The sequence below is a fragment of the Bradyrhizobium sp. Ec3.3 genome, assembly GCF_000472925.1.
GTDB lineage: Bacteria > Pseudomonadota > Alphaproteobacteria > Rhizobiales > Xanthobacteraceae > Bradyrhizobium.
Genome location: NZ_KI421479.1, coordinates 245,995 through 360,201 on the forward strand (window position 1 = coordinate 245,995; position 114,207 = coordinate 360,201).

The 114,207-nt window shown below is 64.7% G+C and carries 97 protein-coding genes (2 of these 97 cut by a window edge); 60 read left to right on the forward strand and 37 right to left on the reverse strand.

Features of this window, described 5'->3' with window-relative positions; genetic code table 11:
• From metK to YUU_RS0148440, 3 genes are all read left to right on the forward strand, one after another.
• On the forward strand, positions 1–362 hold the final stretch of the coding sequence (gene metK / locus YUU_RS0148430) for a methionine adenosyltransferase (protein WP_027528571.1). It extends 835 nt beyond the left edge of the window; only the last 362 of its 1,197 coding nucleotides appear in the window; its start codon lies off the left edge, out of view; its stop codon occupies positions 360–362.
• A 123-nt stretch (positions 363–485) separates the two neighbouring features.
• Positions 486–1,907 carry an adenosylhomocysteinase gene (ahcY, locus tag YUU_RS0148435; RefSeq protein ID WP_027528572.1) on the forward strand — a complete coding sequence of 474 codons (1,422 nt, stop codon included), beginning with the start codon at positions 486–488 and terminating at the stop codon, positions 1,905–1,907.
• Between the two features lie 160 nt (positions 1,908–2,067).
• Positions 2,068–3,528 (forward strand): NAD(P)/FAD-dependent oxidoreductase, encoded by a 1,461-nt coding sequence (locus YUU_RS0148440; RefSeq protein WP_027528573.1) that lies wholly within the window; start codon positions 2,068–2,070, stop codon positions 3,526–3,528.
• A gap of 22 nt (positions 3,529–3,550) precedes the next feature.
• Here YUU_RS0148440 and YUU_RS0148445 read toward each other — a convergent pair whose 3' ends face one another.
• Positions 3,551–3,787 (reverse strand): 4-oxalocrotonate tautomerase family protein, encoded by a 237-nt coding sequence (locus YUU_RS0148445; RefSeq protein WP_027528574.1) that lies wholly within the window; start codon positions 3,785–3,787, stop codon positions 3,551–3,553.
• 19 nt (positions 3,788–3,806) lie between these two features.
• The gene (locus tag YUU_RS0148450; protein ID WP_027528575.1) at positions 3,807–4,517 is read right to left on the reverse strand and encodes an SDR family NAD(P)-dependent oxidoreductase; all 711 of its coding nucleotides are present in this window, start codon (positions 4,515–4,517) and stop codon (positions 3,807–3,809) included.
• 222 nt (positions 4,518–4,739) lie between these two features.
• Here YUU_RS0148450 and YUU_RS0148455 point away from each other — a divergent pair, with 222 nt between their 5' ends.
• From YUU_RS0148455 to YUU_RS0148475, 5 genes are all read left to right on the forward strand, one after another.
• Positions 4,740–5,663, forward strand: coding sequence for a LysR family transcriptional regulator (locus YUU_RS0148455; RefSeq protein ID WP_027528576.1), 924 nt, complete (start codon positions 4,740–4,742; stop codon positions 5,661–5,663).
• A 134-nt stretch (positions 5,664–5,797) separates the two neighbouring features.
• Positions 5,798–6,847, forward strand: a complete 1,050-nt coding sequence (locus tag YUU_RS0148460) for an alpha/beta fold hydrolase (RefSeq protein WP_027528577.1) — start codon at positions 5,798–5,800, stop codon at positions 6,845–6,847.
• A 142-nt stretch (positions 6,848–6,989) separates the two neighbouring features.
• A complete protein-coding gene (locus tag YUU_RS60820; protein ID WP_198031993.1) occupies positions 6,990–7,145 on the forward strand; it encodes a hypothetical protein in 156 nt (51 codons plus the stop codon).
• A gap of 121 nt (positions 7,146–7,266) precedes the next feature.
• Positions 7,267–8,196: an aspartyl/asparaginyl beta-hydroxylase domain-containing protein gene (locus tag YUU_RS0148470; protein ID WP_027528578.1), complete on the forward strand. Its 930-nt coding sequence runs from the start codon at positions 7,267–7,269 to the stop codon at positions 8,194–8,196.
• A 32-nt stretch (positions 8,197–8,228) separates the two neighbouring features.
• Positions 8,229–8,687 (forward strand): nuclear transport factor 2 family protein, encoded by a 459-nt coding sequence (locus YUU_RS0148475; protein ID WP_027528579.1) that lies wholly within the window; start codon positions 8,229–8,231, stop codon positions 8,685–8,687.
• Positions 8,688–8,697: 10 nt separating this feature from the next.
• On the opposite strand, the gene YUU_RS0148480 is transcribed toward YUU_RS0148475, so the two are convergent.
• The 5 genes from YUU_RS0148480 to galE all read right to left on the reverse strand — a co-directional run bounded on the left by YUU_RS0148480 (position 8,698) and on the right by galE (position 14,155).
• Positions 8,698–9,525: a molybdenum storage protein subunit alpha gene (locus YUU_RS0148480; protein ID WP_027528580.1), complete on the reverse strand. Its 828-nt coding sequence runs from the start codon at positions 9,523–9,525 to the stop codon at positions 8,698–8,700.
• A gap of 12 nt (positions 9,526–9,537) precedes the next feature.
• Positions 9,538–10,350, reverse strand: coding sequence for a uridine kinase (locus YUU_RS0148485; RefSeq protein ID WP_027528581.1), 813 nt, complete (start codon positions 10,348–10,350; stop codon positions 9,538–9,540).
• A gap of 128 nt (positions 10,351–10,478) precedes the next feature.
• Positions 10,479–11,180, reverse strand: coding sequence for a fumarylacetoacetate hydrolase family protein (locus YUU_RS0148490; protein WP_027528582.1), 702 nt, complete (start codon positions 11,178–11,180; stop codon positions 10,479–10,481).
• A gap of 35 nt (positions 11,181–11,215) precedes the next feature.
• Positions 11,216–13,024: an ABC transporter ATP-binding protein gene (locus YUU_RS0148495; RefSeq protein ID WP_027528583.1), complete on the reverse strand. Its 1,809-nt coding sequence runs from the start codon at positions 13,022–13,024 to the stop codon at positions 11,216–11,218.
• Between the two features lie 117 nt (positions 13,025–13,141).
• Positions 13,142–14,155: a UDP-glucose 4-epimerase GalE gene (galE, locus tag YUU_RS0148500; RefSeq protein ID WP_027528584.1), complete on the reverse strand. Its 1,014-nt coding sequence runs from the start codon at positions 14,153–14,155 to the stop codon at positions 13,142–13,144.
• 127 nt (positions 14,156–14,282) lie between these two features.
• On the opposite strand from galE, the gene YUU_RS0148505 reads away from it, so the two are divergent.
• Both YUU_RS0148505 and YUU_RS0148510 read left to right on the forward strand, forming a co-directional pair.
• A complete protein-coding gene (locus YUU_RS0148505) occupies positions 14,283–15,320 on the forward strand; it encodes a glycosyltransferase family 4 protein (protein WP_027528585.1) in 1,038 nt (345 codons plus the stop codon).
• A 254-nt stretch (positions 15,321–15,574) separates the two neighbouring features.
• Positions 15,575–15,895, forward strand: coding sequence for a hypothetical protein (locus tag YUU_RS0148510; RefSeq protein ID WP_027528586.1), 321 nt, complete (start codon positions 15,575–15,577; stop codon positions 15,893–15,895).
• A gap of 639 nt (positions 15,896–16,534) precedes the next feature.
• On the opposite strand, the gene waaF is transcribed toward YUU_RS0148510, so the two are convergent.
• Positions 16,535–17,602, reverse strand: coding sequence for a lipopolysaccharide heptosyltransferase II (waaF, locus tag YUU_RS0148520; RefSeq protein WP_027528588.1), 1,068 nt, complete (start codon positions 17,600–17,602; stop codon positions 16,535–16,537).
• A gap of 192 nt (positions 17,603–17,794) precedes the next feature.
• Between waaF and rfaD the strand changes: the two genes are divergently transcribed.
• The 6 genes from rfaD to YUU_RS0148550 all read left to right on the forward strand — a co-directional run bounded on the left by rfaD (position 17,795) and on the right by YUU_RS0148550 (position 25,745).
• Positions 17,795–18,775, forward strand: a complete 981-nt coding sequence (gene rfaD, locus YUU_RS0148525; RefSeq protein WP_027528589.1) for an ADP-glyceromanno-heptose 6-epimerase — start codon at positions 17,795–17,797, stop codon at positions 18,773–18,775.
• 13 nt (positions 18,776–18,788) lie between these two features.
• Positions 18,789–20,273: a D-glycero-beta-D-manno-heptose-7-phosphate kinase gene (rfaE1, locus tag YUU_RS0148530; protein WP_027528590.1), complete on the forward strand. Its 1,485-nt coding sequence runs from the start codon at positions 18,789–18,791 to the stop codon at positions 20,271–20,273.
• A complete protein-coding gene (locus YUU_RS0148535; protein WP_027528591.1) occupies positions 20,270–21,553 on the forward strand; it encodes an O-antigen ligase in 1,284 nt (427 codons plus the stop codon). Before rfaE1 ends, YUU_RS0148535 begins: the two co-directional genes overlap by 4 nt.
• Positions 21,554–21,667: 114 nt before the next feature.
• Positions 21,668–23,578, forward strand: a complete 1,911-nt coding sequence (locus YUU_RS0148540; RefSeq protein WP_027528592.1) for a nucleoside-diphosphate sugar epimerase/dehydratase — start codon at positions 21,668–21,670, stop codon at positions 23,576–23,578.
• Positions 23,579–23,580: 2 nt separating this feature from the next.
• Complete coding sequence (locus YUU_RS0148545; RefSeq protein ID WP_027528593.1) at positions 23,581–24,801, forward strand: glycosyltransferase family 4 protein; 1,221 nt, start codon at positions 23,581–23,583, stop codon at positions 24,799–24,801.
• The gene (locus YUU_RS0148550) at positions 24,798–25,745 is read left to right on the forward strand and encodes an NAD-dependent epimerase/dehydratase family protein (RefSeq protein ID WP_027528594.1); all 948 of its coding nucleotides are present in this window, start codon (positions 24,798–24,800) and stop codon (positions 25,743–25,745) included. Before YUU_RS0148545 ends, YUU_RS0148550 begins: the two co-directional genes overlap by 4 nt.
• A gap of 18 nt (positions 25,746–25,763) precedes the next feature.
• Here YUU_RS0148550 and YUU_RS0148555 read toward each other — a convergent pair whose 3' ends face one another.
• Together YUU_RS0148555 and YUU_RS0148560 are read right to left on the reverse strand one after the other, a co-directional pair.
• Positions 25,764–26,759 (reverse strand): glycosyl transferase, encoded by a 996-nt coding sequence (locus YUU_RS0148555; protein WP_035665468.1) that lies wholly within the window; start codon positions 26,757–26,759, stop codon positions 25,764–25,766.
• A gap of 35 nt (positions 26,760–26,794) precedes the next feature.
• Positions 26,795–27,754 (reverse strand): lysylphosphatidylglycerol synthase transmembrane domain-containing protein, encoded by a 960-nt coding sequence (locus tag YUU_RS0148560; RefSeq protein WP_027528596.1) that lies wholly within the window; start codon positions 27,752–27,754, stop codon positions 26,795–26,797.
• Positions 27,755–27,939: 185 nt separating this feature from the next.
• Between YUU_RS0148560 and YUU_RS0148565 the strand changes: the two genes are divergently transcribed.
• From YUU_RS0148565 to YUU_RS0148615, 10 genes are all read left to right on the forward strand, one after another.
• The gene (locus YUU_RS0148565) at positions 27,940–28,926 is read left to right on the forward strand and encodes an NAD-dependent epimerase (protein ID WP_027528597.1); all 987 of its coding nucleotides are present in this window, start codon (positions 27,940–27,942) and stop codon (positions 28,924–28,926) included.
• Between the two features lie 7 nt (positions 28,927–28,933).
• Positions 28,934–30,346 carry a mannose-1-phosphate guanylyltransferase/mannose-6-phosphate isomerase gene (locus tag YUU_RS0148570; protein WP_027528598.1) on the forward strand — a complete coding sequence of 471 codons (1,413 nt, stop codon included), beginning with the start codon at positions 28,934–28,936 and terminating at the stop codon, positions 30,344–30,346.
• A 181-nt stretch (positions 30,347–30,527) separates the two neighbouring features.
• Positions 30,528–31,532 (forward strand): Gfo/Idh/MocA family protein, encoded by a 1,005-nt coding sequence (locus tag YUU_RS0148575; protein ID WP_027528599.1) that lies wholly within the window; start codon positions 30,528–30,530, stop codon positions 31,530–31,532.
• A gap of 52 nt (positions 31,533–31,584) precedes the next feature.
• On the forward strand, positions 31,585–32,736 hold the full coding sequence (locus YUU_RS0148580; RefSeq protein WP_027528600.1) for a DegT/DnrJ/EryC1/StrS aminotransferase family protein: 1,152 nt from the start codon (positions 31,585–31,587) through the stop codon (positions 32,734–32,736).
• A gap of 221 nt (positions 32,737–32,957) precedes the next feature.
• Entirely contained in the window at positions 32,958–34,484 is a 1,527-nt protein-coding gene (gene murJ / locus YUU_RS0148585) for a murein biosynthesis integral membrane protein MurJ (RefSeq protein ID WP_027528601.1), read from the forward strand.
• A 1,080-nt stretch (positions 34,485–35,564) separates the two neighbouring features.
• Positions 35,565–35,906: a DUF1127 domain-containing protein gene (locus YUU_RS0148590; protein ID WP_035665419.1), complete on the forward strand. Its 342-nt coding sequence runs from the start codon at positions 35,565–35,567 to the stop codon at positions 35,904–35,906.
• Positions 35,907–36,147: 241 nt separating this feature from the next.
• Entirely contained in the window at positions 36,148–38,457 is a 2,310-nt protein-coding gene (locus YUU_RS0148600) for a xanthine dehydrogenase family protein molybdopterin-binding subunit (RefSeq protein WP_027528604.1), read from the forward strand.
• Between the two features lie 124 nt (positions 38,458–38,581).
• Positions 38,582–39,031, forward strand: a complete 450-nt coding sequence (locus YUU_RS0148605) for a cytochrome c (RefSeq protein WP_027528605.1) — start codon at positions 38,582–38,584, stop codon at positions 39,029–39,031.
• Positions 39,032–39,464: 433 nt separating this feature from the next.
• Positions 39,465–40,748 (forward strand): cystathionine gamma-synthase family protein, encoded by a 1,284-nt coding sequence (locus YUU_RS0148610; protein WP_027528606.1) that lies wholly within the window; start codon positions 39,465–39,467, stop codon positions 40,746–40,748.
• Positions 40,749–41,003: 255 nt separating this feature from the next.
• Complete coding sequence (locus YUU_RS0148615) at positions 41,004–41,477, forward strand: VOC family protein (protein ID WP_027528607.1); 474 nt, start codon at positions 41,004–41,006, stop codon at positions 41,475–41,477.
• A 37-nt stretch (positions 41,478–41,514) separates the two neighbouring features.
• Here the strand turns inward: YUU_RS0148615 and YUU_RS55725 are convergent, their stop codons facing one another.
• From YUU_RS55725 to YUU_RS0148625, 3 genes are all read right to left on the reverse strand, one after another.
• The gene (locus YUU_RS55725) at positions 41,515–42,342 is read right to left on the reverse strand and encodes a serine hydrolase (RefSeq protein ID WP_084802058.1); all 828 of its coding nucleotides are present in this window, start codon (positions 42,340–42,342) and stop codon (positions 41,515–41,517) included.
• Positions 42,261–42,908, reverse strand: a complete 648-nt coding sequence (locus YUU_RS55730; protein WP_051390324.1) for a serine hydrolase — start codon at positions 42,906–42,908, stop codon at positions 42,261–42,263. Before YUU_RS55730 ends, YUU_RS55725 begins: the two co-directional genes overlap by 82 nt.
• Before the next feature lie 235 nt (positions 42,909–43,143).
• Positions 43,144–44,760, reverse strand: coding sequence for a PAS domain-containing sensor histidine kinase (locus tag YUU_RS0148625; RefSeq protein ID WP_027528608.1), 1,617 nt, complete (start codon positions 44,758–44,760; stop codon positions 43,144–43,146).
• 294 nt (positions 44,761–45,054) lie between these two features.
• Here YUU_RS0148625 and YUU_RS0148630 point away from each other — a divergent pair, with 294 nt between their 5' ends.
• Positions 45,055–45,522, forward strand: a complete 468-nt coding sequence (locus tag YUU_RS0148630) for a hypothetical protein (RefSeq protein ID WP_027528609.1) — start codon at positions 45,055–45,057, stop codon at positions 45,520–45,522.
• 258 nt (positions 45,523–45,780) lie between these two features.
• On the opposite strand, the gene YUU_RS0148635 is transcribed toward YUU_RS0148630, so the two are convergent.
• Positions 45,781–46,200 (reverse strand): CHRD domain-containing protein, encoded by a 420-nt coding sequence (locus YUU_RS0148635; RefSeq protein ID WP_027528610.1) that lies wholly within the window; start codon positions 46,198–46,200, stop codon positions 45,781–45,783.
• A 156-nt stretch (positions 46,201–46,356) separates the two neighbouring features.
• Between YUU_RS0148635 and YUU_RS0148640 the strand changes: the two genes are divergently transcribed.
• The gene (locus YUU_RS0148640; protein WP_027528611.1) at positions 46,357–47,283 is read left to right on the forward strand and encodes a cytochrome c; all 927 of its coding nucleotides are present in this window, start codon (positions 46,357–46,359) and stop codon (positions 47,281–47,283) included.
• Here YUU_RS0148640 and YUU_RS0148645 read toward each other — a convergent pair.
• On the reverse strand, positions 47,280–47,525 hold the full coding sequence (locus YUU_RS0148645) for an Lrp/AsnC ligand binding domain-containing protein (protein WP_027528612.1): 246 nt from the start codon (positions 47,523–47,525) through the stop codon (positions 47,280–47,282). The two genes, YUU_RS0148640 and YUU_RS0148645, sit on opposite strands and share 4 nt — an antisense overlap.
• 155 nt (positions 47,526–47,680) lie before the next feature.
• Here YUU_RS0148645 and thiD point away from each other — a divergent pair, with 155 nt between their 5' ends.
• The 4 genes from thiD to YUU_RS0148665 all read left to right on the forward strand — a co-directional run bounded on the left by thiD (position 47,681) and on the right by YUU_RS0148665 (position 51,603).
• Positions 47,681–48,481, forward strand: coding sequence for a bifunctional hydroxymethylpyrimidine kinase/phosphomethylpyrimidine kinase (gene thiD, locus YUU_RS0148650; RefSeq protein ID WP_027528613.1), 801 nt, complete (start codon positions 47,681–47,683; stop codon positions 48,479–48,481).
• Between the two features lie 227 nt (positions 48,482–48,708).
• Positions 48,709–49,521: a UDP-2,3-diacylglucosamine diphosphatase gene (locus tag YUU_RS0148655; RefSeq protein ID WP_027528614.1), complete on the forward strand. Its 813-nt coding sequence runs from the start codon at positions 48,709–48,711 to the stop codon at positions 49,519–49,521.
• Complete coding sequence (locus YUU_RS0148660) at positions 49,521–50,564, forward strand: glycosyltransferase family 1 protein (protein WP_027528615.1); 1,044 nt, start codon at positions 49,521–49,523, stop codon at positions 50,562–50,564. Before YUU_RS0148655 ends, YUU_RS0148660 begins: the two co-directional genes overlap by 1 nt.
• A gap of 55 nt (positions 50,565–50,619) precedes the next feature.
• On the forward strand, positions 50,620–51,603 hold the full coding sequence (locus YUU_RS0148665) for a threonine/serine dehydratase (protein ID WP_027528616.1): 984 nt from the start codon (positions 50,620–50,622) through the stop codon (positions 51,601–51,603).
• A 158-nt stretch (positions 51,604–51,761) separates the two neighbouring features.
• Here YUU_RS0148665 and YUU_RS0148670 read toward each other — a convergent pair whose 3' ends face one another.
• From YUU_RS0148670 to YUU_RS0148680, 3 genes are all read right to left on the reverse strand, one after another.
• Positions 51,762–53,579, reverse strand: coding sequence for a caspase family protein (locus YUU_RS0148670; protein WP_027528617.1), 1,818 nt, complete (start codon positions 53,577–53,579; stop codon positions 51,762–51,764).
• 135 nt (positions 53,580–53,714) lie between these two features.
• A complete protein-coding gene (locus YUU_RS0148675) occupies positions 53,715–54,068 on the reverse strand; it encodes a hypothetical protein (RefSeq protein ID WP_027528618.1) in 354 nt (117 codons plus the stop codon).
• Between the two features lie 194 nt (positions 54,069–54,262).
• Positions 54,263–55,588 (reverse strand): hypothetical protein, encoded by a 1,326-nt coding sequence (locus YUU_RS0148680; RefSeq protein WP_027528619.1) that lies wholly within the window; start codon positions 55,586–55,588, stop codon positions 54,263–54,265.
• A 75-nt stretch (positions 55,589–55,663) separates the two neighbouring features.
• Here YUU_RS0148680 and YUU_RS0148685 point away from each other — a divergent pair, with 75 nt between their 5' ends.
• Entirely contained in the window at positions 55,664–56,860 is a 1,197-nt protein-coding gene (locus tag YUU_RS0148685) for an MFS transporter (protein WP_027528620.1), read from the forward strand.
• On the opposite strand, the gene dgcA is transcribed toward YUU_RS0148685, so the two are convergent.
• Positions 56,830–57,825 (reverse strand): N-acetyl-D-Glu racemase DgcA, encoded by a 996-nt coding sequence (gene dgcA / locus YUU_RS0148690; protein WP_027528621.1) that lies wholly within the window; start codon positions 57,823–57,825, stop codon positions 56,830–56,832. The two genes, YUU_RS0148685 and dgcA, sit on opposite strands and share 31 nt — an antisense overlap.
• 138 nt (positions 57,826–57,963) lie before the next feature.
• On the opposite strand from dgcA, the gene YUU_RS0148695 reads away from it, so the two are divergent.
• The 3 genes from YUU_RS0148695 to YUU_RS54740 are packed head-to-tail and all read left to right on the forward strand — an operon-like array spanning position 57,964 to position 60,807.
• Positions 57,964–59,097: an ABC transporter permease gene (locus YUU_RS0148695; protein ID WP_027528622.1), complete on the forward strand. Its 1,134-nt coding sequence runs from the start codon at positions 57,964–57,966 to the stop codon at positions 59,095–59,097.
• Positions 59,098–59,099: 2 nt separating this feature from the next.
• The gene (locus YUU_RS0148700) at positions 59,100–59,870 is read left to right on the forward strand and encodes an ABC transporter ATP-binding protein (protein ID WP_027528623.1); all 771 of its coding nucleotides are present in this window, start codon (positions 59,100–59,102) and stop codon (positions 59,868–59,870) included.
• Positions 59,871–59,886: 16 nt separating this feature from the next.
• Positions 59,887–60,807, forward strand: a complete 921-nt coding sequence (locus YUU_RS54740) for an MlaD family protein (protein WP_051390325.1) — start codon at positions 59,887–59,889, stop codon at positions 60,805–60,807.
• A 527-nt stretch (positions 60,808–61,334) separates the two neighbouring features.
• Here the strand turns inward: YUU_RS54740 and YUU_RS0148710 are convergent.
• Together YUU_RS0148710 and YUU_RS59980 are read right to left on the reverse strand one after the other, a co-directional pair.
• A complete protein-coding gene (locus YUU_RS0148710) occupies positions 61,335–66,962 on the reverse strand; it encodes a S41 family peptidase (protein ID WP_027528624.1) in 5,628 nt (1,875 codons plus the stop codon).
• Positions 66,963–67,105: 143 nt separating this feature from the next.
• Positions 67,106–67,282, reverse strand: a complete 177-nt coding sequence (locus tag YUU_RS59980) for a hypothetical protein (RefSeq protein WP_156944986.1) — start codon at positions 67,280–67,282, stop codon at positions 67,106–67,108.
• 79 nt (positions 67,283–67,361) lie between these two features.
• Here YUU_RS59980 and YUU_RS0148715 point away from each other — a divergent pair, with 79 nt between their 5' ends.
• On the forward strand, positions 67,362–67,739 hold the full coding sequence (locus tag YUU_RS0148715; RefSeq protein WP_027528625.1) for an Hpt domain-containing protein: 378 nt from the start codon (positions 67,362–67,364) through the stop codon (positions 67,737–67,739).
• Between the two features lie 120 nt (positions 67,740–67,859).
• Positions 67,860–68,180: a 2Fe-2S iron-sulfur cluster-binding protein gene (locus tag YUU_RS0148720; protein ID WP_027528626.1), complete on the forward strand. Its 321-nt coding sequence runs from the start codon at positions 67,860–67,862 to the stop codon at positions 68,178–68,180.
• A gap of 9 nt (positions 68,181–68,189) precedes the next feature.
• On the opposite strand, the gene YUU_RS0148725 is transcribed toward YUU_RS0148720, so the two are convergent.
• Complete coding sequence (locus YUU_RS0148725; protein WP_027528627.1) at positions 68,190–68,657, reverse strand: thioesterase family protein; 468 nt, start codon at positions 68,655–68,657, stop codon at positions 68,190–68,192.
• A gap of 185 nt (positions 68,658–68,842) precedes the next feature.
• Between YUU_RS0148725 and YUU_RS0148730 the strand changes: the two genes are divergently transcribed.
• From YUU_RS0148730 to YUU_RS0148740, 3 genes are all read left to right on the forward strand, one after another.
• Entirely contained in the window at positions 68,843–69,871 is a 1,029-nt protein-coding gene (locus YUU_RS0148730; protein WP_027528628.1) for an NAD(P)/FAD-dependent oxidoreductase, read from the forward strand.
• Positions 69,872–69,981: 110 nt separating this feature from the next.
• The gene (locus YUU_RS0148735) at positions 69,982–70,581 is read left to right on the forward strand and encodes a DUF2147 domain-containing protein (protein ID WP_027528629.1); all 600 of its coding nucleotides are present in this window, start codon (positions 69,982–69,984) and stop codon (positions 70,579–70,581) included.
• Positions 70,582–71,109: 528 nt separating this feature from the next.
• Positions 71,110–71,460, forward strand: coding sequence for a hypothetical protein (locus tag YUU_RS0148740; protein WP_027528630.1), 351 nt, complete (start codon positions 71,110–71,112; stop codon positions 71,458–71,460).
• A gap of 114 nt (positions 71,461–71,574) precedes the next feature.
• Here YUU_RS0148740 and YUU_RS0148750 read toward each other — a convergent pair whose 3' ends face one another.
• Positions 71,575–71,838 carry a hypothetical protein gene (locus tag YUU_RS0148750; protein WP_027528631.1) on the reverse strand — a complete coding sequence of 88 codons (264 nt, stop codon included), beginning with the start codon at positions 71,836–71,838 and terminating at the stop codon, positions 71,575–71,577.
• 366 nt (positions 71,839–72,204) lie between these two features.
• Here YUU_RS0148750 and YUU_RS0148755 point away from each other — a divergent pair, with 366 nt between their 5' ends.
• A complete protein-coding gene (locus tag YUU_RS0148755; RefSeq protein ID WP_027528632.1) occupies positions 72,205–73,716 on the forward strand; it encodes a CYTH and CHAD domain-containing protein in 1,512 nt (503 codons plus the stop codon).
• Positions 73,717–73,957: 241 nt separating this feature from the next.
• On the opposite strand, the gene garD is transcribed toward YUU_RS0148755, so the two are convergent.
• The 7 genes from garD to YUU_RS0148790 all read right to left on the reverse strand — a co-directional run bounded on the left by garD (position 73,958) and on the right by YUU_RS0148790 (position 83,164).
• Entirely contained in the window at positions 73,958–75,499 is a 1,542-nt protein-coding gene (gene garD, locus YUU_RS0148760; protein WP_027528633.1) for a galactarate dehydratase, read from the reverse strand.
• Positions 75,500–75,632: 133 nt separating this feature from the next.
• Positions 75,633–77,081, reverse strand: coding sequence for an aldehyde dehydrogenase family protein (locus YUU_RS0148765; protein ID WP_027528634.1), 1,449 nt, complete (start codon positions 77,079–77,081; stop codon positions 75,633–75,635).
• Between the two features lie 21 nt (positions 77,082–77,102).
• Positions 77,103–78,455, reverse strand: a complete 1,353-nt coding sequence (gene gudD / locus YUU_RS0148770; protein ID WP_027528635.1) for a glucarate dehydratase — start codon at positions 78,453–78,455, stop codon at positions 77,103–77,105.
• Between the two features lie 27 nt (positions 78,456–78,482).
• Complete coding sequence (gene kdgD, locus YUU_RS0148775) at positions 78,483–79,427, reverse strand: 5-dehydro-4-deoxyglucarate dehydratase (RefSeq protein ID WP_027528636.1); 945 nt, start codon at positions 79,425–79,427, stop codon at positions 78,483–78,485.
• A 156-nt stretch (positions 79,428–79,583) separates the two neighbouring features.
• Complete coding sequence (locus tag YUU_RS0148780; RefSeq protein WP_027528637.1) at positions 79,584–80,489, reverse strand: LysR substrate-binding domain-containing protein; 906 nt, start codon at positions 80,487–80,489, stop codon at positions 79,584–79,586.
• A gap of 125 nt (positions 80,490–80,614) precedes the next feature.
• Positions 80,615–81,955 (reverse strand): MFS transporter, encoded by a 1,341-nt coding sequence (locus YUU_RS0148785; RefSeq protein ID WP_027528638.1) that lies wholly within the window; start codon positions 81,953–81,955, stop codon positions 80,615–80,617.
• 252 nt (positions 81,956–82,207) lie between these two features.
• Complete coding sequence (locus tag YUU_RS0148790) at positions 82,208–83,164, reverse strand: AraC family transcriptional regulator (protein WP_156944988.1); 957 nt, start codon at positions 83,162–83,164, stop codon at positions 82,208–82,210.
• A gap of 217 nt (positions 83,165–83,381) precedes the next feature.
• On the opposite strand from YUU_RS0148790, the gene YUU_RS0148795 reads away from it, so the two are divergent.
• From YUU_RS0148795 to YUU_RS0148820, 6 genes are read left to right on the forward strand one after another with little or no spacing between them, the layout of a single operon-like run.
• Complete coding sequence (locus YUU_RS0148795) at positions 83,382–84,677, forward strand: ABC transporter substrate-binding protein (RefSeq protein ID WP_027528640.1); 1,296 nt, start codon at positions 83,382–83,384, stop codon at positions 84,675–84,677.
• A gap of 1 nt (position 84,678) precedes the next feature.
• Entirely contained in the window at positions 84,679–85,428 is a 750-nt protein-coding gene (locus tag YUU_RS0148800; RefSeq protein ID WP_027528641.1) for an ABC transporter ATP-binding protein, read from the forward strand.
• Complete coding sequence (locus tag YUU_RS0148805; protein ID WP_027528642.1) at positions 85,428–86,156, forward strand: ABC transporter ATP-binding protein; 729 nt, start codon at positions 85,428–85,430, stop codon at positions 86,154–86,156. Before YUU_RS0148800 ends, YUU_RS0148805 begins: the two co-directional genes overlap by 1 nt.
• Positions 86,153–87,034: a branched-chain amino acid ABC transporter permease gene (locus YUU_RS0148810; protein ID WP_027528643.1), complete on the forward strand. Its 882-nt coding sequence runs from the start codon at positions 86,153–86,155 to the stop codon at positions 87,032–87,034. Before YUU_RS0148805 ends, YUU_RS0148810 begins: the two co-directional genes overlap by 4 nt.
• A gap of 3 nt (positions 87,035–87,037) precedes the next feature.
• Complete coding sequence (locus tag YUU_RS0148815; protein ID WP_027528644.1) at positions 87,038–88,687, forward strand: branched-chain amino acid ABC transporter permease; 1,650 nt, start codon at positions 87,038–87,040, stop codon at positions 88,685–88,687.
• Positions 88,688–88,726: 39 nt separating this feature from the next.
• Positions 88,727–91,045, forward strand: a complete 2,319-nt coding sequence (locus tag YUU_RS0148820; RefSeq protein WP_027528645.1) for a LamG domain-containing protein — start codon at positions 88,727–88,729, stop codon at positions 91,043–91,045.
• Between the two features lie 30 nt (positions 91,046–91,075).
• Here YUU_RS0148820 and YUU_RS0148825 read toward each other — a convergent pair whose 3' ends face one another.
• Positions 91,076–93,022, reverse strand: a complete 1,947-nt coding sequence (locus YUU_RS0148825) for a hypothetical protein (RefSeq protein ID WP_027528646.1) — start codon at positions 93,020–93,022, stop codon at positions 91,076–91,078.
• Between the two features lie 156 nt (positions 93,023–93,178).
• A complete protein-coding gene (locus YUU_RS0148830) occupies positions 93,179–94,261 on the reverse strand; it encodes a YbhN family protein (protein WP_027528647.1) in 1,083 nt (360 codons plus the stop codon).
• A 422-nt stretch (positions 94,262–94,683) separates the two neighbouring features.
• On the opposite strand from YUU_RS0148830, the gene YUU_RS0148835 reads away from it, so the two are divergent.
• The 3 genes from YUU_RS0148835 (at position 94,684) to YUU_RS0148845 (ending at position 99,253) form a co-directional block, all read left to right on the forward strand.
• Positions 94,684–95,190: a ferritin-like domain-containing protein gene (locus YUU_RS0148835; protein WP_027528648.1), complete on the forward strand. Its 507-nt coding sequence runs from the start codon at positions 94,684–94,686 to the stop codon at positions 95,188–95,190.
• 140 nt (positions 95,191–95,330) lie between these two features.
• Positions 95,331–96,731, forward strand: coding sequence for an MFS transporter (locus tag YUU_RS0148840; protein ID WP_027528649.1), 1,401 nt, complete (start codon positions 95,331–95,333; stop codon positions 96,729–96,731).
• Between the two features lie 122 nt (positions 96,732–96,853).
• On the forward strand, positions 96,854–99,253 hold the full coding sequence (locus tag YUU_RS0148845; protein WP_027528650.1) for an EAL domain-containing protein: 2,400 nt from the start codon (positions 96,854–96,856) through the stop codon (positions 99,251–99,253).
• A 119-nt stretch (positions 99,254–99,372) separates the two neighbouring features.
• Here YUU_RS0148845 and YUU_RS0148850 read toward each other — a convergent pair whose 3' ends face one another.
• Positions 99,373–99,807 (reverse strand): hypothetical protein, encoded by a 435-nt coding sequence (locus YUU_RS0148850; protein WP_027528651.1) that lies wholly within the window; start codon positions 99,805–99,807, stop codon positions 99,373–99,375.
• Between the two features lie 73 nt (positions 99,808–99,880).
• On the opposite strand from YUU_RS0148850, the gene YUU_RS0148855 reads away from it, so the two are divergent.
• Together YUU_RS0148855 and YUU_RS0148860 are read left to right on the forward strand one after the other, a co-directional pair.
• On the forward strand, positions 99,881–100,483 hold the full coding sequence (locus YUU_RS0148855; RefSeq protein WP_035665427.1) for a hypothetical protein: 603 nt from the start codon (positions 99,881–99,883) through the stop codon (positions 100,481–100,483).
• Positions 100,484–100,570: 87 nt separating this feature from the next.
• On the forward strand, positions 100,571–101,143 hold the full coding sequence (locus YUU_RS0148860) for a YdcF family protein (protein ID WP_245288342.1): 573 nt from the start codon (positions 100,571–100,573) through the stop codon (positions 101,141–101,143).
• 12 nt (positions 101,144–101,155) lie between these two features.
• Here YUU_RS0148860 and YUU_RS0148865 read toward each other — a convergent pair whose 3' ends face one another.
• Positions 101,156–102,499: a PLP-dependent aminotransferase family protein gene (locus YUU_RS0148865; RefSeq protein WP_027528654.1), complete on the reverse strand. Its 1,344-nt coding sequence runs from the start codon at positions 102,497–102,499 to the stop codon at positions 101,156–101,158.
• Positions 102,500–102,684: 185 nt separating this feature from the next.
• Between YUU_RS0148865 and YUU_RS54745 the strand changes: the two genes are divergently transcribed.
• Positions 102,685–102,921 carry a DUF1127 domain-containing protein gene (locus tag YUU_RS54745; RefSeq protein ID WP_035665484.1) on the forward strand — a complete coding sequence of 79 codons (237 nt, stop codon included), beginning with the start codon at positions 102,685–102,687 and terminating at the stop codon, positions 102,919–102,921.
• A gap of 13 nt (positions 102,922–102,934) precedes the next feature.
• On the opposite strand, the gene YUU_RS0148875 is transcribed toward YUU_RS54745, so the two are convergent.
• The 3 genes from YUU_RS0148875 to YUU_RS0148885 are packed head-to-tail and all read right to left on the reverse strand — an operon-like array spanning position 102,935 to position 104,452.
• On the reverse strand, positions 102,935–103,396 hold the full coding sequence (locus YUU_RS0148875; protein ID WP_027528655.1) for a hypothetical protein: 462 nt from the start codon (positions 103,394–103,396) through the stop codon (positions 102,935–102,937).
• A gap of 33 nt (positions 103,397–103,429) precedes the next feature.
• On the reverse strand, positions 103,430–103,855 hold the full coding sequence (locus tag YUU_RS0148880; protein ID WP_027528656.1) for a universal stress protein: 426 nt from the start codon (positions 103,853–103,855) through the stop codon (positions 103,430–103,432).
• A 60-nt stretch (positions 103,856–103,915) separates the two neighbouring features.
• On the reverse strand, positions 103,916–104,452 hold the full coding sequence (locus tag YUU_RS0148885; RefSeq protein WP_027528657.1) for a histidine phosphatase family protein: 537 nt from the start codon (positions 104,450–104,452) through the stop codon (positions 103,916–103,918).
• A gap of 98 nt (positions 104,453–104,550) precedes the next feature.
• Between YUU_RS0148885 and YUU_RS0148890 the strand changes: the two genes are divergently transcribed.
• The 6 genes from YUU_RS0148890 to YUU_RS0148920 form a co-directional block, all read left to right on the forward strand.
• Entirely contained in the window at positions 104,551–106,014 is a 1,464-nt protein-coding gene (locus tag YUU_RS0148890; RefSeq protein ID WP_027528658.1) for an FAD-binding oxidoreductase, read from the forward strand.
• 97 nt (positions 106,015–106,111) lie between these two features.
• Positions 106,112–106,624 carry a peptide-methionine (R)-S-oxide reductase MsrB gene (msrB, locus tag YUU_RS0148895; protein ID WP_027528659.1) on the forward strand — a complete coding sequence of 171 codons (513 nt, stop codon included), beginning with the start codon at positions 106,112–106,114 and terminating at the stop codon, positions 106,622–106,624.
• Between the two features lie 189 nt (positions 106,625–106,813).
• Complete coding sequence (locus YUU_RS0148900; RefSeq protein WP_027528660.1) at positions 106,814–108,613, forward strand: flagellar hook protein FlgE; 1,800 nt, start codon at positions 106,814–106,816, stop codon at positions 108,611–108,613.
• Positions 108,614–108,651: 38 nt separating this feature from the next.
• On the forward strand, positions 108,652–110,520 hold the full coding sequence (gene flgK, locus YUU_RS0148905) for a flagellar hook-associated protein FlgK (RefSeq protein WP_027528661.1): 1,869 nt from the start codon (positions 108,652–108,654) through the stop codon (positions 110,518–110,520).
• A 50-nt stretch (positions 110,521–110,570) separates the two neighbouring features.
• Positions 110,571–112,439, forward strand: a complete 1,869-nt coding sequence (locus YUU_RS0148910) for a flagellar protein (protein ID WP_027528662.1) — start codon at positions 110,571–110,573, stop codon at positions 112,437–112,439.
• Positions 112,440–112,654: 215 nt separating this feature from the next.
• Positions 112,655–114,207: the 5' portion of a hypothetical protein gene (locus tag YUU_RS0148920; RefSeq protein ID WP_027528663.1), read on the forward strand. It continues 61 nt past the right edge of the window; only the first 1,553 of its 1,614 coding nucleotides appear in the window; the start codon lies at positions 112,655–112,657; the stop codon falls past the right edge of the window.

Genomic DNA, 114,207 nt, shown 5'->3' on the forward strand with positions numbered 1-114,207 from the left:
ACCCGACCAAGGTCGACCGTTCGGCCGCTTACGCAGCGCGCTATCTCGCCAAGAACATCGTGGCCGCAGGGCTCGCTGATCGCTGCACGCTCCAGCTCGCTTACGCCATCGGCGTGGCGCGGCCGCTGTCGATCTACATCGATACGCATGGCACCGGTAAGGTCTCCGAGGACAAGCTCGAGAAGGCCGCAGCCGAAGTGATGGACCTGACTCCGCGCGGCATCCGCAGCCATCTCGACCTCAACCGTCCGATCTACGCGCGCACCTCGTCCTACGGCCATTTCGGCCGAACGCCCGACAATGAAGGCGGCTTCTCGTGGGAGAAGACCGACCTCGTCGAGCCGTTCAAGCGCGCGGTCTGATCAATTCCGTCATTCCGGGGCGCCGCGCCAGCGGCGAACCCGGAATCTCGAACCTCTGGATTCCGGGTTCGCGCGTTTCACGAGCGCCCCGGAACGACTTTTTCAAACAACAGGAAGCTCGACATGAACGCGAAGCCCGGCTTCACCGATTACATCGTCAAGGACATTTCGTTGGCCGATTTCGGCCGCAAGGAGATCTCGCTCGCCGAGACCGAGATGCCCGGCCTGATGGCCACCCGTGAAGAGTTTGGCCCGAAGCAGCCGCTGAAGGGCGCGCGCATCGCCGGCTCGTTGCACATGACGATCCAGACCGCGGTGCTAATCGAGACGCTCGCAGCCCTCGGTGCCGACATCCGCTGGGTCTCCTGCAACATCTACTCGACGCAGGATCACGCGGCCGCCGCGATCGCCGCGGCCGGCATTCCCGTCTTCGCCGTGAAGGGCGAGACGCTGACCGAATACTGGGACTACACCGCAAAGCTGTTCGACTGGCATGGCGGCGGTACGCCGAACATGATCCTCGATGACGGCGGCGACGCGACCATGCTGGTGCATGCCGGCGTCCGCGCCGAGAAGGGCGACACCGCCTTCCTCGATAAGCCTGCTTCCGAGGAAGAGGAAATCTTCTACGCCTTGATCAAGCGCCTCCTGAAGGAGAAGCCCAAGGGTTACTTTGGCGAGATCGCCAAGAACATCAAGGGCGTCTCGGAAGAGACTACCACGGGCGTGCATCGCCTCTACGAGATGGCCAACAAGGGCACGCTGCTGTTCCCCGCCATCAACGTCAACGACAGCGTCACCAAGTCGAAGTTCGACAACCTCTATGGTTGCCGTGAATCGCTGGTCGACGGCATTCGCCGGGGCACCGACGTGATGATGTCGGGCAAGCTCGCGATGGTCGCGGGCTTCGGCGACGTCGGCAAGGGTTCGGCGGCGTCGCTGCGCCAGGCCGGCTGCCGCGTCATGGTGTCGGAGGTCGACCCGATCTGCGCGCTGCAGGCGATGATGGAAGGCTATGAGGTCGTGACGATGGAAGACGCCGCGCCGCGCGCCGATATCTTCGTCACCGCCACCGGCAACAAGGACATCATCACCATCGAGCACATGCGCGCGATGAAGGATCGCGCCATCGTGTGCAACATCGGCCATTTCGACAACGAGATCCAGATCGCGGCTCTGCGCAATCTGAAGTGGACCAACATCAAGCCGCAGGTCGACGAGATCGAATTCCCCGACAAGCATCGCATCATCATGCTGTCGGAAGGCCGCCTCGTGAACCTCGGCAATGCGATGGGCCATCCGTCCTTCGTGATGTCGGCGTCGTTCACCAACCAGACGCTGGCGCAGATCGAGCTCTGGGCCAACAACAAGAACGGCAAGTACGAGAAGAAGGTCTACGTGCTGCCGAAGTCGCTCGACGAGAAGGTCGCCCGCCTGCACCTCGCCAAGCTCGGCGCCAAGCTGACCGAGTTGCGCAAGGACCAGGCCGACTATATCGGCGTCAAGCAGGAAGGTCCGTACAAGTCGGACCACTATCGGTACTGATATCCACTCGTCTCAAACGTGCAAAAGCCCCGGAGCAATCCGGGGCTTTTTGTTTTGCAGGCCGGAAACTACGGGGTTCTCCTCCCGGTTGTATCGGGGGCCGATTAGCGATTGACGCACGGTGGTGATGGTCGGACAATCCTCAGCGGCGGAGGAAACCATGCAACAAGAACATTTCGACGTCCTCATCGTCGGCGCCGGCCTGTCCGGCATTGGCGCGGGCTATCATCTCAAGACGAAATGCCCGGGCAAGAGCTACGTCATCCTCGAGGGGCGCGACTGCATCGGCGGCACCTGGGATCTGTTCCGCTATCCCGGCATCCGCTCCGACAGCGACATGTTCACGCTCGGCTATTCCTTCAAGCCGTGGACCGATCCCAAGGCGATCGCCGACGGGCCGCAAATTCTCAACTACGTGCGCGAGACGGCATCCGAGAACGGCATCGACAAGAAGATCCGCTTCGGCCATCGCGTCAAGCGCGCGTCGTGCTCAACGCCTGATGCGCGCTGGACCGTCGAGGCCGAACGAACGACAGGCGAGGGCGCAGCCGAGATCGTACGCTTCACCTGCAATTTCCTGTTCATGTGCTCCGGCTACTACAAATACGAGGAAGGCTACACGCCGGAGTTCCAGGGTGCCGCGGATTTTCAAGGCCGCATCGTGCATCCGCAGAAGTGGACCGAGGACATCGACTACGCGGGAAGACGCGTCGTGGTGATCGGATCGGGCGCCACTGCCGTGACGCTGGTGCCGGAGCTTGCGAAGAAGGCCTCAGAGGTCGTCATGCTGCAGCGCTCGCCGACCTATGTCGTGTCGCGTCCTGCGCAGGATCCACTCGCCAACAAGCTGCGCCGCAACCTGCCGGCGACGCTCGCCTATCATATGATCCGCTGGCGCAACGTGATGTGGGGCATGTTCTTCTTCCAGCTCAGCCGGCGCCGGCCCGCCAAGGTGAAGGATCTGATCCTGAAGGGCGTGCAGATGGCGCTGGGGCCGGACTACGACGTCGCGACGCATTTCACGCCGCGCTACAATCCCTGGGATCAGCGGCTGTGCCTGGTGCCCGACGGCGATCTCTTCACGGCGATCCGCGAGAAGCGTGCCTCCGTCGTCACCAACGAGATCGACACCTTCACGAAAGACGGAATTCGCCTCAAGGACGGCAGCGAGCTTGCCGCCGACATCATCGTCACCGCGACAGGGCTCGTGCTTCAGGTCGTCGGCGGACTCGAGATCAGTGTCGACGGCCGCGTGGTCGATTTTGCCAAAACGCTGACCTACAAGGGCATGATGTACGCCGACGTGCCGAACATGGCTTCCGCCTTCGGCTACACCAACGCGTCCTGGACGTTGAAATGCGATCTCACCTGCGAATATGTCTGCCGGCTCATCAACTACATGGACCGGCACAATTTCCGCCAGTGCGTGCCGCACAATGACGATTCGACGGTCACCGCCCAGCCCTCGCTCGATTTCACCTCCGGCTATGTGCAGCGCTCGATTGCGAAGATGCCGAAGCAGGGCTCCAAGCGGCCGTGGCGGCTGCATCAGAACTATGCGCTGGACATTGTCTCGCTGCGCTTCGGCAAGATCGACGACGGCGTGATGCAGTATTCGTAACGACCGCCCACGCCGCTCCAGATCAGCCTGGTGGCGTCGCGCGACGGCGCCTGAATTCGAGGACAGGCAGACCGCCCCAGCCCCAATTGGCGGTATCGACCTCGTCGATCACGACAAAGGTCGAATCCAGCGGCTTGCCGAGGACATCGAGCAGCAATTGGCTCGAGCCCTTGATCAGCGCGGCTTTCTCCTCCGCGGTGAGCGACGCCGCGCCCGGCGTCGTTCCCTCGCGGGTCACTTGAATGGTGACGATTGGCATGGTGAACCCTCCTGTCGGCTCAATGGCCGGCGCTCTGGCCGCCGTCGACATGCAGGATCTCGCCCGTCACGAAGCCCGCCCGCTCGAGATAGAGCACCGCGTCGACGATGTCGGCCATCTCGCCCATGTGGCCGATGGGGTGCAGCGTGCCGTACTGGGCATGCGTTTCGACCGGATGCATCGGCGACTTGATGATGCCGGGCGAAACCGCGTTCACGCGAATGCCGCGCTTGGCATATTCGATTGCCAGCGACTTCGTCGCGGCCGCTAGCCCGCCCTTGCTTAGCGATGCCAGCACTGATGGCACGTTCGAATTGGCCTGATCGACCAGGCTGGTCGTGATCTGGACGACGTGGCCCGAGCCCTGCTTTTCCATCTCGGCGATAGCGAGCTGCGTGATGCGGAAGAAGCCCGCGACGTTGATGCCCATGACCGTCGCATAGTCCTCGGCCGTGTACTGCGTGAACGGCTTGGCGACGAAGATGCCGGCATTGTTGACCAGCGTGTCGACACGGCCGAACCGGGCGACGGCCTGAGACACTACGCGCTCGGCGGTGCTGGGGTCGGCGATGTCGCCGGCGACAGCAAGGATGCCATCATCGGCGGAAGGTTTGATGGAGCGGGCCGTTGCGACGACCCGATAATTGCGGTCGCGGTAGGCTTGGACGAGGGCGGCGCCGATGCCCTGCGATGCACCGGTGATGATAGCGACTTTCTGCTCGATACCCATGTTGGGCTCCTGTTACCGATTTATGGGAGTGATCCTGTGCCGGTCGCCTGCGACTGGCTTGCCCGCTGAGGTACGCCGCGGCGGCTTGGTTGCGAATACGCGCTGTCCGGCAGACACTCTTTCGCGGCGCGATCGAATGGCGGGCCAGCGGTTGCGGCGGTTGTCGTGTCGCGCGTGAGCGCCTAGCTTGCGGTCGGACTTTGCTGGGGCGACGGAAAGCGCATGGATCGTCTCGACGCGATGAACGTGTTCGTCCTTGCGGTGGACGAGGGCAGCCTTGCGGCTGCTGGCCGCAAACTCGGCCGCTCGCCGGCCGCGGTGAGCCGCGCCATCGCCTTCCTGGAGGAGCGGGTCGGCACTGAGCTCCTGCACCGCACGACGCGGTCGATCAAGCTCAGCGAGGAGGGCGAGCGTTACGTGGCGATCTGCCGCCGCGTGCTGACCGAGCTGGAGGAGGCCGACGATATCGCGGCGGGGCCGCATGCCGCGCCGCGCGGCACGCTTGCGATCACCGCGCCTGTGGTCTCCGGCGAGATGGTGCTGCGACCGATCCTCGACACGTTCCTGGATGCCTACCCGACGGTGTCGGCGAAACTGTTGCTGTTCGACCGAGCGGTCAATTTGATCGATGAGGGCATCGACGTGGCGCTCCGGATCGGTCCTCTCTCGGACTCCGCGATGGTCGCGATGAAGCTCGGCGACGTACGCCGTGTCGTGGTGGCTGCTCCGCGATATCTCAACCAGCATCCGCGCATCACCGAGCCCGGCGATCTCGCCAAGCATCAGATCGTCGCCATGGCCCACCTGCCGAATTCGTGGACGTTTGCGCCGCAGCCCGGTTCCGTGGTGCCGCGAACCGTTCAGTTCACGCCGCGGCTCGTGATCAACAGCACCTATGCCGCGGTCGCTTCCGCCGTCGCCGGCCGCGGCCTCGCGCGGATGTATTCCTATCAAGTCGCCGAGCAGGTGCAGCGCGGCGAACTCGACATCGTGCTATCCGGGGACGAGGATCCCGAAATGCCCGTGCACCTGATTTCGCCGCAGGGCCGGCTCTCGGTCCCGAAGGTGCGGGCCTTCACGGATTTTGCCGTGCCGCGGTTGAAGAAGCAGTTCGCGGTCCTGAAGAAGGCGATCGGTCCTCGCTGAATTGTGACTCGTTCGCCGCGCGAAAGAGTGCTTATCGCAGACCAGCGATTTGCCGCCCGCTTGCGGCCTACATCTGCGGTGAAACAGCGGCGCCGACGGCGGCATTGCGCGCCATGCAAATGCACGAGATGAAGATGTCAAAAGAGATAAACAACGATCGCCGTCGTTTCCTCACCACCGCCGCGATCGGCGTCGCCGCACCATTCGTTCTCGGCAGTGCTGCCGCCGCGCAGTCCGGCAAGGCGAGCCCCTCGACTGCGCCCGCAATCAAGCCGGGTACCAACACGTCCTTCGCGGCGATCAAGCAGATCAATGCCGGCTTCCTCAACGTGGGATATGCCGAGGCCGGTCCGGCGGATGGATCCGTGGTGATCCTGCTGCACGGCTGGCCCTATGACATCCACAGTTTCGTCGATGTCGCGCCTGTGCTCGCGAAGGCGGGTTATCGAGTCATCGTTCCGCATCTGCGCGGCTATGGCACGACGCGCTTCCTGTCGGGCGAGACGATGCGCAACGGCGAGCCCGCAGCGCTCGCTGCCGACCTTGTCGCTCTGATGGATGCGCTTGGCATCAAGCAGGCGACGCTCGCCGGCTATGATTGGGGCGGGCGGACCGCCAACATCGTCGCGGCGCTTTGGCCAGAGCGCGTCAAGGCGATGGTCTCGGTGAGCGGTTATCTGATTTCCAGCCAGGCGGCAGGGAAAATGCCGCTGCCGCCGAGCGCCGAGCTGCAATGGTGGTATCAGTTCTATTTCGCCACCGAGCGCGGCCGCGAGGGCTACGCCAAGAACACGCACGACTTTGCCAAGCTGATCTGGAAGCTCGCCTCGCCCAAATGGCATTTCGATGATGCCACCTACGACCGCAGCGCGGTCTCGCTCGACAATCCCGATCATGTCGACATCGCGATCCACAACTATCGCTGGCGGCTTGGGTTGGCCGAGGGCGAAGCAAAGTATGCCGAGCTCGAGCAGAAGCTGGCGGGCCTGCCGGTGATCACCGTGCCGACCATCACCATGGAGGGCGATGCCAATGGGGCTCCGCATCCGGACCCTTCCGCCTACGCGAAGATGTTCTCGGGCAAATACGAGCACCGGACGATCACCGGCGGCATCGGGCACAATCTGCCGCAGGAAGCCCCGCAGGCCTTTGCCCAGGCCGTCCTCGATATCGCCGCGAGCTGACGGCGCGGGCTGCGCCATGCGTTGTTTTGCGTATTCGAGGCCGCGGATGAATCGGCCATGCTGCCCAAACGGTTAACGCCGGATTAACCGGCGGGTCCTAGGCTCTCTCGGCCGGGGTGCTCGCTAATTTAAGGGTAGCCCAATGGAAGCCCAGAAGATCGCGATCGACGCTGTCGTCGCGCTGACCGATTGTGACCGCGACGCCGTCACCACCTTCATCCGCCGGCTCTATCTCGCGGGCGTCAGGGACCCCAAGCGCCTGACCTTCAAGGGGCTGCAGGCGCTCGCGCGGGTCTGATCGGCATCCCCTGCTGTTTCAACTGTCTGGGTCGAGAGCGACGGAACCAGTCTGCGGCGCCTTGCCGCTGGCACCGGGCCGGGCTACACGAGCACGGCTGGGTCGCTTGGGGATCGGGGAAATGTTGAAACAGCTCTTTGCGCCGCAACTTGTCATCCTCTATGTGCTTGCGGCATCAACGATTTACGTCCACTTTCGAGGCAAGCAGCGGCTGCGCTTTGCCCGCCAGCTCGGCGATCATTCGACCTATCTCGCACCCTATAATGTACTGATGTATGCCGGCTCGGCCGTGCCGAACAAGCCGGTGATCTCGGTCGACCAGTTTCCCGAGTTGAAGCCGCTCAGCGAGAACTGGGAGACGATCCGCGACGAGGCGGTGCGCCTGTTCGACGAAGGCTTCATCCGCGCCGCGGCCAAGAACAACGACTGGGGCTTCTATTCGTTCTTCAAGAGCGGCTGGAAGCGCTTTTACCTGAAATGGTACGACGACTTCCTGCCCTCGGCGCGCACGCTGTGCCCGAAGACGGTGGAGCTGCTCAATTCGATTCCATCCGTGCATGGCGCGATGTTCGCGATGCTGCCGCCGGGCGGCAAGCTGGGCGCGCACCGCGATCCCTTTGCCGGATCGCTGCGCTATCACCTCGGGCTGGTCACGCCGAACTCGAACAAGTGCCGGATTCTCGTCGACGGCGTCGAATGCGTCTGGCGCGACGGCGAAGCCTTCATGTTCGACGAGACCTTCATCCACAGCGCCGAGAACGCGACCGACGTCAACCGCATCATCCTGTTCTGCGACGTCGAGCGCCCGATGAAGTTCGGCTTCATGACCGCGATGAATCGCTGGGTCAGCCATCACATCGTCAAGGCGTCGGCGACCCAGAACGTCGACGGCGAGAGCGTCGGCGTGCTCAACAAGGTGTTCGGCAAGCTCTACGAAGTCCATCTTGCGAGCCGCAAGGTCAAGGAATGGAATCGCAACGTCTACTACACGCTGAAATATTCGCTCACGGCGCTGATCCTTGGCCTCATCGTAATGTCGGCGCTGCGGTGATCGTGGCGTCCGTGCTGAATCGGGAATAGGCAATGGCCCCGTTGCCGATCGCCGACGCCGAGACAGAGCAATTCTTCCGCCAGTGGCTGGAAACCTTCGCGGGCTATGTCCGCGAGGTCGACTACGCCTCCGCGAGGCCGCTCTTCCATCCGGACGTGCTTGCCTTCGGCACGCACAACGACGTCATTCCGGGTCTCGATCAATGGGTCGCGACGCAATGGGACAACGTCTGGCCAAAGACGACCGACTTTCGCTTCGTCCTCGAGCAAACCTCGATCCTGGCGTCCTCCGATGGCACGATGGCGACCGTGATCGCGCCGTGGACGAGCACGGGCTATCATCCCGACGGCAGCTCGTTTCCGCGTCCCGGCCGCGCGACGATGGTGTTTTCGGGGAATGCCGATGGTTGGCTGTGCGTGCACTCCCACATGTCACTCAATCGCGGCGTCCCGCAGGTAAGCCATGCCAATCGACCGGTGAAGGCCTGGTAGATAGATTTCCTCAGGTTAGGCGAGCACCGGCCTGAATGATCGTCCCGACGTGCTGGCCACGCATGGCCGCCGTGAGCCGGCCGGGAACGAGACCGTTCACGACCTGCACGCGCGCGATGTGCCGCGCGTTCGCCATGACCTCGAGCAGCGCGGGATCGAACGGCAGTGTGCCCTTGAGCTTGCCAAGTTCTGCGACGTTCGTCTCGTGCAGCAACTGCGCCTGCTTCGCGTCGGCGCCGTTGGGATCGGTGGTGTAGACGCCGTCAACGTCCTCCACGATCGTGAGGCCGGCGGCGCCCAGCGCGTCCGCGAGCAGGAAGGCGCCGGTGTCGGCGCGATGCAGCGGGATGCGCGAGGTCGGGAATTCATGATGGTGGTACGGCGGAAACGCGCTGCCGACGACCGCACGGGCGGCCGAGAGGTGGATGGCGAGCTGGCTCGCGATGGTGGGGTGCTCGATGTAGGAGACACCTTCCGGGGCGAGCAGGCTCGCAAGGATATGGCCGTTCTGGCCGGCCTCGCTTGCGGCAAGCGGCGCGAGCGACCCGACGGGGAGTCCGAGGTCGAGGCCGACGCTGTAGAGATGACGGGCGCGGACGCCGGCGCCGGTCAGGATCAGCAGGCGATGCTCAGGCAGCAGCGACCGCAGCTCATCGACGAGGGGGAGGATCGCCTCATGACCGCGATCCATCACGCGGCCGCCGATCTTGATGACCTGCACCCAGGGCAGGAGCTTGATCGGGCGGCTGCCTGCGACCGGGCGAGTGAGATCGCCGTCGAGCAGGGTCTGGCGCGCAAGCGGCGAGGCGACGTGCTTGATCTGGTTGGTGACAGTCATGGCGATGGTCTCTCAGCTCGCAGTGATGATGGTGCCGACATGCTCGCCCGCGAGCGCGCGGGTCAGATTGCCGGGAACGAGGCCATTGACGATCTGCACCTGGTGGACGTGGCGCGCCGAGGTGAGGAGATCGAGCACCGGGAATTCCAGGATCGAGTCCTGCAGGCCCTTGGCCTTCATCTCGGCCACGGAGATCTTTGGGATGAAGGTGGCGTTCTTTGCCGTCTTCGGGTTCGCGGTGTATAGGCCGTTCTCGTCCTTCACATAGATCATCGCTTGGCAGCCGAACTGTTCGGCCACGAGGAAGCATCCCGCGTCGGTGCGGTAGGGCGGAATCACGCCCTCGGCCGCGGGCCGCATCCACAGGCTATAGGGGGGCATGCCGCTGAAGATGACGGCGTTCACCTCGGCGAGGAACAGCGGCACGGACGAGAGCCCGGCGCTAGAGACGGCGGAGATGCCGTGCTTGGCAAGAAGCTGACCCAGCATCGCGGCGTTCTGGTCGGCGACGGAGGCGCCGAGCTGCGAGAGCACGCCGGCCGGCAGGCGAAGCCCCGCCGCGATCGAATAGAGATGCCGCGCGCGGGTGCCTGCACCGGTCCCGATCAGGAGCTTGTGGGCCTTGCGCGCGGCGACGATCTCCTCGACCAGCGGATAGACCGCGGCGCGGCCGCGATCGATCACGCTCTGTCCACCGATCTTGATCACCGTGGCGTCCGGCAGGATCCGGAAGTCCGGAGCTGCCTCCGAAGCCGCGACGAGGTCGGGATCAGTGAGCGAACGCTGCATCAGGAGCGCTTCCAGCTCGGCCGTCGTGTTCGCCATGAGAGACGTCCTTTCGTTTGTCGATCTTCTTCGGTGATCGCCGAGCGGCTTGTTTAGCAAAACCGCAGCCAGCCACAAAACAAAAGCCCCGGAGCACGCTCCGGGGCTTTGTGTTTCCAGCGCTGCGGTTACTCCGGCTGGCCGATCGACACCTTCAGCGTGCCGACGCCGTCGACGCCGCATTCGAGCTTGTCGCCGGGCTGGAGCTGCGACACGCCAGCGGGTGTACCGGTCAGGATGATATCGCCGGCGGCGAGCTTCACCTGCTGCGAGAGCTGCCAGATGATCTCCGGCACATTCCAGATCAGCTCGGTGAGGTCGCCCTTTTGCGCTTCCTTGCCGTTCACGGTGAGCCAGATCTTGCCCATCGACGGATGGCCGATCTTCGAAGCTGGCTGCACCGCGGAGCAGGGCGCCGAACCGTCGAACGACTTGCCGATCTCCCAGGGCCGCTCCTTCTTGCGCGAGGCGATCTGGAGGTCGCGGCGGGTCAGGTCGATGCCGACCGCATAACCGTAGACATGGTCGAGCGCCTTCTCCGCGGGAATGTTGAGGCCGCCGCTCTTCATCGCGACGATCAGCTCGACCTCGTGATGCAGATCCTTGGTGAGCGGCGGATAGGGGATGGTGGCGCCATCGGGCACCAGCATGTCGGCATGCTTGGCGAAGAAGAACGGCGGGGCGCGCTCGTCATTGCCCATCTCGCGGATGTGCTCGAGATAGTTGCGGCCGACGCACCAGATGCGGCGCACCGGATAACGGCCGGTCTCGCCGACGACGGGAAGCGAAGCCTGAGGCGGAAGCGGGATGACGTAGGAGGCGGCGTTCATGAAGCGGTCTCGCTGCTCTTGGGGTAAGAATGATCCTAGGCGGTTGCACTGACAGGTGCCAGCGGCAGGGGGCCGGCGTCGTGGTGCTGCAGGCGGAAGAACGAGGCGTAGCGGCCGGAACGGCGCAGCAGTTCGTCGTGCCGTCCGCGCTCGACGATCTCGCCGCCCTCGATCACCAGGATGGCGTCCGCGTGCATGATGGTGTGCAGGCGATGCGCGATCACGATGGTGGTGCGGTTCCGGCAGAGATGCTCGATCGCCTCCTGCACTTGCTTCTCGGACTCGGAGTCGAGCGCCGCAGTGGCTTCGTCGAGTAGGATGATCGGAGCGTTCTTGAGCAGCGCACGGGCGACGGCGATGCGCTGGCGCTGGCCACCGGAAAGCTGCGTGCCGTGCTCGCCGACCGGCGTATCGTAGCCGAGCGGGAAGCTCATGATGAAATCGTGGGCGCAGGCCGCCTTGGCGGCATCGATGATCTCGTCTTCCGTCGCGTCTCGCCTGCCGAAGGCGATGTTGTTGCGGATCGTGTCGCGGAACAAATAGACGTCCTGGCCGACATAGGCGGTCTGCGCGCGCAGCGACTTGCGCGACACCGACGTGATCGACTGGCCGTCGATCAGGATGTCGCCCTGCGTCACCTCGTAGAAGCGCAGCAGCAGCGCCAGCACGGTCGACTTGCCGCCGCCGGAGGGGCCTACCAGTGCGGTGACCTTGCCGGGCTCGGCAGTGAAGCTCATGCGGTTGAGCACGGTCTCGCCAGCGCGGTAGGCGAAGCTGACATCGTTGAGCTCGATCCGCGCATCAGACAGTTTCAGCGCCGGCTTGTCGTCATCGTTTTGCTCGCTCGCCGGGCTGTCGATGACCTCGAGCAGCATGCGCGCGCCGACGAGCTGGCTGTTGAGGTCGATGTTGAGCCGCGCCAGCCGCTTGGCCGGCTCGGTCGCCATCAGGAAGGCGGTCATGAAGGAGAAGAACTGGCCGGGCGTGGCGCCGAGCGCGACCACGCTGTAGCCGCCATAGAGCAGACAGCCGGCGACCGCGAAGCCGCCCAGCATCTCCATCAGCGGATTGGAGCGGTTGGCGACGCGCGCCATCTTGTTGGCGTTGCGCTCGACGACACTGATGTTCTCGTCGATGCGGCTTTGCATCGCATCTTCAAGCGTAAACGCCTTGACCGTGCGGATGCCTTGCAGCGATTCTTGCATCGTCTCCAGAATGTCGGCGGTGCCGGTGAACTGGTTGTAGGCGAGGCCCTTGATGCGCTTGACCAGCCTGCGCAGCACCAGCATCGCTGGGGGCACCGCGACGAGGCCTATGAACGACATCAGCGGGTCCTGCCACACCATCACGCCGATCATGGCGAGCAGCATCAACAGGTCGCGCCCGACGGCATTGACCAGCATATTGAGAACGTCGGTGATGGATTTGGCGCCGGCGGTCAGGCGCGCCAGGAATTCCGAGGAGTGCCGCTCGGAGAAGAAGCCGATGCTTTCGCGCATCAGCTTGGCGAAGAGCTGCCGCTGGTTGGTGGCGAGGATGGCGTTGCTGATCTTGGTCAGGATCACCATGTGGCCGTAGGTCGCCACGCCCTTGATGAACAGGAGGACGACCGTGACGCCAGACAGCATCGCGATGCCGGGAACGTTCTTGTCGACATAGGCCTGGTTGATGACTTGGCCGAGAACGTAGGTCGCAGCCGCCGTTGCGCCGGCTGCAACCGCCATCAACGCGAAAGCGACGAGGTAGCGCCGCCAATAGGTGATCCCCTGTTCCGTGACGAGGCGGCGAATCAGGATCGCTGCCGCATAGGGATCGTCGGTGATTTTCTTTGGAAACTGGGCCATCCGTAGTCCATTGACGGCTGGGGGCGAACCTGCCCGCGCGTCAGGGATCGAATGGCCTCTGTGCCCGCTCAGACCGGGTTTTTCAAGCCCAATTAAGGACTTGCAAACCTAACGATTCTAGGCCGAGACCGCCTGGCGGAGCTCGCCATGGCGCTCGCGGAACAGCTGTTCCTCCCAGGCCAGCGCATGGGCCGCAATCGTCTCGAGGTTCTCGTATTGCGGCTGCCAGTCCAGCACGCTGCGGATGCGGCTGGTGTCGGCCACCATGGTCATGATGTCGCCGGGCCGGCGCGGCGCGTACTGGACCGCAAAGCTGCGCCCCGACACGCGGCGCACGGCATCGATGGTCTCGAGCACGGAGTAACCGCGGCCATAGCCGCAGTTCAGCGTCGTCGAGGCGCCGCCGCGGCGCAAGTAAGCAAGCGCCGAGCGATGCGCCTGCGACAGATCGGTGACGTGGATGAAGTCGCGGATGCAGCTTCCGTCCGGTGTCGGATAGTCGGTGCCGAACACGTCGATCTTGGCGCGCTGGCCGGTTGCGGCCTCGACCGCGATCTTGAGCAGATGGGTGGCGCCGACGGTAGCAAGCCCGATGCGCGCCTGCGGATCGGCGCCGGCCACGTTGAAGTAGCGCAGGGTCACATATTGCATGCCGTAGGCCGAGGCGACGTCGTGCAGCATGATCTCCGTCATCAGCTTCGACGAGCCATAGGGCGAGAGCGGCCGCGTCGGCGCGTGCTCGGGCACCGGCACCTGATCGGGATTGCCGTAGACGGCGGCGGTCGACGAGAAGATGAAGCGGTTGATGCCGCGCTTGACTGCGACGTTCAGCAGGTTGCGCGCGGTCATGAAGTTGTTGCGGTAGTAGCCGAGCGGATCGCGCATCGACTCCGGCACCACGACCGAGCCTGCGAAATGGATGATGCTTTCGATGTTGTGCTGGGCGATCACGCCTTCGACAAGGTTTTCGTCGCCGGCATCGCCGATGAACAGTGGCACGCCTTCCGGCAAATAAGCGGAAAAGCCGGTGGAGAGATCGTCGATCACGACCACGTCCTCGCCGGCCTCCGCCAGCGCCAGAACCGTGTGACTTCCGATATAGCCGGCACCGCCGGTAACAAGCACAGTCATGATCTCACCCGTCTTCCGATCATCCGGTGATGCTAACGTTTGCGTGGTGAAGAGGGGGTATCGGCGCGGCTGAACTGGTCACTATGCTTAATGTTGCGTATAGGAGCCTCACGAAACGGAGCGTGACGTGGCCAATTTCCCGGGCGATCTCGAACTGATCGTGCCAAATCTGCACAGACGCTATTCCGGCGTGACTGCGACCAACCGGATGGTCGCGCCGCGCCTGGCAAAGCTGTTTCGTGCCGCCTGGTTCGGGTCCGATGCGCCGGAGGGAGTTGCGCGGCTCGACGTTGCCGGTTTCCTGAAACTATGGCGCCGGCGGACGCCGTTGATCTTGCACGCGCGCCGCAATAACGAGATGATCGCGGGTGTATTGCTGCGCGCGCTCGGCTGGCCGTTGAAGCTGGTGTTCACGTCGGCTGCGCAGAGGCATCATAGCTGGATCACGCGCTGGCTGATCCGGAGGATGGATGCGATCATCGCAACGTCAGACATCTCGGCATCGTTCCTGAAAGTGAAGGCGACCGTCATTCCGCATGGCGTCGACACCGACGTCTATGCGCCGCCTGCGGATCGTGCCGCAGCGTTTGCCGAAAGCGGCTTGCCGGGCCGCTACGCGATCGGCTGTTTCGGCCGCGTGCGCGCGCAGAAGGGCAGCGATGTCTTCGTCGACGCGATGTGCCGCCTGTTGCCGCGCTATCCGGACTTCACCGCCGTCATCGTCGGCGCGATCACGCCGGAGCAGATGCCGTTCGCGAACGATCTGAAGAAGCGGATCGAGGCCGCCGGCCTGCAAGCGCGCATCGTCATCACCGGTGAACTGCCGATCGTACAGGTGCAGCGCTGGTACCAGCGGCTGACGATCTACGCCTTCACCTCGCGCAACGAGGGCTTTGGCCTGACGCTGATCGAGGCGATGGCGGCAGGCAGCGCGCTCGTCGCCTCACGTGCCGGCGCGGCCGAGCTCGTGGTCGAGGATGGCGTCACCGGCGTCTTGATCCGGCCGGGCGATGCGGACGCGCTGGTCGCCGCGCTCGAGCCCTTGATGCGCGATCCCGCCGCTGCGCTCGCCATGGGCGCGCGCGGGCGGGCACGGGTGCTCGCGAAGTTCAGCCTTGATGCCGAGGCGGCGCGGATCGGGGAGGTCTACCGTCCGCTGCTCTGAACCGGCGCTTTTAGGGCCCCGAACAAAAATGACGAAAACAACCCCATGCAAAGTAGCCGAGGACGGCTGGGGTTCTATTTCGTTTTTTACGAAATCGCTTGGCGCGTCGGGCAAATCGCCTGTAAACAGGCATCATCCAGAAATGATCGAGCCCGCGCCGTGTCACCGGCCGCCGGCTTTGTTGTTACTTCGACGTCCTTGACACATTGTTCATGTTTTGTTCTTATTGTGCCCATCCGAGAGTGGAGATGGCCATGGACAACCGCATCAACGAAATCCGACGACTTATCAGGGCGCTACGCGTGAGCATGCTTGAGGCTGAGGCCATCATGCGTGACCAGATCAACCGGGAGGAGAGCTGCGCCTTCGTGGCGCAGGAGATCATGAAGATGCGCTCGGTCATGAGCCTGCTGGTCGAGGAGCGAACAATGCTCGGAGATACCGATCCCATCCTCGTCAACAGCTTCTTCCTTCCGCGTCGGCGGTCGGCAGTGAAGTCCGTTGCCTTGCCGGTTAAGCGCAAGCTGGCGCTGGCATCCTCTGAGAAGGCGCGGGTGCCCTCACCGGAACGCTAGATCAGCGCGCACCCGCTTCGAGTCCCCGGTTGCTTGGTCAGCGGCGCATCGCCGACTTGGCTCGGCGATTGTATGGCGAGCGATTTGTGGGTCTCAATGAGATTCCCTCGCGGTGCGCCTTGCTGCGGATTGCAGTGGCGGGGCGCTGGAGCTTGATGCTCATCACGCCAGTTGGCGTGTTTCCCTTGGCCAACTGCCTGAGTTTCGACAGATCCTTATCGGACCACCGCTGGCGCGAACGGCGCTTGTAAGATGGGTTTGCCTTGCGCGGACCCTTCTTGCCGATCGGCGATCCGGGCCGTTTCCATGTTGCTCTTGCCATGAACTTCCTCCGTTAAGTGCTTTGTTGAACGAAGGAATCAGTAAAATTGTTCCGAGAGGAATGTTGTGCGGCGAGAGGCATTCGTCTCTTGCCTGTGCCGAGCCGGTGAACCGTGCTCCGCCGCATCTGCTTAGCCCTATTCCGTCATAAGACCCTCATGGTGAGGAGCGCGAAGCGCGTCGCCGAACGATGCTGCGCATCGCCAGGCGAACGTTGAAGACCCGCATGTCGCCCGCGGCCATTCTTCGAGACGCCCGCTCTCGCGGGCTCCTCAGGATGAGGGAGAGAGCCTCATGACGCAGCAGGTGGTTAGCTGCTCAAGTCGTGGCGCGCGCGTTTTCGCTGAGCACGCGCTCTGCGATCGCGACGACCTCGGAGGCCGCGATGTCGCGCATGCAACGATGGTCGTTCATCCGGCAGATCGTGCTCTGGCAGGGCTGGCAGGAGAGGATCGACTTGTTCTGCACGACGGTGGCGGCGAGGCCGTTGAGCGGTGCCCAGAGGTAGGGGCTGGTCGGGCCGAAGATGCCCATGGTCGGCGTGCCCAGGGCGGCTGCGATATGCATCAGCCCGGAATCGTTGGAGATGGCAACGCTGGCCGCCGCCATTGCCAGCACGCCGTTGCGCAAATCCGTCCCGGTCAGGTCGCGCACGCGTGGCCCACAGGCCGCGACGATCTCCTGGGCCATGGCCTTCTCGCCGGGGCCGCCGACCACCCAGACCTCGAGACCCTTTTCCACGAACTGGCGGGCAGCTTCCGGATAGTAGGTCCAGCGCTTGGAGGCGCCGACTGATCCCGGGCCCAATGCGACCGCGGTGACCCCGGTCAGGCCGTTCGCCTGGCGCCAGCGAGCGACGTCCTCGGCCGGGACGTGCAACTGCGGCACCGGCCATTCCGGTGGCAGCGGCGCGCCGTCGGGCTGGGCGAGCGAGGCGTTCTTGTCGATGAAGCGGGGCAGCCGCTTCTCGCCCCAGCGCCAGCGGTTGATCAGGCCGAACCGGAACTCCCCGACAAAGCCGACGCGCTCGGGGATGCCGGCCAGCGCCGGCGCGATGGCGGCCTTCCAGGTCCGGGGCAGCACGAGCGCGGTGCCATAGTTCCGCTCGCGCAGCAGCTTTGCGAGGCCGAACTGCCTGGTCACGGCGAGCCGGCTGCGCGGCAGGTCCCACACGATCCCCTGGCGGACGCCCGGCATGTAGTCGACCAGCGGAGTGCAAAGCGGGGTGGTCAGGAGGTCGACCGGCCGATTCGGCCAGCGCTCCTTCAGGACCCGCACCACGGTGTGGTTCCGGACAAAATCGCCGATCCACATATAGGGGATGATCAGGATAGGGCGCGTATCTGCCGGATCCTTTAATCCACTAAATTGCGAATCTATGTTCATTTGTAAATGGGGCCCAAGCGATGTTGACAGGGTCCGTTCGGTAGCCGCTCTGCACAGGCAGGTAAAGGCGGGACAGTTCCGATCCCAAAACCGCTTACACTTTGGCGGATCATGCGCTACGGCAGGGCTTGCGGCGGGTTCTTGGGCAGTTTCTTGGGCGCTGAATTTGGCAAATCGGGCAGGGACGGTGGAATGTTGCTGGTGACCGGCGGGGCCGGTTTTATCGGGTCGAATGTCGTGGCGGCGCTCAATGATGCGGGCCGCAGCGACGTGGTGGTCTGCGACCTGCTCGGCCACGAGGGCAAATGGCGCAACCTCGCCAAGCGACAGCTCGCCGACATCGTGCCGCCGGCCGAGCTGATCGACTGGCTGAAGGGGCGCAAGCTTGACGCCGTGATTCACCTCGGGGCCATTTCCGAGACCACCGCGACCGACGGCGATCTCGTCGTCGAGACCAATTTCCGCCTCTCTCTGCGCCTTCTGGACTGGTGCACGGCGAATGGCGTGCCGTTCATCTACGCATCGTCGGCCGCCACCTATGGCGACGGTGAAGAAGGCTTTGGTGACGACGCCTCGCTCGCCGCGCTGAAGACATTGCGGCCGATGAATCTCTACGGTTGGAGCAAGCATCTGTTCGACCTCGCTGTTGCCGAGCGCGTCGCGCGTGGCGACAGGCTGCCGCCGCAATGGGCGGGGCTCAAATTCTTCAACGTGTTCGGCCCGAACGAGTATCACAAGGGCGCAATGATGAGCGTGCTGGCGAAGCGCTTCGACGACATCAAGGCTGGCCACGTCGTGCAATTGTTCAAGTCGCATCGCGAGGGCATCGCCGACGGCGACCAGCGCCGTGATTTCATCTATGTCGAGGACGTCGTGCGGGTCATCATGTGGCTCCTTGCAACGCCGTCGGTCTCCGGGCTGTTCAACGTCGGAACCGGCAAGGCGCGCAGCTTCAAGGATCTGATCCTCGCGGCCTACGCCGCGCTCGGCACTAAGCCCAACATCGACTATGTCGACATGCCCGAGGCGATCCGCGGCAGCTACCAGTATTTCACCCAGAGCGAGGTCGATCGCCTGTACCGCGCCGGCTATAACGGCGGCTTCACGGCGCTCGAAGATGCGGTGGCGGCCTATGTCAGGGGCTACCTTGATCGCTCCGACCGTTTCCGCTGAGGCGCTGAGGACCATGCACACGCCCGTCTTCGATTTCGATACGCTCGCGCAGGCCATCGCTGGCCGCACCGTGCTCTGCATCGGCGACCTCATGCTCGACGAGTTCGTCTATGGCGAGGTCTCGCGGATTTCGCCGGAGGCGCCTGCGCCCGTGATCGCCGCGCAGCGCAGCGAGATCCATATCGGCGGTGCCGGCAACGTCGCGCGCAACATCGCGTCCCTCGGCGCGCGCTGCATCTTCGTCGCGCTGGTCGGCGAGGACGATGCGGGGGCGCGGCTCCGGGGTGCGCTGGCGGAGATCGCCGGCATCGAAAGCGTGCTTGTCAGCGACCCCTCGCGCCCTACCACGCGAAAAGTGCGCTTCGTCTCCGAGCACTTTTCCACGCATATGCTGCGCGCCGACTGGGAGCAGGCGGCGCCGGCCTCCACCGAAATCGAGCTGAAGCTGATCGAGGCGATCCTGCCGCAGATCCCGCGCGCCGACATCGTGCTGCTCTCCGACTATGCCAAGGGCGTGCTGACCGCGCGCGTGATCCGCAACGTGATCGATGCCGCGCGAAAGCTCGGCAAGCGCGTGATCGTCGACCCCAAGAGCCCCAACTGGGCGATCTATCGCGGCGCCAGCCTGCTCACGCCCAACCGCAAGGAATTTGCCGAGGCGACCCGCAGCCGCGCCGATACCGTCGATGGTATCGCCGAGGCGGCGCAGGACGTGATGCGGCTTGCCGATTGCGAGGCGATCCTGGTGACGCAAAGCGAGCACGGCATGACGCTGTTGCCGCGCGAGGGCGACGTCGTCCACGTTCCGGCCTATCCGGTGAAGGTGCGCGACGTCTCGGGCGCCGGCGACACGGTCTCTGCGGCGCTTGCCGCGACGCTCGCGACTGGCGCCGATTGGGACACTTCGCTGCGCATGGCCAGCGCCGCCGCTGCGGTCGCGGTTGGCAAGCAGGGCACTGCGAGTGTGAGCGCGGCCGAGCTGCGGCGAAAAATCCTGCCGCATGCCTATCTCGCCGCCGAGGAGAAGATCGTGCTCGTGCCCGGCGCGCTTGCCGCGCAGCTTGCGGACTGGCGCAAGCAGGGCCTGCGCGTCGGCTTCACCAATGGCTGCTTCGACATCCTGCATCCCGGTCACGTCAAGGTGCTGACCGCGGCGCGCGCCGCCTGTGATCGCCTTGTCGTCGGCCTGAATAGCGACGCCTCGGTGCGCCGGCTGAAGGGCGAGGACCGGCCGGTGCAGGACGAGCGCGCACGGGCCGAGGTGCTGGCGGCGCTCGAAGCCGTCGACCTCGTCGTCATCTTCGAGGAGGACACGCCGATCAATCTGATTTCCGACATCAAACCAAGCGTGCTGGTGAAGGGCGGCGACTACACCCGCGAGCAGGTGGTCGGTTATGACGTCGTCGAAGCCGCTGGCGGAACGGTAGTGCTGGTCGACATCCTCAGGGGATTTAGCACGACCGCACTCGTCAACCGTGCGCGGGGAGGGATGACGTGACGGCGCTGGCGCGGGAAACTACCGGCGCGATGATGCTCCGCCGCTTGCGCAGCCCCGCCGCATGGGCCGAGAGCGTGGACCTATTCGCGGTCCTGACCGCGGCCTCGCTGCCATGGTCGACGTCGCTGGCCGCGATCTTCAATGCCCTCATGCTCGTCTGCATGGTCCCGTTTCTCGACGTCAGGGATTTCCTGCAATCCGTGAAGCGGCCGATCTGTGCGGCGCCGATCGCGCTGTTCCTGCTCGCGCTCGTGGGAACGCTGTGGTCGGATGCGGCGTGGGGCGCGCGGCTCTATGCCGTGAACCCGACCGTCAAGCTGCTCGTGCTCCCGGTCCTGCTCTATCATTTCGAACGCTCCTCGCGCGGACGGTGGGTGTTCGTTGCCTTCCTGGTCTCCTGCGCGCTGTTGTCGGTGATGTCCTGGCTGGTCGCCTTCAATCCCGCACTCTCGATCAAGCCCGGAGACGTCGAGCGCGGCATCTTCGTCAAGAACTACATCGACCAGAGCCAAGAATTCACGCTGTGCGCGGTCGCGCTCGCCTATCCGGTCGTGATGCTGCTGCGTGAGAAGCGATACGCGCTCGCCGCCGTGCTCACGGCGCTCGCGCTGAGCTTCTTCGCGAACATGGCCTTCGTGATCGTCTCGCGCACCGCGCTCGTCACGGTGCCGATCATGCTCGCGGTGTTCGCGCTGCTTCACTTGCGGTGGCGCAGCATCCTGATCATCTCTGCCGGTCTGCTCGCCTGCGCGCTGCTTGCCTGGCAAATCTCGCCGCAATTGCGCAAGACGACCGACACCTTTTCCCGCGACTATCGGCTCTACACGCAGGAGAAGGTTCCAACCTCTATTGGCGAGCGCCTCGAGTATTGGCAGAAGTCAATTCAGTTCTTTGTACAGGCTCCATTCGTCGGGCATGGTACGGGCTCCACTAAAGGGCTGTTTGACAAGGTCGCCAAGAGCGCCGAATGGGTTCAAGGCGTCAGGGTCTTTCCGAATCCGCATAACCAGACACTGAACGTCGCCGTGCAGTGGGGCGTCATCGGCATCGTCGTTCTCTACGCGATCTGGCTCCAGCATCTCCTCTTGTTTCGCGGCGACGGACTTGCCAACTGGGTCGGCCTCCTCGTCGTGGTGCAGAACATCTTCACGTCGCTCTTCAATTCCCATCTGTTCGACTTCCACGAGGGCTGGATGTACGTCATCGGCGTCGGCGTTGCCGGCGGCATGGTGATCCGCGCGCGACAAGCCGAGCCGAAGGTGGGGGAAGCCGGTTCCTGAGCCGCCGCGCGGCTGGCAAGTCTTGTGCTGGCAAGTCTTGTGCTGGCATGTCTTGCGGAGATGGGCTATCAGCGCGGTCAGGTTGCATCTAACTGGATATTCATCGGTCGGCGGATGACGCGTCTTTCGCATCTTAACTCGCGCAATTTCCTGATCGCGCTCCACGACCTGCTCGCGACCGCGGCGGCGCTGTTTGTCGCGTTCTACCTGCGCTTCGAGGGCGGCGAGCTGTTTTTCGTCCGCCTGCCGCTGCTGCTGAAGATCCTGCCCTGGTTCCTCGCCTTCAGCGTGGTCGTGTTCTTCGTCTTCAACCTGACCACGACGAAATGGCGCTTCATCTCGCTGCCCGATGCGCTGAACATCATCCGCGTCGCGACCGTGCTCACCGTCGCACTGCTCGTGCTCGACTACGTCTTCCTCGCGCCCAACGTCCACGGCACCTTCTTTCTCGGCAAGGTGACCATCATCCTCTACTGGTTCCTGGAGATCTCCTTCCTCAGCGCGCTGCGGTTTGCCTATCGCTATTTCCGCTACACCCGCGTGCGGCGCCACGCCCGGATCGAGGATGCCTCGCCGACGCTGCTGATCGGGCGCGCGGCGGATGCCGAGGTGCTGTTGCGCGGCATCGAGAGCGGGGCGATCACGCGGGTCTGGCCGGTCGGCGTGCTGTCGCCGTCGCGCGCCGATCTCGGACAGCTCATCCGCAACGTGCCGGTGCTCGGCGGCATCGACGACTTCGAGGACGTGATCGGCGATTTCGCCAAGCGCAACAAGCCGATCGCGCGGGTGGTGATGACGCCGTCCGCCTTCGAGCCGGAGTCGCATCCCGAATCGGTGCTGATGCGGGCGCGCCGTCAGGGCCTGATCGTCAGCCGTCTGCCGTCGCTCGAGAGTGGCGATACGCCGCGGCTCACCGCGGTTGCGGTCGAGGATCTCCTGCTGCGGCCGAGCGAGAAGATCGACTATGCGCGCCTGGAAACCCTGATCAGGGGCAAGTCCGTCATCGTCACCGGTGGCGGCGGCTCGATCGGTTCCGAAATCTGCGAGCGTGTCGTCGCATTCGGGGCCGCGCGCCTCCTGATCCTCGAACATTCCGAGCCCGCGCTCTACGCCGTCACCGAAGCGCTCGCCGCGCAAGGCGCCGTTGCGACGATCGAAGGCCGGATCGCCGACATCCGCGACCGCGAACGCGTCATTCGCCTGATGGCCGAGTTCAAGCCGGACATCGTGTTCCATGCCGCCGCGCTCAAGCACGTGCCGATCCTGGAACGCGACTGGAGCGAAGGGGTCAAGACCAACATCTTCGGCTCGATCAACGTGGCGGACGCAGCACTTGCCTCCGGCGCCGAGGCCATGGTGATGATCTCGACCGACAAGGCGATCGAGCCGGTCTCGATGCTCGGCCTGACCAAGCGCTTTGCGGAAATGTACTGCCAGGCGCTCGATCACGATCTGGGCCTGCAGGGCGCAGACAAGTCGCCGATGCGGCTGATCTCGGTCCGCTTCGGCAACGTGCTCGCCTCGAACGGCTCGGTGGTGCCGAAATTCAAGGCCCAGATCGATGCCGGCGGACCGGTCACGGTCACTCATCCCGACATGGTCCGCTACTTCATGACCATCCGCGAGGCCTGCGACCTCGTGATCACGGCTGCGACCCACGCGCTCGGGGCCGAGCGCTCGAACGTCTCGGTCTACGTGCTCAACATGGGCCAGCCGGTCAAGATCGTCGATCTCGCCGAGCGCATGATTCGCCTGTCCGGCCTGCAGCCCGGCTACGACATCGAGATCGTGTTCAGCGGCATGCGGCCCGGCGAACGGTTGAACGAGATCCTGTTCGCGACCGAGGAGCCGAAGGTCGAGATCGGCATTGCCGGCATCATGGCGGCGCGGCCCAACGAGCCGCCGATGCTGACCTTGCGCAAATGGATCTCCGCGCTGGAGCAGGCGATCGCGCGCGACGATCGCGCCACCATCAGGACCATCCTGAAGGACGCGGTTCCGGAATTCGGGTCGACTGCGGCCTGACCATGCAGCCTCAAGGCAAGATCGTCGTCGCGAGCCAGCATTATCCGCCGGATCCCAGCACCACGGCGGCGATCATGGCGGAGATTGCGTGCCGCCTTGCCCTGGGCCATGAGGTCGTCGTGCTGTCCGGCACGCCCGGCGAGTTGCCGGCCTCTCAGATCGGACCGGGCAAGCCGCGCGTCATTGCCGTCAAGAACCGGATGACCGGAAAGGCGGCGCTGGTGCGGCGCGCTCTTGCCGAGATCCTGTTTGCGCTGCGCACCTTCTTCGCGTTGACGAAAGTGTTGAAGCGCGGCGACGTGGTGCTCACCGTGACCGCGCCGTTCATGCTGCCCTATGCGGTTGCGGCGGCCGCAAGGTTGAAGGGCGCGCGCTCGGCGCTGATCATGCACGATCTGTTTCCCGACGTGCTGGTGATGGCGGGCCTGCTCAAGCCCCGCTCGATCGTGACCCGCGTGATCCGTGCCGCGAACGCGTTCATGTTCCGCGCGCTCAATGCCGTCATCACCATCGGCCGCGACGCCGAGGGGTCGCTGCTGCGCTACCGCGGCATGACCGCGAACAAGATCCGCTTCATCCCGAACTGGGCGACGCTCGTTCCCGCGCTGCGTCCGGTGACCGTGGACAATGCTTTCCGCCGCGCGGTGCCGGCCCGCTTCATCGTCGGCCTGTCGGGCAATCTCGGTTTCACCCACGATCCGGAGATCGTGTTCGAGGCCGCGCGCCTGTTGCGGCAGGAGACGGACATCCACTTCCTGCTCTCCGGCTGGGGGATCGGCTTCGAGCGGCTGATGCAGTTGCAGGCGGAATCGAACCTGCCGAACGTCTCCTTCGTGCCGCGTGTCGAGGACGCCGAGCTCGAGGCGTTTCTCGCCGCCGCCGACGTCTGGATCATTCCCTATCGGAAGAACGTCGCAGGTGTATCTGTGCCGAGCCGGTTCTATAATCTCCTCGCCGTCGGTCGTCCGGTGCTGCTGGTCTCGGAGCCGGAGGCGGAGGCCGCATTGACCGTGGTCGAAAACGGGCTGGGCTGGGTGGTGGCGCCGGGCCGGCCCGAGGAGCTGGCGGATGCGATCCGCGCGGCGGCCGGCGCAGATGCCAAGGCCATGGTGGACCGGGCGGTGAAGGCCGCCGCAAAATTTGATCGCGCTACGGCCATGGATGCCTATGCTGGCGTGATCGACGAATTGTTGCGCAATCCGGAACTGGCGGGGCAACGATGAGCGAGCGAAAGCCTGTTGTGCTGGTGACGGGCGCCAGCGGCTTTGTTGGCCGTCACGTCGCCCCCGCCCTTGTGGAGCAGGGATGGTCGGTGCGTCGCGCGGTGCGCAGCCCCGCGCGGCTGGGTGACGAGGTCGTCATCGAATCGATCGGTCCCGAAACCAACTGGCAGGCCGCGCTCGACGGCGTCGATGCCGTCGTCCACCTTGCCGCCCGCGTCCACCACAAGCACGAGGAGCACGCGGTCCAGCTCTATCGCAACGTCAACATCGCCGGCACCCTGCATCTGGCGCGATCAGCGGCTGCGGCCGGCGTGCGCCAGTTCATCTTCATCAGCACCGTGCTCGTGCACGGCCGCAGCAACGAGGGCCGCGCGCCGTTCAGCGAGGACGATGTCCTGACGCCGCGCGGGCTCTATGGCATGTCCAAGGCGGCCGCCGAAGCAGGGCTCAAGACGCTGGCGCGCGACAGCGAGATGAAGATTTCGGTGATCAGGCCGCCGCTGGTCTATGGCGCCGGCGCCAGGGGAAATTTTGCGCTGCTGAGCCGGGCGGTCAATCTTGGATTGCCGCTGCCGTTCGCCGCGATCCGCAATCAGCGCGCTTTCCTTGCCGTGCAAAACCTCTCGTCGTTCATCCGGCGCCGGCTCGCCCATCCCGATCCCGCGAGCAATTTCGAGATCTTCCTGATCGCCGACAGGGAACAGGTCTCGACGCCCGAATTCATCGAGAGGCTGGCCAAGGCCGCGGGCAAGCGGCCCCGGCTGTTCGCGGTCCCGCAGGATCTCCTGGGCTCGGTTCTCGGGGTCGTCGGCCGCCAGGACACCCATGACAGCCTGATCGGCTCGCTCGAGCTGAATGTATCGAAGGCGATCGCGACCGGCTGGCGGCCGGAGGTGTCGCTCGACGAGGGGCTGCGACTGGCATTGTCGGCTCAGGACGCCTGACCAGCCGCCGCCGGCGCGTCAGCCCGTCCGCACCTGAGAAAACCTGCGCAGCACTAAGCCGACCGCGATGGCGCCCGCAAGCAGCGCCAGCGTCGTGACTGTCATCGAAGTCGCCTTGATCGTGATGAGGGCGAGCAGCGCAAGCAGGAGATTGAGTGCGAACACCTCGCTGACCACGCGGGACACGGTGAAGCCGTTGTCGGTGGCGCGCTGATAGAAATGCGAGCGATGCGCCGACCAGAACGGCTCGCGCCGGGCAATGCGCCGGAACAGTGTGACGGTGGAATCCGCAAGATAGTAGGCCGGCAGCAGCAGCGCCGCTGCGATTTGCTGGTGCCAGGCAAGCCCCAGCAGGCACCAGCCGAGCAGGAGCCCTATCGGCAGGCTGCCGACGTCGCCCAAAAATACCTTTGCGACGGGCCGGTTGAACGGAGCAAATCCGACCATGGCGCCGCACAGTCCCGCCGCGACGAGCGAGGCCGGCAACGGCAGCTCGCCGAGCCATCCAAGCAGGGCGAGCGCGGCGGCGACGGGGACCACCTCCGACACCGTCATCAGATCGAGCCCGTCCATGAAATTGACGAGGTTCACGAACCACACGCCTGCGAGCAGGATGAGACCGCGCTCGAGCGCCAGCGGCAGCGCCGGGACGATCCGGAGCGCATCTGATGTCGTGAAAACGACGGCTCCAACGGATGCAGCTTGGAGCACGAGCCGAAGCAGGACGGGGAGGGGTTTGATATCATCGGCAAGGCCGACCAGCGCAATCACCACCGTGGCCGCGATCAAAACCAGCGGAATGGATGCATTCAACCAGGCGGCCCAGAGCGAGGCGACCAGCAGGGTGGCCGCGACGATTGCGATGCCGGCACCCTGCGGCGTCGGAATCCGGTGCGAGGAGCGCGCGTTTGGCCGAGCCAGTGCATAACGTTGCAACAGGGGCATGCTCCGCCAGGTGATGCAGGCCGAGAGCAGCGCGGCCAGGGCGGCAGGTAGGAGGGCGAGCAGAAACATCCCCAGCGCCGTCGCAGGTCCGGAAACGAAGGTGCTCACTCCGGCACCCCTATCGGGGCCGATCCCTGCTGAGCCTTCTCCGCGCTGAAGATCCAGACCAGTCCGCCGAATGCGCCGACGATGAACGACACGGCACCATACAGCAGCGAGACGTTGACGCCCTCATTGGCGGCAAGGCCCGCAAAGCCGAAGGCGAGGCCCATGGTCGCTTCGCGCACGCCCCAGCCGGCAATCGAAATCGGCACCATCGTGATCAGCATCACCGGCGGAATGAGCAGGAAGGTCTCGCCGAAACTGACGGGCGCTGCGATCGATTGCACGACGCACCAGGCGATCACGACCGCCAGCACGTGAACGAGAAGCGACAGGACCGCGACGATCGGCCCGCGCGAACGGTTGAAGATGGCGCGGTTGGCGATCACCGCGCAGGCATGAATGTGGTGGGTGGCCCACCAGCGCTTCAGCCATGGCCAGTTCAGGGCCCCGAGCAGCAGGAAGCCGAGGCCGGCCGCGAGCGCCGCAAAGTCCAGGAGTAACAGCGCGGAGCGTCCCTGCGCATCGTTGATGAGGCGATAGCTCCAGGGCAGGCTGGCGACGATGACGATCGCGAGCGCGATCAGTCCGATTGCGCGATCGACAAAGATTGAATAGGTCGCCGCGCGCCAGCCGGCGCCGGCGCGCGCGACGAGCCAGAGACGGACGGCATCGCCGCCGATCGCCGAGGGCAGGGTCTGGTTGAAGAAGGTTCCGATCACATTGTAGCGCATGGCGCGCTCGAGTTCGAGCGGCGCGCCGCACTCCGCGCTGATCTCGCGCCAGCGCAGCACGCCGACGAAGATCTGGAGGAACGTCACCGCGATCGCGAGGGCGATCCAGTACAGGCTGCTCACGGTGAAACGCGAGAACAGATCGGACGGATTCACCTTGCGCAGCGCCAGATAGAGCAGCGCCCCGGAAACGATGATCTTGGCCGCAGAAAGCAGGATTCGGCGCATCTCGCCCGCGTTTGAACAGGGGGTTTCTTCAGACTTGGCGTAACCCGACGCCCTGCGCCGAATTTGGCCGCTGTGGTATGGTCTTGGCGCCGATCTTGCAATAGCTGTCGTGAGGGGGGCGGTAGCTATTGCCGCCCCCTCGACGCGGCGGCTAAAGAGGGGGCAGCGGACGATTTGGGAACATGATGGCAGATCAGTCAATTTTGGTCACGGGCGCGGCCGGCTTCATCGGCTTTCACGTCGCCCGGCAGCTTCTGGCCGAAGGCCGGCCGGTCGTCGGGCTCGATAATCTCAGCAACTATTACGATCCGGCCTTGAAGCGGGCGCGGCTGGACGTGTTGCGGGACGCCGGCTTTTCCTTTGTCCAAGCCGATCTCGCCGATCGCGACACGATCGCGAAACTGTTTGCGCAGCACCGGTTCGCGACCGTCGTGCATCTCGCAGCCCAGGCCGGCGTGCGCTACTCAATCGAGCATCCGCAGACTTACGTCGATTCCAACCTTCAGGGCTTCCTCAACGTGCTCGAGGGTTGCCGGCACAATGGCTGTCGTCATCTCGTCTATGCATCGTCATCCTCCGTTTACGGCGCCAACACAAAACTGCCATTTGCCATCGAGGACAGAACGGACCATCCCGTCAGCTTCTACGCCGCGACCAAGAAGGCCAATGAGGTGATGGCGCAGTCCTACAGCCATTTGTACCGCCTGCCGGTCACGGGCTTGCGCTTCTTCACCATTTACGGCCCGTGGGGACGGCCCGACATGGCCATATTTCTGTTCGCAAACGCCATCATGGAGGGCAGGCCGATTCGGCTCTTTAACCATGGCAAGATGCGGCGCGACTTCACCTATGTTGACGACGTCACCCGTGTAGTATCCACGCTGATTGATCGGGTGCCTGTGGATAATCCGGCCGCCGCAAATGCGCCGTCTCGGCTCTACAATGTCGGTAACCACCATCCCGAAGAGCTGATGCACGTTGTCGGACTTCTGGAACGTGAGCTGGGCCGGACGGCGGTCAAGGAGCTGTTGCCGATGCAGCCGGGAGACGTGCCGGCGACTTTCGCCGATGTCGGGGATCTGACGCGCGACACCGGGTTCGCACCATCAACTCCGATCGAGATCGGTGTCCGTAACTTCGTGGGCTGGTATCGCGACTACTACAAGGTTTGAGATGACGATGAACAGACGCATTATCCCCCTGATCATGTGCGGCGGCGCCGGCACGCGGTTGTGGCCTGCTTCGCGCGAGGTACGTCCCAAGCAGTTCTTGCCGCTGTTCGGCAAGCGCTCGACGTTCCAGGACACGCTCTTGCGCGTCTCCGACGGCGCGCTGTTCGATCGTCCGATCGTCATCACCAATGCGGCCTATCGCTTCATGGTACTGGAGCAGCTCGTCGAGATCGGCGTCGAGGCCGATGTGTTGCTGGAGCCGATGCGGCGTGACTCAGGCCCGGCGATTGCGGCCGGCGCTGCGTTCGCGCAAAGCCGCGACAACGAGGCGATCGTGCTGGCGCTCGCCGCCGATCACGTGGTGCGCGACAATGCGGCCTTCGTCGCGGCGTGCCGGCAGGGCCTGGTTGCCGCGGGCGAAGGGTGCATCGTCACCTTCGGCGTCAAGCCGGAACGGCCGGCGACCGAATATGGCTACATCAACCCCGGCGACGCGGTCGCGGGCGAGGTGCGCGTGGTCACGAAATTCGTCGAGAAGCCGGACGCGGTGAAGGCGGCCGACTACGTCAATTCGGGCTATCTCTGGAACAGCGGCAACTTCATGTTCCCGGCTACCGTGCTGCTCGACGAATATCGCAAGGTCGATGCGACGAGCGTGCAGGCGGTTTCCGAGGCCGTCAGTAACGCCGGCCGCGATCTCGGCTTCGTCACGCTCGAGCCGAAGGCGTTCGCTTCAGCCAAGGCGATCTCGATCGACTATGCGGTGATGGAAAAGACCGCGCGCGCCGCGGTCGTTCCCGTGTCGTGCGGCTGGTCCGATGTCGGCTCCTGGCTTGCGGTGTGGGAGCTCTCGGAGAAGGACGCGCAGGGCAATGCCGCGCACGGCACTGCCGTGTTCGAGGACTCGCGCAATTGCAACGTCACGACCGATTCTGCGCTGGTTGCGCTCGAAGGCGTCGACGATCTCGTCGTGGTGGCGACCGCCGACGCCGTGTTGGTCTCGCGCCAGAAGGATGCCAATGGCCTCAAGCGCCTCGTGACGAGGCTGAAGACGGTGGCCCCGAAGGTCACCGAGGAGCACCTCAAGGTGCATCGCCCCTGGGGCAGCTATCAGTCGGTCGACAACGGCGAACGTCACCAGGTCAAGCGCATTGTGGTGAAGCCGGGCGGACGGTTGTCGCTGCAGAAGCATCATCATCGCGCCGAGCACTGGATCGTGGTCCGCGGCGCGGCGCGGGTCACCGTGAACGAGACCGTCAAGACGGTGCACGAGAATGAGTCGATCTACATCCCGATGGGCGCGGTGCACCGGATGGAGAACCCCGGTAAAATCATGCTGGAACTGATCGAGGTCCAGACCGGCAGCTATCTCGGGGAAGACGATATCATCCGGATTGAAGACGACTATCAAAGGTCGTAACCAGCCCTCCGAATCACGTCACCCGGGCTCGAGGGCCGGCCTCCAACTGAGCTAAGGCCCGGGGAACGTGTAATTTTTTGAATCAAATCGTGTCCGGTCTACTGTCTCGGCATTCGCCACAAATGTGGCGCCCGTGCTAGGAGTGGCGCCGGGGATTTGGGTTGAATCGGGGTTCGATCAGATGAGTTCCAAAGGATCTGCACCGGCAAAGGCCGGCTTGCGCGTCGGCGTCATCGGCGCAGGCGTGATGGGCAGCAACCACGCGCGCGTGCTCGCAGGGCTTCCCGGCGTCAGCCTGGTCGGTGTGGTCGATCCCTCGCCGGCGCACCGCGCGCGTGCGACCGAGCTTGCCAATTGCCAGTGCTTCGAGACGCTCGATCAGCTCGTCGCCGAAGGTGTCGATGCGGTGACCGTCGCGGCGCCGACCCATCTGCATCACGAGATCTCGCTCGCCTGCATCGCCAGGAAAATTCACGTGCTGGTCGAGAAGCCGATCGCATCTTCAGTGGAGGAGGGGCGCGAGATCGTCACTGCTGCGCGCGAGGCCGGCGTGACGCTGATGGTCGGCCATGTCGAGCGCTTCAATCCGGCGGTCGCTGCGGTCAAGCAGGCGATCGCGGGCGAGGACATCCTGTCGATCGCGATCACGCGCGTCGGTCCGTTCCCGCCGCGTATGTCGAATGTCGGCGTGGTCATCGACCTCGCGGTGCATGACATCGACCTGATCCGCTGGTTCACCGAGTCCGATATCGTCGAGGTGCAGCCGCAATTGTCGAGTGCGGTCGCCGAGCGCGAGGACATCGCGCTGTTGCAGTTCCGCACTGCCTCCGGCGTGCTCGCCCACATCAACACCAACTGGCTGACGCCGTTCAAGGCGCGCAGCGTCACGGTCGCGACCCGTGGCAAGTACGTCATGGGCGATCTCTTGACGCGCCAGGTCACCGAATGCTTCGGCTTCAAGCCGGACGGCAGCTATTCGATGCGGCATCTGCCGGTCGGTCATGACGAACCGCTGCGCGCCGAACTGATCTCGTTCCTCAACGCGGTGCGCCACGGCGAGACGCCGGCGGTGACCGGCGATGAGGGCGTTGCGAGCCTCGAGATCGCCACGCGCTGCCTGGAGGCGCCGAGCCATCCTGCTGCGGCATCCGCGACCCGCAAGGCGCCGCGCCGCGTCGCCGGCTGATCCTCATTCCATGCCGACCGCTAAAAACCTGCAAGACATTCTGCAAGGCGCCATGAACCAGCATCTGCGTTCCGATCCCATCCCCTTCATCGATGTCGGCGCGCAGCGCCGCCGGCTCGGCGCTTCGCTCGATGCCGCGGTCACGCGCGTTCTCGACCATTGCCAGTTCGTCAACGGCCCCGAGGTGACCGAGCTCGAGAAGCAGCTCGCGGCCTATTGCGGCGCCAAGCATGTGGTGGGCTGCGCCAGCGGCACCGATGCGCTGCTGATGGTGCTGATGGCGAAGAACATCGGGCCCGGCGATGCGGTGCTGTGTCCGTCGTTCACCTTCATTGCAACCGCTTCGCCGGCGGCGCGCACCGGCGCTACGCCGGTCTACGTCGATGTGGATGAGGCGACCTTCAACATGAGCGCCGAATCCCTGAAGCGCGGCATTGCGACCGCCCGGAAGGCCGGCTTGAGGCCTGTAGCGGTCATTCCGGTCGACCTGTTCGGACAGGCTGCCGATCACGACGCCATCGCCGCGATCGCGAAGGACGAAGGCCTGTTCGTGCTCGACGACGCCGCGCAAGGTTTCGGCGCGAGCTACAAGGGACGCAAGCTCGGCACGCTGGCGCTGGCGACCACGACCAGCTTCTTCCCGGCAAAGCCGCTCGGCTGCTTCGGCGACGGCGGCGCGATCTTCACCGACGATGACGAGCTAGCGCATACGCTGCGCAGCATTCGCGTCCACGGCCAGGGCGCGGACAAATACGACAACGTGCGTCTCGGCCTGACCGGACGGCTCGACACCATGCAGGCCGCCATCCTGATCGAGAAGCTGAAGATTTTCGACGACGAGATCGCGGCGCGCAACAAGGTGGCCGAGCGCTACGCGCGCGGGCTCAGCAATGTGGTCACCGTGCCGCGGCTCGCGCCCGGCTGCACCTCGGTCTGGGCGCAGTACACCATCCGCCTGCCCAAGGGAACGGACCGCGACGGCTTTGCCGCCGCACTGAAGGCCCAGGGCGTGCCGACCGCGATCTACTATGCGAAGTCGATGCACCAGCAGACCGCCTACAGGCACTATCCGGTCGCCGACGGCGGCCTGCCGGTCTGCGAAAGCCTGTCGGAGGACGTCATCAGCCTGCCGATGCACGCTTATCTCGACGAGGCGGCCCAGGAGCGAATCATCGCGGCCGTGCGCGGCGCGATTTCAACCTGATTTCGTCGTTTTTACCTCTCCCGCTTGCGGGAGAGGTCGCGCCGAAGGCGCGGGTGAGGGNTCTGTCCTCTTGGGGGTTCTCGATTGTGGAGACACCCTCTCCCCAACCCTCCCCCGCAAGCGGGGTAGGGGGCGAACCTTCGTTGCGGTTTCACCTAGACCTAATCCCGCCATGCTGTAGAGCCCTTATCGATTGACCGATTAGTCTCTAGAACAGGCGCATGCTTGGACGCATCTTCACAGTTGGCGGCTATACGCTGCTCTCGCGGCTGACGGGGTTTGCCCGCGACATCATGCTCGCGGCGATCCTGGGTGCCGGCCCCGTTGCCGACGCCTTCTTCGTGGCGCTGCGGCTGCCCAATCACTTCCGCGCGATCTTTGCCGAAGGCGCCTTCAACGCCGCCTGGGTGCCGGCCTATGCCCATGTCCATGGCGAGAAAGGCGAGGCGTCGGCAAAGCTGTTCGCCGACCGCATCTTCACGCTGCTGCTTGCCTCCCAGCTCGTGCTCCTGGTCGTCGCCTTGCTGTTCATGCCGCAGGCCATGAGCATTCTGGCGCCCGGCTTTTCCGAGGACGCCGAGCAGCGCAAGCTCGCGATCGAACTGACCCGGATCACTTTTCCTTATCTCCTGCTAATCACGCTGGTGACGCTCTACGGCGGCATGCTCAACGTGATGCAGCGCTTTGCAAGCGCCGCGGCCGCGTCGATCTTCCTCAACGTCTCGATGATGATGACGCTGGCACTGGCCGCCTGGTTTCCCAGCGCGGGGCACGCCGCCGCCTGGGGCGTCCTGATCTCGGGTTTCCTCCAGTATTTCCTGCTCGCCGGTGATCTCGCGCGTCATGGCGGCTTGCCGCGCTTTGCGCCGCTGAGGCTCGACGAAGATGTCCGCGGCTTCTTCAGGGCGCTTGGACCTGCGACGCTGGGCTCGATGGGCACGCAGGTCGCGCTGTTTGCCGACACCATCATCGCGACCTTCCTGCCCGCAGGCGCGCTGTCGGCGCTCTACTATGCCGACCGTCTCAACCAGCTCCCGATCGGCGTCATCGGCATCGCCATCGGCACCGTGCTGCTGCCGGAGATGTCACGGCGGATCACGGCCAACGACCACGACGGCGCGATGAAGGCGCAGCGCCGCGCGTTCGACTTCACGCTGCTGTTCTCGGTGCCCTTCGTCGCGGCCTTCATCACCGTGCCCGAGGCGATCATGCGTGCGCTGTTCGCCCGCGGCGCGTTCTCGAAGGCCGATGCCGCCGCCGCGGGTGCCACGCTCGCGGCCTATGCCATCGGCCTGATCCCCTTCGTGCTGATCCGCAGCGCGGTCGCGACCTTCTACGCGCGCAAGGATACGGCGACGCCGGTCCGCGCCTCGCTGACCGGTATCGCGGTCAACGTCGCCCTGAAGGTTGCCTTGATGGGATCGCTCGCCCAGATCGGCCTGGCGCTGGCAACCGCCGTTGGTGTCTGGACCAATCTGCTGCTGGTGCTCTTTTTCGCGGTGCGACGAGGCTTTCTCGTGCTTGACCGCGCCTGGCTGTTGTCGCTCGTCAAATTCCTCGTGACCGGCATCATCCTGGCCGCCGCCTTCTGGCTGATCGCGCGCTTCGGCGGTGCTTATCTTGCCTCGATGCACTTCCACGATGAATTGACGCTGGTCCTGCTGGCCGTCGGTGGCACGATCGTCTACGCGCTCGCGATCCTTGTGCTGTTTGGCCGCCGCTGGCTAGTCTCGCTGGTGCGCGGCTAGGCGTGTATCAATAAGTTCGTCCCGTCCGCTCTACCGGCCGTTAGGATAGAAGCATGTCCAACGACACAGACGTACCTTCGCGCCTGTTCTCGATTGATCCTGCCACAGACGCCGCGATCGGACGTATGACGCGACGCGACCACTGCGCTTGCTTGGCGGTGAGGTCAAAGAAGGGCGTGCCCTTTGTTCCGAACATTCATGCAGAGGCACAAGACCGGAGCGTAGCGGGCTGGGGGCAGGTCACGAATTTGATCGAGCAGCTTGCACGAACGGCCGCTTCAATCCTGGAGCCATCGGCGCAAATCCCTTGGGAAGACTGGATGCGTGTCATCACGCTCCCGCCTCAAGTGGCGTCTCTAACCAATGTAGTGGGAATACGCCTTTATGGTAGCCATCTGCGAAGACTTCCCCCGGAGATCGGACGGATGACGTCGCTCCGAGAATTGGACATCTACACGTCTTATTCGCTGCATTGGCTACCTTACGAAGTCTCACGATGCGCAAACCTGAGCGTAAGCAGGATGAGCACTCGCGCGCTCTACGGGAATAAGAAGACGGGACTGCCATTCCCGCGACTTTCAGGTCCGATTGAGGCTCTGCTCCCTACGACCTGCAGCGTTTGCGATCAGCCATTCGGTGAAAGAACCCCGCAGCTTTTCTGGACAACTCAGCGGGTTGGCACGGATGACGTTCCCCTCCTAGTCCATAGTTGCTCGAGCGCCTGCGTCGATTTGATCCCATCCGCGCCGTTCGGTTTCTTCGAGCGTCCCCACAGGGGTGGCGGTGGCATTGGAATGCCCATCGCGTAGGGGCAATTCGGCGGAGCGGGGCGCTCGCCTCTAGGATGCGCCCTACTTCCGCACATCCCTTGATTTTGCCCGATCGCCGTGGTATTGGCGCCTCATGAACACAGTAGTGCGCAACGTCAACTTCAAGCACATGACCCGCTTCGGCTGGGCCGTGGAAGGAGTCGCGCGCTAGGAATTCGACGACGACATCTTTTTCACCAGGCCCCGCCGGCATCGGACGGGGCCTTTTGTTTGGCCACGCTCCCTGCCGGCACAACAGCAGGAGCATCCGATGCCACCTCAACAGACGAACATCACATCCGGGACCGAGCGCGATGCCGCAGCGCTCGGCCTCAACGCGTCCATTGCGGTGCCGGACGACACTTTGTCGGAAAATGATGCTGCTGGACGAGCGGCCGCAGCGACAGGGAGCGTCTTAAGCCTGCTCAAGCGATATTGGCGTGAGTTTCAGGAGCAGCGCCAGCGCCAGAGCTTGCGAGCCACCTTGCAGGACCTGAGTGACAGGGAGCTGATGGATATCGGCTTGACCCGCAGTGAGATCGACTTCCTCACACCTGAACGGGCTATCGATATGCTTAGAGACAGCACGAGGTATCTATGGGGCCGGATGTAACGGATCAACCGTCAGAAGCGGACATGCGCCTCGCGAACAAGTATGTCCGATTCGGCTCCCGAAAGCTTTGCGCTGATCGGTTTCGCCAAGTTGGAAAGGGACCCGGTCTCGCCCCCGCCATCCGCGCGGGCGGGGAGCGCTTTTCCCGCTCTGCGGCCATCTTGCATGGCTAAAGCCGTTTGCGCTGTCCGCCGATCCGCTGCAATATGCGGCAAAACAACCATGAGGGCATGGAGAGAAAATGGCTGCTCCCATCAAGTTCGGCGTTGGCCAAAGCGTGCTGCGCAAGGAGGATGACGTACTGATCCGCGGCAAGGGCCGCTACACCGATGATTATGCGCCGCACGCGGCCTTGCGCTGCCTGATGCTGCGCTCGCCGCACGCGCATGCCAAGTACACGATCGATGTGAGCCGCGCCCGGGCGCTGCCCGGCGTCGCGCTGATCCTGACCGCCGACGACGTCGGGGATCTCGGCAATCTGCCGTGCCTGTTCAATCTCGAGACCGATCCGTTCACCGGGCCGCCTTACCCGATCCTCGCCAAGGACGAGGTGCGCCATGTCGGCGATTCCATCGCCTTCGTGGTGGCCGAGACCATTGACCAGGCCCGCGATGCGATCGAGGCGATCGAGGTGAAATGGAGCCCGCTGCCGGCGGTGACCGGCGTCGTCAACGCCGTGAAGCAGGGCGCGCCGCAGGTCTGGCCGGACAAGCCCGGCAACGTGCTGTTCGACGTCTCGATCGGCGACAAGGCCGCAACCGAAGCCGCCTTTGCGAAAGCGCATGCGGTCGCCGAAATCTCCATCGTCAATCCGCGCGTGGTCGCAAGCTTCATGGAGACGCGTGCAGCCGTTTGCGAATACGACGCCAAGCGCGACCACCTGACGCTGACGGTCGGCAGCCAGGGCAGCCACCGCCTGCGCGACATCCTCTGCCAGAACGTGCTCAATATCCCGACCGACAAGATGCGGGTGATCTGCCCCGATGTCGGCGGCGGTTTCGGCACGAAGCTGTTTCCCTATCGCGAATACGCACTGATGGCGGTCGCGGCGCGAAAGCTGAAGAAGGCAGTGAAATGGGCGGCCGACCGCTCCGAGCATTTCATGGGCGATGCGCAGGGCCGCGACAACGTCACCACCGCGAAGATGGCGCTTGCCGAGGACGGCAAGTTTCTCGCGATGGATTGCGACCTGATGGGCGACATGGGCGCGTATCTGTCGACCTTCGGGCCCTATATCCCGCATGGCGGCGCCGGCATGCTCCCGGGCCTCTACGACATCCAGGCCTTCCACTGCCGCGTGCGCACCATCTTCACCCACAGCGTGCCGGTCGACGCCTATCGCGGCGCAGGCCGGCCTGAGGCGGCCTATGTCATCGAGCGTCTCGTCGATGCCTGCGCGCGCAAGCTCGACATGACGCCCGACGCCATCCGTCGCAAGAACTTCATCCAGCCGAAGGCGCTGCCCTACAAGACGGCCACCGGCAAGGTCTACGACTCCGGCGACTTCGCCGCGCATCTCAAGCGCGCGATGGAGATCGCGGAGTGGAAAGAGTTTCCCAAGCGCGCCAAGGCGGCCAAGAAGCAGGGCCTGGTCCGCGGCATTGGCCTTGCGAGCTATGTCGAGATCTGCGGCGTGATGGGCGAAGAGACCGCCAATGTGCGGCTCGACCCCAATGGCGACGTCACCGTCCTGATCGGTACGCAATCGAGCGGGCAGGGGCACCAGACGGCGTACGCCCAGATCGTTGCCGAGCAGTTCGGCCTGCCGCCGGAGCGCGTGCATATCCGCCAGGGGGACACCGACGAGATCGCGACGGGCCTAGGCACCGGCGGCTCCGCCTCTATACCCACGGGCGGCGTCTGCGTGGAGCGCGCCTCGGGTGAGCTCGGCAAGAAGCTGAAGGAGATCGCGGCGCAGGCGCTGGAGGCAAGCGCCGGCGACCTCGAGATTTCGGCCGGCGCAATCCGCATCGCCGGCACCGACCGCTCGATCTCCTTTGCCGATCTCGCCAAGCGCCCCGGCGCCGACCCGTCGAAGATGAACGGCAGCGCGACCTTTGCCAGCGCCGACGGCACCTACCCGAACGGTACGCATCTGGCGGAGGTCGAGATCGACCCGGCCACCGGCGTGATCAAGATCATCAACTACGTGATCGTCGACGATTTCGGCAAGACGCTCAATCCGCTCCTGCTCGCAGGCCAGGTGCATGGCGGTGCCATGCAGGGCATCGGCCAGGCGCTGATGGAGCAGGTGGTCTATGGCGCGGGTGACGGCCAGCTCGTCACCGGCACCTATATGGACTACGCGCTGCCGCGCGCGGCCGACGGTCCGGCCTTCGTGTTCGAGACCCACAACGTTCCCTGCAAGACCAATCCGCTGGGGGTGAAGGGCGCGGGCGAGGCCGGCGCGATCGGCTCGTGCCCCGCGGTCGTCAATGCCATCGTCGAGGGCCTCTGGCGCGAATACAAGATCGACCACATCGACATGCCGGCAACGCCGGAGCGGGTGTGGATCGCCATCACCGAGCACCATCGCCGTCACAGCCTCTAATGCGTGATCTCCGCACGCGGGAATAAAAGCCCGCGGCGGGGTTCTATTCAGGGATGGGCCATGCCTCCCGCAATGCGGAGCATGGCCCTCTCTTGAAACGCCTGCGAGCCCGGAGAAATACCAGATGAAACGGACGATTATTGTCGTGGGCGCCTTGTTGCTGGGTGCCGGCGCCGTGATGGCGCAGCAGGAGATTGCCGTTCAGCAGGACAATCTGATGCGCTCGCAGGCCAAGAGCCTGTATGACGTCATCCAGAAGATGTCGAAAGGCAACATTCCCTACAATCAGAAAGCGGTCGACCAGGCGCTCGCCGACCTGGAACAGAGCGTCGCTAAGATCGCGAAGACGTTCGAAGTCAATCCCAAGGAGGATGTGGTCAACGCCACCTACGGTGCCTCGCAAAAGGTTTGGCAGAACAAGGCCGACTTCGACTCCAAGATCCCGCCGGTGCAGAAGGCGATCGCGGACGCCAAGGGCAAGGTCCACAACGTCGCCACCCTGAAGGCCGCCTACACCAGCATCAACGACCGCTGCAGCGACTGCCACGAGACGTATCGCGTGAAGTTGAAGTAGCCTGTCGGCCCCGTGCGGGCCGATAGAGCTCGTAGCCCGGATGGAGCGCAGCGAAATCCGGGGCAGGTGTCCCCGCATGTCGCTTCGCTCATGCGGGCTACGCAGACTCCCACGCTCGTCATTGCGAGGAGCGGAGCGACGAAGCGACCCAGATTCTCTACGCGGTAAGGCTCTGGATTGCTTCGCTGCGCTCGCAATGACGGGTTGTCGCACACTTCCGCGACACTCCCACTGCCAAACGCCCGCGAAGGAAATTCTTTCGAGGGGTCTGACGGGTCGCTGTCAGCGCGCGAAGTATGCGCTATCCTGAACACCAGCCGCCGCGACGTTGACGATGAGTCGTTGGATGCCGGCGCATCCAATTCCTGACTGCTTTCGATTGCAGGGTTCCAGCGCACGGCGAGGATCCGAATCAAGGACAGCGAGACAGGCCATGGCAAAACCGTTCCCGTCCAAGACCCACATCGGCAACCATATGCTGCATCCGGAAACCCTGATGCTGACCTATGGCTATGATCCGCAACTGTCGGAAGGCGCCATCAAGCCGCCGGTGTTTTTGACCTCGACCTTCGTGTTCAGGACGGCCGAGGACGGGCAGGACTTCTTCGATTTCGTCTCCGGCCGGCGCGAGCCGCCGGAAGGGATGGGGGCAGGCCTCGTCTATTCGCGGTTCAATCATCCCAACAGCGAGATCGTCGAGGACAGGCTCTCTGTCTATGAGCGCACCGAGAGCTGCGCGCTGTTCTCATCCGGCATGGCGGCGATCGCGACCACGATCCTCGCCTTCGTCCGCCCGGGCGACGTCATCCTGCACTCCCAGCCACTCTATGGCGGGACGGAAACCCTGCTGACCAACACGCTCGCACGCCTTTCGATCAGCGCCGTCGGCTTTGCTGATGGCATCGACGAAGGCGCGGTCAGCCAAGCCTCCGAGGAGGCCATCCGAAGGGGCCGCGTTGCGATGATCATCATCGAAACCCCGGCCAATCCGACCAACGGCCTCGTCGATATCGCGATGATCCGCCGCGTTGCCGACGCCATCGGCAAGGCCCAGGGCCACACGCCGATCATCGCGTGCGACAACACGCTGCTCGGCCCTGTGTTTCAGCGGCCGATCGAGCACGGCGCGGATATTTCGCTGTACTCGCTGACCAAATATGTCGGCGGTCATTCCGACCTCATCGCCGGCGCCGCGCTCGGCGCCAAGGCCGTCATCAAGGGCGTCAAGGCGCTGCGCGGCGCCATCGGCACGCAGCTCGATCCGCACTCGTGCTGGATGATCAGCCGTTCCCTGGAGACGCTGAGCATCCGCATGGAGAAGGCCGACGGCAATGCGCGGCTCGTGGCCGACTTCCTGCGCGACCACCCCAAGGTGGCGAAGGTCCACTATCTCGGTCACCACGAGGAGACGTCGCCGGCCGGACGCGTGTTCGCGCGGCAATGCTTAGGGGCGGGATCGACATTCTCCTTCGACATCGTCGGCGGCAAGGCGGCGGCCGTGAAATTCCTCAACGCGCTGCAAATCCTCAAGCTGGCGGTGAGCCTGGGTGGAACGGAGTCGCTGGCCAGCCTGCCTGCGACCATGACCCATTCCGGCGTTCCCGCGGACATCCGCCAAAAGATCGGTGTTCTGGATTCCACGATTCGCCTCTCGATCGGCATCGAAAACCCCGCGGACCTGATTGCTGATCTCACGCAGGCGTTGAGCGTGGCTTAGGCGCGGTGGAGGTGTCACAGCGGATTCGACGTTGGCGATGCACGGGTCCTCGAGCTGGCAATCTAAAGAGCCTGATGGGCCGACGGTAGCTGTTCGACAAAGCCATGGATCGCGGAGGCGGTGGGCGCCGCGCGCGAGTCTGTTCCGAAATCTGAAAGCTGACGCGAGACGGGTCAAGAAATTGCCATTGGCTGCGACGATATCAGGGCGAGGCGGGGATGAACCTGATCGGGGTGGAACTGAAAGGACTCGCGAATGGCAAAGAACACGATTTGCCTCTGGTACGACAAGGACGCCGAAACTGCTGCCCGCTTTTACGCCGAGACGTTCCCCGACAGCAAAGTGAGCGCCGTCCGCCGTGCGCCCGGTGACTATCCATCCGGCAAGGCGGGCGATGTGCTGACGGTCGAATTCACGGTGGCCGGAATTCCTTGTCTCGGCATCAATGGCGGTCCCATGTTTAGCCATAGCGAAGCCTTCTCGTTCCAGATCGCGACCGACGATCAGGAGGAGACAGACCGCTACTGGAATGCCATCGTCGGCAATGGCGGGCAGGAAAACGCGTGCGGCTGGTGCAAGGACAAATGGGGCATTTCCTGGCAGATCACCCCGCGGGTGCTGATGGAGGCGCTCGCAGCCGGCGGTGGCGAAGCAAAGCGCGCGTTCGACGCGATGATGGGAATGAAGAAGATCGACGTCGCCGCGATCAAGGCGGCCCGGCGCGGCTGATTTGCGCTTGCAGCTCGCAGGACGCGCTGCGAGCTGGTCACCGCTTTCGCTCGCCCCGCATATCATTGCCGTCCTGATGAAGAACCAGATGGGAGATTTGTCCTGTGTCGGTTGCGAAGAATTCCAGCCGGGCGTCGACAATCTTCGCGGAGAACATGGTCTGAGACTCGGCAAAGAGCGGCAGCTTGCGCTGATGGGTCGCCTGCGCTGTCAGTTGCCCATCCTCCAGCGTGACGGCGATCGAAAATGTGGGCGTGATCTCATAGACGCCGACATAGGTCGCGAGAATGGCGGGGTCGACCTTGACGCTCGCCCGGACGATCGGATGGAAATCCGGCCAGCCATAGACCGAGGCGATACCGCGCAAGATCTCGTGGGCCAGGAGATGGCCGCCTTGTGCATTGGTCATCACGACCGCGCCGTTGCCGCTGCGCTGATAGGCGGCGAGCACGGCTTCGAAACCTGCGTCGATCCCGCCATGCCAGAAGAAGGGATTTTCGGGCGAGCCCCCGATCTCGAAACCGAGGCCATGCTTGCCAATGCCCGCATCGAGCATTTGGCTGGTCATATCGGCTGAGAGCACGTGGTTGGCATCGCCGCGCAGCGAGCGCTGGACCTCGATTGCGCACCGCGCGAGATCGGTCGGCGTCGTCCACAGCCCGGCGGCGGCCATTTCCGGATAGGTATGGAAGCCGCCTTCTATGGGCGCACCGTCTGCTTTGTAGGGTGTTGCGGCCTGGACGCGGAGCTCCACCGGCAGCGGTTGTTCGTAGGTGCTGTGGGTCATGCCGATGGGCGCCAGCACGGTGTCGCGCAGCAGTTCGGGAAAGGGCTGTTGCGAAACGTCGAGCAGCAATTGCTGCATACCATGTAGCCGCCGCCCGAGTATTTCCAACGGCTGCCGGGGACGGCCTCGAGGCGGATGGGAGCAGTGTTGGCGGGCGTCACACCATCGAGAATCTGGACGAGCGTGGGAACGGCTGCACCCGCGGCGTAGCCCGGAAATCCGTGCACAGTGAGTCCGGCGGCGTGACTGAGCAGCTCGCGCAGCGTGACCACGGCTCCCGGTGCGGCCGCGCTCGGCGGAATTGTCCAAGAAGTCAGTGCCTGATTGACATCCGCATTGAGCGAGAGCTTGCCTTGTTCGACAAGATGAAGCGCAGCCATCGCGGCGACGGGCTTGCTGATGCTTCCGGCCTGGAAGAGCGTCTCGGTCGTGACGGGATCGCCTCCTGCCTCGACGACCCCAAATCCCTTCGCCCATTCGATGGCACCCTCATGGATAACGGCAATGCTGACGCCCGGCACATGGTAGGCGGCCATGCGGTCCGCGAGCGCTTGGCAGGCGCGAGGGTCGCCCCGCTCGACCACCTTCGTCATGAGGCGCGCGCAGACTTCGCCGATGCGACGCTGGATGTCGGGCGAGGGCATGGTTTAAGTCGCGATGCTTACGGGGTGAAACGATAGTCCGGCGAGGCACAGCAGTGCTGCCAGCAGGCGGCTCGCAGCACAATCATGGATTGCTTCCTCTGGGCCCGTCAACGTTAGCCGAGCTCGATCATGCAGGCGAGAGAAAAGTGGGCCGTGAGCTTAGTTTAGAATTCGCCTTCGACGACGAGCACATTTCGGCCCGTCCGGCCTGATTGAGCGCTTTGCTCCGCAGCCGTCATGTTGCGGATTCAACGGGTAGCTCGATGACGCACTGCAAGCCGTCAGGCCGCAAATCGAACCGCGTCGTCGCCCCAAGCTGTCCGGGGAGTGCCTGTTCGAGCAGCGTCCGGCCGAACCCGTGTCGATGCGATACGACCAGCTCGGCGAGCTTGCGTCTGCGTTCGCTCCATTCGAGACGCAGGGCGGGCTTGTCGGTGCTCGCCAGCTTCCAGCGGATCTCCAGGGTGCCGCCGGAGCCGTTGAGGACACCGTGCTTGATGGAGTTCGTGCCCAGTTCATGCAGGGCGAGCGAAAGCATCTGCACGGAATCCCGAGGAAGGGCCAGGTTCGGACCTCCAATCGAGACGTCGGAGGAGTCCGTTACGCCCAGCGAATTCATTTCCATGTGCACGAGCTCATCAAGGCCAATCGCTTCCGACTCCTCGCGGGAGAGAAGGCCCTGAACCCGCGAAAGCGCGCCCAGGCGCCCGTTGAAGTCGCCTGCATAATCGTCAAGCGACGTGCTCGTCGCGCGTGTCCGTTCCGAGATTGACCGGACCACAGCGAGCAAGTTGCGACTTCGGTGCTGCAATTCTCGCACCAGAAGCTCCTTGGCTCGCGCGGAGCGCTGTTCCGTCTCGATGCTCCGGAGGGCCGATATTGATCCAGCCAGTTCGGCGGCGACCAGCATCAGGAAATCAAGATATTCTGAATCGAGATGCAGGCGCGAATTGGCGCCGATGAGCAACGCGCCCACCAGGTTGTTACCGGGGCTCTTGCGCAAAAGCGGCAATGCGACGAGTTGCGTCGTCGGTTCAGGCCAGCTGCCGCCCGGCAGCGCGAACCGCGGTTCGGGCGATCGCTCGATGATCCGCAGCGCGCGCGTCTTGAGGACATTGACGATGCCCCATACATCGTCGGGTGATAGGGCCGACAACGAGGACGGAAACAGGGCGCGATCGATCTGGCTTGCAGCGACAAGCCGAGCGTGCCCGCTCTCGTCGGCGATGAACTGAACGGCGAACGGGATGTCGGGATTGTCGGAACAGAGCAGATCCAGGAGATTCTGACAGGTCTCCTCGATCGTCACGTCACCCGTCGTTGCTTCGATCGTCGCCTTTGACAATGCACCCAAGACACGCATCCGGCGCTCGGTCAGGATGCGCGCGGTCGTTTCAACGACGGCCGTGAGGACGCCGACGATCTTGCCGGTGGCATCGATCAGCGGACTGTGTGAGTACGTGAAATAGCATTCCTGCATGTATCCGTGGCGGTCGCTCGCCAGCAGCAGGTCTTCCGACCAGCTCGCAACGCCTTTGAGCGCGCTTTCGAATTGTTGACCGACTATCGGCCAGGTGTCGGGCCAGGAGTCCGCGCCTGGTCGGCCGAGGCCATGGGGATGCTTGGTCTCGCCGAGGATGGGCTGCCACGCATCATTGTACAGCATGATGAGCTGCGGCCCCCACCAGACGACCATGGGAAAGCGGGAATTGAGGCAAGTTGCGACTGCTGACTTGAGCGTGTCCGGCCATTGCGCGGGTACACCGAGCGGTGACGTCAACCAGTCGTGCGCGCGCATCAGCGCGCCCATCTTGCCGCCTCCGTTGAGGAAATCGGTCGAGTGCCCGCCCATGACCTGACCTTGTCACGTGCCCGAACGGTCGCTTGGCCCAGCCATTCAAACGGCAATCCGGCGCGAACTCTGCATTGTGTTCGAAAAGTCGGCCGCCTGCACAACGCGTGCGACCAACGACCATAACCCGAAATCACCAGTCAAACCATCGAATTTCGCCAGGCCAAGGCGGACTGCGCATCGGCGTCCGGTGCTGATCAATTTCGATCAAGCAGACGATGCCGGCGCGTGGCACACTGCGCATACTCTATTCGTCGACAGCACATTGGTTCAGCAGCAGCGGTCGAGACTCACATGTTCCGCGTGACGGCAGATACATTGCAGGCCTACCTCGATTTCGATCCAGAGCGAAAGCATGACCTGGTCAACCTTCACAAGCTGATCGTCCAGGCCGCTCCGGCTCTCAAGCGGTTTTTCCATAAGGGAACACAAGCGGGAGAGGCGGGTATGCGGATGAAGATGATCGGCTATGGAAAATTTCGCTATGCGATCAAATCCGGGAAGACCACCGAATGGCCGGTGATCGGTGTTGCTCTTCAGAAGAACTACATCAGCGTCTACGTGGCGGTGACCCGGCAAGGCGCGCCGATCGTACCCGGATATGCGGGACAACTCGGCGAATTGCGAATGGGTGGAAACAACTTCAGTTTCGAGAGGTTCGATGACCTGAAGCAGAAGGCGATATCGCTGCTCTTCGCGGAAGTTGCCGACATCTTCACGTCGGATCCGAACAACCCTGTTCGATACATGCAAGGCTCGTGACGTGCCTCGCGGGAGTGAGAGGATGACGGCGAAACACCTTGCTCCGTCATTGCGAACCAACGGGTCCGCGCAACGCGCGGCCCGATGACAGGCTCCGCGAAGCGATCCAGACTGCTGCCGCGGAAAGATTCCTGGATTGCTTCGCTGCGCATGACGACGTTGAAGCAGGTTCGCGCCACCTCTTCGGTCGTAGGCCGGAAAAAGGCCGGACGCTCTTGCGAACGCCCGGCCTCATTTCGTGGCAAGATAATGCAGCGCTTACTTCGTCACCTGGCCGCGGATCTCGCCGCCCGGGTTCGCTGCGGTGTGGATGTTGACGTAGTATTTGCCGCTGAGCAGATCGGCGGCTTGCGCGTCGGTGAGCGTCGCTTCGCCCTTGACGGGGCTCGACGCCGCATTCGGGATCGCGACCGCGACGCCGGCATTCTTGCCGGTCTCGGCCGGGCCGTGGAAGTGAGCGGCGGTCGCGGGGCCCGAGAGCCCGGAATAGGTGACGGTCCAGGAGAGTTTCTTGCTGGCGGCGTCATAGTCCAGATCGGCCGTGCCGGTGCCGCTTGTGGTCGTCGCAGGCACCTCAGCCTTGCCGTCCAGCGTCGCCTTCAGTTTCTCCGCGCAGGCGGGTCCGGCAAATGCAACGGCGGCCGTCAGCGCGAGCGTGGCAAAAAGGGCCTTGTTCATGGTTCTCTCCCTGTTGACCTCGAAAGGTGGCAAAACTCCAAACAGCGCGACTTGGAATTTATTCCCGTCGGGCGTTCAGACCATCTAAATTATTCGTGGCTGGAGCGGGCGCGGCCACGCCTTTAAAAGTTCGTCGGACATCGATGGATTTCGTGAATGGTGCGACGAACAATCATTGCTGCGCTGCTTGCCGCCTGTCTCGGCCTTGCGCTCTACTGGCGGCTTACGGCGCCGGTCGCGCTGGCGCTGCCGGCGGCCTCGCGCGCGCCCGATCTTGCCAACGGTGAGGAACTCTTCAACGCCGGGGGCTGCGCGTCCTGCCATGCCGTGCCCAACCAGCCCGACCGCCTGCGGCTCGGCGGGGGCCTTGCCATCGGCTCACCGTTCGGCACCTTCTATGCGCCGAACATCTCGCCGGATCCGGCCGACGGCATCGGACGCTGGAGCGAGGCCGATTTCGTCAATGCGGTGATGAAGGGTGTCTCGCCCGATGGCGCGCATTACTTTCCGGCATTTCCCTATACGTCCTACGCGCATGCGAAGGTGGACGATGTCCGCGATCTCTTCGCCTATCTGAAGACGCTGCCCGCCGTGTCGGGCAGGGTGCGCGATCACGATTTGCCGTTTCCGTTCAACATCCGCCGCAATGTCGGTGTCTGGAAATGGCTGTTCATGGACGGCACGCCGTTCGTGGGCGATGCCAAGCGTTCGCCGCAATGGAATCGCGGCGCCTATCTCGTGAACAGTTTTGGCCACTGCGCCGAGTGCCACAGCCCGCGCAATCTGCTCGGCGGCCTCATCACGTCGCAGCGCTTTGCCGGCGGCCCCAGTCCGGAAGGCGAGGGATGGGTGCCGAACATCACGCAAAAGGGAATCGGCGACTGGAGCGAGAAGGACATCGCCGATTTCCTCGAGACCGGCGACATGCCCGAGGGCGACAGCGCCTCCGGCGCGATGCGGCCCGTGATCAAGAATCTCGCGCAGCTCACGGCCGAGGACCGCGCCGCGATGGCCGAATATCTGAAATCGCTGCCGCCGGTCGAGGGACCCAAGCCGCCGCCGAAGCGGAAGGAGGGCGGTTAGCGGCCGCCAAACGCCTTGAAGGTGATGATGGTGAGGGTGTCCTGGATGCCCGGCAGGATCTGCACCTTCTCATTGATGAAGTGGCCGATGTCGGTGTCCTTGTCGACGTAGAACTTCACCAGGAGGTCGTAGTGGCCCGCCGTGGAATAGATTTCGGAGGCGATCTCGGCTTCGGCGAGCGCGTTGGCGACCGTGTAGGACTGGCCGAGCTTGCATTTGATCTGGACGAAGAAAGGAACCATCGCGGCTACTCCGAAGGCATGATTTGGCGGCTAATAGGCCAAAATCGGCCGGCTTTAGCAAGCGAACTTGCTGCCCCCGGGCGCAAGCCAGCTTGCTGCCCCCGGATCTGCGGGTTAGGACAGAACATGGCCCCGATCCAACGAAAAGGCGCGCCATGACGACGCCCACAGCGCTGACCATCGCCGGCTCCGATTCGAGCGGTGGCGCCGGCATCCAGGCCGACCTGAAGACCTTCGCCGCGCTCGGCGTCTATGGCGCCTCCGCGATCACGGCGCTGACCGCGCAAAATACCAAAGGCGTGACCGGCATTCATGCGGTGCCCGTCGCGTTCGTGACCGCGCAGATCGATGCGGTGTTCTCCGATCTCGATGTCCGCGCGGTCAAGATCGGCATGGTGGCGCAGGCGGCCAGCATCGATGCGATCGCCTCCAGCCTGGCGCGATGGTCGCCGCCGCATGTCGTGCTCGATCCCGTGATGGTCGCGACCTCCGGCGACCGGCTGCTGGCGGCAGAAGCCGTCGAAGCGCTGCGCAAGAGACTCATTCCGCTCGCGTCGCTGATCACGCCGAACCTGCCCGAGGCTGCCGCGCTGCTCGACGAGAAGGTGGCGGAGAGCGAGGCCGGGATCGAGAGCCAGGGGCGACGCCTGCTCGCGCTTGGCGCTCGCGCGGTGCTGATCAAGGGCGGGCACGGGCGGGGCTCAGAGAGCATCGACTATCTCGTCAGCGCGGACGGCGTGATTGCGCTCGCCGCGCCGCGGGTCTCCACCAAAAATACCCATGGCACTGGCTGCTCGCTATCGTCTGCCGTCGCAGCAGGTCTCGCCAAGGGCGAAGACCTCGCGACCGCCGTGTGCAACGCCAAGGCCTGGATCAGCGCGGCGATTGCGGCTGCCGACCGCTTCAGCGTCGGTCACGGCCACGGGCCGATCCATCATTTCCACAAGTTCTATTGACCTCGGCGGCGATGGCGGCGGCAGCCGCGCGCGGCCCGCTGGCGTTAACCAATAAACCTATCGGTTTCCGGTGTTTTGCGGAGGCGTCTGCGACGCCATGTCGCGTGATTGTCGCATGCGGCTGATATCCGCGGGGAGGGCGAGGCAAAGTTTGATTCGTATCTGAGGGTGCCTCACAGGTTCAATCGGTCATCCCCCTGTCACGGGACATTGTTACAGGCTGATGCATGGGAAGTTACGATATGAGTGACGAGAGTCCCGAACGGCGCTTCCGGACCTTGTTCATCTCCGACGTTCATCTCGGGGCCCGCGGTTCGCAAGCCGATCTTCTGCTCGACTTCCTGCGCTACCACGATGCCGACACCATCTATCTCGTCGGCGACATCGTCGATGGCTGGGCGCTGAAATCAGGCTGGTACTGGCCGCAATCGCATAACGATCTCGTCCAGAAACTGCTGCGCAAGGCGCGCAAGGGCGCCAAGGTCATCTACATCCCCGGCAATCACGACGAGTTTCTGCGGAACTATTACGGCACGCATTTCGGCGGCATCGATGTGGTCGAAAACACCGTCCACACCGGCGCGGACGGCAAGCGTTACCTCGTGATCCACGGCGACATCTTCGACCTCGTGGTGCAGAACGCGCGCTGGCTCGCCCATCTCGGCGACAAGGCCTACGATTTCGCGATCCAGGTGAACCGGCTCGTCAACTTCTTCCGTCGCGCCTTCGGCGTGCCCTATTGGTCGCTGTCGCAATGGGCGAAGCTGAGGGTCAAGAACGCCGTCAACTATATCGGCGCGTTCGAGCAGGCGCTTGCCGCCGAAGCACGGCGCCACGAGGCCGACGGCGTGATCTGTGGCCACATCCACTATGCCGTGATCCGTGACGAGAACGGCATCCGCTACATGAATTGCGGCGACTGGGTGGAGAGCTGCACCGCCTTGGCCGAGCATGACGACGGTCATTTCGAGATCATCACCTGGGCCGACCAGTTGCGAAAGGCCGCGCCGGTCGTGCCGGTGGCCGCAAGAGCTGCGTGATGCGCATCCTGGTCGCGACCGACGCCTGGCACCCGCAAGTCAACGGTGTGGTTCGGACGCTGACCAAGCTCGCCGACGCCGCCAAGGCGCTGGACGTCGAGTTCAGCTTCCTCACCCCGCAATCGTTCCGTACCTTCGCGATGCCGAGCTATCGCGACGTGCGGCTCGCGATGCCGCGGCCAGCGAAGATCGCAAAGCTGATCGAGGAAGCGCGTCCCGACAGTATCCATATCGCGACCGAAGGGCCGATCGGCCTCATGGTCCGCCGCTATTGCCGGCAGCGCAAGCTGCCGTTCACGACGAGCTTCCACACCCGCTTTCCTGAATATGTCCGGGCCAGGGTGCCGGTTCCGGGATCGCTGATCTGGCGGGCGCTGCGCCGCTTCCACGCGCCCAGCCGCGCCGTGATGGCGGCGACCCCGGCACTGGCGCGTGAGCTCAGCGAGCGCGGCTTTGACAATGTCGTGCTGTGGCCGCGCGGCGTCGACAACAAGCTGTTCTATCCCCGCGCCATCGATCTCTGCTTTCCCGCGCCGGTGTTCCTCTGCGTCGGCCGCGTCGCGGTGGAGAAGAATCTGGAAGCATTCCTCGACCTCGATCTGCCCGGCACCAAGGTGATCGTCGGCGACGGCCCGGCGCGCGCTGGCCTGGAGCAGGCCTATCCCCAGGCGATCTTCTTAGGCGAAAAGCACGGCGAGGCGCTGGCCGAAATCTATGCCGCGGCCGACGTGTTCGTGTTTCCGAGCCGGACCGACACCTTTGGCCTCGTGCTCCTCGAAGCGCTGGCGAGCGGCCTGCCGGTCGCGGCCTTCCCGGTGAAGGGGCCGCGGGACGTGATCGGCGATGCGCCGGTCGGGGTGCTGGACGAGGATCTGCGCAGCGCCTGCCTCGTCGCACTCGACATTTCCAGGCAGGCCTGCGTCGAATTTGCCGCCAATCATACCTGGGAGGCCTCGGCGCGCGCCTTCGTCGACAGCATCCGGGCCGTCGGCGCCGTGCTGCCGCACGCAGGCGGACGGGAACAGCCGCGCTTCGTCGCCTGATACTCTCACGCGGCGGTGTCTTCCCAGCCGTGGGCGGCCGGGATACAAATTACCCATGACGGAACAGCCCCTCCCGGTCGGACCCGCCGACATCGATGCCGCAGCGCGCGTGATCGCGCCCTTCGCCATCCGCACCCCGCTTTTGTCCTTTCCTGTGCTCAACGAGCTCGTCGGTGCAAAGGTGTTCCTGAAGCCGGAGATGTTGCAGCGGACCGGCTCGTTCAAGTTCCGTGGCGCCTTCAACAAGGTGTCCTCGATCCCGCAGGACAAGCGCAGCGGCGGCGTGGTCGCGTTCTCGTCAGGCAATCACGCCCAGGGTGTGGCGGCCGCGGCAAAGATCCTCGACATGCAGGCGACCATCGTGATGCCGTCGGATGCGCCGCTCTCCAAGCGCGAGCGCACCAAATCCTACGGCGCCGAGGTCGTGCTGTACGATCGCGACCGTGACGATCGCGAAGCGATCGCACGCGGCATTGCCGAGAAGCGCGGCGCGACGCTGGTCAGGCCCTATGACGATCCCTACGTCATCGCAGGGCAGGGTACCGCGGGCCGCGAGATCGCCGAGGACATGGCGGCGCTCGGTATCGCGCCCGATATCGTCGTGGCGCCGGCCTCCGGCGGGGGCCTGATCGCGGGCGTCGCGACCGCCGTGAAAGCCCGCTATCCGCAGGCCCAGCTCGTCGTGGCCGAGCCCGAAGCGTTCGACGATCACAAGCTCTCGCTCGCCGTAGGTCACCGCGAGGCGCATGCGCCCGCAGGACGCACGATCTGCGACGCGCTGATGGCGCTGATCCCGGGCGAGATGACCTTTGCCATCAACGGCAAGCTGTTGTCGCGCGGCGTCACCGCATCGGACGCGGAGGTCGGCGCGGCCGTTGCGTTTGCCTATCGCGAGCTGAAGCTGGTGGTCGAGCCCGGCGGTGCCGTCGGCCTCGCCGCGCTGCTCGCGGGGCGTCTCGATGTTGCCGGCAAGAACATCGTCATCGTGCTCTCGGGCGGCAATGTCGACGCCGATTTGTTCGCCGAGCTCGTGGCCTGATTCTTTGTCGGTTGGTGTGAGTCGAAGAGCTCCGTTTACCTCTCCCCGCTGGGGAGAGGTAAAAACCGAGATCGTGCTTAATCACACGCGACCCTGACATGGGAGAGAGGGCGGAGCATCGCTGCTCTGCCCTTCGTCATTGTTGCAGTTCGTGATGATCAGTGCATGAAGCCGACGCGGCGATTCATGCCGGCGTTCGCCGGTGCCTGATTCATCGTCTGGGCATATTGCGGCTTGAAGTTGTTGTTCATCGCGCCGCCGCCCATCCGGTTCGGCATCGTGTTGAGCTGCGGATGGTTGGTCCGCGCCTGGATGTTGTTCGGCGGATTGTTGTTCTGCTTGACGATACCGGTATTGCCGTTGCCGGTCCGGATCGGCTGGTTCTGCCTTTGCACGTTGTTGGTCTTCACGTCGATGTTCTTGATGTCGACGTTCGAACCGCCCTTGCCCGCGGTCGTCACCGGCAGGGTCACGATCTTGCCGGTGTTGCTGGCGTTGTTGCCGGCATTCGTGGTGTTGGTTACCGGCAGCGTCACGATCTTGCCGACGGTCCCGTTGTTGGTCGTGCCATTGGTCGGCGCAGGCAGGGTGACGATCTTGCCCGGAAGCTGCGACGGCGTGGTGTTCGGCTGGTTGTTGGAAGGCGGCGTGCCGATCTGGCCGCCATTGCCGAGCTTGCCGATGACGTTGCTGTCGATCGGGATCGGCTTGTTCTGCGCGCCGCCATTGCCCTGCTGCGCGAGTGGGATGTACTTGGTCGGACCGAGATTGCCGAGCTTCAGCGTCGGCGCGATGGTCTGCGGCGCGAGGAAATGCGTCGCCTGCATCAGCGGGATCTTCTTCGGCTCGACCTGGAGCTTCAATGCCGGCGTCGCATAGGGGCTGCTGGCGTAGCTGTCGTGGAAGTTCTTGTAGGCGAGCGGCGAGTTGGCGAGAACGGCCTTGTGCCAGGCTTCCACCATCAAGAGGTTGGCGAGCAGCCAGCGGATGTGGTCGCACAGCGGGTCGTGCGGGTACATCCGGACGAACTCCTGATAGTACTCAGGATTGCCCTCGGAGAGCACGTAATCGTAGGCCTGCCGCGCGGAGCGGCTCGGCAGGTTGGACGCCATCTGCACGACCGGCGACTTCACCGGCGGGCGGTTGGCGGCAACCGCGGTGTCGCCGAAGAAATAGAAGTCGCTCGTCAGCGATGAGCTTTCCCACGGCGTCTGCTGGCCGTCGGTGGTGTGGTTCACCTCCAGCCGCACCCGCTTGAACAGCTGCTCGATCGGCACGTTCGGTTCGCGCGCGACGTTCAGGAAGGCCTGGGTGTAGGGACTGTGACCGCCCCGGCCGTCGAGTGCCTCCGCGCCCGGCGCAGTCGAGTAGCCGACGATCGAGCCGTTCGGCGCGTCGACGATGGCAAGGCCACGACTGGCGTCGGTCAGGTATGGGAACGGATTGTTGCGGCAGGCATCGAGAATGACGATGCGCATGCGGCTCGGGATCGTCTCGAGCGTCGACATCACGTCGACGAGGCGCACCGAGTTGTTGACGAGCTCGGTGGGGCTCGAGACCTTTGCATCGACCGGCACGAGATAGTTCTCGCCGGCAAGCTGCACGCCGTGACCGGCGTAGTAGACCATCGCAACTGTGTTGGGTCCGCGCGCGGCGACCTTCGCGGAAAAGTCCTGCACGACCCTCAGCATGTCATTCTGGGTCAGGTCGGTCGCGGAAATCACCTCGAACCCGGCGGAGTTGAGGAATTGCGCCATCGACTGCGCATCATTGTCAGGGTTCGCGAGCTGCGGCGCGTTCTGGTAGTTCGAATTGCCGATCACCAGCGCGACGCGCTGCTCCGGGCCTTGCAGCGCGGTAGGCGCGGCATTGCCCTGCTCGACGATCGCGGTCTGCGCGGAAACGGGACTGCACGCAAAGCCGAACAGGCTTCCGAGCAGGCCCGCATACATCAGCAACGATTTGAAACGGAACATAAGCGTGCTCCCCTAGGGACTAATCTCGATGTGAGATTGGTTGCGGGGACGCTAGACCGCGTTCAGGGGAGAGGGACGTGATGCCGGTCACCCAGGCGGCGGACGTGATCTGGGTCACACTGGCGCCGGCCGTGGTTAGGGAAAGCTCCTGACGACCTCGATCAGGCCGACAATGGCGGCGTTGAATGCGTCGAGATCTTGTGCAGGGATCCAGTATTCCAGATGGGATCGACCGCCTGCCTCCTGCACGTCGTACCTGTCGATGTAGCTCCGCTTGATCCGGAAGCGCGTCACGAAGCCTGCGCCGCTCGCAGGCACATTCCAGTCGCGCGCGATCTTGATCGCGTAGTCCTCGGTGAGTACCGGATAGAAGATCGGCTGATCCGGCAGGCGCGGTGGGAAAGCGCGCATACCCGCTTGTTGGATCAGCTCAAGCTCCTTCGGTCCGACTGGCCGCCAGAGGGTGAGAGTGTCTTCGTCAGCCGGCATTGTTGGGCCTGTTGGATGAGCTCGGGCTATTGCGGTGACAGTTGTTGTAGCGCGCTGTCTCAAGGCCGTCATTGCGAGCGGAGCGAAGCAATCCAGAATCCCTCCGCGGAAAAGTCTGGATTGCTTCGCTCCGCTCGCAATGACGGAGCAAGATGCGTCAGCGTGATTCTCCGACTCACACGAATGCGCTGCGTTTACGAGAAGAACGCGATCTTCTCGGCCTGGGTCATGCGACGGATCGGCGCCAGCGGATCGTTGGCGGGTGCGCGGGGCTTTTGCAGCATGCCGCTCGCAAGTATCGTCGAGCCGAGCGACGGCTGCTCCGGCAGCGGCGAGGGCATGGGAAGGGGCGAAGTCTGCGAAGCCGCCTGTAGCGTCGCATGTAGAGCTGCCAGGGCCTCTGCTGGCGCCGGGCGCTCCATGATCGCGACCGCGGGCTCGAACGGCGCGACTGGCGCGATCGATTGGGCTGCGATCGACTCGGGCAAAGCTGGCTCTTGCAAGACCGGCTCCGGCAAGACTGGATCGGACAAGTCTGGCCCGGCGGCGACGGGCGCCTCGACAGCGGCTGCGACTTCAACAGGCTCGGCGATCGCCTCGTCGAACTCGGGATCGGGCGCGGCCATCTCCATCGCGATCCGCTCGAGAATGGCTTCGTCTTCCGCCTCGGCTGCGGCATCGAACGGAAGCTCGTCGGCGGCATCCGCGAGGGGGGCAGGCTCGGCAACGCTCTCTTCGATCGCGACGCGGCCTTCGGCGACCTTAGCGATTCCGGTCTCTCCAGCGACGTCCATCGCCTCACTGATGGCCGTCTCATCGGCGACCTCGGCCGCAGCAACTGTGGCCTCAGGCTCGGAAACTGTCGCGACCGCCTGCGGCATCTCCGCTGCGGGCGGCTCGCTTGCCGCCATCGCCACCTCGGCATCCGCCATCGCGAGCATCTCGGGCGCCGGAGCAGGTGGGGGGTGAGTCGCCGCCGCGTCTCCCGTTTCGACCCGCTCGACATGGTCCCTGAGCAGATCGAAGGCGGCCTTGAGGTCGGTGCGGGGGTCGATGGTCGAAGTCTGACCACAGGCGGCCTCGATGGCCGCGAGCTGCGAATCAATCAGGTCGCAGATTCGCCCGTCGGCGCCGATCTCGCGCCAGCGCCAGGAGATCTCCTTGATGATGCGCACACCGCGGTGGATCGGCCCGAGGCTGGTCTCGAGCAGAGCGGGATCGAACGCCGCGATCGCGATCGTCTCGGCCTCGCGGATGGCGCGGCGGATCGCCACGAGCGCCTCGGGCAGCCGGTCCTCGACGACGGGTTGGCGCTGTGCTGCAAGGGTTTCCTCGATCTTTGCGACCGCGTCGAGCACCATGCGCGTGTCGGCGTTGCGGTTGCGCTTGGCGTATTCGCCGAGGAACCAGCGGCCGCGCGCGGTCTCCATGAAGGCTTCGCGGATCGCATCGTAGTCCTGCTCGTTCGGCTCGGCCGCGCGGGCAGACATAGGCGAGAGGGCGAATGCTTCAGTGGCCATGGCAATCTCGTCGCGCAAATCAGTGCGCGTTACAGTAACGATCATCACGATATCGACCGAATCGCAATTGGTTTGATGAAGAGCGAATCACAAATCCCCATCGCAGCGGCGCAAGGCCGGCGATTCGCCGTGTACCTGGCACTGTTCTACAGCGTCTCGTTCGCCGTCCTCGGCACGCATCTGCCCTTCTTCACGGTGTGGCTGAAGGCGGTCGGCATCGAGCCGGCCTGGATCGGAATCATCAGCGCGGTCCCTGCGGTGACGCGCTTCACCACACTGCCCTTCGTGACCGGCTTCGCCGAGCGGCGCCAGGCCGTGCGCGCGGCACTGATCCTGACCGCATTCGCGTCGGCGATCGGCTTCGCGCTGGTCGGCACGCAGCATCAGCCCCTGCCGGTGCTGCTGCTCTACATCGTCACCTGCTGCTTCTGGACGCCGCTGCTGCCGCTGACGGACGCCTATGCGCTGCGCGGCGTCGCCCGCTACAAGCTCGACTACGGGCCGTTGCGGCTATGGGGCTCGGTGGCCTTCATCGCCGGCGCGCTCGCCTGCGGGCTCCTGGTCGATGTGATCGCCGCGCGCGAATTGATCTGGATCATCGTCGCGCTTGCGGCGCTCACTGCCTTCACCGGCCTTTCGCTTCAGCCGCTGGATGAGTCGCGACGAAAGAGCGCAGCCGCGCATGGCGGCAAGCGCCTCCTGCGCGATGCGAGCTTCCTCGCGATCATCGCCTCGGCGGCGCTGATCCAGAGCAGCCATACCGCCTACTACACCTTTGCCTCGATCAACTGGCAGGCTCACGGGCTCGGCGGGCTGACGATCGCCGGCCTGTGGGCGCTCGGCGTGTTCGCGGAGATCATCGTCTTTGCGGTGTCGCCGCGGCTTTCGCTGCATCCCTCTCTGCTGGTGGTGATCGGCGGCCTGAGTGCGGTGGCGCGCTGGTCGATCACAGCGCAGGAGCCTCCAGTCGCAGTGCTTGCGATGGTCCAGCTCGCACACGGGCTGAGCTTTGGCCTCACCCAGGTCGGGGTCATGAACCTGCTGGTGCGTCACGTGCCCGCGCATCAGATGGCGCGCGGGCAGGGCTACTACGCGGCGACCAGCGGGCTGTTGAGCTCGACGACCTCGATCATCTCGGGCGCGATCTACGCGCGCTATGGCGAGGCGCTGTATTACCTGATGGCCGCGATGGCCGGCACGGGCGCAATGCTGATGTGGACTGCGCGGCACCGCCTGTTCGCTCATCCCCAGAGCGATGCCTCCGGCGGATAGACGAGGCTTTCGTCATAGCGCAGGCCGTGATCGCGATCCCTTGCCAGCAGCAGCGGCCCGTCGAGATCGACGAACCGCGCCTGCGGCGTCACCAGCATTGCGGGCGCCATCGACAGCGAGGTCGCGACCATGCAGCCGACCATGATCTCGAATTCCAGCGCTTGCGCAGCATCGGCCATCGCGAGCGCTTCGGTCAGGCCGCCGGTCTTGTCGAGCTTGATGTTGACGGCGTCGTAGCGCTCGCGCAGGGGCGCGAGCGAGGTGCGGTCATGCACACTCTCGTCGGCGCAGACGGCGAGCGGCCGCCTGATGCGCGCCAGCGCCTCGTCCTGGCCGGCCGGCAGCGGCTGCTCCACCAGGGTGACACCGACGTCGGCGCAGGCAGCCAGGTTTTGCTCGAGATTGGCCAGCGTCCAGGCCTCGTTGGCATCGACGATCAGTTCCGATTCGGGGGCGGCCTTCCGCACTGCGGCGATCCTTTCAGGATCGCCTTCCCCGCCGAGCTTGATCTTCAGGAGCGAGCGGTGCGCCGCCTTGGCCGTCGCCTCGGCCATCGCCTCAGGGGTGCCCAGTGAGATCGTGTAGGCGGTGGTGCGCTCCCCCGGAACCGGGCGGTCGAGCAGGTTCCACGCCCGCAGGCCCGCCTCCTTGGCCTCCAGATCGATCAGGGCGCAGTCCAGGGCGTTGCGGGCCGCCCCAGGGCCCATCGCGGCCTGCAGGGCGCGCCGGTCCAGTCCGCCCCGGATCGCCTCCTGCATGGCCTGGAGCGCCCTCAGTGTGGCCTCCGGGGTCTCCCCATAGCGCGCGTAGGGCACGCATTCGCCGCGGCCGGTCAGGTCGCCCCGGCTCACCTCGGCCACGACGGTCACGGCCTCGGTCTTGGCGCCCCGGCTGATTGTGAAGAGGCCGGCGATCGGGAAGCGCTCGATTCGCGCCGCCAACATTGGAAGTTTGCTGGAAGTCATTTAGAACTCTGGCAATTTCTGAACCGGCTGGTTACCTGATGCAACTAACTATGGCTGGTTGGGGGTACCTTCTTCAAGGTTAGGGCGCGTGCGCAACCATCTCTTCTCATCCGAACCCTTCGCTAGGGAGCGGACATCTTGAACGGCGATCCAAAGCTGGAGCAAATTGCCAAGGGCAACGCGTTGGCACTTTGCGCCACGGGAGCCTGGACCGCGAGCTTCGCGCCGGCCCTCGAGCGGATGGTGGCTGACGCCGAGAAGCTTGCCGGCAGCCGGCCGAACATCTTCATCGACGTCTCCGAGGTCTCCAAGCTCGACACCTTCGGCGCCTGGCTGATCGAGCGCTTACGCCGTAGCCTGACGCAAGGTGCAGCCGAGGCCCAGATCGCAGGGCTCTCGGCGAACTATTCGAGCCTCGTCGACGAGGTGCGGCGGGTCAAGGCGACGCCGGTCATCGAGACCGGCGCCATTACCATCACCGGCATGCTGGAGCAGATCGGCCGCGGTGTCGCCGGCCTCACCGGGACCGTGACCGATCTCGTCGACATGCTCGGCGCGGTGCTCGCAGCCAGCGGTCGCGTACTGATCCGCCCGCGCTCGTTCCGTCTGACCTCGACCGTGCATCATCTCGAGCAGGTCTGCTGGCGCGCGGTGCCGATCATCGTGCTGATCACCTTCCTGATCGGCTGCATCATCGCGCAGCAGGGCATCTTCCACTTCCGCAGGTTCGGCGCCGACATCTTCGTCGTCGACATGCTGGGCGTGCTGGTGCTGCGCGAGATCGGTGTGCTGCTGGTCGCGATCATGATCGCAGGACGCTCCGGCAGCGCCTACACCGCCGAGCTCGGCTCGATGAAGATGCGCGAGGAGATCGACGCGTTGCGCACCATGGGGTTCGATCCGATCGAGGTCTTGGTGCTGCCGCGCATGCTGGCGCTGGTGCTGGCGCTGCCGATCCTTGCCTTCCTCGGCGCGATGGCCGCGCTCTACGGCGGTGGGCTCGTCGCCTGGCTCTATGGCGGCGTCGATCCCGAAGCCTTCCTGCTGCGCTTGCGCGATGCGATCTCGATCGATCATTTCATCGTCGGCATCGTGAAGGCGCCGGTGATGGCGGCGGTGATCGGCATCGTCGCCTGCGTCGAAGGCCTTGCCGTGCAGGGCAGCGCGGAATCGCTCGGACAGCACACCACCTCGTCGGTCGTGAAGGGCATCTTCTTCGTCATCGTCATGGATGGCGTGTTCGCGATCTTCTTTGCATCGATCGGGATGTGATGATGGCACCCGAAATCCAGGACCCCATCATCCGCGTCCGCGACATCACCGTGCAGTTCGGCGCGACACGCGTGCTCGACGGGCTGAACCTCGACGTCAAGCGCGGCGAGATCCTCGGCTTCGTCGGCCCCTCGGGCGCCGGCAAGTCGGTACTGACGCGCACCATCATCGGCCTCGTCTCGAAGGTTGCCGGCCGTATCGAAGTGTTCGGCGTGGATCTGGATTCGTCCAATAGCTCGCAGCGCCGCGGCGTCGAGCGGCGCTGGGGTGTGCTGTTTCAGCAGGGGGCGCTGTTTTCCTCGCTGACCGTGCGGCAGAACATCCAGTTTCCGATGCGCGAATATCTGAAGGTCTCGCAGCGCCTGATGGACGAGATCACCATGGCCAAGCTCGCCATGGTGGGCCTGAAGCCGGAGGTCGCCGAGCGCTTTCCGTCGGAGCTGTCGGGCGGCATGATCAAGCGTGTCGCGCTGGCCCGTGCGCTGGCGCTCGACCCCGAGCTCGTGTTCCTGGACGAGCCGACCTCGGGCCTCGATCCGATCGGTGCCGGCGATTTCGACGAACTGGTCAGGACGCTCCAGCGCACTTTGGGCCTGACCGTTTTCATGGTAACGCACGACCTCGACAGCCTTTACACAGCTTGCGATCGCATCGCCGTTTTAGGGAACGGTAAGATCATTGCGGCAGGGTCGATCGCCGACATGCAGGCCTCGCAGCATCCCTGGTTGAGGCAGTATTTCCATGGCAAGCGCGCCCGCGCGGTCATGAGCTGAATATCCGGAGCACTTCATGGAAACGCGGGCGAATTACGTGCTGATCGGGTCGTTTACGCTGGCGGTGATCGCCGCGGCGATCGGCTTCGTGCTGTGGTTCCAGTCGCTGCACACCACCAAGCAGCGCAGCCCCCTGCGGGTCGTGTTCGAGGGTCCGGCGGCGGGCCTGCGCAACGGCGGCAGCGTCAACTTCAACGGTATCCGGGTGGGGGAGGTGGTTTCGGTGAAGCTGGACAACCCGCGTCGGGTTGTCGCACTCGCCATGGTCGAGAACAACGCCCCGATCCGCAAGGACACCCTGGTCGGCCTCGAATTCCAGGGCCTGACCGGCGTCGCCGCAATCTCGCTGAAGGGCGGCGAGGAGGCGGCCCCGCCGCCGCCGCTCGACGAGGACGGCATCCCGGCGCTCACCGCGGACCCCAACAAGCTCCAGGACGTCACCGAGGCGATCCGCGGCACGCTGCAGAACATCAACAAGCTCGTCGCGGACAATCAGGAGTCGGTGAAGAACTCGCTGAAGAATCTCGAGACCTTCACCACCTCGCTGGCGCGCAACTCCGAGCGCATCGATGCCGTCATGGGCAAGGTCGACGGCGTCATGCTCAAGGCCGACAGCCTCATGCTCGGCCTCAACACGCTCGCCGGCGGCAAGGATGGCGGTGAACTCTTCCAGGCCGTGAAGTCGATCCGCGAGCTTGCCGATGATTTCGACAAGCGCTCGGGCGCGCTCATGACCGACGGCCGCCGTACCCTCGGCGACATCAGCCGCGCCGTGAACAATTTTGACCGCAACCCGACCCGCGTCCTGTTCGGCGCCAGCAACAGCAGCGCGCAACAGGCCCCGCCGCCGGCCGAACCGCCGAAGCCGGCGCCTGCACCTGCTAATGCGCGCGCCACAGCGCCAGCTCAGGCTGCGCAGGGGCAGAAGCGGCAGTAGGCTCACCGTTTGCGGAATCGGGTCTTCGAACTGTCCGGAACGTAGATGTTCAAATCGATGGCGATGCGCAAGTCGGCCGCTACCCTCAGGAGTTGAAATTCAAGAGTATCGCCGGCGTGCTCGTAGCAGAACCATCCGACGAAGAGGCTGATCGGGCCCCAGTTGCGGACAAGGTTCTGAGAGCGCGACGATGCGGTTTGAGCCGCCTAAGTACGGTCCGTATTCGCTTTGCGAGCGGCTCGCGCTTGTCTCTTCCGAAAGGGATCGAGCAATAGGATCCCGTGCCTCGACCGCCAATGCGCGTTCCCTTGGGAGTTTGCCGTTCGTCGCCCGCCGTCCACATGATTGCCGGCGTGAGGCCTAGCCGGCTGCAGATGACGGATAGGTCGCGCGTGCGATGGCTGATGTGTAGTGCAATGTCCATCAGCTGCGGTGACATCACGAATTGCAGTTTCTGTTGCGTGGCTTCGTCAAACGAAAACGGAGGCCGCGAGGCCTCCGCATTCTAGTTCGTTGCTGTCTGCCGCTTACCCCAGCCGTCCCGCCGAGTGAGCGAGCAGCGTGTAGACTAGGCCCGTCTCCGAGGTTAGGTGGCCGCGCAGCTCCTGCGGGCCGCGGCCGTCGCGGGCGACTTCGTCGAGCAGACGCTCGAACTCCGAGATGTAGCGGTCGACCGTGCCCTTGAAGTTGCGGTCGGCGCGATACTTGCGGGCGACCTCGTCAAAAGCCTTCTGGCCGGCGGGCGTGTAGAGGCGCTTGGTGAAGGCCTTGTTCTCGCCGCGCTGGTAGCGGTCCCACATCTCGGCGGCGAGGTTGCGGTCCATCAGCCGGCCGATGTCGAGCGACAGCGACTCCAGCGGATTGCCGTTACCTTGCGGCGCCTGAGGCGGCTGCTGCTGCGGACGGCCGCGTGGTGCCTCACGGCCCGTCGGAGCCGCCGGGCCGGTATCGGCGCGGTTCAACAGATCCGACAGCCAGCCGTCGCGGCTTTGGTCGTTGCCGGCCGGCGCGACCGGCGGGGCTTCAGTGCGGCGAGAGGCGGGCACGCCGAGGTCCGGCGGCGGCAGGGTCGACGCGCTGCCGGTGTCGCGGATGCGCGTTTCGGTGCCGCGGCTGACGGCGGTCGCCAGCATCGGCTCTTCCTGACGCGCAACCGAGGCGCGGCCCGCGGTCGTGACGTCGAGGCCACGGCCGTGCTGGGCGACGATGCGGTTGAGCTCGGCGAGGGCCTCGATCTGGTCGACGATCACCTTGCGCATCTGCGCGGTGCTTTCGGCGGCCTCCTGCGGCATCTCGAGCACGCCGCGGCGCAGCTCGTTGCGCGTGGCCTCGAGCTCGTTGTGCATCTCGAACGCCATCTGCTTCATGCTGGCGACGAGGTTGCCGAACTTCTCGGCCGACTGCTTGAACATCGTGTCCGCCTCGTCGGTGGTCTGGCGGTAGATGTCGTGCATCGCGTCGATGGTCTGGCGGTGCTCCTCTTCGGAAGCCACGCGCACCGCCTCGAACTGGCGGGTGATCGCGGCAGATCCCGCACCGGCGGTCTCCGCTACGACGCGCGCGATGTCGCGGGCACGCTCTTCCGCAGCGGCAAGCGACTCATCGAGCAGGCCGGTGAAGCGCGACAGCCGCTGGTCGAGATCGGCGGTGCGCAGGTCGATCGTGGTGACCAGCGATTCCAGCGCCTGCTTGCGCTCGGCGAGCGAGGCGGTGGTGTTCTTGTTGCTCTGCTCGACGACAGCGGCGGCATCGACCAGCGCCTTGCCGTGCGCGTCGAACTGGGTCGAGAGCTCGCCGAGGTCGACCAGCGCCTTCGTGGTCTTGGTGTTGAAGACGTTGAGCTGCTCTTCGAGGTTCTGCGTCGCCGCGCCGTTGCGCGCGGTGACGTCGTTCATCGCCGAGACGAAGTCGGCGACGCGGGTCACCAGCGCACGCTCGAGCGAGTTGAGGTTGTCGTGCGCACCGGTCAGCACCTCCTGGAGGAGGATGTTGCCTTCGCGCAGGCGCTCGAACAGGGCGACGGTGTCGGTGCGCAGGATCTTGCTGGTCTCCTGCATCTCGGTGACCGCCGCGATCGAGACCTGGCGCGACTGGTCGATCGCCGCGCGCGAGGCCTGCTCGAGGTCCCTGAGCGACTTGTTGACCGCGCCGGTCGCGACTTCGCTCGCCGCGTTGATGGTGCGTGCGACCTCGTTGCCGTTGCCCGACATCGACTGCGAGAACGCCTGGCCGCGCGTCTCGATCGACTTCAGCGCGTCGGAGGTGACGCGGTCGATGTCGAGCGTGAGCTGGCTGGTCTTCGAGCCGATCGCGTCCACCAGCGTGCCGCGCTTGGCGTCGATCAGGTTCGACAGGCGGTCGGCCTGCTGCTGCACATAGGTGACGATCTCGTCGGTCTTGGCCGTCATGGCCTGGCCGAAGGAGCCGCTGGCGGCGAGCACCGAGCGCTCGACGTCGGCCGAGCTCGACTTGACCCGCGCGCTCGCCTCGTTCGAGGCGGTGATCAGCGCATTCTGGGCGTTCAGTGCGCTGGTCTGGATGTCGTTGGTGGCGTTCGAGGTCGCCGTGCCGAGCGCGCGCTCGATGTCGGTCGAGATCGCGCGGATCTGGCTGGCTGTATCCGCCGACGTCGCGGTCAGCGACGACTGCGCCTCGCGTGCGCTGTTGAGGATCGCCGCCGCGGTATCGGCGCCGACCGCGGTGAGCGTGCGTTCGATGTCTGAAGACAGCGACTTGATCTGGCTCGCCGCTTCCGAGGAGGCGGTGACGAGCGTTCCTTGCGCGTCGCGGACGCCGGCCGTGAGCGCCTCGATGGTGGCGCCGCCGGCCATGGCCAGCGAGCGCTGCATCTCGGCGGCGAGCGATTTGACCTGGCCGGTCTGCTCGGCCGAGACCGCGAGCAGGGTGCTTTGCGCGTCACGGGCGCTGGTCGTGATCGTCTCCGCGGTGGACTGGCCTGCCTGCGACAGCGAGCGCTGCACCTCGGCCGCGAGCGACTTGACCTGGCCGGCGGCATCCGAGGACGCGGTAACGAGGGTGTTCTGGGCCTCGCGCGCGCCGGCCGTGATGGTCTCGGCGGTCGAGGTGCCGGCCATCGAGAGCGAGCGCTGCACATCGGAGGACAGCGCCTTGATCTGGTTCGACGTCTCGGTCGAGGCCGCGATCAGCGTGCTCTGTGCGTCGCGTGCCCCGGCGGTGATGGCCTCGGCCGTCGTGCTGCCGGCCAGCGACAGCGAGCGCTGCACGTCGGCCGTGAGCGTCTTGACGTGGTTGGCGGCATCGGAGGAAGCGGTGATGAGGGACGTCTGCACCTCGCGCGCGCCGGCCAGGATCGAGGCAGCGGTGGCCGAACCCGCCGCCGACAGGGTGCGTTCGACGTCGGCCGACAGGGACTTGATCTGGTTGGAGGCTTCGCCCGATGCGGACACCAGGGTCGACTGCGCCTCGCGGGCGCTGGTCAGGATCGAGTTCGCTGCGCCCGTGCCGACGGCAGTCAGCGCGCGCTCGACCTCGGACGAGGTCATCTTGAGCTGTGCGTTGACGTCCGAGGACACCGTCATAAGCGACTGCTGGGCGGTCCGCGCGCCGGTCTGGATGGTCTCGCTGGTGTTGACCACGAGGTTGGTCAGCGAACGTTCGGCGTCCTCGACATGCGAACGGATGGTGGTGGAGATCATCTCCGCGCGCGACATCAGGTCGTCGCTGGCCTGGCGTCCACTGCTCTCGATGCGGCCGGCCACTGCCTCGACCCGCGAGCCGAGCAGGTCCTCGAACTGCGCAACGCGCACGTCGATGTCGTTGGCGACCGAGCCGACCTTGGTCTCGATGGCCTGGTGGATTTCCTGGAAGCGCGCGGCGACCGTGCTGGTGAGAAGCGAGCTGCGGCCGTCGATCGTCTCGGTTACGCCGGTGATGCGGCGGTCGACAGCCTCGATCGCCTGCGCGGTGCCGTCGGACAGGGTGGAGGTCAGCAGCGTAAGCCGCGAGTCGACCGACTGCACCGCCTGCGCCGCCGTGTTGGTCAGCGAGAGCGTGAGCTCGGTGAAGCGCGAATCCATCGACTGCAGCGCCTGCGCCGCGCCGCCCGTCAGCGACGTGGTCAGGTGCGTCAGGCGGGCGTCGATCGACTGGATCGCCTGTGTCGCACCGTCGGTCAGCGACGCCGTGAGGTGGGTGAGGCGCGAGTCGATCGACTGGATCGCCTGCGAGGCACCGTCGGTCAAGGACGTCGAGAGCGCGCCGAGGCGGTTGTCGATCGTCTCGGTGACGGACTTCGCGCGCGTGTCGAACGACTGTTCCAGCGCGACGACCCGGCCGCCGAGTTGATCGTCGAGGGTCTTGAAGTGGCCTTCGATCACACCGTCGAAGTTGGCGAGCTTGCTGCCGAGCGAGCCGTCAAGATTGGTGACGCGTTCGCCGAGCGTGGTTTCGAACTGCACCAGGCGCTGGTCGAGCGCCGCGGTGATCTCGCCGCCGTTCGAGGTGAGGCGGGTGTCGAAATTGTCGACATAGGTCTTCAGCGTCTCGGCGATATCGGTCGTACGCTGGCCCATGCGCTCGACGATCTCGCCGCCGAAGGTCTTCACCGTACGGTCGAACTCGGAGATGTGGCGGGTGATCAGCGCGCCAAGCGTGCCGGAGTCGCGAGCGAACCTCTCCACGAGGTCGGCGCCCTGGTTCTTCACCAGCTCGTCGAACGCGCTCATCTGCAGGGAGAGGGAATCGTGCGCGGTCTCGGTCTGGCTCACGACCTTGGCGACCAGCGTGTTGACGGTGGCGTCGAGCGCCTCGCTCGCCTTGTCGCCGCTCGTCATGATGTGGCCGGCGAGCCGGTTGCCGGCGTCGTCGATCTTGGCGGAGAGGTCGTTGCTGCGCAGCTCGAGCTCGAGCAGGAGCGAGTCCGAGGAGTTCTTCAGGGAGTCGTGGACCTGCTCGGTACGCTCCGAGATGCCGTCGACGATCGCCGACGAACGCTGCTCGAACTCGCCGGTGATGCGATCGATGCGCTCGTTCAGCATCTCGTGGACGCGGTCGGCGAGGTCGACGAACTCGTCGTGGACGTGACCGGTCTTGAAGTTGAGGCTGGTGGTCAGCCGCTCGCTGGCGTCGAGGACCGCGCGCGTGGTCTCGTTGCTGGCTTCCTCGAGACGGTCGAGCAGGTCGCCGCCGCGCTCGCCGAGCGCGAGGATCATGTTATCGCCGGCATTGCTCAGCGCCTGCGTGATGTGGGCGCCGCGCTCTTCCAGGGCGCCGGTGATGGATTTTGCGACCTCGTCGACGCGTGAGGCGATCGCGTCCGAGATCAGCGCGATGTCGTGGCGCAGGTCGATCTGCACGCCGGAGATGGCGCTGCGGACCTGCTCGGCCTGGCCGACGAGGTTGTCGCGCTGATGGGCGATGTCCTGGAGCAGGGCGCGGATGCGGACTTCGTTGTCGCTGTAGGCGCGCTCGAGGGCGGCGACTTCGTTCGCGACCAGCGTCTCCAGTTCGCCGGCGCGCGCGATCGCGCGCTCGATGCCGTCGCCCATTGCCGCGACCTCGCGGCGGATGGCCTGGCCGACGGTGACCATGGAATCGGAAGCCGAACCCTCCGGCTCGGAGAAGCGGATCGCGACCTGCGCCATGGCCTGCGCGATCATGCGCATTTCCTGGCCGCGCCAGACGAGGCTCGCGAGGAAGTAGAACAGCATGATGGGCGCGAAGAACATCGCGACGAGGCCGGCGATGACCAGCACGCCGCCGCTCTGGCCCATGGCGGCATGGATCGATGGCAGGAAGCCGACGGTCAGCGCGGCGCAGGCCGCAAGCCAGATCCCGGCGAAGACAGTTGCGAAAGTGTAGACGCTGCGGGCAGGGCGGCCCTTCTGAAGCGCCTGGAGGAGCTGGCCGATGGTCTCGCGGTCGTCATTGGCGGCGCGGCGCGGCGTGCGCGGCTCCTCGATCGGGTCGAACACCGGCCGATCGGTCGCGGCAGGGCGCGCCTCGAAGGTCGGCTCGTCGAACACGGGAGGCGGCAGCGCCGGAGGCCCATTCTCGGTCCGTACCGCAGAGGCGCGGCTGGTGTCCGCAGCCGTGTCGCTGATGTTCAGGGCTTCCTGGATTGCAGAAAGCGCGACTTCCGTGGGGTCTTTGACCTTCTTGGGAGTATTCGCCATGTTCAGTTTGAGCCCTCGTTACTTGTACACGTCCCCCGCGAGGCCCGCGCATTCCGCAAGCTCACAGACCGGTGCATGCCGCTAACGCGGATCCATTGCCGTCCTCCACCCGAGACGGCTTGTCCGCCAATTTCCGCAACATCCTATTGGCAGAGCGCTGCGAATGAAATGGCCGCGATTAAGACAATCTTAATCATCGTTAACAGGATCGGGCCGTAAGGCCTTAGCAATAAATGAAATTTTCCACGGAACTCTGCGGATTGCGGCAACTTTTCGTCAATATGAGGGCGGAATTGGGTAAAATAGGCATAACGTTCCATTAACCATTTCCGTGGTTGGGTTAGGTCGAAAGCTTCGCCGCCAGACCGGCGCGTTGCCAGCGATGCCGGGGCCCGCGCCATGATGCCTGATCTGCAACGGATGGACTGGATGCCCTCGCCGCCGCTTGCTCCGCTCGACCATCCCCTCGATCTCGACCATCTCGCGCGCATGACCCTCGGGGATGCCGAACTCGAATCCGAGGTGCTCGCGATGTTCGTGGAGCAGTCGAGCCGCCTGATCGCGGCGATGGCGGCGCTCCCCGCAGATGCACCCGCGCTGGCGCACATGCTGAAAGGCTCGGCGCGGGGAATCGGCGCCTTTGCGGTGGCGGACGCAGCCGCTGAACTCGAATGCGCAATCCGGACCGGTGACAATCCGACCCGCGCCTTCGCTGTGCTGAGGGAGGCGGTCACTGAGGCCCGCGAAGCGATCGAGGCGATCCTGCGCCGCGCCTGAGGGCGGTCCCCAAATCCATCGGATTGCCGGAGACTGGCGCACTAGCGCTGCGCCAAGCGACCCGTTATAGGACAGCGCGGACCCTCCCTCATTCCCAAGACTCCGGCAGCACGAGCACACATGGCCAAAATCCACTATGTCGACCACAAGGGCGAAACCCGCACGGTAGAAGTCGAGAACGGCGCGACCGTGATGGAAGGCGCCATCCGCAACGCCATTCCCGGGATCGAGGCCGAATGCGGCGGCGCCTGCGCTTGCGCGACCTGCCACGTTTATGTCGACGAAGCCTGGCGCGAGAAGGTCGGCAGCCCGACTCCGATGGAAGAGGACATGCTCGACTTCGGCTTCGACGTGCGCCCGAACTCGCGCCTGTCCTGCCAGATCAAGGTGTCCGACGAGCTCGACGGGCTCGTGGTGTCGACGCCGGAGCGGCAGGCCTAACTAAAGAATCTAGACCTTCGACGGCGCGACCTCGATGCCGCGCTTGTGCCAGGGCTTGAGCTTCTCGATGACCTCGGCGGTGAGGGGCGTCGGCCGCCGCGAGGCCTCTTCGATGAGGACGCCGACCGAAATCGCGGAGGCAACGCATCTGCCTTCGGAGAACACGACCTGCTCGAAGGTCACCGACGTCCGTCCCAGTTTCACGACGCCGAGCCCAAGCTCGATCGTGCCCGGCCAGCGCAGCTCGGCGCGGAAATGGATGTCGAGCCGCACCATGATCCAGGCGAGCCCCGGCGGCGTCAGCCCGATCTTCGGGTCCTTCATCAGCGTGACGCGGCCGGTCTCGAAATAGGTGGCATAGACGGCGTTGTTGACGTGCTGGTTGGGATCGAGATCGCCGAAGCGCACATTGTCGCTGAGGCGATAGGGGAAATCCGCAAGTCGCGGCGCTGAATCCAGGCGGCTTGGTGCATTCACCGGTTGATCTCCGTCATTTCCTCCGCCGTTACATCCCAGTTATCCTGTCCCGGCAAGTAGCCCTGCCGGCAGGCGGCCAATGCTTTTATGCCTTCCCTGGGCCGTCGGCCTTGGCTAGACAGGAACTGCCCTTTCCGTTGCCTGCCGGGCGCCGTCCAACCGATAACGACCGATAAAGAGACGACATGAGCGACGCGATCAAAACCGATGTGCTGATTATTGGCGCCGGCCCCTGCGGTCTGTTCGCCGCCTTCGAGCTTGGCCTTCTCGACATGAAGGCGCATTTCGTCGACATCCTCGACAAGGTCGGCGGCCAGTGCGCCGAGCTCTATCCGGAGAAGCCGATCTACGACATTCCCGGCATTCCGCATGTCTCGGGGCAGGGCCTCACCGGAGCGCTGATGGAACAGATCAAGCCGTTCCATCCGACCTTCCATCTCGGCGAGATGGTCGAGAAGGTGGAGAAGATCGGCGATCCCGCGTTCCGCGTTACCACCGATGCCGGCAAGGTGTTCGAATGCAAGGTGGTGGTGATCGCCGCCGGCGGCGGCTCGTTCCAGCCCAAGCGCCCGCCGGTGCCGGGAATCGAAGCCTATGAAGGCACCTCGGTGCATTACTCCGTGCGCAAGATGGAGCAGTTTCGCGACAAGGAGATCTTGATCGTCGGCGGCGGCGATTCCGCGCTCGACTGGACGCTCAATCTGCATCCGCTGGCTAAGCGCATCACGCTGCTGCACCGTCGCGATGAATTCCGGGCCGCGCCTCACAGCGTCGAGCAGATGCGCGCGCTGGTGGCCGCAGGCAAGATGGATTTGAAGCTTGGTCAGGTCACTGCATTGTCCGGCTCTGACGGCAAGCTCGCCGGCGCCACGATCAAGGGCAACGACAACAGCGTCACCGAGATCGCCTGTGACACCATGCTGCCGTTCTTCGGGCTCACCATGAAGCTCGGCCCGGTCGCGAACTGGGGCATTGCGCTCGAGAACAATCTGGTGCCGGTCGAGACATCAGCGTTCGAGACCAACGTCCCCGGCATCTTCGCGATCGGCGACATCAACACCTATCCGGGCAAGATCAAGCTGATCCTGTGCGGATTCCACGAGGGCGCGCTCATGGCGCAAAAAGCCCATCGCTACGTCTATCCGGAGAAGCGGCTGGTGTTCCAGTACACGACGTCCTCGTCCAGCCTGCAAAAGAAGCTCGGAGTCAATTGATCCGGGCCGGAACGGGGAGAGCATCTCTCCCATGTTTCTGGTGCTGGAACCCTTCGCGAAATAGCCTTAGTCTGCGGCCATTCCAGTCGTGGGTTAACCAGGTGATCATAATGCGGAATATCTTTTCCAGCTTCCGACTGCTCTCGCTCGTCGCGCTCGGCCTCGCGCTGTCGCTCGCGATGCCGCGGCCCGTCGCAGCGCAGGCCCAGCAGCCCACGGCTGCGGGCCTCTGGCAGAAGATCGAGGACGGCAAGCAGGTCGGGTGGTTTCTCTTCATCGACCACAACGGCATCTTCGAAGGTGTGATCGCAAAGACCTTCCCGCGTCCGGGCGATGATCCGAACGAGGCCTGCACCAAATGCACGGATGATCGCAAGAATGCGCCGGTGCTCGGCCTGTCCTTTGTACGCGACATGAAGCGTGATGGCCTGAAGTACGAAGGCGGCAACGTGCTCAATCCGCGCGACGGCAACATCTGGAAGGCCAACATGAAGGTCAGCCCGGATGGTCAGACGCTCACCTTGCGCGGCTATCTCGGCATCTCGCTGCTCGGCAAGGACGAGACCTGGACGCGCCTGCCGGATGCCAACATCGCGCAGCTCGATCCTGCCATCGTCGCAAAATATCTCCCCGCGCAAGCCGTCGCCGCAAAGCCGCCAGCGCCCGCCGCGAAGAAGGGCGGCGCGATGATGGCGCCGATGAAGCAGTAGGGCGCGCGCCGCGACGCTGGTCGCCCGGGTCGTTGGTTTCAGGTCTTTCCCCGCACACCGCTGTCATTCCCCGCGAGGGCGGGGAATCCAGTACGCCGCGGCTTCTCCGTATCCTCGCACTGCCTCTGGAATACCGGATCGCCCGCCCCCAGTGCGCAATTGCGCACAAGGCGGGCGATGACAGTTGGAGTCGTGGATCGCACGCGCCCCGATCTCGTTATTGCGAGCGCAGCGAAGCAATCCAGGAATCTTTCCGCGGATAAATCTCTGGATTGCTTCGCTGCGCTCGCAATGACGGCGAAAAGCGACAGCTAATGGGAATGCAGTCCTGTTTGCATGAGTCCAAAGGCGCACGCCGCCGATGTCCCCAACAGTAGTTCCCCGGAATGTGTTTTGGCGCCCGTTTTGCATAGTGGTCGGGAAAGCTGCTGGGGGAGCGAATCGCTATTTCTCCACGCCTGCCGGTCCGTGGCAGACGAATAGCGGCGCTTGCGCCCCGCGGTGACACCGACCCGCGGAGACGAAGGAATGTTTGCAAGACATTGTGCCGCACTCGTGCTTGGCGTGATCATGCTGGCTACGACCGCGTTCGCGCGCGACGACGGGCGCTATGCCAATTCACCGCTCAAGCCCTGGTTCGAGAGCCTGCACAGCCAATACGGGCAATGCTGCTCGGACGCCGATGGCTACGTCATGGCCGACGTCGATTGGGAGTCCGACAACGGCCATTATCGCGTGCACATCGACGACGAATGGGTCGTGGTGCCTGACGGCGCCGTCATCACCGAGCCGAACAAGATCGGCCGCACCATGGTTTGGAAGCACTATGTCGACGGCCATCCACGCGTCCGCTGCTTCATGCCGGGCAGCATGACCTGAGGCGCTGCAGCCAATGCGCGGTCTGATCTGGATCTAAGTGCAGCGCGCGCAGATTGATGTCGGCGCGCGGATGCGTGAATGTGAAGACGGCGTGGTGCGCCACGATGTCGTCGGCTAGCGCTGCTCGCTCGTCGCGCTTGCGAGCACCCTGACGTGCGGCGACAGCACCGCGATCTGCGCAGGCGAGGCGGGCATGCCTGCGGCGGTCAGCATCGGCGTGGCGACCTGCTCCTGAACGCCGACGGCGCCGAGCAACTGCACTTGCGCCGCCGAAATTGGAAATGACTTCACTTCGTAAGAGGGAAGCTCGCCAGCAAATGCGCCGGCAGTGCTCGCGGTCATCGCGCCGGCAACGGCAATCATCGAAAGAATCCGCATTTCAATTCTCCTTGGAAAAATAACCAATCGCAGGGTTGGTCGCGATGACGCCGGAAGAGGTTCGCAAATCTGCGAAGTGTGAGCGGAGATATTTGGTTGCGAGGGACGGCAGTGACGAAGCGATTCGGAAACGCGCCGCTGTTATGTTTCAGGACTGTTTCGTGAAGCCTGTCGCACGCGAACAAGCGTCGTCGCGCTTCATGCGCCAGATTGCGGAGATCGGATGGCGTCGCGTCATAGCTGCGGCGAAAAGTCCGGTTGAAGTGGGAGAGGTCGGTGTCCCAGCCGGTCCCAACGGCCGAGTATTTCGAACGGTACTTAACCTCATCTCGTGCGTTATCCGCCGCAGCAGACAGGTGGAGCACGATGGCTGTCGAGACGGAACTGAAACTCCGTGTGCCCACGCGCCATTTCAAGGCGCTGGCAAGCGGACGCATGGCGGGCGGCAAGATCGGACCGCGATCCGAGAACGATCTGGTGTCGACATACTTCGATACCAGAAAATGCAAGCTGAAACGGCACGGCCTCACGCTGCGCGTGCGCGATGACGGCGACAGGCACGTCCAGACGGTCAAATCGGCCAACGGTGCGCAGTTCGGCCGCGGCGAATGGGAGGCGGAGATCAAGAACGGTGCGCCGAACCTCGGCAAGGCGCAGGGCACTCCGCTCGAGCCGTTTGCATCCGGGAAGTTGCGTCGCAAGCTGAAACCCGTGTTCGAGACATCGGTGCACCGCATCACGTTGCCGCTTCGCACCAGGAAAAGTGAGATCGAACTCGCCATCGATCGTGGACGTATCGTCGCCGGGCAACACTCCAGCCCGGTCGAGGAGCTTGAACTGGAACTCAAGAATGGCCTGCTTGTCGATTTGTTCCGCGTCGCGAGGTCGATCGAACGGAAATCGCAAGCCGAGCTCGATCTGCGATCGAAGTCGGACCGGGGTTATGCTCTTGCGCGCGGCGAGGAGCATCCGGTTCTTTCCGCCGCAAGCATCGCCTTGAACGCCGACTTGAATGCGGGTGATGCCTTCCGGACCATCGGTCGCGCAACGATACGCCATTTCTCGGGTAACGCCGACGCCGTCCGCAATGGCGATCCGGAAGGAATTCACCAGATGCGGGTGGGATTGCGCCGCCTGCGCGCGGCGATCTCGTTATTCTCGAAGGTCCTGTCCGGGGCGAGCACGGACAGGATCAAGCAGGAACTGAAGTGGCTCACCAACGAACTCGCGCCGGCACGTGAGCTCGATGTCTTCGTGACGGAGAATATCGAGCCTGCCACGCGCGACGTGCTGTTGCGCAGGGGCGGCAAGGCGATCAAGAAGGAGTTCTGTGCCAGGCGCGAGCGCGCTTTCGCGCGCGCAAAAGAAGCCGTCAACACGCAGCACTACCGGTCCTTGCTGGTCGATACGCTGCAATGGATCGAGGCCGACCAAACGATTGCGACTGAAGATGCGAAGACGCCGATCCGCAAATTCGCCGGCAGGCTGCTGCATCGCCGCATCAAGAAGCTGCGCAAGCAGGGACGGCATCTCGACGAGATGTCTGCCCAGGAGCGGCACAAGCTGCGCATCAGGGCCAAGAAGATCAGATATGCGATCGAGTTCTTTGAAAGTCTTTTTCAGTCTCGGAGCGAACGGAAGCAGGTGGCAGCGTTGTCCAGGCATCTGAAAAAGATTCAGAACGCGTTTGGCTCGCTCAACGATTTTGTCGCGCATCGCGACATGGCTGTCGACGCAGCGCTCAAGGCGCGGGCGCCACGCCATGAAGGGCGTGCGCGTGCCTTGGCCTCGGGCGTGGTGCTCGGCCGGGAGGACCAGGCGGTCAAGCCGCTGGTGAAGGTCGCGGAAAAGGAAGTGCGGGGGTTGGAGGCGATTTGAAAGGTGCGTCGCATCGCCGGCGTTTTGCCTTTCACTCCGCCGTCATTCCCCGCGACCCGGCTACGCCAAGGCTTCGCCGGGGTTTGCAACGTTGGCTCGCCGAAGCTTTAGCGTAGGCGGCAAGCGGGGAATCCAGTACGCCGCGGCTTCTCCGTATTCGTCACGGTCTCTGGAATGCTGGATCGCCCGGTCAAGCCGGGCGACGACGCCTGAGCGTGCTGCCCGCGTCTGAATTCGCGACTTAAGTCACCGGCGCGGGATTGAACAGCGTCAGGTCGTTGTGGATGCCCCAACGGTCCGACCAGGGCTTGGTGCGGCCGCTGGCGACGTCGAGGATCAGGCGGAACAGGTCCCAGCCGGTTTCCTCGATGGTTTTTTCGCCGGTGGCGATGCGGCCGGCATCAAAGTCGATCAGGTCCTTCCAGCGCCGTGCAAGCTCGCTGCGCGTCGCGACCTTGATCACGGGGGCGGCCGCGAGGCCGTAAGGCGTGCCGCGGCCGGTGGTGAACACCTGCAGCGTCATGCCGGAGGCGAGCTGAAGCGTGCCGCAGATGAAATCGGACGCAGGGGTTGCCGCAAACAGCATGCCCTTCTGCGTCGCCTTTTCGCCGGGCGAGAGCACGCCGGTGATGGCGCTCGAGCCGGACTTGACGATCGAGCCGAGCGACTTCTCGACGATGTTGGCAAGCCCGCCCTTCTTGTTGCCGGGCGTGGTGTTGGCGCTGCGGTCGGCGCCGCCGCGCGCGAGGTAAGAGTCGTACCAGGCCATCTCGCGCACCAGCGCGCGGCCGACGTCCTCGTTGATCGCGCGACGGGTGAGCAGCTGGATGGCGTCGCGCACTTCGGTGACTTCCGAGAACATCACGGTGGCGCCGGCGCGCACCAACAGATCCGCGGCGTAGCCGACGGCGGGATTTGCGGTGACGCCGGAGAAGGCGTCACTGCCGCCGCATTGCAGGCCGATGACGAGATCGGAGGCGGGGCAGGTCTCGCGCTTGCGCGCGTTGAGAATTTTCAGGCGCGCCTCGGCCTGGGTCATGATCGCATCGACGATCGCACCAAAGCCGTCGAAGGCTTCGTCCTGCATGCGTACGATGGCGTCATTGACGCCCTCAGGCACGAGCCGCTCGGGCGCGAGCTTCTCGCAGCCCAGGCCAACCACGAGAATCTCGCCGCCGAAGTTCGGGTTCAGCGCGAGGTTTTGCAGCGTGCGGATCGGCACCACCGCGTCGGGCGCGGTGATCGCGACACCGCAGCCATAGGCATGGGTGAGGGGAACGACGTCGTCGACGTTCGGATATTTCGGCAACAGCTCGGCGCGGATGCGCTTGACCGCATATTCCATCGTGCCCTTGACGCATTGCACGGAGGAGGAGATGCCGAGGATGTTTTTGGTGCCGACCGAGCCGTCCGGATTGCGATAGCCCTCGAAGGTGTAGCCTTCGAGCGGGGGCAGCGGGGCGGGGACGGCGGTGGAGATTTCGAGCTTGTCGAGCGCAGGCGCCTCCGGCATGCGGATGCGCGCCTCGTCGACCCATTCGCCGGCCAGGATCGGGGAGAGAGCATAGCCGATCACCTCGCCATAACGGATGATCGGCGCGTCTTGCGCGATATCGACCAGCGCCGTCTTGTGGCCTTGCGGCACGAAGGCACGCAGCGTCAGCCCGCAGGCAAAGCGGGAGCCGGCGGGAAGCCCGAAATCATTGACCACGATCGCGACATTGTCGCGCTCGTTGAGCTTGATGTAGCGGGGCTGCTCTTTCGCTGCGACTGACTGGTCCATCTGCTCTTGCCTCAGAACTTGAAGTCGTAGGGTGGGCAAAGGCGCAACGCGCCGTGCCCACCATGCTTCACACCGAACATAAGCGGTGGGCACGCTTCGCTTTGCCCACCCTACGATATCTACGATCGCATCATCAGCCGGGGAATGTGTAGCCGGTCTTCACCGTGGTGTAGAATTCGCGGGCGTACGAACCCTGCTCGCGGGCGCCGTAGCTCGATCCCTTCCGGCCGCCGAACGGCACGTGATAGTCGACGCCGGCGGTCGGCAGGTTGACCATCACCATGCCGGACTCGCTGTTGCGCTTGTAATGCGTGGCGTATTTCAGGCTGGTGGTGCAGATCCCTGAGGCGAGGCCGAACTCGGTGTCGTTGGAGATCGCCAGCGCTTCCTCGTAGTTCTTGGCGCGGATGACTGCAGCGACGGGACCGAAGATTTCCTCACGCGCGATGCGCATGTTGTTGTTGGCCTCCGTGAACAGCGCCGGCTGGAGATAATGGCCGGGCGTTTCGCGCTTGAGCAGCTCGCCGCCCCAGGCGAGCTTTGCGCCTTCGTCCTGGCCGATCTTGATGTAGCGCAGGTCCTGGTCGAGCTGGCTCTGATCGACGACGGGGCCGATATGGACGCCCGCCTTGAGTGCGTCGTCCACCGACAGGCCTTTCAGGCGCTCGGCCATCGCCGCGACGAAGCGGTCATGGATGCCTTCGGTGACGATCAGGCGCGAGGACGCCGTGCAGCGCTGGCCGGTCGAGAAATAGGCGCCGTTGACGGCGACCTCGACGGCGGTCTTGAGGTCCGCATCGTCGAGCACGACCAGCGGATTCTTGCCGCCCATCTCGAGCTGGAATTTCTTCATGGGGTTCGAGAGCACGCAGGCCTGCGCGATCTTGCGCCCCGTCTGCACAGAGCCGGTGAAGGAAATCGCGGCGACGTCGGGATGGTCGAGCAAGGTCTGGCCGACCACGGAGCCGGAGCCGACGACGAGGTTGAATACGCCGGCCGGAATGCCGGAGCGGGTGATGATTTCGGACAGCGCGTGCCCGGAGCCCGGCACGAGCTCGGCCGGCTTGAACACCACCGTGTTGCCGTAGCAGAGCGCGGGCGCGATCTTCCAGGCGGGGATCGCGATCGGGAAGTTCCAGGGCGTGATCATGCCGATGACGCCGACCGGCTCGCGGGTGATCTCGACCTCGAGGCCGGGACGCACGGAGGCGCCCTTCTCGCCGATCAGGCGGAGCGCTTCGCCGGCGAAGAACGCGAAGATCTGGCCGGCGCGGGCGACCTCGCCAATGCCTTCGGGAAGGGTCTTGCCTTCCTCGCGGGCGAGCAGGCGGCCGAGCTCTTCCTTGCGGGCGAGGATTTCGGTCGAGATCCTGGTCAGCGCGTCAAAGCGCTCCTGCGGCGTCGAGCGCGCCCAGGCCGGGAAAGCGGCCTTGGCAGCCGCGATGGCCTTTTCGGTCTGCGCCTTGTCGGCCTTGGCATATTCGCCGACGACGTCGTTGGTGTTGGAGGGGTTGATGTTCTTGGTGATGCCGGAGCCGTCGACCCATTCACCGCCAATGAAATTCTTCAGGATCGCAGTCATCTTTTTCCTCCAGGAAAGTTTTTAGCGCACGAGGCAAGGACGCTTGTCGTCGAAGGTCCAGCCGGGGATCAGGTACTGCATGGCAATAGCGTCATCCCGGGCACCAAGTCCATGCTGCTTGTAGAGGCCATGCGCGGCTTCGATGGCTGCCCGGTCGATTTCGATGCCCAGGCCCGGTTTGTCGGGGATGGCGATCTTGCCGCCCTTGATCTGGAGCGGCTCCTTGGTGAGCGCCTGGCCGTCCTGCCAGATCCAGTGGGTGTCGATCGCGGTGACGTTGCCGGGGGCGGCGGCGCCGACATGGGTGAACATGGCGAGCGAGATGTCAAAGTGGTTGTTGGAGTGCGAGCCCCAGGTCAGGCCGTTGTCGCGGCAGGTCTGGGCGACGCGCACCGAGCCTTGCATGGTCCAGAAGTGGGGGTCGGCCAGCGGGATATCAACCGCACCGAGACGCAGCGCATGGGAGAGCTGGCGCCAGTCGGTCGCGATCATATTGGTCGCCGTCGGCAGCCCGGTGGCGCGGCGGAACTCGGCCATGATCTCGCGGCCGGAGAAGCCGGCTTCGGCGCCGCAGGGGTCCTCGGCATAGGCGAGGATGCCGTGCATGCCCTTGCAGAGCCGGATTGCCTCATCGAGCGACCAGGCGCCGTTGGGATCGAGCGTCACGCGCGCATTCGGAAAACGCTTGGCGATCGCAGTGACGGCCTCGATCTCCTGCTCGCCGCGCAAGACACCGCCCTTCAGCTTGAAATCGGCAAAGCCATAGTGATCGTGGGTCGCTTCCGCGAGCCGCACGACGGTCTCCGGCGTCATCGCTTCCTGATGGCGGAGATTGAACCAGTCCGGCTTGCCGGTCTCGCCTTCGACATAGGCGAGACTCGTCCTGCGGCGGTCGCCGACGAAGAAGAGATAACCGAGCGTCTCGACGCTCTTGCGCTGCTGGCCTTCGCCGAGCAGGGCTGCGACGGGCAGGCCCAGATGGTGGCCGAGCAGGTCGAGAAGTGCGGATTCCACCGCGGTCACGGCGTGGATCATCACGCGCAGGTCAAAGGTCTGCTTCCCGCGGCCGCCGGCATCACGGTCGGCAAAGGCGGTGCGGATTTCGGCGAGGATGTTGTTCAGGGCGCCGACGGTCTTACCGATCACGAGATCGCGGGCGTCTTCCAGCGTCTTGCGGATCTTCTCGCCGCCCGGCACCTCGCCGACGCCGGTGTGACCGGAGTTGTCGGTGAGGATGACGATGTTGCGGGTGAAGAACGGCGCATGCGCGCCGCTCAAGTTGAGGAGCATGCCGTCGCGGCCGGCGACCGGGATCACCTGCATCGACGTGACGATTGGTGCGCCGGCGACTGACGCGCTGGAGACTTCGACCATCGGCTGCTCCTCCCTTTTTTCGTTTCGCTATTCTGCCGCCTGTTGTGCCGATTGCGCGGCGGGCAGGTTTTGCACGAGCGCGGTGAGTTCCGCCATCTCCTGCTCGGTGAGATCAGTGAGCGGTGGGCGGACCGGACCGGAGTCGCGGCCGATCACCTTCTTGCCGGCCTTGATGATCGAGACCGCATAGCCCTTCTTGCGGTTGCGGATGGCGATCAGCGGCAGGATGAAGTTCTTCAGGCCGGCGTGAATGGCCTCATGATCGCGCTTGCGTACGGCGGCGTAGAACCTGGTCGCAAACTCCGGCACGAAGTTGAATACGGCCGACGAGTAGGTCGTCACGCCCATGTCGAGATAGGGCAGGGCAAACGTCTCAGCCGTGGGCAGGCCGCCGATATAGGTGAGGCGGTCGCCGAGCTTGGTGTAGACGCGGGTCATCAGCTCGATGTCGCCGATGCCGTCCTTGTAGCCGACGAGATTCGGGCAGCGCTCGGCGAGGCGCGCGAGCGTGTCGGGCTGGAGGATTGCATTGTCGCGGTTGTAGACGATGACGCCGATCTTCACGGCGGCGCAGATCGCCTCGACATGGGCGGCGAGGCCCTCCTGCTCGGAATGGGTGAGATAGGGCGGCAGCAGGAGCAGGCCGTCGGCGCCGGCCTTTTCAGCGCCGATCGCGATCTCGCGTGCGGTCGCGGTGCCGTAGCCGGTGCCGGCGAGCACGGGCACGCGGCCCTTGGTCTCGTCGACGGCAACCTTCACCACTTGCGGAACCTCGGTCGGCGTCAGCGAGAAGAACTCGCCGGTGCCGCCGGCAGCGAACAGGCCGGCGACGTCATAGCCGCACAACCAGTCCATGTTGGCGCGGTAGGTCGCCTCGTCGAAGGAGTAATCCGCCTTGAACGGCGTGACGGGGAAGGACAGGAGGCCGGAGCCGATCTTCTGGGCCATCTCCTGCGGGGTCATCTTGCTCATGGGCGCTGCTCCCTTTGGGTTTTGAAGGCGGCGCGCAAACGGGCACGCCGGTTGTTCTGGAAGACGCGCGAACCGCTGCGTCCATGGGCCGTTACTTAAGAGACCGTTCGATGCGCGTCCAAGCCAAAGCCTATATCGAATGATGCATATTCAGCATCAATCTTCGATCGTCTCCGCGGCGACCAATTCGCTTGCGATTTTCACCAGTGCCGACAGCAACGGGTTCTCGTCCTCGCGCCGCCAGACCATGAAGAGCTCGACCGGAACGCGCGTGCGCAGTTTGAGCGGCCGCAGGCGCACGTCGGAGATCTTCAGGCTCGCCGCCGCCGCCGGCACGATGGCAAGCCCGAGCCCGGCCCGCACCATGGCGAGGATCGAGTGGATCTGGCTCAAATGCTGGACATAGCGCGGCAGCACGTCGGCGCGGGTGAAGAGCGCGACCAGCAGGTCGTGGAAGTAGCGGCTCTCATAGGGCGAATACATCACGAAGGGCTGGTCGTCGAAATCCTTGATGGTCACCGACTCGGCGCTCGCCAGCGGATGCTTCTTGGGGATCGCCGCGAGCAGGGGCTCGGCGACGACACGGCGGCTGGCAAGCTCCGGCCGCGCGATCGGCGGCCGCAACAGTCCGGCATCGATCTGGCCGGAGGCGAGCGCCTCGAACTGGTCGCCGGAGACCATCTCCTTCAGCGAGAAATCGACCTCGGGCAGTCTGGCGCGGCAGGCGGCGACGAGCTCGGGCAGGAAGCCGTAAGCGGCCGCGGCCGTGAAACCGATCTTCAGCGAGCCGGTCTTGCCGAGCGCGATGCGGCGGGCGACCTGCGAGGCGCTCTCCGCGAGCTTCAGGATGCGCCGCGCCTCCGGCAGGAAGCTGCGTCCGGCCGGCGTCAGGCGAACCGAGCGGCTGGTGCGCTCCAGCAGCGGCGCGTCGATGATGTGCTCGAGCACCTGGATTTGCCGGGACAGCGGTGGTTGGGTCATGTTGAGTCGCGCGGCGGCGCGGCCGAAATGCAATTCCTCCGCCACGGTGACGAAGCAGCGGAGCTGGTTGAGGTCGAACATCGATACTTGCCTTAGATGGATAAGGCGTTTCCCCGGCACTTCTAGCATCGATAACCTCCGAAACAAAGACGGCGGCTGTGAAGCCGCCGTAAGTTGCCTGGTCCGTTCCGGTTTCGCCGGAGCGCTCAGGAGGAACGCTTAAGCACCACCCGCTGGATCTGGCCGACGACCACGAGATAGGCGAACGCGGCGACCAGCGCGTTGACGCCGACGAAGACGAGGGCGCCGTTGAACGAGCCGGTTGCGGCCACGATGTAGCCGATCACGATCGGGGTGGTGATCGAGGAGAGGTTGCCAAAAGTGTTGAACAGGCCGCCGGAGACGCCGCCGGCTTCCTTGGGCGAGGTGTCGGAGACGACTGCCCAGCCGAGCGCGCCGATGCCCTTGCCGAAGAAGGCGAGCGCCATGAAGCCGATCACCAGCGCCTGGCCGTCGACATAATTGCAGCCGATGATCGCCATCGACAGCAGCATGCCGCCGACGATCGGGATCTTGCGCGCCATGGTCAGGGAGCCGGTCTTGCGCAGAATCGCGTCCGAGATGATGCCGCCGAGCACGCCGCCGATGAAGCCGCAGAGCGCCGGCAGCGTCGCCACGAAACCCGCCTGGAGGATCGACAGGCCGCGCTCCTTGACGAGGTACACGGGGAACCAGGTCAGGAAGAAATAGGTCAGGGTGTTGATGCAGTACTGGCCGAGATAGACACCGAGCATCATGCGGTTGGAGAGAAGCTGGCGGATGTGATCCCATTTCGGGCCCGAGTCCGGTGCGCGCTCCTCCTTGGGCGTGTCGAGATCGACCAGCGCGCCGCCTTCCTTGATGTAGTCGAACTCGGCCTCGTTGATGGAGGGATGCTCCTTGGGGCCATAGATAGTCTTGATCCAGACCAGGCCCATGACGACGCCGAGCGCGCCCATCACGAAGAACACGTAGCGCCAGCCGTAGTCATGCGCGATCCAGCCCATCAGCGGCGCGAAGATCACGGTCGCGAAATACTGCCCAGAATTGAAGAAGGCCGATGCCGTGCCGCGCTCATTGCCCGGGAACCAGGCTGCCACGATGCGGGCGTTGGCGGGGAAGGAGGGCGCCTCCGCAATGCCGACTAGGAAGCGCAGGGCGAACAGCATGGCGACCGCGGTGCCCGCGCCGAGGAAGCCGACCCAGCCCTGCATCAGCGTGAACAGCGACCAGACGATGATGCTGAAGGCATAGACGATGCGCGAACCGTAGCGGTCGAGCAGCCAGCCGCCCGGCACCTGCGCGATCACATAGGACCAGCCGAACGCCGAGAAGATGTAGCCCATGGCGACGGGATCGAGATGGAGCTCCTTGGAGAGCGCGGGTCCGGCGATCGACAGCGTGGCGCGGTCGGCATAGTTGACCGTGGTGACCAGGAACAACATGGTCACGATGAAAAGCCTGACGCGGGACCTCTTCACGTCCGCCGCGGACACTACTGCGCTCATGCGCACGCCTCCTCAGAATAAATGTTTCCTCAGGGACGACTCCTAGAGGGGCGCGCAGGAAAGTGTCCAAGTTGAAGGGAGTATCGATTGATACCGTTTTTGGATTGATGGAACGGCTGGGGGGCTGATGCGGCGGACGCCATCGCCCCGCACTCTACAGTCGTCCTGGCGAAAGCCAGGACGACTCGGGGAGGCGACTTCGCAAAGCAATCCAGCGTCTTCCCGCGGAGACGGTCCCGATTGCTCCGCCGTTCACTCCCCCGGCAGCGGCGTCCTGCGCGGCGGGATGCCGAAGCGCTTCTTGTAGCTGACGGAGAAATGCGACTGGCTGGCGAAGCCGCAGCGCCAGGCGACCTCGCCGAGGTTGGTCGTGCCCTTCTGGCCGCTCGCGACGATGAGCAGATGGGCCTGCTGGAGCCGCTCCTCCAGCAGGACCTGTCCGAAGGTCGTGCCGTGATACTGGAAGATCTTGTGCAGGTAGCGGACCGAGATGCGGTGATCGAGAGCGGCGCGCTCGGGCGTCAGGGCGTGATCGGCGAGGTTGCGACGGACATAGGCTCCGATGCGGTTGAACAGCGAGGTGCCGAGCGTCTCCCGGATCAGCGCCCCGTTGTCGCGCTGATCGCGGCATTCGATCATCAGGCAGAGCATGTCGATGATGCAGTCCTCGATCCGCGCGCTGTGCTCGGAGGGCTGCATCTTCAACACCTGCTCGCCGAGCGTGGTGATGGCGGGCACCAGCAGCGGATTGGTGAAGTCGGCGGTCGCGCAGAGATCGTCGATGCCGGCGACACGGCCCGAGAGACGCTCGCGATCGATCTTGATGGTGATGTTCTCCGACGCGTCAGGCACATCGATCACGTAAGCCTCCGCCGCGTTCACGAGGAAGACACTGCCCGGCATCACCAGCCCCTCGCGGCCGCGCTGCTGGAAGCGCATGGCGTGGCGGGTCGGAAACAGGAAGACGAAATCCTCGGTCTTGTCTGCCTTGGCCGCCTCCTTGCGCCGGATCACGCGCTGCGCGTCGGCGCGAAAATTGGAGACGCCCATGATGTCCGACTGCCAGTCGATCAACTCGCCGCGCAGCCGGTCGGTGTGGGCCGACTTGATGTCGAGCCGGTAGTAGACTTCGGCCATGGCCTGCCGCCAGGCCTCGATGCTTCCCTGTCCGTCAATTCCGGCAGTCGAATATGAGTTGCTCTGCGTCATGGCGCTCAGCTCAGGGTTCACTCGCGGACATGCGGTTCAAAAGGCATTCAAGAAGTGTACCAGCGGCGCAGGCGTTCTCCCAAATACCACCGGTTGCAGGCGTGCGCTCTGGCAAAAAACACAGTGCGCCCAACGAAAAGACGATGGCGTCGCTTCAGACCTAGCTTGGCCCCGCATTGCAGATCGGCCTCATGGCCGAAGCAGGAGGGGGTTCTCAATGACCACGAAATTCACGCGCAGGCGCGTTTTGACGGCGGTACCGGCCGCCGCTGCGGCTGCGGCGCTTCCAGCTCCGTACATCTCCGGTGCGACCAGGGCCGCCTCGAACGATCCGATCCTGATCGGCGTGCCGACGGCCCAGACCGCCCAGGCCGGCGTTGCCGACCACCAAGACTATCTCAACGGCACGACGCTCGCCATCGAGGAGATCAATGCCGCCGGCGGTGTGCTCGGGCGGCAGCTCAAGACCGTCGTCGTCGACATCGATCCGCTGTCGCCGGAGAGCGGACAGGTCGCGGTGAACAAGCTGATCGACGCCAAAGTGCATGCGATGTCCTGCGCCTTCGTGTTCACGCCGGTGCCGGTCGCCGACGTCTCGGCGCGCTACAAGGCGCCGTTCCTCTGGGGCCTGACGCAGCGCAACTTCACCGACATTCTCAGCAAGAGCGGCGACAAATACTCCCACATCTTCCAAACCGACCCGTCGGAAGTGCACTACGGCTACACGTTTCCGATCTTCCTGAAGGCGATGCGCGACCAGGGCGTGTGGAAGCCGATCAACAACGGCGTCCATATCGTGCAGGAGCAGATCGCCTACAACCAGACCATTTCCAAGGCGTTGCAGGCTGCGCTCCCCAAGAGCGAGTTCAAGCTCGCAGGGGTCACCGACATCCAGTATCCGGTGCAGGATTGGGGCTCGGTGATCCAGGAGATCAAGAAGGTCGGTGCGGGCGCGGTGATGATCGACCACTGGGTCGCCGCCGAATATGCCGCCTTCGTCAAGCAGTACAGCGCCGATCCACTCAAGGGTACGCTCGTCTACTTGCAATACGGGCCCTCGCAGCCGGAATTTCTCGAGCTGTCGGGCCCTGCCGCGGAAGGCTTCGTCTGGAGCACCGTGCTCGGCGTCTATGCCGACGATAAGGGCAAGGAATTCCGCGCCAAATACAAGAAGCGTTTCCCGGGCATCATGGGGCTTTGCTACACGGGCAACGGCTACGACGTGACCTACTACCTCAAGGCCGCGTGGGAAGCGGTTGGCGATCCCTCCAACTTCAAGGGGGTGTGCGACTGGGTGCGCAAGACGCCGTATCGCGGCGTGTGCGGCTACATGAGCATGAACAATGCGCTCCAGGAGTGCGCGCATTACCCCGACACGGGCGATGCGTTCGGCGCCAAGGAGCTGGAGCAGGGCATGGCCCAGCTCTTCTTCCAGGTGCAGAACAACGAGCACAAGATCGTCTATCCGGATGTCCTGCGCGAGAGCGCGCTGCGCAAGGCGCCGTGGTGGTGACGTGCACGGCACGATAGAGTCCTCACCGCTCTTTGCCTGCCGCGACATCACGCTCGATCTCGGTGGCCGCGCGATCCTGCACGGCATCTCGCTCGTGGTCGAGCCGGGCGAGGTGCTCGGCATCATCGGCCCGAATGGCGCCGGCAAGACCAGCCTGTTCGAGGTGCTGTCGGGCCGCATGCCGGCGAAATCCGGCTCCGTGCATTACGACGGAAAGGACATCACGGCCTTGCCGCTGCACCAGCGCGCGCGGCTCGGCATCGGTCGCACCTATCAGACGCCGGTCGTGCCGGAGGGCATGACGGTCGCCCAGGTGCTCAAAGCCGCGCGGCAGGCCTACCGGCCCTACCTGACGCCGGATGATTCCGAATGGGGCGCAGGCCTCGTCGCGTTTCACGTGCCGGGGAGCACGATGGCCGATCAGTTGGAAACACTGAACCGGCGCAAGCTGCTGATGACCTGTCTCTTGATGCGGCGGCCGAAGATCCTGCTGATGGACGAGCCGGCCGCGGGCCTGATCAATTCGGAGATCGACGAATTCGACGAGATCATGCGCGTGCTGGCGAAGGAGCTCAATATCGCGATCGTCTTGATCGAGCATCGCATGGAGTTGCTCGACACGATCGCCGATCGCGTGATGGTGCTCGATGCCGGCGAGATGATCGCGGAAGGGCGGCTCGACCAGATCCTCGTCGATCCCCGCGTGAAGGCCGCCTATTTCGAATTCGAGGGCGGCGAGGGCGTGCACTGATGAGCGATGTCGCACGAGATGCCGTGCTCGACGTGCGCGGGCTCTCCGCCGGCTGGGGGCCGCTGAGGGTGATCCACGACCTCGATCTCACCGTGTTCGCGGGCGAGCGCATCGGGCTCGTCGGCCTCAACGGCCACGGCAAGTCGACGCTGTTCCAGGCGATCGCGGGGCTCACTGGCTGGCAGCGCGGGTCGATCCAGCTCAACGGGTTCGAGGTTGGCCGCACGCGCAGCCAGGGGCCCGGTCGCTACACCCATCAGATCGTAAGGCGCGGGCTCGCGTTGATTCCGCAGGGCGACGAGATTTTTCACGGGCTCACGGTCGAGGAGCATCTCGACAGCGGCGCCTATACCAAGGCGGCGTGGAAGGAGCGGGGCGTACGCAAGCAAAAAATCCTCCAGATCTTTCCGCCGCTCGAGAAGTTGATGAAAATTCCGGTCGGACGTCTGTCCGGCGGCGAACGCCGCATGGTCTCGATCGGCCGTGGCTTGATGGCAGATGCGGACCTCTTCCTCGTCGACGAGCCGTCGCTGGGGCTTGCGCCGAAAATTGGAAAATCCGTGGTCGATGCGCTGATGGCGGTCGAACTCGGCAATTCGGCGATGGTGATCGCCGAGCAAAACCTCGCGCTGCTCGAGGGGCGGGTCGACCGCATCATCGGCATGCATGCCGGCAAGCTGAAGGGTGAAGCCTCGGCCTCGAAGAGCCTGATGGGAGGTCACCGGTGAACTGGAGCTTTGTACTCTCCAACGCGATCACGCTCGCCTGCATCTATGGCACTCTCGCGATCGGCATCTCGCTGACCTGGTCGAGCCTCGGCCTCGTCAACATGGCCTTCGGTTTCATCTTCGCCTTCTCCGGCTACGGTGCCTGGCTTGCCAGCGTCAATATCGCGCCGCAGCCCGCGGTGGTGATGGCCGCCGGCGTCCTCACCGGCGCACTCGGCGGATTGATCGTCTGCCTGCTCGCCTTCATCCCGATCCACGACAAGCCGAACTTTCCGCTGCGCGCGCTGATCGCAACGCTCGCCATCAGCCTGATCGGCAACCAGGCGCTGCTCTGGTACTTTGGACCGCGCGCAAAATCACTGCCGCGCCTATTCGGCAGCTGGAACGCCGACATCTTTGGCGTCGTGGTGACATCGGACAAGCTCGGCGCCTCGCTCTCGGCGGTCGTGCTGCTCACGCTGATCCTGCTATGGATGCGCTCCAGCCGCCGCGGGCTCGAGATCCGCGCCATGATGATGAACCCGCATGCGGCGTCCATCGTCGGCATCGGCGTGCGGCGCACCGGCTTCTACGTGATGGCGCTGACCGGCTCGCTCGCGGGCCTTGCCTCGGTGCTGCTGGCGCAGACTTACTACGTGGCGCCGTTCAGCGGCATCACGCCGATGGTGAAGGGGCTAAGCATCGCCCTCGTCGGCGGTCTCGGCAGCGTACCGGGCGCGGTGATCGGTGCCGTCATCATCGGCCTCAACGAGGCCCTGACCTCGACGCTGCTCGGCGGCCAGTATGTGCTGATGACGCAGTTCCTGCTCATCATCCTCGTGCTGCTGGTCCGGCCGCGCGGCATCGCGGGCCTGCTCGACAAGGCGCGGGAGGCCTGATCGATGAGTGACGCCGTCGAACAGGTCTGGATCGATCCGACCGACTGCCATTATCCGGAGTATCGGGCGCGCGAGGCGCCGACCAATCCCTATCTGTCGCACCAGGTCACCTGGAACGAAACGCGCGCGTTCAAGCCGCGCATGCACCTCGTCGGCCGTCTGCGCTACTACTACAAATGGCCCGGCCATGGCGGCAGGCTGTGGTGGCGCAAGCGCTATTGGCCGACGCGGCGGCGGCTGTTGCAGATCCGCGGCGAGTACAATCCGAAGACGATGCGCCGGGAGAAGACCATCGTCGACAAGCGTCCGATCTGGTGGACGCTGGCGTTCATCGCACTCGTGCTCGCGCCGGCGGTCGTGCCCGCCGCGGGCTGGAACACGGTAATGAGCGCGGCCGCCGTGTTCGGCATCTACTCGGCGATCAACCTGTGCTGGATGCTGATCATCGGCACTGCCGGCATCTTTTCACTTGCAAGCTACGCCGTGGTGGGGGCGGCGGCTTATGGAACGACGTATCTGGCGATCCAGTTCGGATTGCCCTTCTGGCTCCTGCCATTGCTCGGCGCTTTGATCGGGTTTGCCTTTGGCCTGATCATCGGCCTGCCGGCAATGCGGCTCGACGGCTTCTACTACGCACTCCTGACGCTGGGAGTCGTCGAGCTCTGCCGGGTCTATGTCGTGCAGTCGCGGGAGTTCGGCTCGGCGACCGGTGGCCTCTACGGCGCGCCGAGCTATCTGCCGGCCAGCCTCGGCCAGATGCCGCGATTGTTGTTCAGCTACTATGCGGCGCTGGCGCTGATGGTGTTCGCGCTGTTCGTCTACCGGTTCATCGACGGCAAGCGGCTCGGCCGTGTGCTGCGAATGGCGCCCGAGAAGCGCGAGGCCTTTGCGCAGGCCTGCGGCGTCGACTTCATCCGCGCGCGGATCATGGTGTTTTTGATCTCGTCGACTGCGCTCGGCTTCATCGGCGGCTTCTATGCCACCCATTTCGGCGGCGCATCGCCCAACCTGTTCTCCTTCGACACGGTGCTGCTGTCGCTCGCGATGCTGGTGATCGGCGGCATCGGGCGGTCCGAGGGAGCCGTCGCCGGCACCGTGATCGTGGTGTTCATCGATCGCGTGCTGATCGATCTCGGTCCGCTCCGCTACATGCTGATCGGAGCGATCATGCTGGGCGTGGTGCTGTTCCTCCGCGAGGGCCTGTTCGGCATCAAGCGGCAGTTCCGCACCTGGCGGGACAAGAAGAAGAGCGAGCGTCGCGCCACGCGCGCGGAGAAAGGCGGAGAGATGTTGCCGGAAGAAGCCACCGAAACCGAGGACAAGGACCAGATCTTCTTCCGCCGCTTCGACAAGATGCAGCGCGATTTCCTGAAGCGACTAGTGACCGACACCGTGATCGAGGAGCACCGCACCCGCCCGCTCGGGCAGCACAGCGAGGCGCTGGAGCGGCTCCTGATCTATTTCCGCCGGCAGGGCCAGATCGACAAATACGCGATCATGGTGCTGGAGGAGTTCAGGGCTTACCGCATCGTGGCGCTGTCCGGCCATCGCGGCACCGCGCCGCGCGTGGTCGAGGACCGCAATTACGCAACGCCCGATGAGGCCTATCACGCGCTGTTCCTGCGCCGCGTCCAGGACCTCCTCGAAAGCTGACGTTCAATTCCATTTCACTTCGCGAGACTAGTTTCGATCATGGCTGAGCAGAAAATCTTTGGGTACGCCGACAAGATCTCGGTCAAGCCTGGCGACGATATCAGACTTTACGTGCACGCAGACGGCACGACGACCGTCGAGGCGCAGCTCGTGCGGCTGATCCATGGCGACGCCCATCCCGCCGGCCCCGGCTATCAAGAAGAGGAGATCGACTGCGAGCTGAACGGCGCGTGGAGCGTGCGGAAGCAGTACACCCAGGTCGGCGCCTTCCTGAACGTGGCGGACGCTGGTCAGCGCCTGGCGCTCAACGGCAGCTTCACGCTCGCAACCTTCGTCTATCCGAACAGCCCCGGCGGCGGCAAACGGCAATGCCTGATGGGACGCTGGGACTCATTCGGCAATCGCGGCTACGGGCTGTGGCTCAATCCCGATGGGCTGCTCGAATTCGGTTATGGCGACGGCAGCGAGGTCGACTATCTCGACGGCGAGGTGCCGCTGCTTAAGAGCAACTGGTACTTTGTCGCTGCGACCTTCGACGCTACGACGGGCGTTGCGACGCTCTACCAGGAAGGCGTCTCCAACCGCTACAACGGCCTGTTGAGCAGGGTTGCCAATGTCGATTTCCGCTCCCATGTGCGCGAGACGCTGCGCTTCCGGCCGGTCAATCCGCCCGATGTTCCCTTCATCCTGGCGGGCGCACAGGATTTCCATACGCTGCGCGGACATTTCGTCACCCAGTGTCTCAACGGCAAGCTCGACCGTCCGGCGGTGTTCGACCGCGTGCTGACGCACGAGGAGCTCGATCAGTTCTGCCGGACCGGCATGGCGCCGGCGAGTGGGCAGGTGGCGTTCTGGGACACGACCATCGGCTACACCGACAAGGGCATCGGAGACCGCGTCGTCGACACCGGTCCCTATGCGCTGCATGCCGACGGCTATAACCGCCCGGTGCGCGGCCAGACCGGCTTCAACTGGAACGGCTGGGACGACTGCTACCGAATGGCGCCGCAGCAATATGGCGGCGTCGAATTCCATGACGATGCGATCATCGACTGCAATTGGGAGCTGACAAAACGTTTCAGGGTTCCGCCGCTGCGCAGCGGCGCCTATGCGTTCCGCTTGCGTGTCGGTGACGGCAAGGGCCTGCGCGAAGAGTACATCGTGTTCTTCGTCCGGCCGCAACGGCCGACCGCGCCGATCGTGTTCCTGGTGCCGACCGGCAGCTATCTTGCCTATGCCAACGAGCATTTGAGCTTCGATGCCGAGATCATGCAGCCGCTCGCCGGGCAGTCGCCGATCGTGTCGCAGATCGACATCGAGCTCTACGAGACCCAGGAGTTCGGGCTCTCGCTCTACGATCATCATGGCGACGGGGCAGGGGTCTGCTACAGCACCTATCGGCGCCCGATCCTGAACATGCGGCCGAAGGCGCGAATGTCGTCGATGGGCGTCACCTGGCAGTTTCCGGCCGACCTCTCGATCATCGCCTGGCTCGAGCACAAGGGCTATGCCTATGATGTAGTCACGGATGAGGATCTGCATCGCGAGGGCAAGGCGCTGCTCGATCCCTATCGCGTGGTGCTCAGCGGCACGCACCCGGAATATGTTTCCGAGCCGATCCTCAACGCGATTGAGGACTACATCGCCGACGGCGGCCGTTTCGTCTATCTCGGCGGCAACGGCTATTACTGGAACATCGGCTATCACAAGGACGATCCCTGGTGCATCGAGGTCCGCAAACTGAATTCCGGCATGCGAGCATGGCAGGCGCGGCCGGGCGAATATTATCTGGCGACCACCGGGCAGAAGAGCGGACTCTGGAAGGATCTCGGCCGCCCGCCGCAAAAGGTGTTCGGCATCGGCTTCATCTCGGAAGGGTTCGACTCGGCACGGCCATTCCGGCGTATGCCGGATAGCTGGCATCGCCGTGCGGCCTGGATGTTCGACGGGATCGAGGGCGAGATCGTCGGCGATTTCGGCCTTGCCCACGGCGCGGCCGGCGGGCTCGAGATCGATCGCTACGACCGCGCGCTCGGCACGCCGCCGCACACGTTGATCGTCGCGTCCTCCGGCGGCCACAGCGACAACTACCAGACCGTGGTCGAGGAGATTCTCTATCCCTATCCCGGGCTGTCAGGCTCGCATGACTACCGGGTGCGCGCCGATATGGTCTACTTCACCGCACCGAACAACGGTGCAGTGTTCTCGACCGGCTCGATCGCCTTCAGCCAGTCGCTGCCCTACAATAATTTCGACAACAATGTATCGCGGCTGTTGGACAACGTGGTGTCGGCCTTCAGCAAGGAGGGCCGGCTGCCCGGCTGGGCGTGGACAGCGGAAGAGAAGCAGTGGCGGTGACAGTGGCCGGCCCGGACTCGCGAGCGGAGCCTACTGCCGCGCGCCCGGCAGCAGCGGCGCCAGCAGGCCGCGGGTGAAGCCGGGCGGCACGGCGTCGAGGCCAAGTACGGTGCTTGCGGCCGGCAGGGCCGCGTCCGCCATCGCGGCGTGGCCTTCGGCGGAGGGATGCACGGCGCCGCCATAGACGGCGGAAAGCACGCCCCAGGCGGCGTCGTGAATGTCGTTCGGCTGGCTCGCGGCGGGCAGGCCTTGCGGATAGGTCATCGCGGCGAAATAGCTGTCATTGGCGTCACGGATCCAGCGCGCGCGCGGCAGGTAGGCGCGATATTCGGATGCGCCGCGGCCGCACAGCATCGGCTGGCTCGCGGCGGTGACGATGTCGGGGTTGAAGCTCTGGCCGTTCTCGGCAAAACAGGCGCGGTCGAATTCGGGGTCGGAGCCGGCATGCGCGCAGAAACCGTGGTCGGCGAACAGGCCCTGATGCGTATCGACGAAGGTCATGCGGTCGGATTCCGGATCGCGGCACAGCGCGCCTTGCGTGCAGGTCGCGAGCCCCTTGAGCTGCGGCAGGAATTCGGTGTCGACATAGGTCGAGACCCGGGCAAGCCGCTGCGGATCGGCGTTGAAGGCGGGATGGATGTCGAAGCCGGCGCGGCCGCCGCGACAGGGCACGCCGCCGTCTGCGAGCGCCGGATTGGCGTAGGAGACATAGACGACGTGCGAGAGGTCGCCGTCGACCAGCGGCTTGAGCGCCTCGCGCAGCTTGACGAAATTCCTGGGCAGCTCGCGCGTGAGCGCATCGCGTGAATCGTCGACACCAGCCATCACCCCGGAACGCGTGAACAGCGCGCGTTCGGTCGCGGTGTCCACGATCACGTCGGCGACGAGGCCGGAGAAATAGACGTCGTTGGCGCCGATCGAGAGCAGCACGAGGTCGAGCTTGCGGTCCGGCTGACGTTTCCTCGCCGCAGTGAGCGCCTCGCGCAGTTCGGCCACCTGCGCGTTCACGCTGGTCTGGCAGGTCCCGCTCTTGCCGGGCGGGCATTCGCGCGCACGCTGCGAGCCCAAGAGCCCGTCGCTGATGCTCGCACCGGTGCAGGCGAGCGGCAGATAGGTGACGGCGATGTGGGGGTAGCGGACCGCGAGCGCGAGCGCGGTGCGGCTCTGGTAGCTGTAGAGCGAGCGATGGCAGGGGGCGTTGAACCAGAGCGCGCCGTAGCGCTGCCAGTTGGCAAGGGTGTCGGGCGCCTCGCAGGCGCGCCCGCCCTTGAAGCCGGCGCGGCTCGGCCGGTAGTACTGCCCGCCGGCAGTGCCGAGATAGGAGCGGAAGCAGAAACCGTCATCGGCCAGCGCGGTCGGCCGGTCCGGATTGCCTTCGCCGGAGGCGATGCTATCGCCCAGGCCGGCAACGAAGATGTCACGGACCTCGATCTCGGTCTGGATGCGCTGGGTCGGGTCGGAGCCGGAGGAGACGTCGACCGTCGCCACCGTCTGCCTGCCATAGCGCACGCGCAGGTTGACCGGCTCGGCGCAGTCGAAGGTCGAGGCCTGCGGCCCGTCTCCGTCGTCGAACGACCAGGCGCAGATAGCCCCGACCGGCACGGCACCGGTCAGGCGCACGGTCACAGGGTGGTCGACCGGGGTGATGTAGTTTTCTTTGACGTTGTCGCGGGTGCAGGGCTGGTTGACCCGGCCCTGGAGGTCGATGCAGAGGCGGTTGACCATGTTGCGGGCCCAGCCGCGGCCCTCGCTCTGCATCTCCAGCGACTGCTCGGTGGCGAGGATGCTGCGGTTGCGGGCGTTCTCGACATGGAGCAGGAAGTCGCGCTCCTCGCGGAACAGACGGAAGCGGTTGCGGACCTCCCAGGTGATCTGCAAGCTGCCGTCCTGAGCGGCGGCGCGTTCGAGCGGCAGAGCGCCGAATATCCCGACAAGCAGGGCGCCGGCAAGGAAGGTGCGGAGGTTGGCTCGGATCATGGCCCGCGCTTTCAACGTCAAAGTTGAGGCGGAAATAAGAGAGGCTTCCTCGAGCCGCCTTCGACGTTTGTCTGACCGGTTTATGGGCCGCCGTCCAGCGGCTAAAGCGCGAATGATCATCGCGCCTTAGCTATTGTTTGAGCATGATCTCCGCGACTAGCGCTTGCTGGCCTGCCGCAGCGACCGTTCGCGCTCCATCTGCGTCACCTGCTTGGGCAGGTTGGCCTGCGCGCAGGCCTCCGCCAGCCTCCGCCGTTCCTGCCAGGGCTCCACGACGTTCATCCAGAGCTCGCGCGCTCCCATGATGGAAATGGCGAGGCCGAACGGGATCATGAAATAGAGGATGCGGAAGACCAGGAGGGTGGCCAGGAGCTGCTCGCGGCCGAATTCGGGGAGCGCTAGCAGCATGGCCGCGTCGAATACGCCGATGCTGCCGGGGGCGTGGCTGGCAAACCCCAGCAGCGTCGCCAAGATGAACACCACCGCCAGTGACATGAAATCGATTGGCGGGGTGGACGGCACCAGGAGGTACATCGCCATGGCGCAGAAGCCGAGGTCGACCACGCCGATCAGGATCTGCACGAGCGTCAGCGGCGCGGACGGCAGCACCACCTTCCAGCCCTTCTGGCCGAGCTCGCGGCGCTTCTCGCCCATCGACAGCCAGACCAGATAGGCGGTGATGGAGGCAAGGCCGCCAAGGGCGATCAGGCGGTTGATCGCGGAGGGGAGCTGATCCATCGCAGAGGCGGCATCGGGATGGATCGCCATACCGATAGAGAGCACGAAGATGTTACCGAGCCAGAAGGTGAGGCCGGAGAGGAAGCAGATCTTCGCAACGTCGATCGCGTTCAGCCCGTAGTCCGAGTAGATCCGGAAGCGGATTGCTCCACCGGTGAAGACGGTCGCGCCGATGTTGTGGCCGATCGAATAGGAGGTGAAGCTGGACAACGCTGCGATGCGGTAGGGGACGTGTTTCTTGCCGATCGTTCGCAGTGCGAAGAAGTCGTAGAAGGTCAGCGTACAGAAGGCGAAGAAGACGCAGAGCGCCGCAAGGCCGATATTGCCGCGGGGGATCTCGGTTAACGCGGTCAGGATGACGCCGGTGTCGATGCCCTTGAGGGTGCGCACCAGCGTCGTGATCGCGAAGGCGATGATCATGACGCTCGCGGCAATGCCGAGCCGACGCCAGCCGATCCATCTCTTGAAGCCGCGTTTCAGCGCGGGCAGCACGTCCTGCATTCATCCTCCCGGCGGGGGCAAGCAACTCGTAAAACCCGCCCAATCGAGCGGGTGCCGATTGAGCGCGATGGCGCCCAAAGCCTAGCGCCGATCGCAGCCATATATCCTAGTTCCTTAAGGCAAAAACAGCGACTTGTGCAGCCCTTGACAACGGAAGGTTCTGCGTTCCGGCATCCCTTTCGTCATACGTCCTACACATTGCCGCGCATTAAGGATTGCGAGTCGCGGCATTGCCGTTTCATTGCCCGCATTTTGCCAAACCGTAGCGCGGTTCGCCTTGTTCCAGCGCAAGGTTTTCGATCCTTTCGGAACGTCCCTCACGCGTGTCGGTTAGCGGTGCATCAGCAACCGAACACAGCGTGATAGCGGCCTGCATACGCAGGCCGGCGCCGCTCTGTTCCCGAAGCGCAAGGACTGGAACGATGGGACTGTTCACCAAGGACATCAAGACCATGAACGACCTGTTCGTGCATCAATTGCAGGACATCTACTACGCCGAGCAGCAGCTCACCAAGGCGCTGCCGAAAATGGCAAATAAGGCGACCGACCCGCAGTTGAAGCAGGGCTTTTTGACGCACCTCGATGAAACCAAACAGCACGTGAAGCGGCTGGAAGAGGTGTTCAAGATGCACGGCGTCGAGGTGAAGGCGATCGATTGCCCGGCGATCGACGGGATCATCGAGGAAGCCAACGACACCGCCGGCGAGGTCGCCGACAACGCGGTGCTCGATGCGGCCCTCATCAACGCCGCGCAGGCCGCCGAGCACTACGAGATCGTCCGCTATGGCAGCCTGATCGCCTGGGCCAAGCAGCTCGGCCGCAACGACTGCGCCGCAGTGCTCGCCAAGACGCTCGAGGAGGAGAAGGCGACCGACAAGAAGCTGACCTCGATCGCCGAGACCAAGGTGAACATGCGCGCGGCGAGCTAGACCCACGTCGCCTAAGGGAACGCCGCGCGCGAGGCGCGGCGTTTTTCGTGACGCAGCGCAGGCATCATTCGTTCATTATCGAAACATGATGTGAGCTGAGGGTGTAATCTTTCGCGTGGGGCTGCAATCGGGATGCCAGCATGCGAACCAACTTCGCCAATACCAATATCGCCTACGAATCCGCGGGGAGCACGCAGCGCTCGCGCCTTGCCACCTCGCTGACGCTTGCTGCGATGAGTCTCGGCTATGGCGTGGTGCAGCTCGATGTCACGATCGTCAACACCGCGCTGCATGCGATGGGCACCGCTCTTGGCGGTGGGGTCGCCGAGCTGCAATGGGTGGTGAGCGCCTATACCATCGCCTTTGCCGCCTTCATCCTGACTGCGGGCGCGCTTGGCGATCGCATCGGCGCCAAGCGCGTCTTCATGGCGGGCTTCGCCATCTTCACTGCGGCCTCGCTCGCCTGCGCGCTGTCGCCGAACGCCACCGTCTTGATCGGCGCGCGGCTGATCCAGGGATTGGCGGCAGCGATCCTGGTGCCGAATTCGCTGGCGCTGCTCAACCATGCTTATCCGGACGAGAAGCAGCGCGGGCGCGCCGTCGCGGTCTGGGCCGCAGGCGCCAGCCTCGCCCTGACGGCGGGCCCGTTCGTCGGCGGAGGCCTGATCACGCTGGTCGGCTGGCGCGCGATCTTCCTGGTCAACCTGCCGATCGGACTTACCGGCCTCTGGCTGACCTGGCGCTTTACCGATGAGACCACGCGCTCACTAGCGCGCGAGATCGATCTGCCCGGCCAGTGCGCGGCGATCGGTGCACTGGGCGCGCTCGCCGCCGCGATCATCGAAGGTGGCGCGATCGGCTGGGCGCATCCCGCCGTGATCGCAGCCTTCATCGCCGCCGCTGTGCTGGCCGCGCTGTTCGTCTGGCGGGAGCAGCGCACCGCGCAGCCGATGCTGCCGCTGTCGCTGTTTGGCAACCGCATGTTCGCGCTGACCTCGCTCGTGGGCCTGCTCGTGAACGTTGCGATCTACGGACTGATCTTCGTGCTCAGCCTCTACTTCCAGGAGGTCAACGGGCTGTCCGCCTGGTGGACCGGACTCGCCTTCGTCCCGATGATGGGCGCGGTGCTGCCGGTGAATTTGCTGGCGCCGCGCGTGTCCGAGCGGATCGGAGCTTGCAGGACCATGATCGTGGGCGCGTGCGTCTCGGCGCTGGGCTGCCTCTTCATGCTCGGCATGGCTGCTGACACGAGCTACTGGGCGATCGCCGTGCAGATGATCGCGATCAGCGGCGGCCTCGGCCTTTTGGTGCCGCCCCTGACCTCGACGCTGCTCGGCAGCGTCGAGAAGGCCCGCTCGGGCATCGCGGCCGGCGTGCTCAATGCGACCCGGCAGACCGGCAGCGTGCTTGGCGTTACGCTGTTCGGCTCGCTGGTGGCGGGGAACTTCATGACCGGCCTGCACGCCTCGCTGACCATTGCGGCAGCGGTCCTGCTGCTGGCCGCGACAGCGATCTGGCGCAGCGCGCCAGCCGATGGTTAACCCGGAGTATGCTGCCTTGCGCTCACAGCTTTCGTTCACCATGAGCCGAACCGGTACGTAGCCGGTTACCGACTGTCCACCTCTCGTCCCTTTAGTGCAGGTACCGAAAATGGACCTGCCATATGTACCAAGTTCTCTATTGTCTGACGGACGAGCATGACTGGGGCCTGGTCGCGCTGGGCGGCGCGGTATGCCTGCTCGCCAGCGCGGCGGCGATCAGCCTGTTTCATCGGGCGCGCGCCACACAGGGCACTGCGCGTCTGGTCTGGCTTTCGCTCGACGCTATCGTCAGCGGTTGCGGCATCTGGGCGACGCATTTCATCGCGATGCTGGCTTACGGGCCGGGCGCCGGCGCGGCCTACAACATTCCGGTGACGGTCCTGTCGCTGATCTTCGCGATCTCCGTGACCTTCGTGGGCCTGAGCATCGCGGTGTCATCCAAGCGCACGCCCTGGGTCCTGCTCGGCGGTGCCATCGTCGGCGGCGGCGTCGCGGCCATGCACTACACCGGCATGGCGGCGCTGGAGATGCCCGCGCGCATCGGCTGGGCGAGCGGCACGGTGACGGCTTCGATCCTGCTCGGAATCGTGTTCGGTGCGGCTGCTATTTATGTCGCAGCACGGCGCGATGACCTTTCGCATGCCGTGAGCGCTACCGGCCTGCTCACGCTCGCCATCGTCTCGCATCATTTCACGGCGATGGGGGCCGTCGAGCTGACGCCGGATCCGACGCTCGCGATCAGCGGGCTGTCGATCGCGCCGGCGACGCTCTCCCTGCTCACCGCGAGCGCCGCGGCCGCCATCATCGCCATCGCACTCGTGGCCGCCATCCTCGACCGCCGCGCCAAGGGCCAATTGGGGCGCCAGCAGGTCGTGCTCGACACCGCGCTCGAGAACATGTCGCAGGGGCTTTGCATGTTCGACAAGGACGGCAAGATACTCCTGTTCAACGAGCGCTACGCCGCGATGTTGCGCCGGACCGACATGCAGCTCACCGGCCGCCTGCTGCTCGAGGTGATGCGCGAAGAGCAGGCGCGGGGACACTGGCAGGGCGATCCGGATCAGTTCTTCGCCCAGCTCGTCGCCGACGCCCGCGACAACCGCACCACGACCACGATCGTCAGCAGGTTCAACCGCTCGATCCGCGTCGTCAACCAGCCGATGCAGGGCGGCGGATGGGTCGCGACCTTCGAAGACATCACCGAATGGCTGGCGGCACAGGAGAAGATCTCCCACATGGCGCGCCACGACGCGCTGACCAATCTGCCGAACCGCGTGCTGTTCCACGAGCAGCTCGAGCAGGGCTTGCGCCACGCCAGGCCAGGCGATCAGCTCGCGGTGCTGTGCCTCGATCTAGATCACTTCAAGGACATCAATGATTCACTCGGGCATCCGATCGGTGACGCGCTGCTCAAGGAGGTCGGCCGCAGGTTGGCTGCCTGTGTCGGCGAGAAAGACACCGTGGCTCGGCTCGGCGGCGACGAATTCGCCGTGGTCCAGCTCGGCAAGGAGGAGGAAGCGGCGGCCACCGCACTCGCCGGACGACTGGTCGAAGTGATTTCCGCGCCCTACGAGATCGCCGACCATCAGATCATCATCGGCGTCTCCATCGGCATCTCACTGTCGCCGCAGGATGGCAGCAATCCGGATGAGCTGTTGAAGAACGCCGACCTCGCGCTGTACCGCGCCAAGGCCGACGGCCGCGGCACCTATCGCTTCTTCGAGACCGGCATGGATGCCCGCGCGCAGGCGCGGCGGCTGCTCGAAATGGATCTGCGGGCGGCGCTGGGCAGGAACGAGTTCGAGGTCCACTACCAGCCGATCCGCGATGTGGCCAAGGATCGCGTCGTCGCCTTCGAGGCGCTGAGCCGTTGGAATCACCCGCAGCGGGGCCTTATCTCGCCGGCCGCCTTCATCCCGCTAGCGGAAGAGACCGGCCTGATCGTGCAGCTCGGCGAGCAGGTGCTGCGTAACGCCTGCGCCGAAGCGGCCACCTGGCCCGAGGAGATCGGCGTTGCCGTCAACCTGTCGCCGGTGCAGTTCAAGAATCCGAACCTGGTCGCCTCGGTGATTGAGGCGCTGGCCTCCTCGGGGCTCGCCGCCGAGCGCCTCGAGCTCGAGATCACTGAATCCGTGCTGCTCCAGAACAGCGAGGCGACGCTTGCTATCCTGCACGAGTTGCGCGCGCAGGGCGTGCGGATCTCGCTCGACGATTTCGGCACCGGCTATTCCTCGCTCAGCTACTTGCGCAGCTTCCCCTTCGACAAGATCAAGATCGACCGCTCCTTCGTGTCCGAGCTATCGACGCGCGAAGATTCCATGGCCATCGTCCGCGCCGTCACCGGCCTCGGGCGCAGCCTCGGAATCGCGACCACGGCGGAGGGCGTCGAGAACGATGCGCAGCTCGAGCTCTTGCGGCGCGAGGGCTGCACCCAGGCGCAAGGCTATCTGTTTAGCGCGCCGCGACCGGCGTCCGAGGTTGCGATGATGCTGGCGAAGCCCCGCTTGCGCGCGTCTGCCTAAAGTGCGACGAGACTAGGATGAATCGTCATCGCGCTTTAAGCATGATCTCCGCGCAAACGCGTTCCGCGTTTGTCGCGAGGGAAAACCGCTCCACACTTTTCCGGATCATGCTCTGAACGTCAGGCCCTGCGGAGCGCGAAATGCGCACCGCAGAACGCCATCACCGCGCCGAGGCACAGTGCGGCGAGGCCTGCCAGCACACCGGAGATGGTCGGGATCGGGCTTGGTGCGGAGGCCGCCTGTCCGGCGCCGGCGAGCAAGAGCACGCCGACCGCGATCAGGAACTGCCGCATCCTTTGCGGGATTTGGCCCGAGACGGCGCTCTGCATCAACGTTGCGGTGAAGTAGCCGCCCGAAAAGCCGACGGTGGCGATCAGCCACCACGCGATCGCCGCACCCGCCGGCATGAACTCGTGCGTGTCCGAGCGCCAAAGCCCGCCGAGGTCGAGCCCGTAGCGTGCGCCCAGCATATGCACCGCGAGCGCCAGCAGTATGCCCGCGATCAGCGCGCCGCCGAGAATCAGGTGACGGGGAAAAAAGGTCGTCTCAGCCATGCCTGATTTGTAGGATGGGTGAGGGCGGTCGCGCAAGCCGATCGGGCCGCGCGCGAAGTTGATAAGGATCGAAATGTCCGAGGTTCAGGAGGCCGCGGCGCAAGTCACGAGCGAGCAAGTCACCAGCTACGCCTACAAGGCGTCGCTGATCGGCTCGGCGCATCGTTTCGAGCTGACGGAAGAGGGCCTGTCCTGGCAGATCGCAGGCCGCTCCGGCCTGTGGCGCTATGGCGAGATCTCGGCGGTCCGGCTGTCATACCGGCCCGTCTCGATGCAGCAACACCGGTTTCGCGCCGATCTCCGCCATGCGGATGGCGGCCGTCTCGCAATCCTGTCGACGACCTGGCAGACCGCGGCGCTGATGGCGGCTCAGGATCACGGCTTTCGCGATTTCATCGTCGCGCTGCATGCGCGCATGGCGAAGGCGGGCAGCCGGGCGAGGCTGACCGCAGGCCTCGGACGCATCGCCTACACGGCGGCGCTCGCGCTGCTCGCGATGCTGGCGGTGGCGATGGCCGGGCTTCTCATCCGCGCGATCACGACCGGTGAATGGACGGGCGCGCTGTTCATCATCGGCTTCGCCGCCCTGTTCACCTGGCAGATCGGCGGTTTCATCCGCCGCAACCAGCCGCGCAGCTACAGCTTTGACCGGCTGCCGGAAGCACTGCTGCCGTAGGGGCGGCTGCAATCGCCGGTCATCAAACGTGACTTCGCGGAATCGGGCCTGTGTCGCATCCTCATCGTCATGGACCGCAGCACCCGAATGCCGACGGCGGATGAGATCGCCACAATCAATGCCACGCATCTGATCGAGACGCCGCTTCGGCCGGCCGACCTGTTGTTCCTGTTCGGCACCCGCGAGGACGTCGCTCTGCGCGCCGATACCGCAGCCCGGCTTTGGCGTGACGGCTATTTCAGCTGGTCGATTGTCAGCGGCGGGGTAACGCCGGGCTCGGAGCAATCCGAGTGCACGCTCATCAAGGCTGCGATGGTCGAAGCCGGGATTCCGGCAGGCCGCATCCTCGAAGAGCACCGGGCGATGAATACCGGGGAGAATGTCGTCTTCTCGCTGCCGGTCATCGATGCGGCGCTCGGGCTGCAAAATATTCGCAGCGTGATTTGCCTCGGTAATACCTGGACGGCGCGTCGCTACCCGATGACGCTGCACCGGCACTGGCCGGAGGTGACCAAGATGCTTCTGACGGTCGACAGTTTTGCGACGCCGCGCGGGCTCTGGCACACCGATGCCGAGTTGCGCCGCCGCGTCCTGCACGAATGGGACAAGATCGCGCTGTACAAGGCGAAAAGCTTCATTGCGGACTGGCCGGTGGCATGAGAAGCCGGCGCGCTACTCCGTCGAGTCGAAATCCTCTTCCTTCGAGCGCAGCATCGCCGAGAGTGTGCGCAGGCCCGCGTCGAGCTGCTCGAAGGTCGGCGCGCCGAGCGCGAGGCGGACCGCATTCGGGGCGTGACCGTTGGCGATCGCGAACGTAGTGGACGGCGTCAGCGCGATGTCGCGGCGGCCGGCCGCGGCGACCAGCGTCTGCGAGCGCCAATGCGGCGGCAGCGCGAGCCACAGATGATAGGACTTCGGGTCGGCCTGGATATCGAAGCCGGCAAGCCGCTGCGCCGCCAAATGCTGGCGCTTGCCCGCATCGATGCGTTTGAGGCGCGACAATTCGGCCGCGGTGCCGTCGGCCATCAGCCGCTGCCCGGCCGCGAAGGCATAGCCGGACGCGGTCCAGCCGCCCGAGCGCACCGAGGCCAGCACGCTTTCACGCAAGTGGGGCGGGGCGACGATGAAGCCGAGCGCGAGCCCCGGCGCGACCTTCTTCGAGAGGCTGTCGAGCACGAGGCAGCGGTCCGGCGCGAGCGAGGCGAGCGGCGCCTCGTCGGCGAGGAAGCCGTAGACGGTGTCCTCGATGATCGGCAAATCGAGCTTCTCGGCGATGCGTAGCACGTCGTTGCGGCGGGCGAGCGGCATGGTGATGCCGAGCGGGTTCTGCATCGTCGGCTGGAGATAGAGCGCAGCAAGATGCGCCTCGCGATGCGCCTTCTGAATCGCGTCGGGTCGCACGCCGTGCTCGTCCATCGCGAGCGGCACCAGCGCGATGCCGAGCCGCGCGGCGATGCCTTTGATGAAGGGGTAGGTCAGCGCCTCGACGCCGCAGCGCCCGCCCGCAGGCACGAGCGCGGCAAGCGTGGCGGCAATGCATTGCCGTCCGTTCGAGGTGAAGACGAGGTGGTCGGCGTTCGGCGCCCAGCCCTTGCGCGCGAGGAATGATGCGGAAATGCTCCGAGCCGCCTGCGTGCCTGTGCTGGTCGCGGGCCGCAGCGCGATTTCGAGTCCCTCGGGGCGCTCGAGACCGGCGAGGCTCTTTGCGATCATCGCCGATTGTTGCGGCAGAAGCGGATAGTTGAACTCGAAATCGATGCGCGCGCCGCGCGGCTCGGCGGGAGCAGCCACACCGCGCCGCGCCTCGCCCGAAATGAACGTGCCGCGGCCGACTTCGCCGACGACGAGGCCACGACGCAGCAGCTCCGTATAAACCCGGCTCGCGGTCGAGACCGCAATGCCACGCTCATAGGCGAAATTGCGCTGCGGCGGCAGGCGGTCGCCCGGCTTTAACGCGCCGTTAGTGATATCGGCGGCAATGGCATCGGCCAGCTTCACGTACTCGAACTTGGACATTATTGCACCGAGAGCAATGTTTTCCTTGCACCGAGCATTGTACTGGAGCATTTAAGTTCCATCAAGTTCCGCGATTGAGCCCCGGCTGCGCGAGCAATCCGAGGGCAATGAAGGAGCAGGCGCCGATCAGCGTCTGTGCCGGCGGCATCGCTTTCGCCGCGCGGGACGATTGCCGGAGAAGAAACATGACCACCATCTCGCAAACTGCCGGGCAGCCTCTCAGCCCACCCTCGTCAGGCGGATTCCTCCGCTCCCTCGTCAACGGCGCCTCGGCGCTGCTCGACTTCCTGGAGCGCCGCACCGCCATCAAGACGCTGAACGAGCTCGACGACCGCGCGTTGCGCGATATCGGGATCACGCGCTCGCAGATCGAGGATGCCGTTTACGGGCAGGTGAAAGCCGGGCTGACGCGGTATCTATAACCACCTGGGGGGATCAAGCGATTGCAGCCTGTCCCCATGCTTCGCCAAAAGCTCGATCGTCATCGGAACGGTCGGGCTTGCGGCGCGGCCTCGTTGAGGCGCCGTGTTCGCGCCGGTGTCGAAGGCCGAGACGTCGCACGTGCATGGCGACGTTGTCGGCGAGTGCCGCGATCCGTGTCGACGCCTGCTTGACGACGAACAGGATTGTCGTGACGCGGCTCAACACGCCAAGCAGGAACAATACCGAGAACACGTCGATATAGGCAAGGAGATCGCCAACCAGCATCAGCTCGGGCGGGATCGGGATCCTGTGGTAGTAGGCCAGGACCAGAATGACGACGGGGATGAAGGCGATCACCTGCCGCAGTGTCAGCCTGTCCAGAGCCGCGGCCAATTGCACGACCAGCACCTCCCATAGCGCATCGCCGATCGCGAGCGGGACCTCGTAACTCCATTTGCGCCACCAGTCCCGCATGCAATTGCTCCGAGGTGTTTATCTGAGCAGAAGCTAGTGCCTGACCACCAGCACCGAGCATTTGGCGTAGCGCACGACGTGGCCGGCATTCGAGCCGAGGAAATAGGTCCGCATTGCCGGGCGATGCGAGGTCATGACGATGAGGTCGGCCTTCATATGCGCCGCTTCCTCCAGGATTTCGTGATAGATGCCGCCCTGCCGCACCACGCTGGAGATACGCGGGGCGTCGATGCCGGACTCTCGCGCGACGATGGCGAGCGCTTCCTCCGAGGTCTGGCGCTGCTGCTCGTCGAAATCGGCCGGCACATATTCGGCCAGCATCACCGGCGTCATCGGCAGCACGTTGAGCAGGCGCACCGTGCCGTTCCAGGTCTGCGACAGCGTCGCCGCCGTCGCGATCGCAGGTTTTGCGAGGTCGGTGTCGGCGAGGTCGATGGGCACGAGAATGGACTTGAACATCTGCGCCTCCCTGTCATTCAACGGCCCAAGATACCCTCCCAAGACGGCGCCCCGTTGCCCCTAAGCCTGCTTCAGCAGCTTGGGGCTGACGAACAGCACCAGCTTGCCGTGGCGGTACGCCACGTCACCCCAATCCTTCACGTCAAAGTCGAAGACCGCAAGCCCTGCCGTGGGCAGGTTGTCGTGGAGAGCCTTGCGGCCGGCGTGGTCGCCGCTGCCTGCGAGCATCAGCGCCAGCTCGTGCATGCCGGGATTGTGGCCGACCAGCATCAATCGCTTCGGGTTCGCGGGGATGGTTGCAGTGCGAATGGTTTCCAGAAGCTGCGCGGGGCCGGCGCCGTAGAGTTCCGGCAGCAATTCGACCTCCGGGGCTTCGACGCGGTCCTTCATCGCGTCCCAGGCGATGTCCCAGGTCTGTCTGGCCCGGACGGCCGGTGAGACCAGCACGGTATCGGGGAACGGCGGATGATGGGCGATCCAGTCGCCCATCTGGGCTGCGTCCCGATGGCCCCGGTCATCGAGACGGCGGTCCTGGTCACGGCCGCTCGGTGCGTCAGTCTCGGTCTTGGCGTGACGCAGCAGCATCAAACGGCGCATGGCATTCTCGAATCATCCCGGTCGTAATTAATGTACAGGCACAGGTTCAGGTTCAGGACAAGGTGACAAGCGCCTGACCGGTGCCTTAAGAAAACGACATGAGCGAGACTTACACAAGCGTGTCCCAGGAAGAAGCCGGCTTTCGCGAGCGCGAGCGGCTGTCGTTCGATCTCGACGCCGACATCTGCGTGATCGGCGCGGGGCTCGCCGGGCTCACGATCGCGCTCGAGGCGGCCCGGCTCGGGGCCAGCGTCGCGGTGCTGGAGGGCCGGCATGTCGGCTGGAACGCCTCCGGCAACCAACTCGGCACCGTGATGCCGGGTTTTGCGCTGCCGCTCGCCGACCTGATCGAGCGCATCGGTTTCGAGGACGCGCGCGAACTCTGGGCGCTGTCGAAGGAGGGCGCCGAATTCGTGCGCGCCAACGCCACGGAGGCGACGATGCCTGGGATCGGCGTGAGCGACGGCGTGCTCGAGGTCTCCAATGTCGATGCCGGCGACCGGCTGATCAGCCGGCTCCAGATGCTGAACGAGGATTTCGATACCGAGGCCGAAGGCTGGCAGGCCGACCGCGTGCGCGCGGTGCTCAAGACCGACCGCTACTTCCACGGTGTCTACTATCCGAGGGCGTTGCAGGTCGACGGCCGGAAATATGTCCACGGGCTCGCGGCCTTGGCGCGGCGGGCCGGCGCGCGCATCTTCGAAGACACCCCGGTCGTCAGCATCGATCATTCCGGCATCCGCAAGCGCATCGTGACTCCGTCGGCGCGCCTGCGCGCAACGCATATCGTGCTCGCCGGCAACATCCATCTCGGCGCGCCGCTGAAGCGCCTGTCGGACACGCTGCTGCCGGTCTGGCGCTATGCCGGAATCACCGCACCGCTCGGCGAACGCCTCTCCGAGATCCTCGCTTTCAAGGGATCGGTGATGGATACCGACGGCATCGACCATTTCAGAATCGTCGATGGCGATCGCTTGATGTGGGAAAGCCCGGAAACCACCTGGGCCGCAAACCCGCAACGTTTCGGCGGCGCGATCAAGCGCCGGATCCGCACGATCTTCCCGGATCTCGGCGAGGTCGAGATCGCCGAAATGTTTGGCGGGGCCACCGGCCATACCGTGCACGGCATGCCGCAGATCGGGCAGCTCCGCAAAGGCCTGTGGGTGGCGAGCGGTTTTGGCCGCCAGGGCATGAACACCTCGGCGATGGCCGGACAGCTCATCGTCCGCAGCATCCTGCGGGGCGACGAGCGCTGGCGTCTGTTCTCGCCGTTCGAGCTGGTCTGGGCGGGCGGGATCACGGGGCGGGCCGCCGGCCAGCTGATCGGGCTCTGGGGCAGGGCGAGCTCGGCCGCCGCCGGCTCGCTTGCCCGCTACCGCGAGCGGGCGCGGGTGAAGGAGCGGGAGCGCGACGCGAAGCTGGCTGAAGCCAATCGGGCCGCCGGCACGGGTCCGCGGCGCGCGCCGCCCGGCGCGGTTCGCCCGGTTCGGCCGGCGCCGGCGCCGGAACCGGTGCCTCATGCCGAGGAGGCGGTGCCGCAGGAGCAGGGCGTCTCGCAATAATTTGAGAAAAAACTCCGCCTGACGGTGTAACGTCGCGCGTTGAAGCCCGTATCTCAGCGCGTGGACAGGTGAAAAGTCCCCTCGCACGGAGAAAGAGATGTTTGACCGCCGCATCCTGTTGACGTCCGTCGCCGGCCTGTTCGGCCTGACGGCGTTCCGCTGGCTGAGAGCGACCCCGGCCAAGGCTGGAGAGAAGGCCGCGGAGAAATTCGAGATCGAGAAGACGGAGGCCGAGTGGCGCGCCCAGCTCACGCCTCAGCAGTACGAGATTTTGCGCAACCACGGCACCGAGCGGCCCGGCTCGAGTCCGCTTCTGAAGGAGCATCGCAAGGGCGTCTTCGCCTGCGCCGGCTGCGATCTGCCGCTGTTCGCGTCCGACACCAAGTTCGAGAGCGGCACCGGCTGGCCGAGCTTCTACCAGCCGATCGAGGGCAATGTCGGCAAGACCGAGGACCGCACCTACGGCATGGTCCGCACCGAGGTGCATTGCCGCCGCTGCGGCGGCCATCTCGGCCACGTCTTCGATGATGGTCCAAAGCCCACCGGATTGCGCTACTGCATCGACGGTTTTGGGCTCGTTTTCCACCCCGCGGCAGCGTCCGCGACGTAAGGGGTGTGCCCGGCAATTGTTGCCGGCCCGGCAATTGTGCCCCGGTCTCACGGCCGGGGCATGTCTATTTAAATATTTGATTTCACTGAAATACCCGCATTGGCATAGGCCTTGCGACGTCTCCTTCGATTGCGGCCAAGAGTCGCGAACGGTCGGCCGGCCGTCGGAATCGAATTTGGAGACAAAGTTATGGGTATCTTCGATGCAATGAACACTTCGGTGGGTGGCCTGCAGGCGCAGTCCTACGCGCTTCAGAACATTTCCGGCAATATCGCGAACTCCTCCACCACCGGTTACAAGGGCATCGGAACCAGCTTCGAGGATCTGATTCCCAACTCCGAGGTGCCCAGCAAGCAGGTCGCCGGCGGCGTCACCGCGCACGCGCAGGCAACGATCACGACCCAAGGCACGATCTCGGCATCCAGCGTCGCCACCAACATGGCGATCACCGGCGACGGCTTCTTCTCGGTGGAGAAGGCTACCGGCGTCGTCGACAACGTGCCGGTGTTCGACGGCGTCACCTATTACACCCGCCGCGGCGACTTCCAGGTCAATGCCAACGGCAATCTCGTCAACGGCGCGGGCTACTATCTGATGGGCGTCTCGGTCGATCCGAAGACCGGCAATCCCACCGGCAGCGTGCCGACAGTGCTGCAATTCCAGAACAACTTCGTCCCGGCGCAGGCCACCACGGCCGTCCAGTATGCCGCGAACCTGCCGACAACGCCGAACACAGTGGCGAGCTCGACGGCGGCGAGCGGTTCGCTCGTGGCCTATGGCGGCCTCAATCCTGCCGACTTCGCGTCGAGCCCGTTGCCGTATCTCGATCAGACGGTCACCGGATCGGCCGTCAACAATAAGGCTTCGACGCCTGTTCCCATCACAGCCGCGACGAAACTGTCGGGTCCCGCGAACAGCGACTCGTTGACGACCAACTTCGCCGCCGGCGATACCATCGTGGTTGACGGCATCACGATCACTATCACCACGGCCGGCACCGGCCTGCAGGACTCGACGCACGTCCGCGCGGACGACACTGTCGGTGATCTGCTCACGGCGATCGGTGGGATCACCGGTGTGGCGCCGACGATCAGCGGCAGCGGCGCCATTACACTCCACACCGGCGCCATGCAGGACCTCAGCATCACGAGTACAGCGTCCGCCTTTTCCCCTTCCGCGCTCGGTTTCACGAGCCCAGTATCGCTGGCACGCGCCGCCAATCCCAGCGGCGGCACCGTGATCGGAAACGACATCGCGACTTTCACCAAAGAATCCATCAGCGGCGGCGCGGTGACGGCTTACAACGCGGCCGGCACGCCGGTGAATCTGCAACTGCGCTGGGCCAAGGTCGACAGCGCGTCGCTTGGCGCCGGGCACGCCGATACCTGGAACCTGTTCTATCAGGCCGATCCCAGTGCCACCAACACGAAGGTCGCATGGGTGAATACCGGCACCAATTTCACCTTCGCAAGCGATGGCTCGCTGGCCTCGCCGACCGGCTCGGGCATCACCATCAATAACGTCACCGTCGGTGGGCAATCGCTGGGCTCGGTAGCATTCAATCTCTCCGCCGGCTCGCTGACGCAATATGCGAGCTCGAGCGGTGCCGTGACCATCAACACCATCACGCAGAACGGCTACGCCGCCGGCCAGCTCCGCTCTGTCGCCGTCAACAATAATGGCCTCGTGGTCGGCACCTTCTCCAACGGCCAGAACCTCGATCTCGCCGCGGTGACGCTCTCGCACTTCAATGGCACCAACTACCTGAAGTCGCTCGACGGCGGCGCCTATGCAGTAACCGACGAGTCCGGCCCGGCGATCGCCGGCGCCTCCGGCACGATCAGCGGCTCGTCGCTCGAGGGATCGAATACCGACATCGCCGACGAGTTCACCAAGCTGATCGTGACCCAGCAGGCCTACTCGGCCAACACCAAGGTGATCACGACGGCGAATTCGATGGTGCAGGATCTTCTGAACGTGTTGCGCTGATCAGCGCTCACGCAGCGTAACCAGAGGCGGGCAGTAACATGGGTTTGAGTTCATCCCTCGCCAGCGCAATGAGCGGCCTGCGTGCCAACCAGGCCGCGCTTGCGATCGTCTCCTCGAACGTCGCCAACGCGCAGACGCCGGGCTACGTCGTCCAGACGCCCAATCAGATCGAGGTTACCTCCGGCAGTTTCGGATCGACGGTTCTGACCACCGGCGTCAGCCGCGAGCTCGATCTCTACGTGCAGGGTCAACTGCGCACCGAGACCGGGGGCAGCGGCTATGCCGACCAGATGGCCAGTATCCTGGGCCAGCTGCAGAACGTCTACGGCACCCCAGGCGGCGACGGCACGCTGGAAAGCGCGCTCAATCAGTTCACGACCGCGCTGCAGTCGCTGTCGACGAGCGGAGGTTCGCTGTCGGCGCAATCGGTGGCGGTGACCGCGGCGCAGTCGCTGGCGCAGCAGCTCAACGCCACGAGCAACGGCATTCAGACGCTGCGCTCCAATGTCGAGCAGGACATCGGCGCTACGGCGCAGCAGGCCAACACTGCAATGGCGCAGATCGCCGACATCAATACCAAGCTGCAGAGCCTGACTGCGAACGACCCATCGGCTGCGACGCTGATGGATCAGCGGGATGCTGCGATCAACTCGCTGTCGAAGCTCGTCGATGTCCGTGTCGTCACAGACAGCTCTGGCCAGGCCAACGTTTTTACCAGCACCGGTATCCAGCTCGTCGGCGCCGGGCTCGCCTCGCAGTTCACCTTCTCCTCACCAGGCGCACTCACCGCAAACTCGCTGTACGACCCTAACTCGGTCAAATCCGGCGTCGGCACTTTGAGTATCAAGCTGCCGAACGGCTCGGCGACCGACGTTGTCGCCAACAATGTTGTCTCTTCGGGCCGGCTTGCCGCCGACCTCAAGCTGCGCGACCAGACGCTGGTCCAGGCGCAGAACCAGGTCGACCAGCTTGCCGCGACGATGGCGAGCGCGTTGTCCGACAAGACCACTGCAGGCACTGCCGTGGCCGGACCGCCGTCCGGATTCGATCTCGACGTCTCGAACGTGGCGCCGGGCAATACTGTCAACCTGACCTACACGGACACGGCGACCAACACCCAGCAGCAGATATCGATCGTCAACGTGACCGATCCGGCGGCGTTGCCGTTGCAGAATGCCGCGAACGCCAACCCGCTGCGCGTCGGTGTCGATTTCTCCGGCGGCATGGCCTCGATCGTATCGCAGCTCAATTCCGCGCTGGGCGCAAACCATCTCCAATTCTCCAATCCGTCCGGCACGACGTTGCGGGTCGTGGACGACGGAACGGGCTCGGCCACCGTCAACGCCGCCTCGGTGACGAAGACGATCTCGTCGCTGACCTCGGGCAATCCGCAATTGCCGCTGTTCACCGATGGCACCGCGCTCTATACCGGCGCCATCGCCTCGACCGGCCTGCAGATGACCGGTCTTGCCGGGCGTATCGCGGTGAATTCGGCGCTGGTCACCGACCCCACCCGGCTTTCGGTCTATAGCACCTCGCCCGTGACGCCGGCAGGCGACACCACGCGCTCGGATTTCCTCTATTCGCAGCTCACCAATTCGGTGTTCTCCTATTCGCCGCAAACCGGGCTCGGCTCGTCGAGCCAACCCTTCAGCGGCACCGTCCCGAGCTACCTGCAGCAGTTCCTGAGTATCCAGAGCAACGCCGCGACCCAGGCGAAGCAATTGCAGCAGGGCCAGAGCGTCGTAGTCTCGACGCTGCAGGAGAAGTTCAATTCGACCGCGAGCGTCAATATCGACACCGAGATGTCGAACCTGATCCAGCTCCAGAATGCCTACGCCGCCAATGCCCACATCATGTCCGTGGTGCAAAGCATGATGAACACCTTGCTCCAGGCCCAGGGGTGAGAAGCGAAAGCGTGATGCCCGAGTGTAACAAAGCGTAGGGTGCGGAAAACATGTCGATCAGCAGCATTAATTATTCCTCGTCGGTTCTTGGCGCGCAGATCCGCAACATCAACCAGCAACTCACCGACCTCTCGACGCAGCTTTCCTCCGGCAAGCTGTCGCAGACCTATTCGGGCATGGGCAACAATGAGGGCTTTGCGATCGCCGCGCGAACGCAGCTTTCGAACATCTCTGCCTTCACGGACACGATCAGCAACGTCAACATCAACGTCAACCTTGCCAACACCGCACTGCAGTCGCTGGTGTCGATGCGTAACACGACGCAGTCGGCGGCGGCGAGCACCAACCAGGATATCAATTCGGCCGGTCAGACGGTCGCGCAGCTGACCGCGGCGGCGCAGCTCCAGTCCATGGTCGCGGTGCTCAACACGCAATCGGCCAACCACTACCTGTTCTCCGGCACCGCACTGAACACGCCGTCCGTGGCGAGCGCCAGCAACATCATCAACGGGACCACCACTCAGGCCGGCCTGAAGCAGGTGATGGCCGAGCGCCAGCAGGCCGATCTCGGCACCAGCGGCATGGGGCGGCTCGTGCTGAGCCAGCCTTCGGCGACGTCGGTGCAGGTCGCGGAGGACGTTGCAGGATCGCCCTTCGGGCTGAAGCTCGCTGCGGTCTCCTCGACGTTCACTGGCGCCACCGTGACGGCTCCGAGCGGCTCGCCGGTCGCGGCCTCCGTCGACCTCGGCGCCACCAATCCCAACAACGGCGAAAACGTGAACTTCCAGTTCACGCTGCCCGACGGCACGAGCGAGCAGATCACGCTGACCGCAACCACCACGACGCCGGTACCGGTGGGCAGCTTTGCCATCGGGGCCACTCCGACTGCAACTGCAACCAATCTCAACAACGCGCTGAATAGCGCGATCAGCACGCTTGCCAACACGTCGCTGGTGGCTGCATCGGCGATAGAGGCCGGCGATAATTTCTTCAACACCGATGGCTCGGCGACGGGCGGCGCCAAGAACAACAAGGCGGCGCCGCCGGCTCCAATCACCGGCGCCACATTGCTGTCGGGCACGGCGCCTTCGGACTCCATCGGAACCAATCTTGCCGTCAATGACACCATCACGGTCAACGGCACGACGCTGACCTTCGTGGCGTCAGGCGCCACCGGCAACCAGCTCAACGTCACCGACAGCATCCAGACCCTGCTCAGCAAGATCGATCAGATCACCGGCACCTCGAAGCCGTCGACCGTCCATGGCGGCGTCATCACCATCAACACCAACGACGCGGCGAGCCTGAACATCACGAGCTCGAACAATGCGGCACTCGGCGCGCTCGGCTTCGGTGCGACGGTGACCGCCGCGACTCCCCCGCTGCGCGTCGGCAGCGTGCCGTTCGGTTCGGCGACGACACTGGTCAACGGCTCGGCCAATACGGTCAAATGGTACACTGGCAACTCCGGACCGGGCCCGGCGCGCTCCACCGCGCAGGCCCGGGTCGACGACTCCGTCACCGTGCAATACGGCGCGCAGGCCAACGAGACCGCGATCCGCTCGGCGCTGCAGGCGGTCGCCGTGTTCTCGACGTTCTCGACCTCGCCAACGGGCATGAATTCGCCCGGACAGATCTCGGCCCTGAGCTCGCGGGTGACGCAGCAATTGCTGCCGCAGCCCGGACAGCAGAAGATCGAGGACATCCAAGCGGATATGGCGATGGCCCAGAGCACGATGAAGGATGCCTCTGCCCGCCAGACCCAGGCTAAAGCAACGCTGCAGACCATCGTCGACCAGACCGAAACGGCCTCGCCCGACCAGGTGGCGAGCGAAATCCTGGCACTGCAGAACGCGCTCCAGGCCTCCTACCAGACCACCGCGAAGCTCGCGGATCTGTCGCTCGTCAAGTTCCTGTAAGGGAGCGTTAAGGCTCCATTAACCATGCCTGTTTACCTCTTGGTGAGGATTTGAGGCGTGGGGCCGTCGATGTCGGACAAGATGCAGCTCGTGGTGGCGCCCCCGTGCCTCGTCGGCCGGGTGTCGAGCATCTGCGCAAGCTCGGTCTTTGCGCAACAGCGACGTCACGTTGCAATTCGCACTGATCGCAGTCGCCGCGGCGTGAGCGGTCCGAGATGAGCGTCGGCGCGTCCCGCTGGCGGACTGAAGATGGTCCGCGCTACGGCCTACGCGACCTCTTTACGCCGCTTGAGGCGCTGCTCGTATCCGGCGGAGATCAGCGGCTGGCGATAGATCCCGTCACCCGCCTGAGCGACTACGGTTGCGCGCCGGAGCCCACGCCCGAGATCTGGAATTTCGCTTCTTCGACAGCATCGTCGATCTCCGAACGCGCCTATCACCGGGCGGCGCTGGCGCGCGAAGAGCTGGTGCACAAAACGTTGTTCGACGAGGTCGAGGTCGCATTCGATGCGCGTAATGAAGACATGCGCGACGAGTTGCGCAGCCACCTGCAGCTCGCCCCGCGCGTCGATATCGTGTTCTCGCCCTCCGGCACCGATTCCCAGCTCCACGCGCTGTTCCTGGCCCGCGCCACGCTCGGCGCGCCGCCGGTGACGATCGTTGTCGGCTCCGATCAGACGGGAAGCGGAACCGTCTATACCGCGCGCGGGCGTCACTTCAGCACCAGAACGGCGAGCGGATTCGCAGTTCGCAAGGATGGTGCGATCGCGGACCTGGGCTGTGACAGCATCGCGCTGCCGCTTCTTGATGCCGCCGCGGATCTCGGACCGCGACCCGACGCGGACTCTGCCGTGCTTCGAGCGATCGAGACCACGATCGGGCAGGGCAAACGCGTGCTGCTGCAGATCATGGATTCTTCGAAGCTCGGCTGGCGCGCGCCGAGCGAAGCCTGTCTCGACGAGATCGCCAGGCGCTGGCCCGGCAAGGTCCAGATCGTCGTTGATGCCTGCCAGATGCGGCTCGGTCTAAAGCGGCTGCGCTCCTACCTCGACCGCGGCTATATGGTGCTGATCACGGGGTCGAAATTCTTCGGCGGTCCCGCCTTCAGCGGCGCGTTGCTGGTCCCGAAGGGATTGTCGCGCAGGGTCGACCGGGGCGTCGACGCGGCGCCCGGCTTCTCCGACTATGCCAGCCGCAGCGATTGGCCGATGGGCTGGGCCGCGCTGCGCTCACGCTTCGACAGCCGGCCGAATTTCGGGCAGTGGCTGCGCTGGGAGGCGGCGCTCGAGGAGATCGGCGGCTACTATGCCGTGCCGAGTCCGTTCCGCGCGAAAGCCCTTGGCGAGCTCAGGGCCGGCATCGAGAGCATGATCGCGTTGACGCCGTCGCTCGGCGCGATCCGATCGGATGCGGGACATGCCGGAGTCGATGACGAGGAGTTCACCCATCCAACGGTGTTTCCCTTCACGCTCAACCGTCACGGCAAGCTGGCCGCGATCGCCGACTACAACGCGCTCTATCGCACGTTGGCGCGCGACATGAACGACGAGATCAAGGGTAGCGCGATGGACCGGCAGGTCGCCGCGCAACGCTGCCTCATCGGCCAGCCGGTTCGGCTGGAGCGACCGGACGGCGCAGTCTCCTGCGTGCTCCGCCTGTGCGTCGGCGCGCAACTGGTGACTGAAGCCTGGTCGGCGGACGCTGGAGATGCGCAACGGAATCTGCGGCGCATTCTCGACCGTATCGCCCATGTGCTGGTCAAGATCGA

What these genes read in the sequence shown, in the direction of transcription:
- ahcY (WP_027528572.1), top strand. Translation starts at nt 486, where the DNA reads ATGAACGCGAAGCCCGGCTTCACCGATTACATCGTCAAGGACATTTCG.
- YUU_RS0148440 (WP_027528573.1), top strand. Translation starts at nt 2,068, where the DNA reads ATGCAACAAGAACATTTCGACGTCCTCATCGTCGGCGCCGGCCTGTCC.
- YUU_RS0148445 (WP_027528574.1), bottom strand. Translation starts at nt 3,787, where the DNA reads ATGCCAATCGTCACCATTCAAGTGACCCGCGAGGGAACGACGCCGGGC.
- YUU_RS0148450 (WP_027528575.1), bottom strand. Translation starts at nt 4,517, where the DNA reads ATGGGTATCGAGCAGAAAGTCGCTATCATCACCGGTGCATCGCAGGGC.
- YUU_RS0148455 (WP_027528576.1), top strand. Translation starts at nt 4,740, where the DNA reads ATGGATCGTCTCGACGCGATGAACGTGTTCGTCCTTGCGGTGGACGAG.
- YUU_RS0148460 (WP_027528577.1), top strand. Translation starts at nt 5,798, where the DNA reads ATGTCAAAAGAGATAAACAACGATCGCCGTCGTTTCCTCACCACCGCC.
- YUU_RS60820 (WP_198031993.1), top strand. Translation starts at nt 6,990, where the DNA reads ATGGAAGCCCAGAAGATCGCGATCGACGCTGTCGTCGCGCTGACCGAT.
- YUU_RS0148470 (WP_027528578.1), top strand. Translation starts at nt 7,267, where the DNA reads ATGTTGAAACAGCTCTTTGCGCCGCAACTTGTCATCCTCTATGTGCTT.
- YUU_RS0148475 (WP_027528579.1), top strand. Translation starts at nt 8,229, where the DNA reads ATGGCCCCGTTGCCGATCGCCGACGCCGAGACAGAGCAATTCTTCCGC.
- YUU_RS0148480 (WP_027528580.1), bottom strand. Translation starts at nt 9,525, where the DNA reads ATGACTGTCACCAACCAGATCAAGCACGTCGCCTCGCCGCTTGCGCGC.
- YUU_RS0148485 (WP_027528581.1), bottom strand. Translation starts at nt 10,350, where the DNA reads ATGGCGAACACGACGGCCGAGCTGGAAGCGCTCCTGATGCAGCGTTCG.
- YUU_RS0148490 (WP_027528582.1), bottom strand. Translation starts at nt 11,180, where the DNA reads ATGAACGCCGCCTCCTACGTCATCCCGCTTCCGCCTCAGGCTTCGCTT.
- YUU_RS0148495 (WP_027528583.1), bottom strand. Translation starts at nt 13,024, where the DNA reads ATGGCCCAGTTTCCAAAGAAAATCACCGACGATCCCTATGCGGCAGCG.
- galE (WP_027528584.1), bottom strand. Translation starts at nt 14,155, where the DNA reads ATGACTGTGCTTGTTACCGGCGGTGCCGGCTATATCGGAAGTCACACG.
- YUU_RS0148510 (WP_027528586.1), top strand. Translation starts at nt 15,575, where the DNA reads ATGGACAACCGCATCAACGAAATCCGACGACTTATCAGGGCGCTACGC.
- waaF (WP_027528588.1), bottom strand. Translation starts at nt 17,602, where the DNA reads ATGAACATAGATTCGCAATTTAGTGGATTAAAGGATCCGGCAGATACG.
- rfaD (WP_027528589.1), top strand. Translation starts at nt 17,795, where the DNA reads ATGTTGCTGGTGACCGGCGGGGCCGGTTTTATCGGGTCGAATGTCGTG.
- rfaE1 (WP_027528590.1), top strand. Translation starts at nt 18,789, where the DNA reads ATGCACACGCCCGTCTTCGATTTCGATACGCTCGCGCAGGCCATCGCT.
- YUU_RS0148540 (WP_027528592.1), top strand. Translation starts at nt 21,668, where the DNA reads ATGACGCGTCTTTCGCATCTTAACTCGCGCAATTTCCTGATCGCGCTC.
- YUU_RS0148545 (WP_027528593.1), top strand. Translation starts at nt 23,581, where the DNA reads ATGCAGCCTCAAGGCAAGATCGTCGTCGCGAGCCAGCATTATCCGCCG.
- YUU_RS0148550 (WP_027528594.1), top strand. Translation starts at nt 24,798, where the DNA reads ATGAGCGAGCGAAAGCCTGTTGTGCTGGTGACGGGCGCCAGCGGCTTT.
- YUU_RS0148555 (WP_035665468.1), bottom strand. Translation starts at nt 26,759, where the DNA reads ATGTTTCTGCTCGCCCTCCTACCTGCCGCCCTGGCCGCGCTGCTCTCG.
- YUU_RS0148560 (WP_027528596.1), bottom strand. Translation starts at nt 27,754, where the DNA reads ATGCGCCGAATCCTGCTTTCTGCGGCCAAGATCATCGTTTCCGGGGCG.
- YUU_RS0148565 (WP_027528597.1), top strand. Translation starts at nt 27,940, where the DNA reads ATGGCAGATCAGTCAATTTTGGTCACGGGCGCGGCCGGCTTCATCGGC.
- YUU_RS0148570 (WP_027528598.1), top strand. Translation starts at nt 28,934, where the DNA reads ATGAACAGACGCATTATCCCCCTGATCATGTGCGGCGGCGCCGGCACG.
- YUU_RS0148575 (WP_027528599.1), top strand. Translation starts at nt 30,528, where the DNA reads ATGAGTTCCAAAGGATCTGCACCGGCAAAGGCCGGCTTGCGCGTCGGC.
- YUU_RS0148580 (WP_027528600.1), top strand. Translation starts at nt 31,585, where the DNA reads ATGAACCAGCATCTGCGTTCCGATCCCATCCCCTTCATCGATGTCGGC.
- murJ (WP_027528601.1), top strand. Translation starts at nt 32,958, where the DNA reads ATGCTTGGACGCATCTTCACAGTTGGCGGCTATACGCTGCTCTCGCGG.
- YUU_RS0148590 (WP_035665419.1), top strand. Translation starts at nt 35,565, where the DNA reads ATGCCACCTCAACAGACGAACATCACATCCGGGACCGAGCGCGATGCC.
- YUU_RS0148600 (WP_027528604.1), top strand. Translation starts at nt 36,148, where the DNA reads ATGGCTGCTCCCATCAAGTTCGGCGTTGGCCAAAGCGTGCTGCGCAAG.
- YUU_RS0148605 (WP_027528605.1), top strand. Translation starts at nt 38,582, where the DNA reads ATGAAACGGACGATTATTGTCGTGGGCGCCTTGTTGCTGGGTGCCGGC.
- YUU_RS0148610 (WP_027528606.1), top strand. Translation starts at nt 39,465, where the DNA reads ATGGCAAAACCGTTCCCGTCCAAGACCCACATCGGCAACCATATGCTG.
- YUU_RS0148615 (WP_027528607.1), top strand. Translation starts at nt 41,004, where the DNA reads ATGGCAAAGAACACGATTTGCCTCTGGTACGACAAGGACGCCGAAACT.
- YUU_RS55725 (WP_084802058.1), bottom strand. Translation starts at nt 42,342, where the DNA reads ATGCAGCAATTGCTGCTCGACGTTTCGCAACAGCCCTTTCCCGAACTG.
- YUU_RS55730 (WP_051390324.1), bottom strand. Translation starts at nt 42,908, where the DNA reads ATGCCCTCGCCCGACATCCAGCGTCGCATCGGCGAAGTCTGCGCGCGC.
- YUU_RS0148625 (WP_027528608.1), bottom strand. Translation starts at nt 44,760, where the DNA reads ATGGGCGGGCACTCGACCGATTTCCTCAACGGAGGCGGCAAGATGGGC.
- YUU_RS0148630 (WP_027528609.1), top strand. Translation starts at nt 45,055, where the DNA reads ATGTTCCGCGTGACGGCAGATACATTGCAGGCCTACCTCGATTTCGAT.
- YUU_RS0148635 (WP_027528610.1), bottom strand. Translation starts at nt 46,200, where the DNA reads ATGAACAAGGCCCTTTTTGCCACGCTCGCGCTGACGGCCGCCGTTGCA.
- YUU_RS0148640 (WP_027528611.1), top strand. Translation starts at nt 46,357, where the DNA reads ATGGTGCGACGAACAATCATTGCTGCGCTGCTTGCCGCCTGTCTCGGC.
- YUU_RS0148645 (WP_027528612.1), bottom strand. Translation starts at nt 47,525, where the DNA reads ATGGTTCCTTTCTTCGTCCAGATCAAATGCAAGCTCGGCCAGTCCTAC.
- thiD (WP_027528613.1), top strand. Translation starts at nt 47,681, where the DNA reads ATGACGACGCCCACAGCGCTGACCATCGCCGGCTCCGATTCGAGCGGT.
- YUU_RS0148655 (WP_027528614.1), top strand. Translation starts at nt 48,709, where the DNA reads ATGGGAAGTTACGATATGAGTGACGAGAGTCCCGAACGGCGCTTCCGG.
- YUU_RS0148660 (WP_027528615.1), top strand. Translation starts at nt 49,521, where the DNA reads ATGCGCATCCTGGTCGCGACCGACGCCTGGCACCCGCAAGTCAACGGT.
- YUU_RS0148665 (WP_027528616.1), top strand. Translation starts at nt 50,620, where the DNA reads ATGACGGAACAGCCCCTCCCGGTCGGACCCGCCGACATCGATGCCGCA.
- YUU_RS0148670 (WP_027528617.1), bottom strand. Translation starts at nt 53,579, where the DNA reads ATGTTCCGTTTCAAATCGTTGCTGATGTATGCGGGCCTGCTCGGAAGC.
- YUU_RS0148675 (WP_027528618.1), bottom strand. Translation starts at nt 54,068, where the DNA reads ATGCCGGCTGACGAAGACACTCTCACCCTCTGGCGGCCAGTCGGACCG.
- YUU_RS0148680 (WP_027528619.1), bottom strand. Translation starts at nt 55,588, where the DNA reads ATGGCCACTGAAGCATTCGCCCTCTCGCCTATGTCTGCCCGCGCGGCC.
- YUU_RS0148685 (WP_027528620.1), top strand. Translation starts at nt 55,664, where the DNA reads ATGAAGAGCGAATCACAAATCCCCATCGCAGCGGCGCAAGGCCGGCGA.
- dgcA (WP_027528621.1), bottom strand. Translation starts at nt 57,825, where the DNA reads ATGACTTCCAGCAAACTTCCAATGTTGGCGGCGCGAATCGAGCGCTTC.
- YUU_RS0148700 (WP_027528623.1), top strand. Translation starts at nt 59,100, where the DNA reads ATGGCACCCGAAATCCAGGACCCCATCATCCGCGTCCGCGACATCACC.
- YUU_RS54740 (WP_051390325.1), top strand. Translation starts at nt 59,887, where the DNA reads ATGGAAACGCGGGCGAATTACGTGCTGATCGGGTCGTTTACGCTGGCG.
- YUU_RS0148710 (WP_027528624.1), bottom strand. Translation starts at nt 66,962, where the DNA reads ATGGCGAATACTCCCAAGAAGGTCAAAGACCCCACGGAAGTCGCGCTT.
- YUU_RS59980 (WP_156944986.1), bottom strand. Translation starts at nt 67,282, where the DNA reads ATGGAACGTTATGCCTATTTTACCCAATTCCGCCCTCATATTGACGAA.
- YUU_RS0148715 (WP_027528625.1), top strand. Translation starts at nt 67,362, where the DNA reads ATGATGCCTGATCTGCAACGGATGGACTGGATGCCCTCGCCGCCGCTT.
- YUU_RS0148720 (WP_027528626.1), top strand. Translation starts at nt 67,860, where the DNA reads ATGGCCAAAATCCACTATGTCGACCACAAGGGCGAAACCCGCACGGTA.
- YUU_RS0148730 (WP_027528628.1), top strand. Translation starts at nt 68,843, where the DNA reads ATGAGCGACGCGATCAAAACCGATGTGCTGATTATTGGCGCCGGCCCC.
- YUU_RS0148735 (WP_027528629.1), top strand. Translation starts at nt 69,982, where the DNA reads ATGCGGAATATCTTTTCCAGCTTCCGACTGCTCTCGCTCGTCGCGCTC.
- YUU_RS0148740 (WP_027528630.1), top strand. Translation starts at nt 71,110, where the DNA reads ATGTTTGCAAGACATTGTGCCGCACTCGTGCTTGGCGTGATCATGCTG.
- YUU_RS0148750 (WP_027528631.1), bottom strand. Translation starts at nt 71,838, where the DNA reads ATGCGGATTCTTTCGATGATTGCCGTTGCCGGCGCGATGACCGCGAGC.
- YUU_RS0148755 (WP_027528632.1), top strand. Translation starts at nt 72,205, where the DNA reads ATGGCTGTCGAGACGGAACTGAAACTCCGTGTGCCCACGCGCCATTTC.
- garD (WP_027528633.1), bottom strand. Translation starts at nt 75,499, where the DNA reads ATGGACCAGTCAGTCGCAGCGAAAGAGCAGCCCCGCTACATCAAGCTC.
- YUU_RS0148765 (WP_027528634.1), bottom strand. Translation starts at nt 77,081, where the DNA reads ATGACTGCGATCCTGAAGAATTTCATTGGCGGTGAATGGGTCGACGGC.
- gudD (WP_027528635.1), bottom strand. Translation starts at nt 78,455, where the DNA reads ATGGTCGAAGTCTCCAGCGCGTCAGTCGCCGGCGCACCAATCGTCACG.
- kdgD (WP_027528636.1), bottom strand. Translation starts at nt 79,427, where the DNA reads ATGAGCAAGATGACCCCGCAGGAGATGGCCCAGAAGATCGGCTCCGGC.
- YUU_RS0148780 (WP_027528637.1), bottom strand. Translation starts at nt 80,489, where the DNA reads ATGTTCGACCTCAACCAGCTCCGCTGCTTCGTCACCGTGGCGGAGGAA.
- YUU_RS0148785 (WP_027528638.1), bottom strand. Translation starts at nt 81,955, where the DNA reads ATGAGCGCAGTAGTGTCCGCGGCGGACGTGAAGAGGTCCCGCGTCAGG.
- YUU_RS0148790 (WP_156944988.1), bottom strand. Translation starts at nt 83,164, where the DNA reads ATGACGCAGAGCAACTCATATTCGACTGCCGGAATTGACGGACAGGGA.
- YUU_RS0148795 (WP_027528640.1), top strand. Translation starts at nt 83,382, where the DNA reads ATGACCACGAAATTCACGCGCAGGCGCGTTTTGACGGCGGTACCGGCC.
- YUU_RS0148805 (WP_027528642.1), top strand. Translation starts at nt 85,428, where the DNA reads ATGAGCGATGTCGCACGAGATGCCGTGCTCGACGTGCGCGGGCTCTCC.
- YUU_RS0148815 (WP_027528644.1), top strand. Translation starts at nt 87,038, where the DNA reads ATGAGTGACGCCGTCGAACAGGTCTGGATCGATCCGACCGACTGCCAT.
- YUU_RS0148820 (WP_027528645.1), top strand. Translation starts at nt 88,727, where the DNA reads ATGGCTGAGCAGAAAATCTTTGGGTACGCCGACAAGATCTCGGTCAAG.
- YUU_RS0148825 (WP_027528646.1), bottom strand. Translation starts at nt 93,022, where the DNA reads ATGATCCGAGCCAACCTCCGCACCTTCCTTGCCGGCGCCCTGCTTGTC.
- YUU_RS0148830 (WP_027528647.1), bottom strand. Translation starts at nt 94,261, where the DNA reads ATGCAGGACGTGCTGCCCGCGCTGAAACGCGGCTTCAAGAGATGGATC.
- YUU_RS0148835 (WP_027528648.1), top strand. Translation starts at nt 94,684, where the DNA reads ATGGGACTGTTCACCAAGGACATCAAGACCATGAACGACCTGTTCGTG.
- YUU_RS0148840 (WP_027528649.1), top strand. Translation starts at nt 95,331, where the DNA reads ATGCGAACCAACTTCGCCAATACCAATATCGCCTACGAATCCGCGGGG.
- YUU_RS0148845 (WP_027528650.1), top strand. Translation starts at nt 96,854, where the DNA reads ATGTACCAAGTTCTCTATTGTCTGACGGACGAGCATGACTGGGGCCTG.
- YUU_RS0148850 (WP_027528651.1), bottom strand. Translation starts at nt 99,807, where the DNA reads ATGGCTGAGACGACCTTTTTTCCCCGTCACCTGATTCTCGGCGGCGCG.
- YUU_RS0148855 (WP_035665427.1), top strand. Translation starts at nt 99,881, where the DNA reads ATGTCCGAGGTTCAGGAGGCCGCGGCGCAAGTCACGAGCGAGCAAGTC.
- YUU_RS0148860 (WP_245288342.1), top strand. Translation starts at nt 100,571, where the DNA reads ATGCCGACGGCGGATGAGATCGCCACAATCAATGCCACGCATCTGATC.
- YUU_RS0148865 (WP_027528654.1), bottom strand. Translation starts at nt 102,499, where the DNA reads ATGTCCAAGTTCGAGTACGTGAAGCTGGCCGATGCCATTGCCGCCGAT.
- YUU_RS54745 (WP_035665484.1), top strand. Translation starts at nt 102,685, where the DNA reads ATGACCACCATCTCGCAAACTGCCGGGCAGCCTCTCAGCCCACCCTCG.
- YUU_RS0148875 (WP_027528655.1), bottom strand. Translation starts at nt 103,396, where the DNA reads ATGCGGGACTGGTGGCGCAAATGGAGTTACGAGGTCCCGCTCGCGATC.
- YUU_RS0148880 (WP_027528656.1), bottom strand. Translation starts at nt 103,855, where the DNA reads ATGTTCAAGTCCATTCTCGTGCCCATCGACCTCGCCGACACCGACCTC.
- YUU_RS0148885 (WP_027528657.1), bottom strand. Translation starts at nt 104,452, where the DNA reads ATGCGCCGTTTGATGCTGCTGCGTCACGCCAAGACCGAGACTGACGCA.
- YUU_RS0148890 (WP_027528658.1), top strand. Translation starts at nt 104,551, where the DNA reads ATGAGCGAGACTTACACAAGCGTGTCCCAGGAAGAAGCCGGCTTTCGC.
- msrB (WP_027528659.1), top strand. Translation starts at nt 106,112, where the DNA reads ATGTTTGACCGCCGCATCCTGTTGACGTCCGTCGCCGGCCTGTTCGGC.
- YUU_RS0148900 (WP_027528660.1), top strand. Translation starts at nt 106,814, where the DNA reads ATGGGTATCTTCGATGCAATGAACACTTCGGTGGGTGGCCTGCAGGCG.
- flgK (WP_027528661.1), top strand. Translation starts at nt 108,652, where the DNA reads ATGGGTTTGAGTTCATCCCTCGCCAGCGCAATGAGCGGCCTGCGTGCC.
- YUU_RS0148910 (WP_027528662.1), top strand. Translation starts at nt 110,571, where the DNA reads ATGTCGATCAGCAGCATTAATTATTCCTCGTCGGTTCTTGGCGCGCAG.